General features: G+C 44.9%; 79 protein-coding genes and 1 tRNA gene (2 of these 80 running past the window's edge). 46 read left to right on the top strand and 34 right to left on the bottom strand.

Translation table 11 applies throughout. The features are described 5' to 3' along the window. Positions 1 to 56: the 3' portion of a DoxX family membrane protein gene (locus ABEB05_RS13055; RefSeq protein ID WP_265790800.1), read on the top strand. It extends 322 nt beyond the left edge of the window; 56 of the gene's 378 nt are visible here — the last part of the coding sequence; the start codon falls outside the window, past its left edge; the stop codon is at positions 54 to 56. An 88-nt stretch (positions 57 to 144) separates the two neighbouring features. Here the strand turns inward: ABEB05_RS13055 and ABEB05_RS13050 are convergent, their stop codons facing one another. The 6 genes from ABEB05_RS13050 to ABEB05_RS13025 form a co-directional block, all read right to left on the bottom strand. Continuing rightward, complete coding sequence (locus ABEB05_RS13050; RefSeq protein ID WP_265790798.1) at positions 145 to 1539, bottom strand: alkaline phosphatase PhoX; 1395 nt, start codon at positions 1537 to 1539, stop codon at positions 145 to 147. Between the two features lie 129 nt (positions 1540 to 1668). Beyond that, positions 1669 to 4785, bottom strand: a complete 3117-nt coding sequence (locus tag ABEB05_RS13045; RefSeq protein WP_265790796.1) for an efflux RND transporter permease subunit — start codon at positions 4783 to 4785, stop codon at positions 1669 to 1671. 31 nt (positions 4786 to 4816) lie between these two features. Then, a complete protein-coding gene (locus tag ABEB05_RS13040; RefSeq protein WP_265790794.1) occupies positions 4817 to 6118 on the bottom strand; it encodes an efflux RND transporter periplasmic adaptor subunit in 1302 nt (433 codons plus the stop codon). A gap of 275 nt (positions 6119 to 6393) precedes the next feature. Next, positions 6394 to 7401 (bottom strand): Gfo/Idh/MocA family protein, encoded by a 1008-nt coding sequence (locus ABEB05_RS13035; RefSeq protein ID WP_265790792.1) that lies wholly within the window; start codon positions 7399 to 7401, stop codon positions 6394 to 6396. A 47-nt stretch (positions 7402 to 7448) separates the two neighbouring features. Continuing rightward, positions 7449 to 8279, bottom strand: coding sequence for a slipin family protein (locus ABEB05_RS13030; RefSeq protein ID WP_265790790.1), 831 nt, complete (start codon positions 8277 to 8279; stop codon positions 7449 to 7451). Between the two features lie 28 nt (positions 8280 to 8307). Further along, a complete protein-coding gene (locus ABEB05_RS13025) occupies positions 8308 to 9612 on the bottom strand; it encodes an NfeD family protein (protein ID WP_265790788.1) in 1305 nt (434 codons plus the stop codon). A 210-nt stretch (positions 9613 to 9822) separates the two neighbouring features. On the opposite strand from ABEB05_RS13025, the gene ABEB05_RS13020 reads away from it, so the two are divergent. Then, positions 9823 to 10428, top strand: coding sequence for a TetR/AcrR family transcriptional regulator (locus tag ABEB05_RS13020; protein WP_265790786.1), 606 nt, complete (start codon positions 9823 to 9825; stop codon positions 10426 to 10428). A gap of 3 nt (positions 10429 to 10431) precedes the next feature. On the opposite strand, the gene ABEB05_RS13015 is transcribed toward ABEB05_RS13020, so the two are convergent. Then, a complete protein-coding gene (locus ABEB05_RS13015) occupies positions 10432 to 11877 on the bottom strand; it encodes a pyridoxal phosphate-dependent decarboxylase family protein (RefSeq protein WP_265790784.1) in 1446 nt (481 codons plus the stop codon). Positions 11878 to 12109: 232 nt separating this feature from the next. On the opposite strand from ABEB05_RS13015, the gene htpX reads away from it, so the two are divergent. After that, on the top strand, positions 12110 to 12976 hold the full coding sequence (gene htpX, locus ABEB05_RS13010) for a zinc metalloprotease HtpX (RefSeq protein WP_265790782.1): 867 nt from the start codon (positions 12110 to 12112) through the stop codon (positions 12974 to 12976). A gap of 42 nt (positions 12977 to 13018) precedes the next feature. Here the strand turns inward: htpX and ABEB05_RS13005 are convergent, their stop codons facing one another. Beyond that, positions 13019 to 13231, bottom strand: coding sequence for a hypothetical protein (locus ABEB05_RS13005; protein ID WP_265790780.1), 213 nt, complete (start codon positions 13229 to 13231; stop codon positions 13019 to 13021). 167 nt (positions 13232 to 13398) lie between these two features. Further along, positions 13399 to 14325: a collagen-like domain-containing protein gene (locus ABEB05_RS13000; RefSeq protein WP_265790778.1), complete on the bottom strand. Its 927-nt coding sequence runs from the start codon at positions 14323 to 14325 to the stop codon at positions 13399 to 13401. Positions 14326 to 14704: 379 nt separating this feature from the next. Between ABEB05_RS13000 and ABEB05_RS12995 the strand changes: the two genes are divergently transcribed. The 5 genes from ABEB05_RS12995 to ABEB05_RS12975 all read left to right on the top strand — a co-directional run bounded on the left by ABEB05_RS12995 (position 14705) and on the right by ABEB05_RS12975 (position 19816). Continuing rightward, positions 14705 to 15190, top strand: coding sequence for a gluconokinase (locus tag ABEB05_RS12995; RefSeq protein WP_265790776.1), 486 nt, complete (start codon positions 14705 to 14707; stop codon positions 15188 to 15190). A 118-nt stretch (positions 15191 to 15308) separates the two neighbouring features. Next, positions 15309 to 16745 carry a decarboxylating NADP(+)-dependent phosphogluconate dehydrogenase gene (gene gnd / locus ABEB05_RS12990; protein WP_265790774.1) on the top strand — a complete coding sequence of 479 codons (1437 nt, stop codon included), beginning with the start codon at positions 15309 to 15311 and terminating at the stop codon, positions 16743 to 16745. Between the two features lie 460 nt (positions 16746 to 17205). Beyond that, positions 17206 to 17985, top strand: coding sequence for a hypothetical protein (locus ABEB05_RS12985; RefSeq protein WP_265790772.1), 780 nt, complete (start codon positions 17206 to 17208; stop codon positions 17983 to 17985). Between the two features lie 170 nt (positions 17986 to 18155). Continuing rightward, a complete protein-coding gene (locus ABEB05_RS12980) occupies positions 18156 to 18929 on the top strand; it encodes an SDR family NAD(P)-dependent oxidoreductase (RefSeq protein ID WP_265790770.1) in 774 nt (257 codons plus the stop codon). 2 nt (positions 18930 to 18931) lie between these two features. Next, on the top strand, positions 18932 to 19816 hold the full coding sequence (locus tag ABEB05_RS12975) for an SMP-30/gluconolactonase/LRE family protein (protein ID WP_345694292.1): 885 nt from the start codon (positions 18932 to 18934) through the stop codon (positions 19814 to 19816). Positions 19817 to 19923: 107 nt separating this feature from the next. On the opposite strand, the gene ABEB05_RS12970 is transcribed toward ABEB05_RS12975, so the two are convergent. The 3 genes from ABEB05_RS12970 to ABEB05_RS12960 form a co-directional block, all read right to left on the bottom strand. Next, positions 19924 to 22368: a TonB-dependent receptor gene (locus ABEB05_RS12970; RefSeq protein WP_265790767.1), complete on the bottom strand. Its 2445-nt coding sequence runs from the start codon at positions 22366 to 22368 to the stop codon at positions 19924 to 19926. 166 nt (positions 22369 to 22534) lie between these two features. Then, entirely contained in the window at positions 22535 to 23797 is a 1263-nt protein-coding gene (gene porY / locus ABEB05_RS12965) for a sensor histidine kinase (RefSeq protein WP_265790765.1), read from the bottom strand. After that, a complete protein-coding gene (locus tag ABEB05_RS12960; RefSeq protein ID WP_265790763.1) occupies positions 23794 to 24480 on the bottom strand; it encodes a response regulator transcription factor in 687 nt (228 codons plus the stop codon). Before ABEB05_RS12960 ends, porY begins: the two co-directional genes overlap by 4 nt. 242 nt (positions 24481 to 24722) lie before the next feature. Between ABEB05_RS12960 and ABEB05_RS12955 the strand changes: the two genes are divergently transcribed. Then, positions 24723 to 26726, top strand: a complete 2004-nt coding sequence (locus ABEB05_RS12955; RefSeq protein ID WP_265790761.1) for a monovalent cation:proton antiporter family protein — start codon at positions 24723 to 24725, stop codon at positions 26724 to 26726. A gap of 115 nt (positions 26727 to 26841) precedes the next feature. On the opposite strand, the gene ABEB05_RS12950 is transcribed toward ABEB05_RS12955, so the two are convergent. The 3 genes from ABEB05_RS12950 to ABEB05_RS12940 all read right to left on the bottom strand — a co-directional run bounded on the left by ABEB05_RS12950 (position 26842) and on the right by ABEB05_RS12940 (position 28545). Beyond that, a complete protein-coding gene (locus tag ABEB05_RS12950; protein ID WP_265790759.1) occupies positions 26842 to 27633 on the bottom strand; it encodes an ABC transporter permease in 792 nt (263 codons plus the stop codon). Next, positions 27633 to 28259, bottom strand: coding sequence for an ABC transporter ATP-binding protein (locus tag ABEB05_RS12945; protein WP_265790757.1), 627 nt, complete (start codon positions 28257 to 28259; stop codon positions 27633 to 27635). Before ABEB05_RS12945 ends, ABEB05_RS12950 begins: the two co-directional genes overlap by 1 nt. Before the next feature lie 127 nt (positions 28260 to 28386). Then, complete coding sequence (locus ABEB05_RS12940) at positions 28387 to 28545, bottom strand: hypothetical protein (protein WP_345694296.1); 159 nt, start codon at positions 28543 to 28545, stop codon at positions 28387 to 28389. 620 nt (positions 28546 to 29165) lie between these two features. Here ABEB05_RS12940 and ABEB05_RS12935 point away from each other — a divergent pair. Further along, on the top strand, positions 29166 to 31226 hold the full coding sequence (locus ABEB05_RS12935) for a S9 family peptidase (RefSeq protein ID WP_265790753.1): 2061 nt from the start codon (positions 29166 to 29168) through the stop codon (positions 31224 to 31226). An 81-nt stretch (positions 31227 to 31307) separates the two neighbouring features. Further along, positions 31308 to 31859: an RNA 2'-phosphotransferase gene (locus ABEB05_RS12930; protein WP_265790751.1), complete on the top strand. Its 552-nt coding sequence runs from the start codon at positions 31308 to 31310 to the stop codon at positions 31857 to 31859. Between the two features lie 185 nt (positions 31860 to 32044). On the opposite strand, the gene ABEB05_RS12925 is transcribed toward ABEB05_RS12930, so the two are convergent. Continuing rightward, the gene (locus ABEB05_RS12925; protein WP_265790749.1) at positions 32045 to 32452 is read right to left on the bottom strand and encodes an Hsp20/alpha crystallin family protein; all 408 of its coding nucleotides are present in this window, start codon (positions 32450 to 32452) and stop codon (positions 32045 to 32047) included. A gap of 343 nt (positions 32453 to 32795) precedes the next feature. Between ABEB05_RS12925 and ABEB05_RS12920 the strand changes: the two genes are divergently transcribed. Both ABEB05_RS12920 and ABEB05_RS12915 read left to right on the top strand, forming a co-directional pair. Beyond that, positions 32796 to 33806 (top strand): Vgb family protein, encoded by a 1011-nt coding sequence (locus ABEB05_RS12920; RefSeq protein WP_265790746.1) that lies wholly within the window; start codon positions 32796 to 32798, stop codon positions 33804 to 33806. A gap of 75 nt (positions 33807 to 33881) precedes the next feature. After that, positions 33882 to 34472, top strand: a complete 591-nt coding sequence (locus ABEB05_RS12915; RefSeq protein WP_265790744.1) for a choice-of-anchor V domain-containing protein — start codon at positions 33882 to 33884, stop codon at positions 34470 to 34472. Between the two features lie 50 nt (positions 34473 to 34522). On the opposite strand, the gene ABEB05_RS12910 is transcribed toward ABEB05_RS12915, so the two are convergent. Further along, positions 34523 to 35716, bottom strand: a complete 1194-nt coding sequence (locus ABEB05_RS12910) for a DUF3095 domain-containing protein (RefSeq protein ID WP_265790743.1) — start codon at positions 35714 to 35716, stop codon at positions 34523 to 34525. Between the two features lie 146 nt (positions 35717 to 35862). On the opposite strand from ABEB05_RS12910, the gene ABEB05_RS12905 reads away from it, so the two are divergent. After that, entirely contained in the window at positions 35863 to 36279 is a 417-nt protein-coding gene (locus ABEB05_RS12905) for a DoxX family protein (RefSeq protein WP_265790741.1), read from the top strand. Between the two features lie 67 nt (positions 36280 to 36346). Here the strand turns inward: ABEB05_RS12905 and ABEB05_RS12900 are convergent, their stop codons facing one another. The 4 genes from ABEB05_RS12900 to ABEB05_RS12885 all read right to left on the bottom strand — a co-directional run bounded on the left by ABEB05_RS12900 (position 36347) and on the right by ABEB05_RS12885 (position 43850). Then, entirely contained in the window at positions 36347 to 37135 is a 789-nt protein-coding gene (locus tag ABEB05_RS12900) for a hypothetical protein (RefSeq protein WP_265790739.1), read from the bottom strand. Positions 37136 to 37291: 156 nt separating this feature from the next. Continuing rightward, positions 37292 to 39238 (bottom strand): heavy metal translocating P-type ATPase, encoded by a 1947-nt coding sequence (locus ABEB05_RS12895; protein WP_265790736.1) that lies wholly within the window; start codon positions 39236 to 39238, stop codon positions 37292 to 37294. An 89-nt stretch (positions 39239 to 39327) separates the two neighbouring features. Beyond that, positions 39328 to 39897, bottom strand: coding sequence for a helix-turn-helix domain-containing protein (locus ABEB05_RS12890; RefSeq protein ID WP_265790734.1), 570 nt, complete (start codon positions 39895 to 39897; stop codon positions 39328 to 39330). A gap of 83 nt (positions 39898 to 39980) precedes the next feature. Beyond that, on the bottom strand, positions 39981 to 43850 hold the full coding sequence (locus ABEB05_RS12885) for a PAS domain S-box protein (protein WP_265790732.1): 3870 nt from the start codon (positions 43848 to 43850) through the stop codon (positions 39981 to 39983). 509 nt (positions 43851 to 44359) lie between these two features. On the opposite strand from ABEB05_RS12885, the gene ABEB05_RS12880 reads away from it, so the two are divergent. Together ABEB05_RS12880 and ABEB05_RS12875 are read left to right on the top strand one after the other, a co-directional pair. Beyond that, positions 44360 to 45304: a hypothetical protein gene (locus tag ABEB05_RS12880; protein WP_345694291.1), complete on the top strand. Its 945-nt coding sequence runs from the start codon at positions 44360 to 44362 to the stop codon at positions 45302 to 45304. Between the two features lie 306 nt (positions 45305 to 45610). Beyond that, a complete protein-coding gene (locus tag ABEB05_RS12875) occupies positions 45611 to 46933 on the top strand; it encodes a Gfo/Idh/MocA family oxidoreductase (protein ID WP_265790728.1) in 1323 nt (440 codons plus the stop codon). Positions 46934 to 47010: 77 nt separating this feature from the next. On the opposite strand, the gene ABEB05_RS12870 is transcribed toward ABEB05_RS12875, so the two are convergent. Continuing rightward, a complete protein-coding gene (locus ABEB05_RS12870) occupies positions 47011 to 48042 on the bottom strand; it encodes a sodium:calcium antiporter (protein WP_265790726.1) in 1032 nt (343 codons plus the stop codon). A gap of 442 nt (positions 48043 to 48484) precedes the next feature. Here ABEB05_RS12870 and ABEB05_RS12865 point away from each other — a divergent pair, with 442 nt between their 5' ends. The 7 genes from ABEB05_RS12865 to ABEB05_RS12835 all read left to right on the top strand — a co-directional run bounded on the left by ABEB05_RS12865 (position 48485) and on the right by ABEB05_RS12835 (position 59876). Then, a complete protein-coding gene (locus ABEB05_RS12865) occupies positions 48485 to 50875 on the top strand; it encodes a choice-of-anchor B family protein (protein WP_265790724.1) in 2391 nt (796 codons plus the stop codon). Between the two features lie 72 nt (positions 50876 to 50947). Beyond that, on the top strand, positions 50948 to 52072 hold the full coding sequence (locus ABEB05_RS12860; protein WP_265790722.1) for a YncE family protein: 1125 nt from the start codon (positions 50948 to 50950) through the stop codon (positions 52070 to 52072). 60 nt (positions 52073 to 52132) lie between these two features. Further along, on the top strand, positions 52133 to 53947 hold the full coding sequence (locus ABEB05_RS12855; protein WP_265790720.1) for an FG-GAP repeat domain-containing protein: 1815 nt from the start codon (positions 52133 to 52135) through the stop codon (positions 53945 to 53947). Positions 53948 to 54117: 170 nt separating this feature from the next. Then, positions 54118 to 55068, top strand: coding sequence for an NADP-dependent oxidoreductase (locus ABEB05_RS12850; RefSeq protein WP_265790718.1), 951 nt, complete (start codon positions 54118 to 54120; stop codon positions 55066 to 55068). A gap of 365 nt (positions 55069 to 55433) precedes the next feature. Then, entirely contained in the window at positions 55434 to 55715 is a 282-nt protein-coding gene (locus ABEB05_RS12845; RefSeq protein ID WP_265790716.1) for a GNAT family N-acetyltransferase, read from the top strand. A gap of 332 nt (positions 55716 to 56047) precedes the next feature. Beyond that, positions 56048 to 59419 (top strand): glycosyl hydrolase 115 family protein, encoded by a 3372-nt coding sequence (locus tag ABEB05_RS12840; RefSeq protein WP_265790714.1) that lies wholly within the window; start codon positions 56048 to 56050, stop codon positions 59417 to 59419. 76 nt (positions 59420 to 59495) lie between these two features. Further along, the gene (locus ABEB05_RS12835; protein ID WP_265790713.1) at positions 59496 to 59876 is read left to right on the top strand and encodes a hypothetical protein; all 381 of its coding nucleotides are present in this window, start codon (positions 59496 to 59498) and stop codon (positions 59874 to 59876) included. A gap of 861 nt (positions 59877 to 60737) precedes the next feature. On the opposite strand, the gene ABEB05_RS12830 is transcribed toward ABEB05_RS12835, so the two are convergent. Further along, positions 60738 to 61442 (bottom strand): DNA-binding domain-containing protein, encoded by a 705-nt coding sequence (locus ABEB05_RS12830; protein ID WP_265790712.1) that lies wholly within the window; start codon positions 61440 to 61442, stop codon positions 60738 to 60740. Between the two features lie 460 nt (positions 61443 to 61902). Between ABEB05_RS12830 and ABEB05_RS12825 the strand changes: the two genes are divergently transcribed. Then, positions 61903 to 64182: an alpha/beta hydrolase gene (locus ABEB05_RS12825; protein WP_265790711.1), complete on the top strand. Its 2280-nt coding sequence runs from the start codon at positions 61903 to 61905 to the stop codon at positions 64180 to 64182. Positions 64183 to 64321: 139 nt separating this feature from the next. Further along, complete coding sequence (locus ABEB05_RS12820) at positions 64322 to 65695, top strand: Nramp family divalent metal transporter (RefSeq protein ID WP_265790710.1); 1374 nt, start codon at positions 64322 to 64324, stop codon at positions 65693 to 65695. Between the two features lie 109 nt (positions 65696 to 65804). On the opposite strand, the gene ABEB05_RS12815 is transcribed toward ABEB05_RS12820, so the two are convergent. The 5 genes from ABEB05_RS12815 to ABEB05_RS12795 form a co-directional block, all read right to left on the bottom strand. Next, positions 65805 to 68450: a TonB-dependent receptor gene (locus ABEB05_RS12815; RefSeq protein WP_265790709.1), complete on the bottom strand. Its 2646-nt coding sequence runs from the start codon at positions 68448 to 68450 to the stop codon at positions 65805 to 65807. A gap of 9 nt (positions 68451 to 68459) precedes the next feature. Continuing rightward, positions 68460 to 69425, bottom strand: a complete 966-nt coding sequence (locus tag ABEB05_RS12810; RefSeq protein ID WP_265790707.1) for a FecR family protein — start codon at positions 69423 to 69425, stop codon at positions 68460 to 68462. A gap of 13 nt (positions 69426 to 69438) precedes the next feature. Then, a complete protein-coding gene (locus tag ABEB05_RS12805) occupies positions 69439 to 70911 on the bottom strand; it encodes a DUF5666 domain-containing protein (protein WP_265790705.1) in 1473 nt (490 codons plus the stop codon). Between the two features lie 101 nt (positions 70912 to 71012). Beyond that, complete coding sequence (locus tag ABEB05_RS12800) at positions 71013 to 71603, bottom strand: RNA polymerase sigma factor (protein ID WP_265790703.1); 591 nt, start codon at positions 71601 to 71603, stop codon at positions 71013 to 71015. A 171-nt stretch (positions 71604 to 71774) separates the two neighbouring features. Then, positions 71775 to 72554: a hypothetical protein gene (locus ABEB05_RS12795; protein ID WP_265790701.1), complete on the bottom strand. Its 780-nt coding sequence runs from the start codon at positions 72552 to 72554 to the stop codon at positions 71775 to 71777. Between the two features lie 338 nt (positions 72555 to 72892). Between ABEB05_RS12795 and ABEB05_RS12790 the strand changes: the two genes are divergently transcribed. The 6 genes from ABEB05_RS12790 (at position 72893) to ABEB05_RS12765 (ending at position 82297) form a co-directional block, all read left to right on the top strand. Then, entirely contained in the window at positions 72893 to 73333 is a 441-nt protein-coding gene (locus tag ABEB05_RS12790; protein ID WP_265790699.1) for a hypothetical protein, read from the top strand. A 62-nt stretch (positions 73334 to 73395) separates the two neighbouring features. Then, positions 73396 to 74634 carry a TolC family protein gene (locus tag ABEB05_RS12785; RefSeq protein WP_265790697.1) on the top strand — a complete coding sequence of 413 codons (1239 nt, stop codon included), beginning with the start codon at positions 73396 to 73398 and terminating at the stop codon, positions 74632 to 74634. Positions 74635 to 74638: 4 nt separating this feature from the next. After that, positions 74639 to 74935 (top strand): hypothetical protein, encoded by a 297-nt coding sequence (locus ABEB05_RS12780; RefSeq protein ID WP_265790695.1) that lies wholly within the window; start codon positions 74639 to 74641, stop codon positions 74933 to 74935. Between the two features lie 44 nt (positions 74936 to 74979). Then, positions 74980 to 76635: an efflux RND transporter periplasmic adaptor subunit gene (locus tag ABEB05_RS12775; RefSeq protein ID WP_265790693.1), complete on the top strand. Its 1656-nt coding sequence runs from the start codon at positions 74980 to 74982 to the stop codon at positions 76633 to 76635. A 38-nt stretch (positions 76636 to 76673) separates the two neighbouring features. Then, positions 76674 to 79754: an efflux RND transporter permease subunit gene (locus ABEB05_RS12770; RefSeq protein ID WP_265790692.1), complete on the top strand. Its 3081-nt coding sequence runs from the start codon at positions 76674 to 76676 to the stop codon at positions 79752 to 79754. Positions 79755 to 80119: 365 nt separating this feature from the next. Beyond that, positions 80120 to 82297, top strand: a complete 2178-nt coding sequence (locus tag ABEB05_RS12765; RefSeq protein ID WP_265790690.1) for a PAS domain-containing sensor histidine kinase — start codon at positions 80120 to 80122, stop codon at positions 82295 to 82297. 404 nt (positions 82298 to 82701) lie between these two features. Here ABEB05_RS12765 and ABEB05_RS12760 read toward each other — a convergent pair whose 3' ends face one another. Next, positions 82702 to 83349: a LexA family protein gene (locus tag ABEB05_RS12760; RefSeq protein WP_265790688.1), complete on the bottom strand. Its 648-nt coding sequence runs from the start codon at positions 83347 to 83349 to the stop codon at positions 82702 to 82704. A gap of 304 nt (positions 83350 to 83653) precedes the next feature. On the opposite strand from ABEB05_RS12760, the gene ABEB05_RS12755 reads away from it, so the two are divergent. Both ABEB05_RS12755 and ABEB05_RS12750 read left to right on the top strand, forming a co-directional pair. After that, positions 83654 to 86566, top strand: coding sequence for a PEP/pyruvate-binding domain-containing protein (locus tag ABEB05_RS12755; RefSeq protein ID WP_265790685.1), 2913 nt, complete (start codon positions 83654 to 83656; stop codon positions 86564 to 86566). 45 nt (positions 86567 to 86611) lie between these two features. Continuing rightward, positions 86612 to 87826, top strand: coding sequence for a serine hydrolase (locus ABEB05_RS12750; RefSeq protein ID WP_265790684.1), 1215 nt, complete (start codon positions 86612 to 86614; stop codon positions 87824 to 87826). Positions 87827 to 87933: 107 nt separating this feature from the next. Here ABEB05_RS12750 and ABEB05_RS12745 read toward each other — a convergent pair whose 3' ends face one another. From ABEB05_RS12745 to ABEB05_RS12735, 3 genes are all read right to left on the bottom strand, one after another. Next, positions 87934 to 90738 carry an Npt1/Npt2 family nucleotide transporter gene (locus ABEB05_RS12745; RefSeq protein ID WP_265790683.1) on the bottom strand — a complete coding sequence of 935 codons (2805 nt, stop codon included), beginning with the start codon at positions 90736 to 90738 and terminating at the stop codon, positions 87934 to 87936. 66 nt (positions 90739 to 90804) lie between these two features. Next, a complete protein-coding gene (locus ABEB05_RS12740) occupies positions 90805 to 91767 on the bottom strand; it encodes a serine hydrolase (protein ID WP_265790682.1) in 963 nt (320 codons plus the stop codon). A gap of 434 nt (positions 91768 to 92201) precedes the next feature. Then, positions 92202 to 92275 (bottom strand) — tRNA-Arg (locus ABEB05_RS12735). 250 nt (positions 92276 to 92525) lie between these two features. Between ABEB05_RS12735 and ABEB05_RS12730 the strand changes: the two genes are divergently transcribed. From ABEB05_RS12730 to ABEB05_RS12720, 3 genes are all read left to right on the top strand, one after another. Further along, on the top strand, positions 92526 to 93671 hold the full coding sequence (locus tag ABEB05_RS12730) for a PQQ-dependent sugar dehydrogenase (protein WP_265790681.1): 1146 nt from the start codon (positions 92526 to 92528) through the stop codon (positions 93669 to 93671). 261 nt (positions 93672 to 93932) lie between these two features. Next, positions 93933 to 96047, top strand: a complete 2115-nt coding sequence (locus ABEB05_RS12725) for an outer membrane protein assembly factor BamB family protein (protein WP_265790680.1) — start codon at positions 93933 to 93935, stop codon at positions 96045 to 96047. Positions 96048 to 96149: 102 nt separating this feature from the next. Then, positions 96150 to 96992 carry a dienelactone hydrolase family protein gene (locus tag ABEB05_RS12720; protein WP_265790677.1) on the top strand — a complete coding sequence of 281 codons (843 nt, stop codon included), beginning with the start codon at positions 96150 to 96152 and terminating at the stop codon, positions 96990 to 96992. 75 nt (positions 96993 to 97067) lie between these two features. Here the strand turns inward: ABEB05_RS12720 and ABEB05_RS12715 are convergent, their stop codons facing one another. Then, positions 97068 to 98090 carry a hypothetical protein gene (locus ABEB05_RS12715; RefSeq protein WP_265790676.1) on the bottom strand — a complete coding sequence of 341 codons (1023 nt, stop codon included), beginning with the start codon at positions 98088 to 98090 and terminating at the stop codon, positions 97068 to 97070. 285 nt (positions 98091 to 98375) lie between these two features. Then, entirely contained in the window at positions 98376 to 98987 is a 612-nt protein-coding gene (locus tag ABEB05_RS12710) for a nitroreductase family protein (protein ID WP_265790674.1), read from the bottom strand. Between the two features lie 168 nt (positions 98988 to 99155). Between ABEB05_RS12710 and ABEB05_RS12705 the strand changes: the two genes are divergently transcribed. From ABEB05_RS12705 to ABEB05_RS12660, 10 genes are all read left to right on the top strand, one after another. Then, complete coding sequence (locus tag ABEB05_RS12705; RefSeq protein WP_265790672.1) at positions 99156 to 99827, top strand: FAD-binding oxidoreductase; 672 nt, start codon at positions 99156 to 99158, stop codon at positions 99825 to 99827. 227 nt (positions 99828 to 100054) lie between these two features. After that, complete coding sequence (locus ABEB05_RS12700) at positions 100055 to 100852, top strand: class I SAM-dependent methyltransferase (protein ID WP_265790670.1); 798 nt, start codon at positions 100055 to 100057, stop codon at positions 100850 to 100852. Between the two features lie 262 nt (positions 100853 to 101114). Next, a complete protein-coding gene (locus ABEB05_RS12695; RefSeq protein WP_265790668.1) occupies positions 101115 to 102173 on the top strand; it encodes a Gfo/Idh/MocA family protein in 1059 nt (352 codons plus the stop codon). A gap of 92 nt (positions 102174 to 102265) precedes the next feature. Then, on the top strand, positions 102266 to 103690 hold the full coding sequence (locus ABEB05_RS12690) for a Gfo/Idh/MocA family oxidoreductase (protein ID WP_265790666.1): 1425 nt from the start codon (positions 102266 to 102268) through the stop codon (positions 103688 to 103690). Between the two features lie 302 nt (positions 103691 to 103992). Next, a complete protein-coding gene (locus ABEB05_RS12685; protein ID WP_265790664.1) occupies positions 103993 to 104982 on the top strand; it encodes a LacI family DNA-binding transcriptional regulator in 990 nt (329 codons plus the stop codon). Between the two features lie 74 nt (positions 104983 to 105056). After that, on the top strand, positions 105057 to 108764 hold the full coding sequence (locus tag ABEB05_RS12680) for a CRTAC1 family protein (protein WP_265790662.1): 3708 nt from the start codon (positions 105057 to 105059) through the stop codon (positions 108762 to 108764). A 256-nt stretch (positions 108765 to 109020) separates the two neighbouring features. Beyond that, the gene (locus tag ABEB05_RS12675) at positions 109021 to 112014 is read left to right on the top strand and encodes a SusC/RagA family TonB-linked outer membrane protein (RefSeq protein ID WP_265790660.1); all 2994 of its coding nucleotides are present in this window, start codon (positions 109021 to 109023) and stop codon (positions 112012 to 112014) included. 17 nt (positions 112015 to 112031) lie between these two features. After that, entirely contained in the window at positions 112032 to 113714 is a 1683-nt protein-coding gene (locus ABEB05_RS12670; protein ID WP_265790658.1) for a RagB/SusD family nutrient uptake outer membrane protein, read from the top strand. Positions 113715 to 114092: 378 nt separating this feature from the next. Then, a complete protein-coding gene (locus ABEB05_RS12665) occupies positions 114093 to 114563 on the top strand; it encodes a cupin domain-containing protein (protein ID WP_265790656.1) in 471 nt (156 codons plus the stop codon). 31 nt (positions 114564 to 114594) lie between these two features. Next, a protein-coding gene (locus tag ABEB05_RS12660) for a Gfo/Idh/MocA family protein (protein ID WP_265790654.1) crosses the window boundary here: on the top strand, positions 114595 to 115343 show its 5' portion. 412 nt of this gene lie beyond the right edge of the window; 749 of the gene's 1161 nt are visible here — the first part of the coding sequence; its start codon is at positions 114595 to 114597; its stop codon lies off the right edge, out of view.

The raw sequence follows: 115343 nt of genomic DNA, 5'->3' as shown, positions 1-115343 counted from the left end.
CTTGGATTCTTGCCGGACAGTTTGAAGATGAGACAAGCCTGGAGCCCGAAGTCTGAACACTTGAGTGAAATTTAGCAGAATAATTATATAGGACCTGTTATTTAATATATACTGACAGGTCCTATTTTATTTTTGCTACCTATCCTATCCCCTTGATTTCTCCCAAGGACCATTGATAGCCAGTGTTATGCCGGAATGCTGGATGTTCATAAAAAGGGTTGAACCATCGGGTGAAAATACAGCTCCAGCCAATTCAGAATTAGATTTTGCATTTCGACCAAGCTTATAGACTTTTCCCTCAGGAGTTATGCCATTTAGATCCTGTTTTTCGTCGGTATCTTCACAGACTATTAAGTCACCCCAGGGAGCAACCGTAAGGTTATCAGCATTTTCTATGATGGTGCTGTCCAGTGATTCTACAAATAGTTCAAGGGTACCGGGATTGTTTTCTTCACCAGAGGTGGCTTCATCCGTACTGGGCGTGTATTTCCATATTTGACCCAATTCTTCAGGTCCGCCATTTGTACAGGCAAAATAGATTGCATCATTTCCATACCACATGCCTTCTCCCCGGGCAAAACGAGCCGCACCATCATTAAATCCACGGTAGCGGAGATCATCGTTCGGACTGTCAACATCTTTTACATCAATCCATTCTGTCTGTAAATTTTCTCCTACTTCTATTGTTTGGGACTCCCAGTTACGGGTATCTAAACTTGGACGTTCTTTGACAGCGAGAGCCTGTAGTTTACCTCCATCCAGTAATTTAGCCGGCGTATTGGGAATAAACCGATACAGTAAGCCTTCAGAATCGTCCTCGGTGAGATAGATTACATCGCTGTTGGGATCAACTGCTACGGCTTCGTGGTTAAAACGTCCCATATCTTTTATAGGAATGGGACGGGCGCGACCGATTTCTGCGGAGGCCGGTACTTCAAATACATATCCGTGTCGTTTGGCATAAACATCATCGGGCTCGGTCACAATTTCTTCGCAGGTTAGCCAGCTGTTCCAGGGCGTCGGTCCCCCGGCGCAATTACGTAACGTTCCTGCTATGCTCAGAAATTCACGAACAATCTGTTGATTTTCGGTATCGTAGACGATAGTCGTCGTCCCTCCTTGTCCGGGATTGTTATCCTGACCGAGGTCGTAGAATTCATCGGGACCTAGCTTGTCCGTTAAGGCAAAGTCTTCTCCAAAGGCACTTTCGGCGCCTCCTTTAGCAGGATTAACTTCATGGTTGCGGATCAAAATGGTGAGTCCATCCGGCCCCGGAAAGGTAGCCATGCCATCAGGGCGATGAGGTACAAACAAGCCGTCATCCATCTGATCCCCGAATTTAGAGATTATTTTGTAGTTAAATCCTTCTGGAAGATCAAAGAGTCCATTGGGATCGGATTGCAGGGGTCCAAAAGGATCCGTTATCAGATTTTTGCTCATTCGGTCCGAGGGAGTACAGCCGCTGATAATTTGCAGCCCGGAAAACCCTAATGTAAGCGCTCCGGCCTGTTTTAAAAAATGTTTGCGGGAAATAGACATAGCCAAGTTAATCCTAAATTTTTATAAGAACGTACGTAACAAAAGGTTTCGCAACCTTTTAACATATCAAAGTCTTTTAGGATAACAACTTTAAGGAGAAAATCCAGTTATGAGAATATTAATTTATAATTAAGCCTTTGCGGGACTCACACTTTCGTTAGTGAACGGGATCCAGTTTTTACTGCGGACGCGGGCAAGGAATTGTTCGGCAGAGACATATACAACCGGGATGAATACCAGTGTAATCAGGGTTGAGGCTGTAAGCCCGCCAATAACTACACGTGCCAGGGATGCCTGTATTTCGGCTCCCGCTCCTACTCCAAATGATAACGGTAATAATCCTAAGACAGTGGTAAGTGTAGTCATTAGTATAGGACGCAGGCGGAGCTTTCCAGAATAGATAACAGCTTCCCGGACGTTCATGCCGTGCTCTCTTCGCATCAGGTTGATATAGTCTACCAGTACAATCGCATTATTTACTACAATACCTATGAGCATCACGATCCCCATCATGCTCTGCATATTGATAGTTGTGCCCGTAATCAGAAGCGTTGGAACAACCCCAATAACGGCAAGCGGTACTGAAAACATAACAACCAGCGGATCAAAGAAACGCTCAAACTGGGCTGCCATAACCATATAGATAAGTATCAGTGCCATAATTATGGAAAGTTGAAAATCAGCAGCTGCTTTCTGCTGCTCTTCATATTCACCACTGTATACTATAGAAAAACCATCGGGCAGCGGTACATCGGAGAGTTTAGCCTGAATCTTTTCGACTGCTTCCCCCAAGGCAACTCCGCTTTCCAAATTTGCCGAGATATACGACACGCGCTGACTGTTTATACGGTTGATATCCGTAGGTCCCCGGCCCTTCTTTTGTGAGACAACAGCCGATATAGGTAATACCTCTCCGTTCGCTGCCCGGATGGAAATGTTATCAAGATCAGTCGTGCTTAGACGGTCATCAGGCTGGAGCCGGACATTTATCGGAAACTCATCTCCTCCTACACGGTACGTTCCGGCCCTGCTGCCGCCTATATTTGTTTGGATGACCCGGGCTACTTCACTTACAGTGAGGCCAAGATCTGCTATTTTTTCCCGGTCAAAGGTCATGTTTTCTTCAGGCCGACCCTCTCTGCGGTCAACCCGAACACCCGAAACTTCTGGGATTTCTTCCATACGCAGTTTAATTTCCTGGGAGATTTTCTGGGCCTGATCCAAGTTATAACCCCTGAGCTGTACTTCCACGGCTTCTCCTCCCCCGGATCCAAACAGCCGACGCAAAATCCATAGCCCCGATTGAGCACTTACGCGAATATCTCCACCCGGAATTGTGCCGGCTACTTTTTCGCGAAGCTGATCTGCAATTTTCGAAGTGCTTTGTGACCGTTCAGAAGCATTAACCATGGAAATTTCAACTTCAGCACGACCGTCACGAACGTCCGTGGTAAGATGGTCGACATCGTCCATGGGTAGGTTTGCGCGTACTACTTTTTCAAGTTCCTGAAGGTATTCGTTTTGAACCGCAATATTAGTGCCCTCTGCCATCATAAAGTCTACATCTATTTCATCAGCATCCGATTGCGGGGCCAGTTCAACGGGAATGATAGGAATGAGTAAAAAGGATCCGATAACCAATACCCCGGTGATGCCAAATACCCATCCTTTCCTCCCCAGTGTATAGCTAATAAAATCGGTATAATTATTTTCCAGCTTCTGGAAGTAACGCTGGAACCAGTTTTTCTTTTGCGCTTTTTCTGACTTTTCCGGCTGTACCGTAAGAAATTTACTGCAGAGCATGGGAACCAGCGTTAACGCAACAAAGAGGGAGCAAACCAAGGCAAAGACCACAACAAGAGCAAGTTGCTGGAAGATCGTACCGGAAATCGTTTGCATAAATACGACTGGCAGAAAGATAACAGAAGTGGTGATAGTAGAAGCGATAATAGCCCCACCTACTTCCCGGGTTCCGACCAAGGCACTGGCCTTTAGGTCTTTTCCACGTTCCTCCCTGAGACGTATTATATTTTCGAGGACCACAATGGCGTTATCCACAATAAGCCCAACTCCTAAAGCGAGTCCCCCGAAACTCATTTGGTTTAAGGTTAGCCCGTTAAAGTACAGCAAGGCAAAAGTGGCAATAATAGATATGGGTATTGCTATTGCAATAATGAAAGTAGAAGATCCATTCCTGAGAAAGAGATATAATACAAATATAGCAAGTAAAGCTCCCCAAACGGCTGAGTTTTGAACATTATCAATGGAACTTTGGATAAATTCACTCTGGTCGGTGGTGACAAAGAGCTCCATGTCATCACGTTGCTCGTTAACCCGCTCAATTTCATTGCGAATATTTTCTGCTACTGCAACGGTATTAGCCCCGGTTTGTTTTCGAATCCCAAAGCGAACCATTGGTTTTCCGTCAATAGTTACCAGGCGATTGAGGTCTTCATACCCCCATTTTACTTCGGCCACATCTTTCACTCTAATTGGTTTGCCTTCAACCGTAGTGATAATGGTATTCGAAATTTGATCGAGTGATTCATATTCGCCTAATGTACGGACATAGAGTTGCTGAATACCTGAATTAACGTTGCCACCGGGCAAGTTAACATTCTCGCTGGCAATAGCTTGTTGTACCTGGGCTGATGAAAGTCCACTGGCAATTAACCGATCCCGCTTGAGCTCTATGTGAACTTCTCTGTAGACTCCGCCCCATATATCAATAGAGCCAACCCCCGGGATCTGTTCAAACTGTTTGGTAACCTCGCGTTCCAGCAGCTGGGTCAGTTCCTGCAGGTTTTTGTCAGAATTAGCTCCTACAATGACTACCGGGAAGTTATTCGGATCAAACTTCCATATACGCGGAGCTTGTGCCTCGGGTGGGAGTTCATCCCGGATCCGGTCCAGGGCGGCACGTATATCATTGGCAGCGACGTCAATATCTGTACCTTGTGTAAACTCTAAAGTCACGCGGCTTTGTCCTTCAGAAGAGCTTGATCTAACGCGCTCAACACCAGGCACTCCAGCAATGGTATTTTCAATCCGCTGGGTTATAATTTTTTCTATTTCTTCCGGCCCTACATTCGGGTATTCCGTTGCTACGGTTAGCTGTGGATATTCTACAGGGGGGAGAAGATCAATAGGCAGATATCGAAATGACATAACACCCAGCACGATGATGATGAGAAACAACATCGTTGTGGCGATCGGACGATTGACAGCAGTTTCGGTAATTTTCATAGTAGTTCAGTTTGTAATAAGCTCTTTTTAATTATTCATTAGCTGTCTGGATGCTATCCAGTACACGCTGTAGCAGGTCTTGTCTTTGCATCCCCTGCATGGCCAGAATGCGTTCCCAAGAACTGGTTCGAACGCGAGCCTGGTTTCGTCCTTCCGATAGCAAATCCTGACCAACAATTACGACCCAGTCGCCGGGTTCAACGCCATCCACTGCTACCTCCATGCGACCTTCAGCGATAACGTCTACTTCCCTGAATTGTACTTCTGTGGCTTCCGTAAGAGGAGGAGGATTATCAGCGTTTACTTGCTCAGCCGGCTGGATTTCGCTTCCAAGAGAAGTTGCTACATATACTCCGGCATTGCCCGTATTCGGATCGGAATAGAGGCCGCTGGTAGGAATTAATGTGGCTTGCTGACTTTCTCCATATAGGATATCAACTGGGACAAACATACCCGGACGTAGAATGTTATTTTCATTCTCTACATCAATTTCGCCCTCCGTGCTTCGGGTAACATTATTTAGAAAAGGAGAAATACGAGAAAGTCCAGCTTCGATAACTTGATCGCCTACATGGATATTAGCGGTTTGTCCAACAGATATGTCGTTGAGCATATTGTCGGTTAGTACTACCTCAACTCGGAGATTGTCTAAGTCTCCAATCGTAAACAATTGTGTATTGGAGCCAACCTGCATCCCCATTTCTGCATTGCGTTGACCCACAGTTCCGGTAATGGGGGCTCTCACAACAGTCTGTGACAGCATTTCCTGACGTTCTTCCAAAGTAGACTGCGCCTGTTCAACCTGGGCTTCTGCAAGTTCTACATCTGCTTCTGCGGATTCCATCTGAGCCTCCATGCGTTCCATTTCGAGATCACTGGAGAGTTCCTTTTCACTAAGCTGCCGCGTTCTACGGTATTCAGATTCAAGCTCGCGGTATTGGGCTTGGGCCTGCTTTAATTGGGCTTGGTTAATCTTAAGGTTGGCCCGGGCCTGCTCTACTTGTTCCTGGTACTGTTTATCCTCAAGCGATACAAGAGGATCACCCTTTTGTACGTTATCACCCGTACGGACGTGGACCTGTGTAATACGCCCGGAAATTTCCGGATACAAAACGACTTGGTTGTCCGCTACAACGGTTCCGCTTAATCGTTCTGAAAGGGGAAGGGACCCATACCGCGCCTTTACCGCTTCAACAGCAGGGGTTACAGAGGCTGTTTCACCTGCATCTCCTCCTGAACTTTCTGTATTTTCTCCCGAGCAGCCTGTAACAAGTAGAGTAACCGCGAATAGAATTGTGATTGGTTTAAAAAAATTGATCAAAAGCTTTTTCATTTTGCAAGTGTAGAATTAATGATTGCTCAACTGCATATAGTATTAGAAAATAGAAACCTTAGGAGAAAACGTTCGTTTATAGTTGTAATAAGTTGTTAGCAGATATGATATGTGATAATCCTGAAGGAATCTTGAAGGGGATAGGTTATCCACTGTTAGAGCGAGGACAGATTTAACGAATAGTAAATAAACTAATCAATTAGTTAACTATAGAATATCCTAATTAACGATAAAAAGATGTTTTTGTTCTCTATATCAGGTTGCTTACTTAGTGCTTAAAGATTAGTCATGGTAATTTTTGCATTACTTATGCTGCTCTCGATAATGGCATCGATAACTTGCATGTTTTTCAAAGCATCCTCGAAAGGAGTTGGAACGGGACGGTCCTCAATAATGGCTTGTGAGAATCGTTCTCCCTGAGCGGTAAACTGATTACAGGGAGCGATTTCTGTAGTATGATCTTTGCCTTCGATCTGTATATGAATATAGGTCGGTTCATCAGTGGGGGCATTAAAAGGCATGGAGAGCTCAATCATTCCCTTGCTCCCAAATATTTTTACTTTTTGATGAGGAGCCAGCTGGGTACCGCTTGTAAACGTGGCAGAACCGCTGGGGAAGTTCAGTATTCCCGACGACAGCCGATCTATATTGAGGTTTGGATCTTCTTCCAGACTCCCTATGACCGACTTGGGTTCTTCATCAAATAAAAACCGGGGAACGGAAATACAGTAACAACCAATATCCATCAGACTTCCACCTCCAATATCGGATATATTGCGAATATTTTCAGGATCAACATTGTAATAGGAAAAGAAGGATTGTACGGTTTGCAGTTTGCCAATAGCCTCCTTTTGTATCAGCTCCTTAACTTTGATCCACCGGGGATGATGCCGGTACATAAAGGCTTCCATTATTTTTAGTTCTTGATGCCTCTCGGCTTCGGCCAGGAGCGTTTCCGCTTCTTTATAGGACAGCCCTATGGGTTTTTCGCAAAGCACATGCTTACCCGCCCGTAAGGCTTTTATGGACCAAGGAACGTGCAGGTGATTAGGGAGCGGATTATAAACAGCATCAATGTCAGGGAGATCCAGCAATTCTTCGTACGATCCCACAGCTTGTCCGATTCCCAATTTATCGGCTGCTTCTTTTGCCCGTTTGACGCTTCGAGATGAAATAGCCACAATTTCACAGTTATCGGCCTGCTGCATAGCGGGAATAACTTTTTCAACTCCAATTTTAGCGGTGCTTAAAATCCCCCAGCGAATATTCCGTTCTTTTCCCATAAGTTTATATTTATATCAGATAAAGTAGAGTTAAACTACTTTAGTTATTAAGATTCATTGTCAGAGCTGTCTCCATCATTTCCGTCGACTTCCGGAGGCAGCTGTACGCCAGACATATTTTTAAAGACTTCGAGCATCTCCATAGGCAGCGGGATAAATGCGAAGGTTGCATTCTCTTCACTGATATCGGTCATTGTTTGCAGGAAACGGAGTTGCAGGGCCATCGGAGCTTCTTTCATCATAGTAGCAGCTTCAACGAGACGCTCAGCGGCCTGGAACTCACCTTCGGCGTTAATCACTTTCGCTCTACGTTCGCGCTCGGTTTCAGCCTGTCGGGCCATCGCACGTTTCATATTTTCAGGTAAGACTACATCGCGGACTTCTACCGAGACCACCTTGATACCCCAGGGATCTGTCTGACGGTCAATAATTTCTTGAATATTTTTATTGACCTTTTCACGTTCCGCCAGCAATTCATCCAGTTCAACCTGTCCCACTATACTACGCAGGGTAGTTTGAGCGAGCATCGACGTTGCGTGAATGTATTGTTCTACCTGTATAACGGCATCCTCGGCATCAATAACACGAAAGAACGTAATTGCATCTACGTGTACCGTAACATTATCTTTGGTGATAACTTCCTGCCGGTCCACATTAATGGTAAGAACCCTAAGATCCACTCGTTCTATCTTATCGATAAAGGGAATAAGGACAATAAGTCCCGGTCCTTTTGTGCCCTGGTATTTACCCAACCGAAAAACAACGGCCCGTTCATATTCCCTCAAAATTTTGAACATCTGAGGCAGAAGAATAGCTGCCAGAACAGCGATGGTGATAATCCATGTAAGAGAATTGATAAATTGATCTCCATTTTCCATGATAGTATGTAAACTTTATTGGTGTTGATTATGTGCTGCGCTTTACCTTGGCCGTAAGGCCTTCAATCTCAACGATTTCGCAAACTTCTCCTTCCTTAATTTCTTCATCGCTTACTGCATTCCAGTATTCCCCGTTAACAAAAATTCGTCCTTTTCCATCCTTAATAGATTCGATGATCTCCCCCTTACGCCCAACCATTGACTCTTTTCCGGTGACGTTATTGGAAAACTGTATGCGGATTCCCTCGGTGACAATCCAGACAAAAAACAGGGTTGTTAATACGGTGGCCGGGACGAGCCATGCCCAGGAAAGTTCCATCGATTGAGGCAAATCCTGGAATAGCATGAGCGCCCCAAGAAAAAATGCAACTGCCCCACCCCCAATGAGAATACCAAAGGCCGGAGTAAACGCTTCGGCAACAAAAAGAACAATCGCTAAACCAATGAGTGCAAACCCTGCGATATTAATCGGCATGGAAGCCGAGGCATAAAGTACCAGTATCAGTGCGATAACGCCTGCCACGCCCGGGACGATGGCACCGGGATTCGTAACCTCTCCAATGATACCGTAAATGGCAATCATAGTGAGAATGAGCATCACTTCAGGACGCATAATGAAGCTCAGGAGATTTTCGGCTAAATTAGTAGGAATTTCTTCAATGGTAGCGTTTCGGGTTTGTAGAGTATCCCCATTCACAACTCGTCCATCAATCTGTTTGAGCAGCTCATCCCGATCATTGGAGATAAAATCAATAACATTGAGTTTGAGGGCTTCCTCAGCGGTAATGGATTCGCCGTCACGTACAGCGGACTTTGCCCACTCGGCGTTCCGGTCACGCCGGTTTGCCACACTTTCAATAAAGCTTTCTGAATAGTTAAATATTTTCTTCTGCATTACCGAATCTTGCTGTCCACCTCCCATCTGTACAGGAGATGCCGCCCCAATGGTCGTAGCTGGGGCCATGGCAGCGATATGGGCAGCCATGGTAATGAATGTACCGGCACTGGCCGCTCGCCCGCCTTCAGGCGCTACATAGACAATAATTGGAAGATTATCGGAGTCCAGAAATACCTGAACAATATTCTTGGTTGATTCCAGCAATCCGCCGGGCGTATCCAACTGAATAATAAGCGCTTCGGCCTGCTGTTCCCGGGCTTTTGCAATAGCACGGTTTATATAGTTCGTAGTGGTCGGAGAGATAGAACCATCCACAGCAATCATCATGATGGTAGGCGCGGAAGTTGCTTCATTGTTAACGGCAGGGGTATCCTGCTGGCCACTGGCAATAGTGGTTATAGAAAAAAGGAGTGTTATGATCAGCGTTTGTTTCATACTATTAATAAGATATCAAAAAGGACTTCGGAAGCAATAGCGGTGCAGGAATAATCTTAATTCAATAGTAATTAAGCAACTTGCCGCATTTCTTTGAATGCTTTCAATAATTAGTACAGTCAATATTAATTAATCAATTAGTTTTGTTTAGTTCTCTTGTATAATCTATATTAACTGGAGCTGATTATTATTAACTAACTAATTAATATTATGCCGGAAAGCAAGTCGGGAAGCCGATCAGAGATTATTAACGCTGCTAGGACAGAATTTTTAGCCCGGGGATACGAGGGGGCCCGCATGAAAAATATTTCCGATCATATAGGAGTATCTCAGGCAATGATTCACTATTATTTTAATACCAAGAAAGAGCTGTTTGAACATGTATACGCTCAGTCTGTAGTTACCGTGTTTGATGGTTTATCAGAAAAGCTGGAAGAAGATATCCCTATTTTTAAAAAAATTGAGCAATTTATCGATTTTTGCCTGCAAAGGGCCGATGACCATTCCGAGGCTTTGGGGTTCATTATTACAGAAAGCCGACGTAACCCGGATTGGCTCATTCCACTTTTTAAAGAGCAAGTTTCCCTGGACAGTGATGTACTGAAAAGTCAAATTGAGGAAGCAGCCTCAGACTATTTGATTACTTCAGTAGAGCCGGAACAGCTGCTTCTTAATATTTTTTCGCTGTGTTATTATCCAACACTCGCGTTCCCTGTACATAATGCGATGTTACCCAATAAGCCTGGTCTAGTCCGAAGTGCTACAGATCGGAAAGGAATTGTTTTAGATACTGTTTTAAACTGGCTGACGTCTTAAAAACTAGTGCTCAGAGGCAATTTCAGTAATGCCTTCGCGAATGACGGAAAGAATCAGGTCAATTTCCTCGAGATGAGTGCGAAAATGGAGCACGGCTAGTCGCAGGTATACCTTCCCGTTGATGTGGGTAGACGATAAAAAGACACGACCGTCGCGGTGGATATAATCCACCAAGTCTTTGTTAAACTCATTGGCAGCGCCGGAGTCGGGAATGTATCGGAAGAATAGTATGGAAAGTTCTGGTTCCGGTCCTACCTCGATACCCTCTATTTTCTGTATTTCCTGGTAGAAGTAACGGGTAAGCAATAGCTTCTCGTCCAGCGCAGCCCGAAAAGGAGCTATACCCAGTAGTTGAAGCGGAAGCCACATGCGCAAGCCGCGAAAATGTTTGGAAAGCTCCGGAGACAGGTCGGCCGGCGACCACTCTTCGGTCGCTTTCAGGGTATCCTGCATGTAGTTTGCCATCATATGCTGGGATTTGAAAAGCTTCTTCCCGTCTTTAACGAGTACAGCCCCTGTTCCATAGGGTAAAAAGAGTCCTTTATGAGGATCAATTGTTACCGAATCGGATTGTTCAATCCCCTTCATTACTTTTGTTCCATGTTCAGTAAGTAGAAAAAATCCGCCGTAGGCAGCGTCTACATGGAACCAGAGATTATGGTTTTGGGCGATACCCGCAATCTCATCCATCGGGTCGACGGCTCCCAGGTCGGTGGTACCCGCTGATGCAAATATCATCAGTGGAATGAGTCCATCTTTTTTATCATTTGCGATCTGTCGGGATAGTGCTTGCGGTTTCATTCGAAATCGGTCATCCATCTCAACTTTTCGTATTTTAGCTTCCCTGAGACCTGCAAATTTTATAGCCTTGATTACGCAGTGATGAACCTGGTGGGTAGTATAAATCACTGCTCTTTCAAAATCTTTCGCTTGAATACCGGAATCATCCCGGGCGGCAACCATTCCAATAAGATTAGCGATGGATCCTCCGGAAGTCAGGTTTCCGGCCGCTGTATCAGGATAGCCAACGAGGTCGCACATCCAGCGGATGCATTTATTTTCTATCTGTACAGCTCCGGGGGATGAGAAAAAGACGCCGGCATATCTGTTGGTAATGGCTGCCAGGAAGTCGGCAATAGCAGAGGGGTATATTCCGCCCCCAGGAATATACCCGCCATGTTTACCCGAAGCAGGATTTAGCCCTTTACTGTCAACTTCTGAATTGAGTACGTTCAGCAGTTTTTTAAAGGATTTTCCTCCCTCCTCAAAAGAAAGTTTGTGCAGCTTGCTTTCAGTACTATTGAAGCTCTCAAAGGCGGGTTTCTCGGATATCTCACTTATAAATTCTTCTCCATATCTGCCGGCTTTTTCCAACATTGTAGATCGCTGCCGGTCAGAAATTTCCAGTCGCCGGGACTGTTTTTCGAGTTCTCTAATGCGTTTCTCCATAGAAACTATAACAGTTTGCTGAATAGAAAATAAATGGATATGAATATACGACTCCCGAAAACAGACGCAAAATTATAATTATTGGTTCTAGAAATAATTGGTCGGAAATAAGAACTAAAAAGAATTGATTTTACGTTATAAATACGGTTGTGATAGCATATTTATATCGGAAAGAGAAACATCAGGTTCTCTCATACGTATAATAGCTATAAAAATAGAAAAGGAAGAAGTTATGAATAGAAACGGATTACGCACGGTATTTTTAATGACCCTTGCCGCAGTTTTGTTTATGCTGGTGGGCCAGGTTTTAGGTGGTTCAACAGGACTTATAATAGCCTTTGTTTTTGCGATGGGAATGAACTTCTTTAGCTATTGGAAGTCCGATAAAATGGTGTTGCGCATGTACGATGCACAGCCGGTAGACCAGCAATCGCATCCGGAGTTGTACGGGATGGTTGAGGAATTAACCCGGCGGGCGGAAATACCAATGCCAAAGCTATATATTATTCCCCAGCAGCAGCCCAATGCTTTTGCAACGGGACGCAATCCTGAAAATGCGGCAGTGGCCTTCACCGAAGGTATCCTGCAAGCTCTGGATAAGGATGAGCTTCGTGGTGTTACGGCTCATGAGTTAGCGCATATCAAAAATCGGGATATTCTTACTCAAACGATTGTGACAACGGTAGTTAGTGCTCTGAGTATGCTGGCGCAATTTGCCTATTTTATTCCGATGGGAGGTAATGACCGCGGGGCAAATCCATTGGTAGCGCTTATTGTACTTATTACCGCTCCCATTGCGGCTATGATGTTACAGTCCGCTATCAGCAGGACACGGGAATACGAGGCTGATCGCGAAGGAGCAGAAATATCCGGCGCGCCCCACCATCTAGCTTCTGCACTGCAGCGTATTCAAAAAGCGGCTGAGGAAGTCCCCATGAGGGTTTCGGAATCGGCTATGCGCTCAACTTCTCATATGTTTCCTGTAAATCCCTTTAATGGCGGACGTTTTATGAGTCTGTTTTCTACCCATCCGGATACGGAAGACCGGGTTAAGCGTTTAATGCATATGGAGAAAACCGGGCAGTATCTTTTTGATTAAAGATGGAGTGCTAAAGAAGAGAATCAAACTTTTGAACATTGCTTACTCCTCTTCGTTATTATATTGCTCCTCAAAAGCATTCCTGATGCGTTGGTTCATGTGGCGTTTGTAGTTTTTATACTCGTATTTGCGTACAGTAAATTGCGAATGGTATTTACTATCGTTGCAATCAACCTTAAGCTTGTTAGGATGCTCAGCTTCGGTAATCGTAACTTCGATGGGGCCTAATTTGTAAGAATCAACCACAGAACTCATAGCAGGTACTTTATTAAGTTTACGAAAAGATAAGATAAAGTAACTTCTTTTTGAATTTATATTGTCACCAGATTTGGTTTGTATATATAACATTCCAAATAAAAAAGCCCTGCCGAAATTGACAGGGCTCGTATATTGTATATAACCAAGTAAGTTAGGGATGGATTTTAATCTCGAATGCCGAAGCGTTTTTTAACTTCTGCATATGACATCTTTTTAATCTGATCCTTAGATATCTTGCTTTTTGCCGCTACCCCGCCGGGGATAAGGACATAGCGATATTCCAAAGAACTGGCAAAACCGACACTAGCGCTGTTATCGTGTGTGAAGCGAGTAATAAATAGCCTGTTCAGTCGTGGAAGGAAATCCATAGTATTTGTAGCTCCTCCTGCATAACCAGTGTAGGGAAGAGGGTATATGTCGCTGGAATATTCCATGTAGACATTAACCACGCCTTGATCTATGATTTCCTGGGAGATCTGTGGAGCATCAATATGGCCCACTTGCATGTCACTTCCGTCGATAGTGGTATCTCGAACGGCAGAATCCAAGGTAGTCCAAGAAGAATAGATAACATTAGCGGTACCTTTCAGGTTTATTGGCGTTCCCCAACCACTATTGGTTTTGGGTCCGTAGAAGTCGAAGTTGCTTTTATCTAAGTAGTAATCCCCTACAATACCCAGTGAAGCATCGGGGGAGCTAGTTCCAGAATGTATTTGGCTGCCGTCTTCGCCGTCAGCACCATCTTGTCCGTCAACACCGTCTTGCCCCTGCAGGCTGATAGGGGTACCCCATCCATCATCGTTTTTTGGACCATATAGCTCCCCAGTATCCTGGTTCAGGTAGTAATCGCCATTTACTCCGGTATCTGCTGAGGGTGCACCGGACCCGGCATGGATTACGCTACCATCTTCACCAGCGGGTCCTACCGGTCCCTCAGGACCAATAGGTCCCTGTGGACCTTGTGCTCCATCTGGTCCCTGCGGACCTTCACAGCCAGCCATAGTTCCCAAAACTAATGCCAGTGGCAATGCAACTAACAACAGTTTCTTTAAGATATTCTGTCTTCGTTCTCTCTTAGTAGTTGTATTCATAATAAGGTGTACGTTCTTTTTAATTACATTGTGAAATTCGAAGGAGAGTATTTGACTCTCTTCATTAGTATGGTATACGTGGTATGAAACAAAATGAGCTCAAAATATTCGGATATTTCCTTAAGTTTATGGCATCCCTGCAAATTATACCCGTAATATTATACAGGTAGTATTTTAATTTTGATCTAAAGGATGGTAGCCCGAAAAATTGACGTTTTAACCCTCGATGGTATCATATATTATATGTTGAGCCCAATTGGTTTCGGAGCATGGTAAATCTATTTGGCTCCCTTATCAACATTAGATAACCAACTTATTTGTGATAAAAAATTAGAAATATTTAAATAATGAGCATTAACTTGCGAGCAGAATATTAACTATGATTTATATACTTATGGGCGTCTCCGGTGCTGGTAAAACGTTAATTGGTAACAAATTATCGAAAAGCTTGGATATTCCCTTTTACGATGGCGATGACTTTCATCCCCCGGCTAATGTCCAAAAAATGAAGTCGGGAGAACCATTAAATGACGACGATCGGCGTCCTTGGCTGGAATCGCTGGCCAATAATATGATTAAATGGGAGCAGAACGGAGGAGCAATCCTGGCCTGCTCAGCCTTGAAAAAATCGTACCGGAAGATACTTAGCTCTAAAACTGATACCCAATTTATTTACTTGAAAGGATCTCCTTCCCTCATTGCAGATCGATTGGCGGAACGGAGTGGACATTATATGCCACCGGAATTGTTGCAGTCTCAGTTTGATGCGCTAGAGGAACCGAATGAGGCTCTTACCGTTTCTGTTGAGCCATCTCCAGAAGAAATTGTTTTAACCATTATGGAAAGACTTGAAGAAAAAAAATAACTAATGTTTTCTATTGCGATTATTGACTTTGTAAATATTTCCGGTATCGTAATATTTAGCTTGTTATAATTTATAGGGACAGTGATAAGGATTAATACTTTTGAATAGCAACAGATCAATGAAGAAATCGGATATTGGTATTTATGGGCTTGGTGTTATGGGGCAAAATCTGGCCCTCAATTTTAATGATAATGAATTTAGGGTATCTGCGTTTAATCGTAAACTGCCCGGTGAAGATAACTTGGTTAAAGAGTTTATGAATGGCCCCGCTTCCAAAACAGCCATTCAGGGATTTGAGGAAGTTGAGGACTTTGTTCAATCTATAAAGCCACCCCGAAAAATACTGATAATGGTAAAAGCTGGTGCCCCGGTGGATTCCGTTATTGATCAGCTCAGACCTCTCTTGGATGAAGGGGATATTCTTATTGACGGAGGGAACAGCCACCATGCTGATACGAACCGACGGTCAGATATGCTGGAGAATCAGAATATTTATTATGTGGGGACAGGCGTTTCTGGCGGGGAAGAAGGGGCACGAAATGGACCTTCTTTAATGCCCGGGGGGAGTGAAAAGGCATGGCCAGAAATCAAGCCCTTATTTGAATCCATTGCGGCTACCTCTCCGGATGGTGATGCCTGCTGCTCGTGGATGGGGTCGGCGGGTGCAGGGCATTTTGTAAAGATGGTTCATAACGGTATTGAATACGCCATTATGCAGATGATTGCCGAATGTTATGAGATTATGCGCCTCGGAATGCAGATGGATAATGCTGATATCGCCCAAACGTTTAGCTCATGGAATAGTGATCTGTTAAGCAGCTATCTACTCGAAATAACAGCTGATATTTTCAGGGTGAAAGATCCGGAAGATGATCGAACCTATATCATTGATCATATTCTTGATAAGGCGGGTCAAAAAGGAACGGGTCGATGGACTGCGCTTACGGCCCTGGAATTGGGAGTACCGTTGCCGATGATTACAGAAGCCGTCTTTGCACGGACAATGTCCAGTTTTAAAGATCTGCGGATTAAGGCTTCGGAGGAATTTGAGGTCAATACGATTCCTTTACTTAAAAAAGAATCATTAGATCAGCTTCGCGAAGCGTTGCTTGGTGGACAGCTAATTGCTTTTTCGGAAGGTTTTTGGCTGTTAAGAGCAGCTAAACAGGAATACGGATGGGAAATTCCGTTTGCCGAAGTTGCCGATACCTGGAGTGGCGGATGTATTATCCGGTCTGCGTTGTTAAAACCCATTGCAGCCTCTTTTCGGGAAAAGCCGGAGTTGCAACATTTGTTGCTGGCTCCTCTCTTAAAAGAGATGACCAATTCTGTTCATGAAAATTGGCGTCTAATAGCGGCACACGCTGTTGAATCCGGATTGGCGGTACCGGTAACTGCTGCAGCACTAGCACATTTTGATAGCTTGCGGTCAGAACGCCTGCCGGCAAATTTGATTCAGGCTCAGCGTGATTATTTTGGGGCCCATCAGTATGAACGAACAGACCAGCCCCGTGGAAAGTTTTTCCATACGAAATGGAAGGAACGATTGCAGTAGCGGTGTTCTTGTAAACGTTCGAAATTTTTTGAGGGATGACAATACGGTAGCAGTATAGCTTCCTATATTATCATCCAATGGATCGAAAACTGATAAGAGATATCAAAACCATATTTAGGACAACGCAAAAAAGGAGTTGTTATCGTACTACATTTGAGAGGAAGTTGGTGCGGTATATCCAAAAACACGCACTGGAAGATTCTGTTCACTGGGAAAAGTTACGCTATGAACTTCACCACATCTATCGCGTTTGCCGGGATAAGGAAAAATCTTTGAAAATTTATTTGTCAGCAGTTTGTAAACTTACCGATGTTGCTTTGAAGGAAAAGCACAAACAGGTAGAGTTGGATCGGGAATCTGTAAAATCAAATAAGGCAATAAGATTGAGATTCTCCGTATTCTTTCTACTTTAAGGCAGCAACATTGAGTTTAGCACTAATAGGTACAATTGTCTAAGCGTATGTTTGATAACAAGGAACCATTAAAATGCGATCCTCCTGGCACCTTTCGCGAAGTCATTGCTCATCCAGGCAGACATGATCGTGCGATAGAGAAGGCAGTGATTATGGAGCATCGCTTCGCCTTCTTTTTTTGGATGAAATGGAAGCGAGAACTGGAAAAAAGAAACTGGCTTGAGCAACCGGCCCCGACATTAGTTACTATTGACTGGCACCGCGATTTAGCCCCGCCACCGGATGATCAGAAAAAAAGATTAATGAAGTTGAAGGATGCTAATCTCTCGGATATCTCTAACTATGTCTGGGCACAGTTTGAGCAGACAAACGACGGACATATTCTCTGCGCTGCCTGGCTTAACCTTATTGGAGATATCATTCTGCTCAAAAATTCTGCCGGGGAAATGCAGGAGTCGTTTTCCGATGCCGGGGGAAATAATCATACCATCTTTGAATTCAGAGAGTACAATCGGTTTGAAGATTTTGTATGCAGTCGCAATGACCAGAATATATTTCTGGATATAGATCTGGATTATTTTATCCACGGCAAAGGAAATGTGTTTTATCCGGGAACGTTTGAGCCTTATTCCGAAGAAGAAATTAAATCCGTTGTGGATTATGGTCACCCGGTATTTAAACATATACTTCCCAATATTGATGGTCTGACCCTTGCCCAGGAACCTTCCTATTGTGGGGGAATAGTAAATTCCTGTTACATCATGAAGATTGTAAATGAGCAATTGTTTGATGAGCAAAACGATTGGAAGCATCTTAAAGAAAAATAAGATACCGGTTGAAATGTTTGATCTGCATATATGGCCATTTGTTTAAGGTTGTAGGGGTATTTATAATTACTTTTCTATGAGCAACAGGCTTGCAGGAAGGAAATAGCTATAAGAATAGGCTAAGATCATGTACAAAAGTAGTTTAATTTTAAAACTGATAAATAGAAGGGATGTCTTTTGAAGATAAAACCATTATTGTAACCGGAGGTGCCAAGGGCATCGGTGCCGGATGTGCTGAAGTATTCCACCGTGAACACGGGAACGTGGTTGTTTTGGATGTAGATGAGTCGGCTGGAGAAACATTTTGCGAATTGCTTGGAGACCGGGCACAATTTATAAAGTGTGACGTTTCGCGGGAAGCCGAGGTTGAAGAGGCTATAGAACAAGCGGTCGCTGCATTTGGGGGTGTGGATGTACTGGTCAATAACGCAGGCATTCTTCAATATTCTAAGGTAACGGATACTTTGGAAGAAGACTGGGATCGTATATTAGATATCAATCTCAAAGGGGCATTCTTATGCGCGAAACATGCAATTCCCCATATGATAGAAGCAGGTGCAGGGATTGTGATTAATATGTCCAGCGTACAGGCATTTGTAACCCAGCAGAATGTAGCGCCCTACGTGACCTCGAAATCGGCGTTAATAGGATTAACCCGCAGCATTGCCGTTGATTATGCTCCTGAGATTCGCAGCGTGGCCATTTGTCCGGGGGGCGTAGACACCCCATTGAACCGGGCGGCTTTCCAGCAGTCAGCTGACCCCGACCGGGTACGCCAGGAAACAATTGATTTGCATCTCGTGGAGCGGATGGCACAGCCGGATGATATTGGAGAACTTGTGGCATTTATTGCCAGTGAGAAGGGCTCTTTTATTAATGGCCAGCCTATCCGTATTGACGGAGGAATGGGCATTAAAATTGGAGGAAGTAAAAAGAGTGAGTAATAATGATATCTGTAATGAAGGCCACGGTTGATTTTGCGTATGGGGCTACTCTTGGTGAAGGACCTGTTTGGGATGAACAGGAGTCCAGGTTGTACTGGGTTGATATTTTATCCGGAAAACTGTTCCGGTACGATCCGTATAACAAGAATAACGAAATATTTGATATCGGTGAGCATCTGGGCTGTGTGGCCCTTCGGGAAGAGGGCGGATTGGTAATGGCCCGGCAATCTGGGTTTGCTTTTTTTGATCCTGAGCAACGAAAGGTTACTAGTATTACGGAATCCAAATTTCAATCACCCGATAGTCGCTTTAATGATGGAAAGTGTGACCCTTCCGGTCGGTTTTGGGCGGGGACCCTGTCCTATGATCTCGAAGAAGGAGCGGGCAGCCTGTACTGTTTGGACCAGAATTTGGATACTGAGGTAAAACTTCGTGAGCTGACGATACCCAACGGTATGGCCTGGAACCGAAAGGGAGATAAATTCTTGTTTATTGATACACCTACCCGAAAATTGCAGGCATTTGATTATGATGACAAGTCAGGGGAGATTACAAATCCGCTGGTCGTTAAAAAATTTGATGAGGAAGAGGGCTTCCCGGATGGAATGACCATTGACCGGGAGGGCGCCCTGTGGGTGGCCTTGTATAATGGCGGGAAAGTGGTCAGGATCGATCCCGGCAGTGGTGAAACACTTTTTGAGGTTCATCTGCCGGTACCTCAGGTAACCTCCTGTACTTTCGGAGGGGCGGACTTTAATGAGCTTTATATAACTACGGGACGGGAATATATGTCTGCAGACGACATAGACCAATGGCCGCTCTCCGGTTCGCTCTTTAAAGTGGAATTGCCGTTCAAAGGGAGGACGTCTACCCGGTTTGCTGGATGAGAATTATAATTGGGATAACGAGGTCCCAATCCTAAATAGGACAGGCAGCTTGTGTAAGCTGCCTGTCAGAGAAAAAGATTAATGATGGCTGGATTTTACATGTCTATTTAGTCGCGACCACCTGGTCCACCGGGCCCACCGCCTCCACCTCTGCGACTTTCTGTATTTCCAAAGAAATACTGGAAGTTAAGTGAGAAGGTACGAGTAGACCAGCTGAATTCGCGCTGAGAATAGAAGTCGGTATTGGGATTTCCGTCCGTAGTTACCGTATTATTAAAGTTCTGGGCATTAAAGACATCTCTTACATTGAAGGTGATTTTTGCTTTTTCTTCAAGTATATCATAGGAAATACCGCTATCCATCATGGTCATACCATTGCGAGTTCCCTGTGGCGTGTTGCTTGGACCTCGATATCGCATAGAAGCCTGATAATTTAAGCCGTCTACAATTTCCCACCGGAGACGCATGCGAGCCTGAAAATTTCCCGATTCGCTGCTTAATATTATTTCTTCAGCGGTGCCCTCACGATAGCTTCCATTTGTATTTGATTGGAAAAGATTGGCATTTCCAGTTAAGGTCAATCGATCTGCAATTTCTTGGTCTGCTGAAAACTCAACGCCCCACGCTTCTTCATTGGCAAAGTTAATTGGGAACCGGAATTGTACCCCATCTCTTTGCTCCGTTATATCTTCAATCACGTCCGTGCGATATCGATAATAAAAGCTAGTAAGAAGTGAGCCACTTTCCCAGTAATGCAGGTATCCAGCTTCATATGAATTACTGTATTCTGGAGTAAGGCTCGGATTCCCGGTAAACTGGCTGCGGTTATCATCGAAATCTATACCCGGAAGTAAGGAGCGGGACCACGGCCGTTGCAATCTGCGACTATAGCTCAATTGTACCGATTGCTGATCATTAAATGAATAGTTTAAGAAGGCACTAGGGAACAGCCCAATATAATTTTGGTTATTTACATCACCGGTTTCTTTAATTTCGGTTCGGATATTTGTGTTTTCAGCGCGCAAGCCAACCTGTCCGGAAAAGTCCCCAAATTCTCCGCCCAGAATGAGAAAGGCCGCATTTACATTTTCGCGATAGAGGAAGTTTTGAGTATAAGCTGGTTCTGTTTCCCAAGTACCATCAACAAGAGTTTCGGCATTATAACCGGTATCCATCCATTCAGTATCGCTGCGAAGACCGGCTTCCAGTTTTCCCTCTTCCCCCAGGGGACGTTCATACTCGGCATTAAACCGGAAATCCATTTCCTCTTCTGTGTCTTTACTTCGTTGTTCGAGAAGGTCACCTGAGCCTTCTTGTGTGATTTCTTCAATATTCGTTTGAGCGTTTTCACGGCTAATGTCAAAGCTGGCATCAGCTACTAACTTATGGTCATCATTGCCATCAATTTCGTTTTCATAATCGAGATTAAAATCAAAATTACTTTCATTTGCTTCTTCCTCCGTGTCTCGATTAATACGTCCAAGTACATTACCGTCGCGTGCACCTTGGGAATATTCTAAATCGGTATAAAAGATATCTTCATTATTGGTTTCTTCCTCAAGACTAATATAGCTACTGGCGGTTAAAATCTCATTATCGGAGAGGTAAAAGTCCGCCCCAAAGCGAAAGTCACCATCAATTTCTGATTCGCTGGCATCCGTTCGTTCACGATACATATAAGTAGTGTCCGGACCTGAGAATCGTTGAAAAGAGTTTCCGGACTCCGGTTCAGATCGGTAATCTCCACCAATATCAGCAAACCAATTAACATTAGGAGTACGGTAATTTAAATTTATTGAACCCTCATATTCTTCTGGATACCCGGTGCCTACGTTGGCACTACCATTAAGTCCGAGTTCTCGATTATCTGTAAGAATAATATTGATAATACCTCCGGAACCTTCCGCGGCATATTTTGAAGAAGGATTCGTGATAATTTCAACACTTTTAATCATTGTGGCGGGAATGCTTCGCAGGGCATCCACGTTGCCACTACCAACCATACTAGAGGGCTTGCCATTGATAAGTATTCGTACAGACTCATTTCCCCGAAGACTTATATTTCCTTCTATATCAGTAGCGATAGAGGGTACATTGTCAAGCACATTTACAGCTGAACCGCCCAGACTGGTAATATCACGTCCGACATTAAAAACGCGGCGATCAAAACTCATTTCCATCTGGGAGCTTTCGCCACGCACTACAACCTCATCCATTTTCTGGGAAGTGGACGTTAGAGTTACGCTTCCTATATCTTCCGTTTCCCCGGCGTTTATTTCTACCCTTTGGGTGTGTGGAGATAGGGACAAAAAAGTAATTTTTAATATGTAGGTACCCGGATCTACATCTACACTAAATGCACCTGTAGAATCTGTGGGAGTTCCCGTTACCACATTGGTTTCGGTAGAATCATAAACCGATACAGAAGCGGAAGGCACAGGATCTTCCTGTTGGTCATAAACTTCTCCGGTAATAATGCCTTCATCGGATTGTCCGATGGCAAGAGAGGTTATCAAGAATGTGAAAACAAATAATGATATTAACTTCTTCATCTTTAATATTTAATAAATAGTTTGGGATTACTTTGTTGCTTTGCACTTAACTTAAGGGACCATCTTATGCAAAGGTTGTATTAAAGCTGAAGGAAATTTGAAGAAGAGATAAATGATGCTTTTTCTAACAAGAATTTACATCCGTCATAGGGTCTTTTTACAGCTCTTAAAATTCAATGGTAATGGTATGCCATTTATCTTTATAATCATAAGAGATAGAATAGTCATTTTGCTCAGCAATCTGCTTTATAATAGCTAAGCCCAGTCCAATAGATTCATTACTGTGATCGGCTTTTTTGAAACGTTCGAATAGTATATGCGGATCATCATCAAGGGGACGACCGGTATTAGAAATTCTTAGAAAGTCTTCCGTAAGCTCAATCTTGATTCGACCATCTTCTATATTATGTTTTATTGCGTTTTGGAAGAGATTGGTCCATAAAATATCAGCTAACACCGAATGGATTTGCAGAGTAACTTCTTCCTTAAGATCGGCCTCAACTTCTAATCCATTGAGTTTTATAAACTCTTCAAAAGCCTGGGTGCTATCTTGGATGAGTTTTGTAAAATTAACCTCATCTTTTTGTGTGAACTCATGATTTTCAATTTTTGTAAGTAACGCCAGTGATTCACTGAGGCGGGAAAGCTTTTTAATAGAGCGGTGACTCGCTTCCACATACTGATATTGCTCAGGACTAAGATCGGTTTCAGTGAGGAGTTCTAACTTTCCTTTAACAATAGATAAAGGTGTTTGAAGCTCATGAGAAGCGTTTTCAGCAAATTCTTTGAGGTTTTTATAGTCAGCAACGGCTTTGCGGGTCATCTCTTCTACAAAATGGTTGAGGTCATCAAACTCCGTTACATTTGTTTCCTGGGCAGTAATGGGTTCCTTATCCTGCAGATTAAACGACTTAATTTGATCAAGCGTATTTCGGAAAGGTTTGAACAGCCGGTTGGATACAATAAATCCAACACCAATAGCACCAATAACCTGCATGCCTAAAATCCAGAGCAAAATCTGGACAACCGCTTCCGTGATGTCATCGGATTCTACAAGGGCCCCATGGGTAGAAATATAATAGGTAGTATCATCCACTGTGCGGTAAGCCGTCATTTTAAGATTCGGTTCCATTTGTTGGAGCCGCTCATGCCACACCATCGTATCTTTTACAATAATATCAGGTTCTCGTTGAACAGATAAGGGCCTAATTTCAAGATTACGGTCTCCGGAATGGTTTACTTTTTTAGAATTAAAGTCCTTCCCCCTCTCCAAAAGATAGGTTACCCGGTCAATGTGGTCCAGAAAACGCCATTTGAGTTCATTGTTCAGTTCACCTTTAATGATGAAATACGAGAGATATCCCCCTATACCTAAAACAATGACCGTCACAAAGAGATAGATCAGTATAAATTTCGTGATCAGCTTCATGCGTGATTATTTACCTTAAATTTGTACCCTATGCCATAAACACTCTTTATATAATTATTGGCCCCGGCCTCTTCCAGCTTTTTGCGCAGGTTTTTAATGTGCTGATAGACAAAATCGAGGTTTGTAAGATGATCAACATAATCGCCCCAAAGATGTTCGGCAATGGTTTGTTTTGACAATACGTGATTTTTATTGGAGGCGAAATAGAGCATCAGATCATATTCCTTGGGTGTAAGATCCACGGGCGTACCGTCCACCGTTACCTCCATGGTATCGGTATTGATAGATATTTCATTAACATTAAGGATTTCTTGTCCGCCCCGTTGATTCCTGCGGTTTACTGCTTTAATACGTGCATGTAGTTCCGGGAGCTGAAAGGGCTTGGTTATGTAGTCATCGGCTCCAAGCTCCAAACCTTCTATTTTATCATCAAGGGCATTTTTAGCTGATATAATAATGGTACCCGTTTTAGGATTGACCGATTTTAGTTCCCTCAAAACTTGTAGACCCGAACCGCCGGGAATCATTATGTCGATCAGCACGACATCGTAAGTGTATGACATGACCTTATCGAACGCTTCACTGTAATCACGGGCAGCCTCACAGATATAGCCTTCCCGTTTCAAGTAAGTACGAATGTTTTCCAGTAAATCCTCGTTGTCTTCAATGATCAAAAGTTTCATAATACATAACATAAGGGATAATTTTGAAGAAAAACTGAAGTCTGGGCAATTATATAACAAGGAGAGAAATTAGGGCTTTGAATTGTATTCCTTATCTTTTTCCTTTTCCGTTTTCTCAGACAAAGTTTTGATCATTCTAATTAGTTATAGATGGATGATTTTAGTCTTAAAGTGGCACTATAAACTTGTATTTTATTTCTTAACCTCCAGTGTGAACGTTTCCTAAAAGTGCAAAATAATTGATGGTATTAGCAGTAACGCTCCCTTTTTTGACGGAATTAGTTGCCCTTTTTACGGTCAGTGTTTTTATAGCCTACCTTTGCTATCGATTTAAGATTGTCCCTATTGTAGGTTTTTTGATTGCCGGCGTTGTTATTGGTCCCAATGCATTGGGATTAGTACAAGATCAGGAACTGGTAGATATGCTGGCAGAAATCGGAATCATATTGCTGCTATTTACTATTGGTATTGAATTCAGCCTGGAGAAATTATCGCGTATCAAAAAAGCGATTTTTCTGGGAGGCGGTCTGCAGGTTACCATTACCGTTGTACTGGTCACCTTTATTTTGTCTTTTTGGGGGATCGGCTGGAATGCCGCTATTTATACGGGATGTCTCGTAGCCCTGAGCAGTACAGCCATAATTTTGGGGTTGTTGAGCGATGAAGATAAAACCGATACCCCTTCGGGACAGCTTTCATTGGCCGTATTGATATTCCAGGATCTAATTATAATCCTCATGGTTATGTTTGTACCCATCCTGGCCGGGGAATCGCAATCATTTACTGAAATTGGATGGGTGCTCCTCAAGGCTGGTATTCTCATTACCTTAGTATTGGTGTTGGCCCAGCGTATAGTTCCATGGATCCTGGAGCGCGTTGCCAAAACCCGAAGGCAAGAACTTTTCTTATTAAGCGTGGTTGCTATCTGTTTTGGCACGGCAGCCCTCACGAATATGGTAGGCGTAAGCTTGGCTCTGGGAGCCTTTTTAGCGGGACTGGTAGTGAGTGAAAGTCAATTTAGCGAACAGGCTATTAGTGAAATTTTGCCTCTCCGGACGATCTTTAATGCGGTCTTCTTTGTCTCGGTGGGTATGCTTCTGGATCTCACTTATGTGGTCGAAAACCCTTTACAGATTCTCGGTATTGCAGTAGCCGTGGTTCTCCTGAAGTTTGTTATTTCCACCGTCAGCTTAATGACGTTAAAATATCCCATTCGCATTATAGCTGCTTCGGGATTTACATTAGCTCAAATTGGAGAATTTTCATTTGTACTTGAACGGGCGGGGCGCGCTGCAGGGATATCTCCCGCGGGACTCGGAGAGCCGGGGACCCAAACGTTTATTGCGGTGGCGGTACTCCTGATGATCAGCACCCCGTTTATGATTCATCAGAGTACCGGAGTAGGAAAGTTTCTGGCGAAAACACCCCTTCGCCATTTAGGAAGTGCAAACAAAAAAAATACGGATGAAAGCCAAAAAACGGCACTTGAAGATCACGTCATTATTATTGGATATGGTCCGGCCGGCCGACATTTGGTGCAGGTTATGCGCGATACGGGCATTCCGTTTGTGGTCATTGAAATGAATCCCGACTCGGTAGAAGAAATGCATAAAAAGGATATACCGGCCATTTTCGGAGATGCTAGCCGGCGCCATATTTTGGAGCTAGCTTCTGTCAAAAAAGCCAAACTCTGCGTAATAGCAACTAATGATCCCGACTCGAGTCCCCGCATAGTACAGCAGGCACGGCTTTTGAATCCAATTCTTCAAATTGTGGTTCGTACCCGTTACCTGACAGAGATTGAACGTTTTGAAGAACTCGGTGCCGATATTGTCGTACCCGAAGAGATGGAAACAACCGTTCGTCTTTTTTCTCACGTTCTGGGGGCCTATATGATTCCACAGCAGGAAATTCAGGAACACGTGAAGGAATTGCGCGCCCACGACTACGGTATTGTTCGAGGCAGCATTCAGGAAGCTCATTTAATGGTTCTTCAGGGATTGGACGAGGAAGGGCTGCATACACGTGCTGTGGCCGTTCGGAAAGGCTCGAAAGCCGCCCATAAAACATTGGAAGAACTCGAGCTCCGCAATAAGCATCAGCTTACCGTATTGGCTATTAAACGAGGAGATCAAACTATTGGTAATCCATCCGGAGATTTTAAGCTACAGCCCGATGACCGCTTGGTAATGGTTGGAAATGCTGATCAATTTGTTAACTGTGCTGACATATTTCGAGCTTCGTAAATACCCATTGCTTTATTTGCTTTCTGTGTGATGGAGTAGGATGAAAAATTGAGCTTATGTTTATACAAGGAGCATTTTAGCAGTTAACTAACCAATTAGTTTTATGCTTTCAGGGCTATTTCTTGAGGATGGATTCGTCAAGCATATCGGTATCCTCAAATACAAAGAAATTTGTAAGACGAATACTCAGAAATACCGATAAGATGGTTCCTGAGAAGATCGCTACCATAATCATAATTTGATATTTAATAGCGATCAGTGGAGAGCTACCACTCAGAATTTGACCGGTCATCATTCCCGGAAGAGAAACAAGACCAATTGTTGCCATTGAAGCCAATGTAGGATTTGCAGATTTTTTAAGAGCTTCGCTGATAAATGATTCCAGTGCTTCGGTACGACTGGCCCCGCAAGCAAGATAAAATTGGTAGCGCTCCTTGTGGTTGCTAAGACTGTAGTAAAAGGCGTTAATACCAATGACGTTGCTGCGAAGACAGTTGCCTAAAACCATACCTGTAATAGGAATGGCATACTGTGCTGCCAAGAATTTTGGAAGCTGAATAACGGCCTCTAAAAAGAAGAGGTCGATCACAATAATTCCCAAAAAGGTGGCTGCAAAAATGGGGATCAGTAGCGACATTTTTCGTTTTAGCCCGCTCCGATCGATAGTTGCAAAATCTGCGACAATAACCATAATCATAATCCAAGCGGCATTAATCCAGGGATTGTCATACTCAAAAAGATATTCCAGATAATATCCCACAAATAGTAGCTGCAATACCATTCGGAGGGAAGCAGTAAGCAATTTTTTATTAAGTCCGGTACGGTATTTCCAGAGAATCCAAGCCGGCAGCAATAAGATGACAAAGGCAATTGCAAGTTGGGTCCAGGAGAGATCTATGATATCCATTAGTTCAGAGGTAGAGGTATAACGTTATCGGCGCGTTCAATCCAGAAAGGATCATGGGAAGTAGAAATAATCGTTTTATTTGTATGTTCAAGCAATAGATCGAAAACATGTTGTTTTGAGACGTTATCGAGGGCTGAAGTGGGTTCATCCAGCAAAAGAATCGGTTTGTTAAGCAGGTGGCAGACCGCAAGTCCAACTCGCTGGCGCTGACCAGTGGATAAGTCTCTAAACATTTTTGTTATGGTACCTGTTTGAAGCCCAAGTTTTGATAAAACTGATTGACTGGTCTGTAGATCGGGACGCTGCATATTATTAGTGGAAAACCGAAAGGGATAATTTATAACCTCTTTAACCGTTCCGTCACCCAGATCTAAATCCTGGGGAAGCCAGGCGGTATCCTGCCGTATTTCATGTGCTGTCTTGCCGTTGTTGTACTTGATTGCGCCATCTGTGAGTTTCAGAAATCCCAGTAAGAGCTTTAGCAAAGTGCTTTTGCCTGATCCGGATTCACCTCTAAGCACTGTATGTTTGTTTTTTGGGATATCAAAGCTGAACTCATTAAGCACGGTCTCATCTCCGAACCGAATAGTCAGATCCGTACAGGATAAAAGGAATTTATCATTCATGCCTGTTATCTTTTTGATTCTGAATTTTTCAATCTATCGACCATCGTCCACTTCCTTCAATCTTCAAAAAGGTACTTCCCAGAAACATGGTAAAGTCGGTACGCATGTTGTGAAACATTGACCAAAATCAATAAGAGTTAAGTTGGTGAAGCGCAAAACGTCCAAAACCTTCTCCGAAAGCGATCGGTATTTTAGTGATGATAATGGCTACAAGCATAATAATAGAAATCGTGAAAGCACCCAATCGAGTTGCAATGCCCAAAAGAATGAGTAATTCGGCAAACACTTCAAATCCTCCGACAAACGGCCAAGAATTCCGGTGCAGGGAATCCTCATACACTCACAAACGTCCGTAACCTCTGGCAACGGGATAGAGATACTTCTGTGTCCCCTCTGTTAAGAATACCATGCCGACTATTATTCTAATAAAATCGTTTATTGAACCATCAGTACGAAGTAATTTTAAGAACACAGAGTTCATACTCATTCAAAATGAACACATTAGTATGGCCGATATTTCTTCTTAATTGTTAGAGCTATATTCTTCTTTCTCTGTTTCGATAGTAACGGATTTATAGGGTATTGTCCACTTCAAAAAGATTAACATTCAAAATGTCGATAAACATTTGCGCCGTCGATATTGAGAATTTAATTAAATAGTTAGGTATGGCAGAAATAATAAAATTAAGGTTTAAATGCTAATTCAGTACTTTTATAAACAAACTAACTGATTAGTTAAATATTAATTTCATTAGAGTCATCAATACTGGGAATTGTATCATCTTAAATTAAATACTTGTTTAATCTTTTAATTGGAAGGGTATAGAAAAATGTAAGGAATGGTAGTAATTAGTGTAAAAGGTATAAAAATGGTAATTTTAGTTGGTAAATAAATACGGATCAAGAATGACTATTAATAAAAATATTAGCCATATGACGTCTTATCGATTACAGTGGGTATCCCTTATTCTGATTGCACTGCTAATGCCAATTATGGTTGTTGGCCAGGAGCAATCAGAAGGATTAACGCCAGAAGAGCTTACAAAAATTGAGCAGGTTGGAGAGGTTGAGCTTTCTGACTCGGGAGAGCTGGTCGCTTATACACTAAGTAAACAGGCTGATCCCTATGAAAAGAACAAGCCTGCGCAGAATCATCTCTATGTACGGGACTTATCCTCTGAAGAATCTCTGCCCTACGTTACTACAATGAGCGTGAGTGAAATTGCTTTCCGACCGAATGAAGAAAGTATTACTTTCTTAGGAAAACGTTCGGGTGATGAACGGAATGGAATTTTTGAAATATCAATTTCCGGAGGGGAAGCACAGAAAATATTTTCATTTAAACAGGATATAGCCTCTTATTCATGGGGACCGGATGGGAATCATTTAGCCTTTATGGCACCGGATACAGCTAAAGAGCCGGAATCTGACTTGCCCTACCAACCGGAAATATATGAAGAAAATCTTACGCAGCGGCGTGGATTTGTTACCAATATAGCTAAAGAAGGCCACCAACCACATCAGCTCCAGGTTAATGGTTCTGTTTATCAAATGCATTGGAGTCCCAATGGAAAAAGGCTGGCCATTGCAGTTGCTCCAACTCCATTGGTGGATGATTATTATATGAGTCAGCAGGTAAAGATTGTGAATCTTCGTGGCAGCGAAGTATATACAGAGGTAGACCACGAAGGAAAGTTGGGAGATATCGCATGGAGTCCGGATGGCAGCCGATTGGCAATGATTGCCGGAGCCGATATTCACGATCCCATTGACGGACGTCTGTTTGTGGTTTCAGCAGAAGATGGATCTGTTACACAGCTTCAGCCACAACTTGAACAAAAATTTGAACAGTTTGAATGGATTGATAATAATACGATTCAATATCTAACAAGCGAAGGGGTGTGGTCGAACTATGGAAGTATCAATGTGGATGGTACTGGTATGGAAACCATCGTTGATGTGGAAGAGCCTAATATTACTTCTTTTGACCGTGCAGAAGATGGAACGGTGGTATTCTCGGCAAGCTCTTCCAAGCATCCACGCGAATTGTTTAGCCTTAAGTCTGGCGAAACACAGCGCTTAACCAATAGTAATCCTTGGTTAGATGAAGTTGCACTTGGACAGCAAAAGGTAGTGAAATGGACTGCGAATGATGGGACAGAACTGCAGGGAGTGCTCGTATATCCACTTAATTATGAAAAGGGAACGAAATATCCGATGATTACAACGGTACATGGAGGTCCCGAAGCCCATTATGATCATGGCTGGGTAACCAGCTATTCAGACCCGGGTCAGGTAGCAGCAGCGCAGGGATATTTTGTATTTTATCCTAATTACAGAGGAAGTACCGGACGCGGTGAAGATTTTGCCAAAAGCAGCCAGGGCGATCTGGCCGGTGCTGAGTTCGATGATATTGTAGCGGGTGTAGATGAATTGGTTAGTGTTGGACTAGTGGATGAGACGAAAATAGGAGTCACCGGAGGATCATACGGTGGCTATGCTACCGGCTGGATGTCCACTCGTTATACCGACAAGTTTGCCGCGGGCGTAATGTTTGTGGGTATCAGTAATAACATATCCAAATGGGGTACGAGTGATATCCCGGAAGAATTATATTTGGTTCATGCACGTGAACGTATTTGGAATGACTATCAGGACTTTTTGGAGCGGAGCCCGATATACTATACGGGACAGGCGGACACCCCTTTACTCATTATGCATGGAAAGAACGATACAAGGGTAAGCCCAAGTCAGTCGTACGAAATGTATCGACATATAAAAACCCGTACTAATACGCCGGTCCGATTAGTATTGTATCCCGGCGAGGGACATGGAAATGTGAATGCAACAGCCCGCTATGATTACAATCTTCGTATGATGCGTTGGTTTAATACCTATCTGAAAGGCGAGGGCGAAGAAAAACCTGATGATCAATTACAACTTCAGGATACCATAACCAATAACTGAATAAATTCTAAAGCCTTTTTCGTCGGGTGAAGATCGATTCTCCCAACAGATTTTATAATTGTTCAAAAGTACCTTTTTAACTTGGAAACGAATCTTAAAAGCACCAGCAAGTTTTTGAGTTATGTACTCCGCCATCATCCCGAAGAAATTGGGTTGACAGTAAATGAAAACGGATGGGCCTCAGTTGATGAATTGCTGGACAAAGCTCGGAAGTATGGCAAGAACATTGACCGAAAGCTGCTGGAAAAGCTGATTGAAGAGGGAGGAGGCAAGAAGCGCTTTACTTTTAGTGAAGATCAGCAGTATGTACGGGCAACATATGGGCATTCAATTAAGGTAGACTTGCAACTTAATCCCAAAACGCCCCCTAAAGTATTGTATCACGGAACGGCTGAAAAGAATCTGTCTTCTATAATAGAAAAAGGCCTTAACGCCCAATCCCGAAATTTTGTTCATCTGTCGGTTATTGAATACGATGCACACGAAGTCGGATCACGCCATGGCTCTGTGGCTATTTTGGCTGTGGAATCAGGCATTATGCACCGTGATGGGTATGTCTTTTATCAATCTGAAAGTGAGCCTGGTATCTGGCTTACTAAAGAAGTGCCGCCAAAGTTTTTGAATAAGCTTTAATAAGAGCCGTGCTTTTTGCTTAAGATCCAATAAGTTTGCTTATGTCTGGGTGGATTAAGGTAAAAAGTTCTGTAATTATGTTATGTATAACGAAGATAAGTACGAAAGGGATTTTAAATACATGAATAAAATAAATAAAGCCACGGAAATTCCGCGGCTTTATCTTTGAGAGCCGTATGTTTTATTTATGACACTTTAATTTTACGACCAGCTTTTTCTTTCAGCTTAGGCACGGTTACTGTAAGAACCCCATTCTCGTAGGTAGCATTGATATTATCTACATCAATAATATCAGGAAGGGGCAGAGAGCGTTCAAACTTACCAAAGCGACTTTCAACGCGATGATACTTACGCCCACTTTCTTTTTCAAATATACGCTCACCGTTTATGGTAAGTGTATGATTTTCCACACTGAGCTCAATGTCGTCTTTGCTCATGCCCGGTAGGGCCAGAGTCAGCTCGAACTCTTTTTCTGTTTCATAGACATTGAGTTCAGGCACAAACCTGCCCCTACCCATGGAAAAAGCATCTTCCATGAATTCATCGAGTATATCGGAAAATCGATTTTTAGTTGCAGTGTTGGATGAATCCATTACGCTTGGAAATCCATTTTGTCTCATCAGCATAGCTATACCTCCTAAAACTTTTCATTAGCAGTTCATAGTTACTCATGAGTGTGATGAACGTTTATCACATTCAGGTATTGATAGAAGCAAAGGGTATGCCAGACGTATATTTGAAGTTCCTGTTTGAAAAATTGACAAAATAGAGGGTGAGATATCTATATTTTTGGCAAACAGATATGTAAAATCGTCATTTATACGGTTTAGATCTACAAAATTTTGTTGAATGAGTATGTAAAATGTTTTAGGATTGCTTGTTTTTAACCGGTTATCTCGTACATTTAAAATTCAACGGTTAATTAATTCTATCGCTATGACTAAACTTATTTCAACGCTTACAGCTGTTTTGTTTGTTGTTTCGGCTTTTGTGTTTACTGATAAATCCGTGGAATCGAAGGCCGATGTTTCGATTACAGAGTGGGAGGTCCCGTGGGAAGAAAGCCGTCCCCGCGATCCCTATGTAGCTCCCGATGGTGATATCTGGTTTGTAGGTCAGCGCGCCCATTATGTGGCAGAATTTGATCCTGATGCAGAGGAGTTTCAGAAATTTGATCTGGAAGACGGGGCCGGACCCCATACCGTAATTGTTGATGATGAGGGTACTCCCTGGTATGCCGGTAACCGCGCCAATCATATTGGAACGGTCAACCCGGAAACGGGAGAGATCAACAAATATATGATGCCCGATGATAACAGCGCCCGCGATCCTCATACCATGGCATTTAATGCTAATGGCGATATCTGGTTTACCTCCCAGGGAGCTAACTCGGTAGGCAAACTGGATGTGGAAACCGGAGAACCTGAGATTATTGAAGTCCAGACTCAGCGTGCGCGTCCCTATGGAATTATTATGGATAACGATATGCAGCGTCCCTGGATTTGCCTCTTTGGAACCAACAAACTGGCTACAGTAGATCCGGCAACAATGGAGTTGACAGAGATCGAATTGCCTAATGAGGGTGCGCGTCCACGGCGATTAGCCCAGACCTCAGATGGTAATATTTGGTATGGAGATTATAGCCGCGGTTATATAGGACGTTATAACCCGAAAGACGAATCATTTGAAGAGTGGTCGATGCCCTCAGGGGAGCAGTCGCGCCCCTATGCCGTCACGGTTGACAGTGAAGATCGGATATGGCTGGTAGAAACGGGAGTAAGTCCCAATCAATTTGTGGGCTTCGATACCAGTACAGAAGAATTTATAGGTTCCACCCCTATTGAAAGCGGAGGAGGTACCGTACGCCACATGGTATTTCACGAGCCAACCAATGCTATTTGGTTCGGGACAGATACCAACTATTTGGGCCGTGCACAAATACAGTAATTATAGAGAGATAAATTACAGCCTTATAGGTGGCAGGTTTTGCTGCCCACAGTAAGGTGGATTAGATTTTCATTTATGACTCGATTGTTTGTGTTTCCATTGCTAACGCTGTTGATGGGCCTAACTTTATCCGAGGAACCTGTATTTATGGGTTCTCATGGTAATGGCGCAGAGATTCCATATCCAGAGCATTTGACCGGGGCATTTACCGGGGGATTTGGGGAGGAAACATGTCGTAGTTGTCACTTTGATTACGATTTGAATCCTGGCGGTGGCTCATTGGAAATTACCGGAATCCCTGCAAAGATCTCCGGGAAAGAGCGAATACATATTGAGATTACCGTAGAACGGGAAGCATTGGGAGCAGCGGGATTTCAGCTTTCGGCCCGGTATCCGAATGGACAACAAGCGGGGAGTTTTGATATAGCGGGAAAAGACAGAATGATGTATAGCAGGACCGTTCCGGATTCGCTGGAATATGTACAGCATTCTGAGGTGGCTACCGATCCAACTGAAGAGAACTCAGGTAGCTGGACGCTCACTTGGGTAGCGCCGGAATCTGTTTCAGGGCCTGTTTTTTTTAATATTGCAGCAAATGCGGCAAATGGCGATCAATCGGAGTTTGGGGATTTTATATATGCCCAGGAGATCAAAGTTCATCCATAATTATTTTGATTATACTTCGATGAATATATTGCATTAAATGTAGGTCACAGTTAACCTTTCCTTAAAGAACCTAAACGTGTTTTTAGTTCTTTGGAGGCCGCGACATATCCTCCATCACTACCGTCAACAAAATGAATATGATCGCGGTGGTAACGGTTGACCATGCAGGTAACGATAGCTGCATCACTAACATGTATGCCATAAGCAAGATTCGAATCCTTAAACTGTTTTTCCAAAAAGAATTGCATTCTTTCTAGCTGTTTATCCGTTCCGCTGATAACTAACCGAAGCATATCGTCAAATTTTCGATGATCGGTATTGAGTGTAAGATCTTTTTTGTAGAGTGACCAGTCGGTGGCTGAGGTTTTATAGTTGAATTTCATAAGCAGTTTCCCAATCACTATTTGGAGTTCCGCGCGCAGAAGGTAAAAGATGCGCTGAAACCAACTCTTCCCAAAGGTTCGAATTCGGGTTTCTCCCATGAGTTCTGAAACCGACATCGTCATATTCAGGGAGGAAGCAGAGATAGGGTACGTTTGTTCGTCAAAGTCAAAGATGGCACGCATTTTGTGTAAAACCTCATTATAAATCTTTTCAGGATGAGGATGAGACTCATTGGCTTGTATCAAAAGGGTGATAACTTTTTTCTGTTGCGAAGGCTGTACTTTTTGCCAGCGGCATTCCAGGCCGGAAAAATCAATAGAAGAAGCATTCGCCGAGGCTGAAGAAATACTGAAATCATTTTTTGTCGTATCTTTTAAAAGTTGCTCGGCGTATTGGAGTCCCCCGCCGGAAAAAACGGCCTGCACATAGACATTCGATACGCGATAACGAGCCACCCTGATGGTAGATCCATTTTTTTGGATATAAGAAACTGGGATGATAGAAGCCCTTAGATCTAGTCCGTATGCTTCTCGCCCGATTTTCCGACAGGTGGCAAGGACCCTTCGGGCATCGGAAAGCATGTTTGGAGGGAAGCAAAAGGCCGCGCCGTCGCCTCCGAAAATATAGGGAATAGCCGACCGATCAGTGGTATTAAGTATGGCTACAATAGAAGATACTCCCACAATGTTAACTGCTTTGTATCTTCCTTCTTCAATTGCCTGGGTTGAATTTGAAATGTCGGAAATGGCGACATACCAGTCTTTAGGTATTGGATGATGGTTGACAGCATTGGATGCATCAAAGAAAGTTTCGAGGACAGGGAGTGTTTTGTAAAAATCAGTTGTTTGGGAGGGACTCATGGAGTCATGATGATTAGGAAATCCGAAAAAAAGTCTCTTTTTTTAATTTCTTAAAGAAACAGCTTTCGACAATTAGATATAATGTGGAATTATTAGCAGAAAAGTTGTTTTATTATAGTTCACCCTAAAATAAATAGCAATTGATTATGATAAATCGTCTTAAGTCGTCCACGTTGAGCGAATTTGTTGATGCAAAAACTTCAGCAATGATTCTGCGAGTTTTCGTTGCCTTCTTTATGATTTACGGGCACGGTTTTGGAAAAGTAATGAATGTGCTGAGTGGTAATTTCCAATTTTTGGATCCCATTGGCCTGGGGCCTGAAGTTTCCCTTGTGTTAGCAGCTTTTGCCGAAGGGATTTGTGCCTTTTTTGTACTTATTGGCTTTTGGACCCGCCTGTCATCTCTTATCGTGACGATAAATATGGCCGTAGCAGTCTTTTTGGTCCACGTTGCAGGTGGAGACGGTTTCGGAGATATGGAAACCGCTGTTCTTTATCTTGTATTATTCGGGGTAATCTTTCTTTTGGGACCCGGAAAGTTTTCCGTCGATAAAGGGAGTTAAAAAATATTTTTGAGCATTATTAGTGCCCTCAGGAATTTAATCCTGAGGGTTTTTTATTTATTTGTTGCTACTCTGTATGTGCGGCAAGTTTCCAGAGCTCTATTTTAACCAGATCTCTGGTCTCATAAATAGTATTAAAAAGTTCCGGGATATTTGCATTTTCGCCCATAGCCTGGTTAATAATCTCATCTGTAAAGCCATATTCGATGTTACTGAGTTCATCATAGTAATTGCCGGTAGCAAAGTTATAGCCATATTCAACGCCACCGGGGGTGATCAGTGAATAAACTTCCCAGCCCGCCATGATATCCTCATTAATACGTTCGCTGTGTATAGGCTTGGCCACTTCGTCCTCCAGCATTAAGTAGTCTGGATACTTTCCTTGCGATACTTCCATATAATCCATGGTCATATACTTGCTGGGATTATTTTGATTGCGAGAAGAATCTCCTATTGCATCTTCTACCTTCCAGAGCTCTGTTTTCACAATTTTATTAGAAAGCGAAGATATTTGTGCTTCAGGCGGGACATAACGGTTAGCTGATATGTCCGAAAATATATCTTCAAAAGTAGCAAGGTCGGGAGCTGAAGCTATACTCACAAAGTTATAGCCGCTTTTTTCACCCCCGGGATATTCTACGTAATAAAGTCGCCAATCGATGAGGTCACTTTCTGCTATCAACTGCTGATAAGCATTAGTTAAATCATTAACGGCCAGATTCATAAAAGAAGATACCTCGCTTTGACTAACGCTAATATAGTCGATCTTCTTATAGCCATCATTTAAATTTTGTGAGAACAGCGTTCCGGTTAAGGTTAGTGTAAACAGGACGAGAAAAAAGGTTAGCTTCTTCATAAACATCCTCCGGTAAATTTTGTGGAAATGTATTATTAATTAATACATTTTTTTACAAAAAAGCACTTTTAAAATATTATAAGGTCGGAAGATGCGGGTTTATAGATGTAAAGTAGAAAGCCGGGTTATTAAAATGGATATCCCGACATTCTCATCCTAGCAATTCTGGCAGCAGCTAAGTTCTTCACTTTCTTTATTCTGATTGGCAGAAACAGATGTACGATAGGTGATTTTTTCATCCGTAAAATGATGCTGAATACGGATTGCATTGGCAATGGCGATGAGAGCAACGCCTACATCAGCGAATATAGCCTCCCACATGGTAGCCAGACCAAAGAAAGCAAGTGTCATCACAAGGATCTTAATACCTAACGCAAAGCCAATATTTTGCCATATTACCCGGTGCGTAAAATTAGCAATATTAATAGCAGTGGGAATTTTCGAAAGCTGATCTGTTTGAATAACGACATCTGCGGTTTCAATCGTTGCGTCCGATCCCATTCCGCCCATGGCTATTCCTATGTCAGCCAGTGTAATGACCGGTGCATCATTGATGCCATCACCCACATATCCAATGACTTTTTGAGGGTCCAATCGTTGTTCAAGATATCTATATTTATCATCTGGGAGAAGCTCACCGAATGCCTCCTTCAAATTTAACTGATTTGCGATATCATCTACGACAGATTGTTTATCCCCGGAAAGCATTACAAGATTTTCAATTCCAAGCTCGCGAAGTTGATGAACGGCTTCTTGTGTATCCTCTTTTAATTGATCTGCTATTGATATGCTTCCTGCATACTTGCCATCTATGCCGATATGCACAAGACTATATGATTCGTTGAAATGCTGGGAAGACGGGAGCGCAATTCCTTCCTTTTGCATTAATTTTTTGTTTCCCACGGCAAGTCGCTGATTATTAACAAGTCCTGTTATGCCCATTCCCGATACTTCCTGTTGATCGGAAACCTTAGGTAGGGTATTTCCATTGGCCTGTTCTACAATAGCTTTCCCGATGGGATGGGTAGATTGCTGTTCCAGGGCTGCAGCCAGTTGCAATAACCCTTCATTCGATATTCCATTGAAGGAATGTATATCCTGTACTTTAAATTTACCTTCGGTCAGGGTGCCGGTTTTATCAAAAAAGAGGGCATCGAGGTTTCGGAGCCGGTCCATAAAGTCTGATCCTTTAAAGAGAATCCCGTTTCTGGATGCCGCACCGATACCTCCAAAATAACCCAGCGGTATGGAGATAACCAATCCGCAGGGGCAGGAAACCACCAGGAAGATGAGAGCCCGATAGAGCCATTCTTCGAAAATATAGTTTTCCACTATCAGCCAGGGTACAAAAGTCAGCGCGACCGCCAGCCATACTACGGCAGGCGTGTACACTTTAGCAAATCTTGTCATAAAACGCTGAGTCGGAGCCTTGCGTTGCGAGGCTTCCCGGACCATCGTTAGAATTTTGGAAAGCTGGGTATTTTCGTAGGCTTCCGTTACGCGAATACGTACCGGCCGATCCCTGTTAATGGATCCGGCCCATACTTCTTCTCCTTCATGACGACTTATAGGCTTGGATTCGCCTGTCAGCGCAGCCGTATTAAAAGAGGCTTCCCCGGTCAGGAGTTCTCCATCAAGCGGTACCTTTTCGCCGGGTTTAACCCGAATAATTTCTCCAATTTCCACTTCAGAAGGCGAGATTTGTTCGGTGGAACCATCGCGTTCAACGGTAGCAATTTCTGGCTGTTGATCAATTAACGCTTCAACCGACCCTCGGGCACGCTGAACCGCCCCATGCTGGGCATATTCCCCGATCATATAGAATAACATTACAGCCACGCCTTCTGCATATTCACCAATGGCAAAGGCCCCAACAGTTGCAATTCCCATCAGCATAAATTCACTGAATATGGTGCCATTTTGAATAGATTTAAAGGCTTTTATCCAGACGGGTCCCCCAACCGATAAATATGAAAGTCCATATAGTGGAAGATAGAGGTAAGCGCGTCCATCGAAAGAAAAGCCGTATTCAGTGATCAGTGCTCCTGCCAGAAGCACCGCACTGATAACAGCTTCTTTATATTTATTGATAAAGGAAAACATAAGATCAGTTTGTTGAGTGTCTGTACTAAAGATAGGCACAGTTATGACAGCGATCTTATATCATTATGTATATCTTGTGCAGAATTGTGTTACAGCTGATCGATAGGAGTGCGTTTATTTTCCTTGATCTCCTTAAAATGAGAGGGAGCGAGTCCGGTTTCTTTCTTAAATTGGCGTGAAAAGTGCTGCTGACTACTATAATCCAGATTGAAGGCGATCTCACTGAGTGATTGTTCTCCGTAGACAATGAGTTCTTTGGCTCGTTCAATTTTCTGAAGAATATAATAGCGTTCTATAGACTTTCCCTCTACGCTGGAAAATAGTCGGCTCAGCTGTTGGTAATCTTTGTGGATGTGTTGGGAAAGAAACTCAGAAAGATTGCCATCCAGCTGCTGTTCGCCCCGCACCAGCTGGATGATAAGCTGCTTGATCTGTTCTACCGTTTGTCCGGCTTCATCATTGATAAGATCAAAGCCATTATCGCGAACGACGGTAACGAGCTGCTCATATTCCTCAGCGGAAATCGGTTGATCCAGTGTCAGCTCACCGAGTTCAATATGCTGGATATCAAATCCGGCTTCCCGGAGCTTGGTCTCCAACACCTCGGCACAGTGGCTGCACACCATGTTTTTGATATGAAAATGCTGTTGTTGTGCCATAACCATGAAATATAAGCTCTTTTACCGTAAAAACACATTGGTTTCAGCCATTGATATCGTTATTACGAGAGGCAAAGAATTTACTACAGGGTAAATGTATTCATCACATTTTGGGTTCCACCGATTCCTTCAATTTCTGCTTTCTTAAATGTAAGCCGAAAGGCTGTTCCATCCTTTGAGGATTGATAAGTATACTCTCCTTCGAGCTGATCGGAAAGGGTATGGATAAGCTTCATGCCCAGGGAACCGCTATTTTCAGCTAGCGAGTCAAAGTTATCGGGAAGCCCCTTGCCATTATCTTTAATAATCATTTGAACGGTTTTCTCTTTTTCGGAAATAGAAACGCTAACTTCCCCCTTCTGGCCATTATCAAAGGCGTGTTTAAGGATGTTCGTCATCACCTCATTTATAATAAGAGAGCAGGGAATTGCCTGATTAATATTAAGCACCAGGGGCTCTAGGTTGTAATTGATGGTGATATCTGTGTTAGCCTGGAAGGTTTCAATAATACCTGAAACCAGGCTTTTGATATTTTCATCGAGTTTAAGTTCGGAAAAACTTTGAGACTTATATAGCAGCTCATGAATATTAGCCATTGTTTTGATACGCCCTACACTGTCATAGAGCCTTTGCTGGAGGTCTTCACTTTGAGATTCGAATGCCTGCAGCTGCATCATGCTGGAAACTACCGCCAGGTTATTCTTTACGCGGTGATGGATTTCTGCCAGGAGCGTTTCCTTTTCCTTAAGTGACTCCCGGACGGCCTGTTCCCGTTCTATGCGTCCTGTCACATCCTGCATGGCCCCAATGATCCGGGAGGGATTTCCCTCCTCATCCATAACCACGAAAGCACGGTCGTAAATATATTTATAGCTACCGTCAGCGCATTGGAAACGATATTCCATTTGCAGACGCTCAGTATTTCCTGCCAATGCATCATCTATTTGTTTGAATACCTCAGTCCGATCCTCGGGATGGATCTTATCACGCCACCACTCACTCACCTTTTCGACCTCCCGCTTTTCATAACCGAACATGTTATAAATATTGCTATTATATCTGTTGATATCTTTTTTCAGATCCCAATCCCATATGGTGTCACTGGTGGCCTTGGAGACTTTTTCATAGCGGTCCACACTTTCCCGTAACTTCCGCTGGCGCTTAATTTGTTCGGTTACATCTTTTTCGATGGCAATAAATCCTGTACAATTGCCATCATCATCAAAGATGGGATCGATCGTCATATCAAGCCAGTATTTATTTCCATCTTTTGAGTAATTCAGGATGGTTTCCTGTATATGTTTTCTGTTTTTGATAGCCTTACTCAGACGACGAGCTGTTTTAGAATCAGTTTCGGGTCCTTGAAGCAACGAACCCGGATTTTTACCTATAACCTCATTTTTTGTATAACCGGTTAGCTCCTCAAAAGCACTGTTTGTCCAGGTAATACGGTCGTTCGGATCTGTCATGATAATGATGTCCGTTGTTTTGGACGCGACCAGCGAGAGTTCCTCCAGTTTTTCTTCATACTGTTTGCGTTCGGTGATATCCGTAAGCGAACCGACAATAGCGGTAGTTTCCCCATTTTCTACAATAGGAGCTTCATTAACCTGCACCCAAATTCTCTCACCATTTTTCTTTTGAAGCTGCAGCTCAAAAGGAGGCTGGGCCCTGCCTGTATCAATAGCTTTTTGTGTACTTTTAACTCCCTCTTTATTTATCGGATGATCCGTAAGAAAATGGGTCCATCTTTTTTTGGCCTCATCAGGAGAGTACCCGAGAAATTCTTTACTTTGAGGGCTTACGTACGAGAGGACATGGTCTGTATCGTGTTTGTAGAACATGTTTGTACTGTGTTCTACAATTTCTCGCAGGCGCTGTTCGGTTTTGCGCAGTTTTTTTTCTGCTTTTTTTCGTTCGGTAATATCCTGGAGAGACCCGATCATGCGTATAGCTTCTCCCTCCTCATTCCTGATAATAAAGCCGCGTTCGTACACGGTGGCATAGGTTCCGTCCTTCCGGGCAAATCGATATTCGGCCTCCCATTGGGATTGAGCCGGATCGTTTAAATTCTCATTCAAATCTTGCCGTGTTTCATCTAAATCATCCGGATGAACATTTTCAGCCCAGTCATCAATCGTATATCTCCCTTTGTCCTCATCGTAAATAAAAGTGGACTTAAATCCGGGGTCCCAATACAACTCATCAGTGAGAATATCCCAGTCATAGATAGTATCGTCGGTTGCTTTTGTCACATAATGATAACGTTCCAGACTCTCTTGTAGTTTCTGTTTCTGCTGGATTTCTTCACTAATATCAGTGAAGGTAACGACAGCACCCCTGATCTCTCTTTCTTCTATCATAGGGTAGGAAGAATACCGAACATTAAAACAGGAATCATCAGATCTCCAAAAGACTTCATCATCAACCTCACAGCTTTTCTGTTCGTTTTTAGAAATGAAAATGGGACATTCCGATTTGGGATAGGGAGAGCCATCTTCATGCCGGCTGTGGATCAGCTCATGCATGTTTTCTCCCATGCATGCCTGCTGTTCGTAACCGAGCATCTGTGACGCTGCCTTGTTGATAAAAGTGCAGTTGCCTTCAGAATCTATCCCATAAATACCTTCTCCAGCGGATTCGAGGATAAGTTCATTTTTACGGCTAAGCTTACGGAGCGCTTCTTCATTCTTTTTGTGTGTAATAATGATCTCTAAAATGCTCCGGGCTCTTTCAATAAGCTTTTCTTCAAGCTCAGAAGGTTCTTTCGGTTCTTTGTAGTATAAAGCAAAGGTAGCGATTACTTTGTCGGAATTATCCAGTATAGGTTGAGACCAACAAGCCCTCAAACCATCCCGCAATGCTATATGTTTATATTTCTCCCACCGGGGATCCGTTTTAATGTCGGAGGTCGTTACTTTTTCTTTGGTATATGCTGCCGCTCCACACGAACCGGCCTGCGGACCAATAGCCTCTCCGTCAATAGCTTCAATATACCGATCAGGGAGCCGGTCCGATGCCATCCAATGATATACTTTACCCTCCTCTACCTTCAATATGGAGGGAATCATATGGGGATGGAGCTCTTCTATTCCATTGATATAATAGGATAAAATATCTATTAACTCATTGTTGGGCGTAGAATTAAGTGCAAGTACCTCATTTTCAAGTTCTTGTAGCTTGGCCGCATGTTGAATCATGGTAATGTCGGACATGAAGCCCCGGAGGAGCGTAGACTCCCCCTCTTCATCCGTAATTACAGTAACCAGATCCCGTATCCATACCACATCCCCTTCTGCCGTTATCATGCGGTATTCAAACTGGTGATTTTCGCCCTGCTTAGACTTATGATGACAATAATTAACGGCTTGTTCCCGGTCTTCGTGGTGAATATGGTTTTGCCAAAAATTCTCCTCAGAAAGCCATTCAGCGGGTGTATAGCCCAAAATTTCTTCTACCTGTGGACTTATATAGGTAAATTCAAAACTTTCGGCGTCTGCTTCCCATACGATTCCGTCTATCGATTTTACCAGGGTTTTAAAGTGGATGGAGTGAAGTGGCTGCCCATTCTCTTGCTCTGTGAGAGCTTTCCTGATCGCCCGTAATAATTGTTTAGGTCGGCTTTTGATAGCAAAATCTGATGCACCCTGCCGGATTGCTTCGGCCACTTTCTCTTCAGGGGTTCCGTTTGAGATAAAAATAAATGGCAGATCAGGGTGATTTTTTCTTACAAGGGATAACGCTTTTATCGCAGGAAAAGAAGAAAGGTCGTAATTACACAAGATAAGATCCGGTAGATCCTCCTGAAGTGCCTGAATTAATGCAGACTCTTGCTCTAAACATTGAAGTTGAGCATCAATTTCCCATTTACTTAGCTGACTCTCTATCAGTGATCGATCTTTTTGATCATCTTCGGTCAGCAATATTTTATATTTATAGTCTCCTTCATCCATATATAACCATATTCTTAAGTGCGATAGGATAAAACGTGCTAAGGGATAAAAAGTTGAATGGACTTATTTTATTATTTTTCAAGGTATATCAAATTATATATTTGAAGTGGAATATCTGTTCCATTTAAATAAAATCCCTCTTATTTGACTGTAATGTTCAACTTTTTTCTTTCTCTATCAAGGGGGATAAACAGTTAAATATATTTATACAACAGATATGGTAGCATTCGGGTAGTATATCGACAGTAAGTTGTTGTTCGTATAATATTTTACAGATTTTGGAGAAATAAGAGTATCATATTTATATGAACTTGTCCTTATGATTATATAATGCGGTAAGAATGAAAGAACGGACTAAAACTATTTTAAATATTTTTTAAAATATTGCAATTTGGTATATCTGAGTTATGTACGTCAGAATTCTAATCGAAAATGCTGTACATTCGGAGATAGTTAATTAGGTATCACAAAGAGTTGAGGGCATGAAATATATAGTAATAATACTGTTTATGGCACTATTTTTAATATCCGGTATAGAACACGACGCCCAGGCACAGCAAAACAAGGTTCAGATCGTTAATTTAAGCAATGGCGAGGCCGAAGAAAATTTTTACTCCATACGGCGGGTATTTAAAGAGCAGAATCCGGGATATGATATGACGTACTTATCCGGCGTACAACAGGTGGAAGCTCAGGATTATACCCAGGTAGTGTTTGTCCAGGAAATTGAAGGGATAACCAATCAGGATGTGGAAGCACAGGCTACCGTTATTGGGAATTCAGATTCCCAGGAAGAATCTGAAGCCATCGTCGGTGATATCTTTATTCTTAACGGAGGAGAAATGATGCAGTCGGACGTTGAGATGGGATTGCTTGTATTTAAAGTTCCCGAAGAGCCGGGCAGCGATCTTCCCTCCTTCATACGTCCCGATTGGGACCCTAATATAACAGATGTGCCGGGGGGCTGCGCAACGGATATCGATGCCTACAGGCGCATTTTATTAACCTGGCAGAAAGATGTGGGGGAATATATTTATCATGCATTAAATGCGCATAGGGTGAGAATCTACGATTCCTTCAGTCATTATCATCCGAAAGAAGGGGGCTTTGATGAATTTTATCTTGTCCAGATGGTTAAACCCGGAGCTAAAATTATCACGAGTGAAAGGGTTGAAAAGATAACCCGGCCGGGAGAAGTAAAGAAGTCTGAGGTTGATAAGCTGGTCAGGGAGTATGAGCTGGAAGTCGGTGACTTGGTCTATCTGCCACGGGGCGTAATGCATCGAGGACTTGATGGCGTGTTGGCCCAGGTAATTACCGTACCTGGATTTATTCCGGGTAGTGAAATTGGGGTGGACCATCATTTGAGAGCCATTAATGAGCGGCTCAACCTGGAAGGAGAAGAAGCCCTGCCTTATAACGAGGAGCATTCGGATGAAGCAGTGATCAGGTGAGCTGTTTTATATATAAAGCAAAAAAAAGGAGCTATTTTTAATCGACGATCAGCACAGTTATTTCTGAAGGATCGGGGTTACTTACATAGTCAATGAGTTGTTCATCAGGACTAATGAGGATAAAAGTGGGCCCAGGTTACTTTTTTAGAGTCGGAGGATTAATTACTTTGATACATGAATTCTGCGAGTATCATAAATATTTCTCTCAGGATTCCGTAGCTGTGATGGGTACGGAGTGATTATATCGTCTTAAATATCTGTGCCATAAGACTCTCAATAATAATCTAATATAAATGGGGATTTAATATGTCAGATCAAACTACCTCCCGAAGAAACTTCATCAAAACATTAGCAGCCGGTACGGCCGGACTGACACTCGGACTTAGTGCAAGTAGTTATGGAAATATACTGGGTGCCAATGATGGGATTCGGGTGGGAATGATCGGCATAGGTCGACAAGGGCGCGGACTTATGGGGCAAGTGATGAATCAGTCGGATGCTGAAGTGGTAGCCCTGAGTGATGTTTATAAACCCAATCTGGAATACGCTTCCGCAGAAGCATCCAGTGCCGATACTTACACTGATTTTAGAAAAGTACTGGATCGCGATGATATTGATGCGGTTGTTATTGCTACGCCCGATCACTGGCACGCCCTGAATACGATTATGGCCTGCCAGGCTGGAAAAGATGTATACGTGGAAAAACCGCTATCCCGGTATATAGACGAAGGACGTAAAATGGTAGAAGCCGCTCGGAACCATAACCGGGTTGTGCAGACGGGCACCATGCAGCGTTCCGGTAAAGTTTTTCAGGAGGCTGTAGAAATAGTTCAGTCCGGTGATCTCGGACCAATCAGTTTTGTGAGGACTTGGAATTATGGCAACTCCTACCCTGATGGAATTGGAAATCCTGAAAATAGCAATCCACCCGAAGGGCTCGACTGGGATATGTGGCTGGGCCCTGCTCAAGAGCGTCCCTATAATATGAACCGGTTTGGAGTAATATTGAATGAGGAAATGCAGTACCAGCGCTGGGCCAGTTTCCGTTGGTTTTGGGACTATGCAGGAGGAATGATGACGGACTGGGGCGTACATCTGCTTGATATTGTACAGTGGGCGATGGAGGTAGATGCCCCGCAATCAGTATCAGCAGTGGGTGGCAAGTTTCATATCCAGGATGACCGGGAAACACCGGACACCCTTACTGCTACTTATCAGTATCCCGATTTTGTCTGCACATACGAAAACCGGGTCTGTAACAGTAAAACCCTTGATGGCAACGGTTATGGTATCGAATTCCATGGAACGGAAGGAAGCTTATTTGTCGACCGGGGATCGCTGAAGTTAACCCCGGAACCGGGTAGTAAGCTGGAGCCACTGAGCATGCAGGTAGAAGAGAATTCGGTCCATAATCATATCCGCAACTTTCTTGACTGTATAAAATCCAGAAATAAACCTATTGCGGACGTGGAAATTGGTCATCGATCTACGACCACAGCAAATTTGGGGAATATTGCTTACCGGACTAAAGAGCGTATTGAATGGGATAGCGAAACGGAAAAAGTAAAAGGTAGTGAGGCTGCAAACCAATTGGTAAGAGGATCTCACCGAGAGCCGTGGACACTTTAAAATAAAAAGTGCAGTTGTAGCTTCGATATTAACTATGTAGAGCTTAAATCCACCGATTATCAGGCAGTTTTTCTAACTTAGGCCGGTAGAGACGGGATCGAATCAATGACATCAAAATTCTCCAGCCCCATCCACAGCAAAAATAAAAAATAGAGTACGATAAGCGTTATTGACTCTATCCGGCTGAGCACCATGTCAGTGCGCATAAAGCTAAAAAGGAGCAGCGTGCCCAGGGTAAGCGCTCCCATTAGTGGTGCCGCAACCGTAAAATTAATGACCGTAGTCCCGACGATAAGTACGCCCACCGGAATGCAAACCAGCAGGTCAAAAATATTGCTGCCCAGAACATTAGCCAGTGAGGTTACGGCGTCGCCTTTGCGCGCCTTTTGAATGCTCACAAAAGCATCGGGGATGCTGGTGCCTGCAGCTACTACCGAAATTCCCCAGAGAAAAGAAGGCGTTCCCAACAGGTTACCAAACTCGATGGCAGACCTAACCAGCATTTCCACCCCAATCAAAATAACAACCAGGCTTAAGGCAAGCATGCCCCACTGCTTCAGCGGATTAATTGCACTGGCATCAATGTCTGATTCGTAGTCCATCGTATCCTGGTACTGGATAAAGATATAGAAAGCGTATAGAACGATAGGCATAAGGGCCAACAGTCGATCCATTTCGCCCAGAATAACTCCATTTTCGGAAGAAATGGGGTTGAAAATAGCCGCAAAAGCAAAGGTGATAATCAATACCGCCACCGAAATGATATAAAACTGGGCTTCCTTATAGACCAGGTCTCGATTCGATTCCAGTGGATCCTTGGTAACCAAGCCCGCAACGGCCGGAATTATCAGAATATTGAAAATGGCCGACCCAACTATGGCCGCTACTCCCAACTCAAACTCCCCATGGAGGAGGCTGGAGATCACCACGGTGGACAGCTCAGGAAAGCTTGATCCTATCGCTACTACCAGTGCACCTTGTACGATATCCGGCAGCTCATAATAGATGGATAATCCCTCACTAGCATGTTCCAGCCAGTCGCTCCCTTTCCAGAGAATGCCCGTAGCAATCAGGGCTATAAACGTCCAAAAAAGCAGTGAGAGAATCATAGGCGAATCAGGTGGTTTTTGACAAATCGAGTATTAATAAATGAAGATTTTAAATGAGAACAAAGCAGTGTTATCAGGAATAACTTGGTATAGCGACTGCATTCGAAATTTAGGATAAAGTCAAAAAAATAATCCCAAAGATACTTCAGCATGCAGAAAACCGATTTTGATCTCAATCCAATTTAAAATTGCATGTGCAAGCAATATGTGAGCATATGTTTTTATAAATATTCTATTGGTCAATATTAATTGAATAAGCTGATCTGGTTCAGTACTGAATGATTTTATTTAAATATCACACAATATTAGACTCCGTAAATTTGTTAAAATTTATCATAATCAGTCAGAAAACTTATATTGTTTCTGTTTAGCATCTATATTTTATACTATCAGCCATAGTATTTTTGAATAGGAAATAATTCTCCAAAATATTACTCTTCCCATGAAACGTATATCGATACTCTGTTTTCTACTCTTTTTTCCTCTCACTCTTTTCTCTGTACAGGCACAAACAACTCCATCCGGTGAATCTGAAGCGATGATGGGATTCGCCCGTGCGGTGGATGTTGCCGATGGATTGGTATTTATCGGTGAGCCTGCAAATGTACACCAGCCCGGAATAGTGTATGTGTACGACCGTTCCGATACGGGATGGACGGAGCAAGTCCAGCTGACCGCCTCGGATGGGAAGATCGGCGATGGTTTCGGATCGTCATTGGCTGCCAATGGCAACTATGTACTAATAGGCGCGCCAGAACGGGATGACAATCAAGGTGCAGCCTATATCTTTGAGCGGGCCGGTGACGGGTCGTGGACCGAAGCTTCCCGGATTGCCCTGGCTGATTCCATTGCTGAAAGTGGCTTTGGTGAAAGCGTGGGAATACAAGGAGATCTTGCCTTTATCGGTGCACCCGGTGAACAGGATGGCCATGGTGCCGTTTACGTGTATCGACATACGGATGCCGGATCATGGTCTCAACAGGCGCGGATTGCGAACCCGGATACTTCGAATGGCATGAACTTTGGTTCGGCCCTCGCCCTGGATGGTAATCGTTTGCTCGTTGGAGCACCCGAAGATCAGGGAGGAGCAGTTTATGTTTTCCAGGGTAGCAATGACGGAAGCTGGACCCGGGAGGCTACGCTCACAAGTGACGGAGTGGACGAAGATGGAGCCTTTGGCTCATCTATTGGTATGAATGGCGATCAGGTTCTTGTTGGAGCCCCGGATCACGCATCTGCCTCGGGAGCTGTATTTGTTTTCCGGCGCGATGCAGATACTCAAAAGTGGAATGAAAGCGGCCGTCTCGTTGCCTATGACAGTGAGCCGAGATACCAATTTGGTACGTCACTGACGTTTGCCGGGACTGAAGCCTGGATTGGAGCTCCGAATGCCGATGGCAGAAAAGGGGCAATCTACCAGTTTGAGCAGAATCAAACCGGCGATGGATGGGCAGGAGTGCAAAAGCTGAGTGGACCCGATTCCGAGCAAAATGCTCAGTTCGCTGGTACTATTGCCGTGGATGAAAATGTTGCCGTAACCGGACTTATCGGTGCCGACTATGGGGCCGGAACGGCAGCAATCCTGGAGCGCACCGAGGATAGCGGTGCGTGGTCTGTGCAGACCACTGTACTGGGTAAAGGCAGTTCTGTTCTTGAGCCCATCACCGGAAATAAGGTCGAATGCACCGATGGCAATGCAGATCGGTATGGCTGTAATAATGTAGATCTGCTTTCCTTTCTCCCTATTGATGAAATTGGCGGCGACCGCGGTGTTCGGCTCAACGACATGTGGGGATGGACCGATCCCAGGACGGGTAAAGAGTATGCACTCATCGGACGAAATGAAGGCACATCCTTTGTAGATGTCAGTGATCCCAATAATCCTGTTTATGTTGGTACATTACCTATGACAGAGGGGGCACAGGCAAGTGTCTGGCGCGATATTAAAGTCTACGGTAATCATGCCTTTATCGTCGCCGATAATGCCGGTACGCATGGAATGCAGGTAGTCGATCTTACTGACCTCCGTGAATTTGAAGGAACACCAATTACATTAGAGGAGGTAGCACACTATAATGAGATTCACAGCGCCCATAATGTGGTTATCAACAAAGACACCGGTTTTGCCTATGTCGTCGGAAGCAGCGGCGGCGGACAGACGTGCGGGGGCGGCCTGCATATGGTGAATATACAGGATCCTACAAATCCAACTTTCGCCGGCTGCTTCTCCGATCCCTCAACAGGTCGCAGTGGAACCGGTTATACCCATGACGCGCAATGCGTGGTCTATGAAGGACCGGATAAGGAGTACCAGGGACAGGAAATCTGTATTGGCGCCAATGAGACCGCTATCAGCATAGCTGATGTTACGGATAAGGAAAATCCCAAAGCCGTTTCTACGGCTTCCTATCCAGATTATGCATATGTCCACCAAGGCTGGCTCACCGAAGATCACCGGTATTTCTTCCAGAACGATGAGCTTGATGAGCTTACCGGCAATGTGGAGGAAACCCGTACTCTCGTATGGGATGTGACGGACCTTGACGATCCGCAATTCGTACGCGAATTCTATCTCGGCAATCCGTCTTCCGACCATAACCTCTATATCAAAGGCGATACGATGTATCAGTCGAATTATGTGAGCGGGCTGCAGGTGGTCGATATTAGCGATCCGGAAAACCCAGAGAAGATTGGTTATTTTGATACTCATCCGTTTACCGAAGATCAGCCGGGCTTTGCCGGAACATGGAGTAACTACCCGTACTTCGACAGCGGTATTGTAGTTATGACCAGCTCCCGCGAGGGCTTGTTTATCCTGGAAAAGCAGGAATAAGCCAGTAATAACATAAGACCACAATATAACGGCTCATTTGAGGTTGAATCATTCAATGTGTTAGCAACATCAATGAATAAAGATTTTATTATGCAAAGCCTGATGAATGCTTTTTCACGAATAGTATTTGTTACGTTTGCGGTGTTCACGCTGTCTGCCGGGACTATTTCTGCTCAGCATCAGCCGGATAAAAAAAATAGTACCGCTGAAGGCCAGCGTATCTACGTCTGTAATCAAGGGGCAGCAACGCTAACCGTTATTGATGCGGAGACGAATGAAATCGTAGATAATATTGATTTACAGGAACTTGGATTTTCTGAAAATGCCAAGCCGCACCACACAGTAGCCGAACCGGATGGTTCTCACTGGTACGTTACTCTTATTGGAGAAAATCGCGTGCTCAAATTCAACAGGAAGAACGAGCTCGTCGGTCAGGCCGAAATGGAGGTCCCCGGACTTCTGGAGCTGCATCCCACGCGCGATCTGCTGCTGGTCGGGCGGTCAATGAGTGCGGTTAATCCGCCCCAGAGTATCGGGGTTATTAACCGATCAGATATGACGTTGCAAAAAGAAATCGATACCTTTTTCGCTCGTCCCCACGCCATTTCAACCACTCCAGACGGTAAATGGACATTTATCGCAAGCCTGGCAGAAAATCAAATTCTTTCGCTCAATACCGAAACCGAAGAAACAAATCTGACAAGAATTGGTGGTGATACTCATGTCTTTGTTGACTTTGCCATATCGCCCGATGGGAACACTTTGGTCGTTACGGGGCAGGTATCGGGGAAGCTGCTCGTCTTCGATATTAGTGATCCGGCCTCACCAACCGTGACCGATAGTATTGACGTTAATGCCCAGCCCTGGCATCCGATCTTTTCACCGGATGGACGGTTTGTCTATTTCGGAAACAAAGAAGCACATACCGTTACTGTAGTGAATATGCAAAGCCGATCCGTGGATACGGTGATCGAGGGCAAAGGTCTTGCCCAGCCGCATGGCAGCGCCCTTTCCGCAGATGGCAAGTATCTCTATATTTCCAATAATAACCGAAAAGGAACGTACCAGGCGAGCACTACCTCCTCTACCGGAGATCCGCCCGGTACGATCACGGTCATTAATACCGAAACGCGGGAAATTGAGAAGATTATTGAGGTCGATGCCTATCCTTCGGGAATCGGCACGCGGGCCCGGTAAAACCAACAAAAGAAATGATTCACCTGTTGCAGTACTTTTTCAATTTGGATTTTTCTAAAGATGCCTGACCGTCCGCTTAATAACTTGCTCATTATCACTGTAATCCTGTTCACGGCCTGCAGTGGCATGCAATCCACAAGCAGTGAAAATGAATTGGGATCCACTGATTTTGAGCGACAAGTGAATCCCTTCCCGGTACACGATACCACCGGCGCGCAAATTGGTCACCCCTTTCTCGGCGGTTTTAACGCCCCGCGTCCCCAGTTTGTTAATATTGATGGTGACGCCGATCCAGATCTCTTTGTCCAGGAAAATACGGACGAGCTCATGTTTTTTGAACATACGAATACGGACTCCGATTCTCCCCTGGCCTGGCAGACCGATAAGTTTCAGAATCTTGATATTGGCGAGTGGTTCCGCTTTGCCGATCTGGATCAGGATGGCGATCTGGATCTGCTTACCGAGCAGCCATACAGCTATATCCGTTACTATCGCAATGAGGGCTCTGCAGAAAATCCGGATTTTAGCCTGGCGGCTGATACGCTGAAGGATGCGAATGGGAAACCGATCTTTTCCGACCGTCAAAATATCCCAAACGTCACGGATATCGATTGCGACGGGAAGCTCGATCTTTTCATCGGTCGGCTGGACGGCACCCTAATGCGCTACGAATCAACGGGACGCGACAGCCGGGACATTCCGCAATTTGAGCTGGTAAATAAACGCTTTGAGGGTATCGAGATCGTCAAGCAGTTCGGTACCATGCACGGGGCAAACACCATGGCTTTTGTTGATATCGATAAGGATGGCGACCAGGATCTTTTTTGGGGCGATTTTTTCGAGCCCAGCCTCCTGCTTATCGAGAATAAGGGCTCCTGCAGCAATCCCGACCTGCAGGGCGAACCACAGCCATTCCCCCCATCCAATCCCGTTGAATCAAGCGGATACAACGCTCCCACTTTTACAGATTGGGATCAGGACGGTAATATCGATCTTTTTTTGGGCGTTCTCGGTGGTGCCTACAATGCAACCCAGACACTCGCGGATAATTTCTACTTTTACAAGCAGGAGAATAATGGCACCTTTAGCCTGCAGTCGAAACGATTCCTGAATACCATAGATATCGGAAATGAAAGCATACCCGCGGTGGGCGATATTGACGGAGACGGCGACTCTGACCTGCTTTTGGCCAACAAGATCGACCCGGTCGATGACAATACCTCGATTGTATATCAGTTTGAAAACCGCGGGTCAGCGGAAAAGCCGTCTCTCCATAACACAGGAGCGCTGGATCTACCCGATACGTATCACTATGCCCCGTCTCTGGGTGACCTTAACGGCAACGGCCGGGCGGACCTGTTGCTCGGGACATGGAAAGGAAGGGTTGCCTATTACCAAAATACGGCCGACGGATTTGAGCTGGTCAGTAAATCGCTTATAGAGCTGGAACGGGGAAGTAACAGCGCGCCGGCGCTTGCCGATATTGATGATGACGGGGATTTGGATCTCTTTGTCGGTTCATCGGGCGGAGATATCCACATCTATCGGAATGAAGGTACGGGGAATGAGCCGGAATTTGTCCTGGAGAAAGATGCTTTTTCCGATGTTCGGGCCGACTCCCGAAGTACCCCGGAGCTCCACGATATCGACGGGGATGGAGACCTTGATCTTTTTCTCGGCACAAAGACGGAGGGACTGCTCTTCTTCCGCAACACAGGATCTGCAGGTAAGCCAACCTTTGAACAAGAAGCTCTTCCCGTTGCTCTTAATGTACCCTCTCTGGGAACACCCCGCTTCGCCGATTTTGATGGAGACGGTACAGCCGAATTTCTGTCCGGTGGAGAGGGCGGAGGGCTTATCTTTTACAGTCGGTAGAAAGGGATAGATACCATAAGTTGTATTTTATTTCTCATACTTATTTTCCCGGATGCTATCTCTGTTCTTGTCTTGTTTGTCGTCAGTGGGTGCACCTCGAAACGCATCCTGTCTATAAGACGTTCTCTTTTATGAAATCATTTTAAAGTCATTGGAAAAAAATATTATTTATGAGTAAAAAAATGAAGGCATCTTATTTTGATGAGTATGGAGATTTGAACCAGGTAAAAACCGGAATGCTCGAAAAACCCGAACCCGGTGAGGGAGAAGTACTTGTCCGCGTGCAAGCGGCTGGGGTAAATCCCGTGGACGCTGCCGTGGCAAGGGGCATGCTTGATGAGATGATTCCTGCCCAATTCCCGGCTGTTCCGGGTTGGGACGTTGCCGGCGAAGTGAAGGAACGAGGCCATGCAGCCCGCAGATTCGATATAGGAGATGAAGTATACGCCTATGCCCGTCGGCCTACTGTACAGCACGGGACCTTTGCGGAATATGTAGTATTGCCAGAGTGTTACCTTGCCCACCGGCCCCGGGAAATTACGGTGGAAGAAGCCGGTGGAATTCCCCTTGTTGGACTTACGGCATACCAGGCACTTTTCCAGTATGGAGACCTGCAGGAAGATCATACTCTGCTAATACTCGGAGCCTCGGGTGGAGTGGGTACCTTGGCTATTCAGCTGGCTAAATCGGCTGGTGCAACCGTTATTGGCGTAGCCAGCGATGAGAACAAGGACTATATGAAAGATCTCGGAGCGGACCACACCATCGACTATAAGGCCGGAGATGTGGGAGAAGCCGTCAGTTCAATAGTTCCGGAGGGAGTAGACTTTATCTTTCACTGTTCCCGGGGCAACTCGCTGGATCAAAGCATTGATACGCTAAAAAGAGGTGGACAACTTATTTCCATTACAAACAGTCAGCCGGATGTGCCTGATGATATTAGCTTCCAGTATGTGTTTGTTGAGCCGAATGCCAGTCAGTTGAAACATATTCAGGAACTGGCGGATGAGGGTGAAATTACGGTTCCAATTTCCAAAACGTTTGATTTAGATAAAGTGCAGGCTGTGCTTCAGGAGATTGAATCCCTCCATACGCAGGGTAAAACCGTTATTACGCCCTGATCTGTTGGTAAAATACAGGATCAGGATTTGATCGAAAGATGAGTATAGTCATATTGAAGCTATTCTTTCGCAACCCATAACGTTCTCTGCCCGAAGTTATAGGCATCAACCATCTGGTTGATGCCTATGGTTTTCATCACCGATGCGCATTAATTAATAAACCGATAGTCAAAAGCTTGTAGCATCAATCAAAGTCTGTGTACACCGAGTATATGAACTGGAGAAAAAATATTATATTTATACCGATTCCTTCCAGGAGGCTAGCCAGGAAGTAAAAAGGTAAAGGACAGTATAATGTATGGAAAGCAATCACCCGGTACTTCTCAACTTCACTTAATTATTAAACTTTTTGGCAGGTAGACATTATGGATATCCAGCATGAGTACGGTGAAAGCAAAGGAAAGTTTTTTCTGGAAAAAGATGGAAAGGTTAAAGCGGAAATAACCTATTCCAAAATGGGAAATACGGGGATAATTATCGATCATACCGAGGTATCCGATGAGTTAAGAGGAAAGAATGTTGGAAAAAAGCTGGTAAAAACTGCGATAGCCTATGCCCGTAATAATAATTTGAAAGTGATTCCGCTCTGTCCCTATGCGAAATCGGTTATTGAACGGGATCCCTCACTTCAGGATGTGTTGAGGTAATGATTTAAACGATAGTACTACGGGATACCTCATAGCTTCCGTTTTATTGTTGATTTGAGGGATTGTGTATGTTGTTTGATAAACCGCTACTTTAAAACCAAGCAGATCTACCAACCATCAGGCATTTCCCCTTCAGTCTTCTCGTCTACAGTTTGACGCTTCTTCCAATTGAGTCCAGATTGTTTGAGGGTATACTTCGGAGATATGACAGTATATTGTATTATGTAATTTAAAGAATAACTTTTGATCCCTGTATTACATCCGTTGTAACAACCGGTATACTGTAAAATCAATACATAATTTTAGTAGTAGATTCTCTAATGTAATCCTCTATGAATTATAAAATAATTTCACTGGTACTTTTGATGCTGACCGTATTAGGCTGTCAGAACGCCTTTGCCCAATTTACCATTGCAGACCAGGATGGTGCCACCTCCATCGTCTATGATATTGAAAGTTCAGCTTTGGACTCTATTGCAGCACACCTGTTGGCCCGAGATATTGAAGCCGTAACCGGCCAGCGTCCTGGGATTTATACCAGCTTTGAGGATGTACAGGGGAATGTGATTATTCTTGGCGATATCAGCTCCAATCTGATTAGCAGCCATCTCGATACTTCTCGCCTTTCGGGCCAATGGGAAACCTATGGACGAGTATTTAAAGCCGACCCTACAGCTTCCATCAATCAGGCGATGTTCATAGCTGGCAGCGATCCCCGGGGTACTGCCTACGGGGTCTTTGATTTGTCAAAAGAAATAGGCGTTTCGCCCTGGTACTGGTGGGCAGACGTTCCGGTTAAAAAGAATAATTCCCTGACCGTAAGCAACAAAGGCACCTTTTCAACTTCTCCCTCGGTTAAATACCGGGGCATTTTTCTCAATGATGAGGGTTGGGGCCTGGAGCCCTGGGCCTCCAAGACATTTGAGCCCTCCGTCCGTAATATGGGTCCCAAAACCTACGCCAAAATCTTTGAACTGTTGCTGCGCCTGAAAGCCAACATGGTTTGGCCGGCGATGCATCCGAATACCGAACCCTTCTTCCAGGTGCCCGGCAACGCAGAGATTGCTGAGAAATGGGAAATAGTGGTGGGCACTTCCCACGCCGAGCCGATGCTTCGCAACAACGTGGGCGAATGGAATCACGAGGCGATGGGGGATTTCAACTATCAAACCAATGCTTCTTCGGTATACGATTACTGGGAGCAGCGGGTCAAACAGAGCCAGGGGATGGATGCTATCTACACGGTTGGCATGCGCGGTGTTCATGACAGTGGTATGGAAGGTGTAGACTCTATGGATGAGGCAGTCAATGCCCTCGAGCAGGTGATTTCCGATCAGCGGGAACTGCTAAGCAAATATATTAATAAAGATGTGTCCGAAGTCCCCCAGTCGTTTACTCCCTATAAGGAAGTGCTCGATATATACGAGGCCGGGATGGACGTGCCCGAAGATATCACCATCACCTGGCCCGACGACAATCACGGGTATATTCGACGGTTTTCTGACCAGGCTGAGCAGCAACGCCCCGGTGGTGCTGGGGTGTATTACCACTTGTCGTATCTTGGGGCGCCCCATCCCTATATCTGGCTTTCCCCGACCACACCTGCCCTGGTTTGGCGGGAGATGAGGCGCGCCCAACTACAGAACATGAGTGAAATATGGATTGCCAACGTGGGGGACATAAAACGCCGCGAATGGGAGACCGAATTTTTCATGGTTCTGGCCTGGGATATAGACTCCTGGGCGCCGGAGAACATCCAAGACTATTTTTCGACCGTCGCCTCACGCGACATTTCTGAAAAGTATGCGAACCAGATCTCCGAGCTGATGTGGGAATACTACCGGCTTGCTACCGAGCGTAAACCGGAATTTATGGGATTCAATAAATCGCAATGGGCCGGGTGGCCGCCCGTTCAGGATCCTTTCTACAGCCTATGGAATTATAATGATGAGGTCCAGCAGCGAATACAAAGCTACCAGGATTTGCAAACGCGGGCAAAGAAACTTTCGGAAGAGATTCCCGCCGAAGCCGCGGATACTTACTTTGAGCTGGTCTATTATCCCATTGCCGGGGCCACGGCCATGAATGAGAAGTGGCTGTACGGGTATAAAAGCAGGGAATACGCCAAGCAGGGTCGGGCGGTTGCAAATCAGTTGAGCGATTCGGCATTTGCGGCTTTTGAGGAGATCAAACAGCTGACCCGACATTATAACCAAGAGGTGGCTGGCGGTAAATGGGAGCATATGGTTGATTATAGTCCCGGGTATGAAAAAGGATCGTCGGTATTTTTTGAACCGATCACCACCCGCATTGAAACGGAAGACGTTCGGGGTGTAGGCGTGGCTATTGAAGGCCAGCAGGATCCGCTGCAACCGTTAAAAGGTAATCTGCCCGATATCACCACCAGGGAATCAACCATAACAATGAGCGCTATAGAAGCCAATATATCCGGGGAGCTTACGACCGGAAAAGATTCGTCCGGGATGTTTCTGAGGTGGCCGGAAGACGGGACCGGCAGAACTGTATCTGGCCCTGAATACTATGATGTGATTCCCTATGAGGTGAATAATCCCATGAAAGCTGTGTTTGAATTTAATGTTAAGGAGGCTGGTGGTACCCACAGACTCAACTTGTCGGTCGATCACCCTGATGAAGGCAGCGACTCCTGGTGGGTAACCGTCAATGATCATGCACCTATAAAAGTTGAAGGCTCTGTTGGTTGCATCCAACAGTTGGAAGTTGACGATATTGTATTGCAGCCTGGCCGGAACACATTGACAATTCATCCCCATGAAAGTGGAGGAAAGCTGTACGGAGTAGAGTTCGTCCAAGAATCGCGTCAACTGTCGCCCAGTTTCACAGAAGAAAATAGTCTCCCGACATTTAATCGCTATACCCAGCAGCGTCATTTTATCGACATTTTTAGCCGCGGGCAGGAAGCCGAGGAGTGGTCGGCCGAAAGCAGTGCTCCCTGGATTCAGCTGAGTGATGACAAGGGATTACTCAGCGGCGGCTCCGAACGCATCTGGGTAACAGTCAATTATGAGGAAGCGCCAGCTGGACAGGATATTAGTGGCAACATCGACATTACGAGCGGGGAGCAACGCTACCGGGTAGCCATCCCGGTGTTCAACCAAAATCTGCAGGTGCCATCAAACGCCTTCATCGAGGCCAACGGCGTGATTTCCATGCCGGCCAGTCAGTACCATCAAAAAAAGGCGGCGAATACGGCTTCTTGGCGTTCCGTAACCGGATTAGGACGAAGCGGTTCGGCCATGTTGCTGGAGCCGATGAAGGGATGGTACATTGAGGATCTGTCTCAGGTCCGGGAGGTTTCTCCCGTGCTTGAATATGATATGGTGGTTACTGAGGGCGGGCCGGGCAATGTAATCGTCGAAGGGGTACCGGCCTTTCCATTGAAAGAATCCCAACCGATGCGATGTGCGATAAGCATTGGCGACGGAGAGCCACAGTGGATTACCTTTGAGATGGGAAACCCGGGCGGGCAACCATGGATAGATAATGTGCTGGAAAGCCGTATGGTCGGAACGGGGCAACTGGACCTTGAACCCGGTACGTACCGCTTTAAGCTGTGGGGAACAGATCCTTCCGTCAATGTTGATCAAATCATGATTGACTTTGGAGGCCTGGAGCCATCGTATGGGGGACCGCCCTCCACAAAGATAAGTCGTGAGAAAAAGTAATGGACTGACATCATATACTTAGAATTCTCTGTTTTTCGTAAATAATGTTACCTTGTTTTTGTATTTTACCGCCTAAATGAAGAGATATATAAATATCTTCCTTGTATTTCTTGCAGTCGTGTTTTCCTGGCATACGCTGGGCGAAACTGCATTGGCGTACGGCAGTCATGATGTTGCTACAATTGAAGCGACAAAAACCAAGAGTGCTTCATCTACCCATCCTTATGGAAAGGCAAGATCGCTTGTAGCTCATAATAGTGCGGAAGGAGAAGTCTATATATTTAACTCACTTTCCTGCTGTAACACGATTTATAATTCCCAGGAAGACACTTATGAGAATACTGTAGTCGAAGCGTATGTACAGCGACATGCAGCTATCCTTCTGCTAAGAGCTGCTTCTATAGCCATTCATCCAACAATCAGAACCCTTCTTTTTCCCTTTCATTTTTTCTTGTAACCATCTTGCTTAGATATATGCGACTATCACGTCGTAATCCATTCTCTTAAATAACCCCATCCCCACGGGGATGGAATACACCTTAAATAAAATTATTGCAAGATGGATATTAGTTTAACTACTTTAATTATCACTATTGTAGTGTCTCTATTCTTCATTATTCCTATTGTCCTTGATCAATGGAACAAAAAAAAGAAAGATAATAAACAGTAATATCCGGAGCGGTTTTATCTGTTTACGATAGCAAAATAGTTGTTGGCACAATAGCAGGTAAAACCGCTCTATTTTTCACTGGATATGCGGATACCGGCTTTTAATCTTAGTTGGCTTGCTGCAAAGAGGCGCGGTGATTGCTGTATATCCATAAGCCGATGATAATGCTGGTGATCAAGGCTTGACCCAGGAATATCTGCCCCCCGTTACAGCTGTCGATATAGTGCTGATACATGCACATTATGCGATCTTCCCACTCCCGACCCACCTGTTCCGGACCTGAATAGAGATTATCTTATTTGTTAATGGTTGGGATGCTGTTAAATACCGGTTGAGCTATTAAACCCAACCGGTACTATGAAATGTTTCGTCCCCGTACTTCCTTATTGATATAATGGCTTGTTCTGTATTTCTTGCCTACTAAACTTATCCCGTTCCCGGTAGTAGTTGTAATACTGAGTCCCGGTGCCAGTGACGCTGAGCCTCGGTGTCAGTGACACTGACTGGTAATGTTAGCGCCAATGACTCCCAGTATTAGTATCACTAACTCCTGGTGTTAACGACACTGGCACCCAGTGTTAGTGGTACTAAGTCCGGATGACAGGGCCATTATCATGATAAGGTACGGTTCCGACCATCGGGGAGTCGTTACGGTGCTACGGTTACTGGATCGGCAAGGCGGCCTGACCGCAGGGTTGAGGCGCCGTATGGAATACTGCGCACTTCCAGTCGGTATTCCCCTTCGGGCAGATCCGGAAGCATAAAGATAAGTTCTTTCGGCATATTGCGAAGTGGGGACCGCTCCACCCGGTGCTCGCTTTGATCCCCGGTATTGATAAAAAAGATGCCCTGCTTGGGATCTTCGTCGTCATATTTCAGCAGATCCCCTTTGATACGGGCGCCGCCACCGGGGGTAATGATCTCGTTTCGTGTATCTGAGATATTATCAAAAAGGTAGTTGATAGAAGGGGCTGCTTTTACTCTCTGTACCAGGGTGGGACGGATGGAAGCCGGAATGTCTCGAAGGCGTATCCCGGAATTGATATTTAACCGAACACCGTGCTGGTTTGGATCGAACAGCTCATCTTTTCCTTTAAAAACCCCTGTTACACTTGATGACAGGTTAACTAAGGGCGTAATAACCGTATATCCTTCTTTCAGGAATTCTGTGATCCCCCGTGTAATCTCCTCGAACACTGCCATGGCCTCGGCGGTGGTAATGGTGGATCCCTCGCGGGTCATATTTTTAAATACATCCTCAAGCGTATAGCTTTTGCTGTTTCGGCTTACCGCCCGGTAATCATTCGGGTTATCTGTGATATGGGTAGGCACCAGGTGATATTCAAGACTCATAGTTTTATGATTTTATTTAGGGTTGCCGGCAGCAGAAATGGCGGGCTTTTGAGACAGGCAGCCCGGATCCGCGTCGGGTTTTATTTGTTTAGGATAGACGCAACCGAAGCTACGTCCAGGTTCTTGATTTACGTTTTTTTAATAAGGTTTCTCGTAATGATTTATACCCCTGCCCCTACTATACAAGAGTAAAAACAGAGCGATTTGTTACAAAAAAATGTTCCGTCCGGTATATTTCTTCTCAGATATTGGCCCCAAAATAGACGTTAAGATTACTATAAGGCCGATTTTTCTAAATAATTATTTTGTGATTTTTATCGGATATAAAAAAGGACCATGCCCCTGGCGAAAAGAATTTAGGCGGCAAACCACTTAACCAAACTTTATGCATTTTTAATATCTCTTTCGCATATTGGAAAAGAATATTATAAAAGGGATACCCAAATTTTAAAGCAAAAATATGATGCAAATACAATTACCGGCAAAGCCTAGACGCCGACGGCAGCAGATGGGATGGTCAGAACGATATTCCGGAATTCTTAAGCTTCTCTGTTGTTTGTCTCTGGTTTTTTTGTTTACAAGCAATAGTGCCAGGGCACAGGATGATCTGAAAGTCATACAGGGGGAAAGCAGCAATAGCAATTGGATTCACTTCAGCGATGCACACAACGCGCTGTACCATCACCTTGCCGGCCAGGCGTATGATCTGTTGGACAAACGATCTGCCACCATATCCGAGTTAAATACGTTGTCCGATTGGCAGAAAAGACAGGAGGAAGTACGCCAAACGCTCACAAGAATTGTGGGACCCTTTCCTGAGAAAACGCCTTTAAATGCAGAGGTGATGCGGACGATTGAGAAGGATAATTATAAAGTGGAGCATATCATTTATGAGTCACAGCCGGGATTTCATGTCACTTCTTCCCTTTTTATTCCCAGGGATCTGCAGGAGCAAGCCCCGGCCATACTCTACCTGAGCGGACATACCCAGGATGCATACAGAAGCTCCACCTATCAGGATACCATCTTGAATTTAGTGAAGAAAGGGTTTGTGGTATTTGCTATCGATCCGGTCGGACAGGGGGAGCGGGTGGAGTATTACGATCCTGAAAGCGGAAGCTCAATCGTCGGCAGTGCAACAAGAGAGCATTCCTATACCGGGGCACAGGCTTTTATCAATGGCAGCTCCCTGGCGCGATATATGATTTGGGATGGCATCCGGGCAGTGGATTATTTGCATTCCAGGGATGAGGTGGACTCCGATAGGATTGGGATAACCGGCCGCTCAGGCGGGGGAACCCAGGCAGCTTATATAGCGGCTTTTGACCAGCGCATACATGCCGCTGCGCCGGGAGCTTTTATAACGAACTTCAGGCGCCTGCTGCAGTCCATCGGTCCGCAGGATGCCGAGCAAAACTTTTATCATGGCATTGCTGCGGGCATTGACCATGCTGACTTGCTTGAGGTTCGGGCTCCCAAGCCTGCCTTGATGATCAATACCACCGAGGACTTTTTTAGTATTCACGGAGCGAGGGAGACGGCTTCAGAAGTATCGGAAATCTATGAATTATATGATCAGCCAGATCTTTTTACGGCAGTGGAAGATAGCGGAGGACATACATCCACTCCACAAAACCGAAAGGCTATGTATGCTTTTTTTCAGCAACATCTGGATAATCCCGGAAACAACACCGACCAGGAGGTGAATATCCTGAGTGATGAAGAGATTCAGGTAACCCGTACGGGTCAGCTGGCTACAGAATTTGACGGAGAAGGAGAAACCGTCTTTAGTTTAAATCGCAGGGAGGCGAAACAGAACATTGACAAGTTACGCTCGTCCAGAGAAAATCTTGAGGAGCATCTTCCTGAAGTATTGAAATCTGCTAAAGAGCTGTCCGGCTACCAGGAGCCCAAAGAAATTGAGAAACCGGTCTTTACCGGACGCATCCAGCGGGAGGGCTATGCAATTGAGAAGTACTTTGTGAAAGGCGAAGGAGATTATCCGATTCCTTACCTGCTTATGATTCCGGATCGGCCCAATGGCAAGGCGCTGCTATATTTACATCCTGAAGGCAAGTCTGCGGAAGCTGTGGAAGGTGGCGAGATGGGATGGTTTGTCCGGAATGGATACACCGTACTGGCCCCGGATTTAATTGGAACCGGAGAAACGGGTCCCGGCGATTTGGCTAATTATACGACCCAGGTCAAGGACTTTAATTCCACCTCTTTCGATGTATGGACCAATTCCGTACTCATCGGCCGAAGCATTACCGGAATACGGGCGGGAGATGTAGTCCGGCTCACCCGGCTGTTGAAAAGAGAACATAAGTCGGAAGAAATCTATGGACTGGCCCGCCAGGACATGTCGCCGGTTCTGCTGCATGCCGCTGCATTTGAGCCGTCCATCAGCAGAGTAGCCCTGCTGGAACCCTATTCTTCCTATCGATCTCTGATAATGAATCGCTTTTATGATCCCGGTTTACATAAGAGTGCAGTGGCCGGCGCGCTTAAAGCCTATGATTTGACGGATCTTGCCGCTGCACTGGCGCCGGGAAAGCTCCTGATAGCTGGAATGACCAATGGAGCCGGAGAAATGGTCGATATAAATAGTAAAACGGCCGGAAAAGATTTAGAGGTAATAAAGACAGCATATGAAGAGGCAAAGGCCCGCGACCAGCTGACCATAACAACTCAGATGAACAATATAGAGGAACTATTTGAGTATTGGATTGAGAAATAAATTAAAATAACGGCACGACTTGTCTTGTCGGTAAAAAAGCTGCTATGTGTATGGAATTCGAAGTCTGCCTATGTGTAGGCTGTAATTAATCACCCTCAGGTTCCACCCAAAGTGCAACAATAATCCAATTGAATCCTATATGAGTGAGCTAACAAAAGGTCGTCCAAAAGATCCCTATGTGCTGAAAAGGGAGGATATCAAAGAGCCTCCGAAGACTTTATTGGGAACCGTTCGGTACCTGGGGCCAGGGTTTGTACTTTCAGCGGCCATTGTCGGCTCCGGCGAGTTAATTGCAACCACCACACTTGGGGCAAGAGCTGGTTTTGTAACATTCTGGGTGATTATCCTAAGCTGCCTGGTTAAAGTAGCCCTTCAACTGGAGTTTGGGAAGCATGCGATCAGTAACGGCGAGACGATAATGAGCGCCTTTAACAAGCTGCCGGGATGGAAATTCAGAGATATTAACTGGACGATCTGGACATGGCTTTTCATTCAGCTTTTCAAACTGTTACAGGTCGGTGGGATTGTTGGGGGCGTAGCTATCACAATGAATATCTTTTTTCCATCGGTAAATGTCACTCTCTGGACATTTATAACGGCTATTCTGGCTTCGCTGCTTGTTTTCAGGGGCTATTATATTTTTGTAGAGCGTTTTTCTCTTGTGATGATTGCCTTCTTCACAGTTCTCACCTTTTTGTCTGTGTATTTTATGCAATTCACCGAATTTGCCATCTCCTGGACAGATATTCAGTACGGACTTGAGCTTAATCTCCCCACAGCGATGGTGGGGGTAGCCATCGGGGCGTTTGGTCTTACGGGAGTGGGCGGGGATGAAATTATGTACTACCATTACTGGTGTATCGAAAAAGGGTATGCCTCATATACCGGACCCGTAGAAAAAACAGAAGCGTGGACAAATCGTGCAAAAGGATGGATTAAAGTGATGTATTGGGATGCGTTTTTGTCGATGATCGTGTATACACTTGTAACGGCGGCTTTTTATATTTTAGGAGCCTCCGTACTGCATGTACAGGATCGCATTCCCGAAGGATTCCAGATGATCGAAACGCTTTCCGGGATGTACACTGAAACGCTGGGTCCCGGGGCAAGGAATGTCTTTTTGATCTGTGCGATCGTGGTTTTGTTTTCAACACTTTTTACTGCCCTTGCAAGCTGGACGAGAATTTTTTCAGATGCATTCGGAAAACTTGGCTTCCTGGATTTTCACGACATTGAACAGCGGAGAAAAGCAATTGCAATCTTTGCCTGGGTTTTCCCGATGCTTTGGGCCATCATGTTTCTCTTTGTGCAACTTCCTGTGTTGATGGTGATCATCGGCGGATTCTTCACTTCTGTACTCCTTTTAATTGTGATTTTTGCGGCGGTTCATTTCAGATATGTACAGCTCGATGCTCGCCTTAAACCCGGAAGGCTATATGACATTGCCTTTTGGTTGAGCATCATAGCTATTTTATTGGCGGCCGTGTATAGCATAATCCGGTTTTCTTTGTGAAGTAGCGTGCTTCCCAGACGAGGCGACCATCCACAGTGAAACCGCCGGAAAGGATATCAGGGATAGTTGTTTGGGGTTGCAATTGGACGGGGGAGAATCCTGCTACTTTTCAAAAGTCCACGCTGATGTTAAACGAAGGCTGGAAGCCAATGTCATAGACGTCTACGGGAACACTTCGAAACCGGTTTTGTGAGGTGTTCTGGTCGATCACAAATGAAAGTTCGCGGTACCAGGGATTCTGTCTGTCCAGAATGTTAAAAACAGAAAACGACAGGTTTAAATGCCTTTCTCCGAATGAATGAGTGTATTCGGCTGATATATCGGCACGCTGGTAATCGCCGAGGCGCTGATCATTCTGGGGTCCAAAAGTAGCGAGTTTGTTAGGGGTCCCGGTGGCATACATCCACGACAAAAACAGTGAAATATTCCTTGAAGGTTCAAAACTGAGGGTAGCGTTGTACCGGTAGGTACGGTCCCAGTCAGCAAAAAATGGTTCTCCTTCATTAATTTGGGGATTCGATAAGGTCATCTCTGAGATCGTAAACGTTTGGGTAAGCTTGATGAGCCGGTACCGGTTTTGCAGCAGAAACTCAATCCCTTTTCCCGCTCCGTTGTTATTGTTATACCAGGGATTGTCGTTAAAGGTATTGCTGAGTGAAAATGTATTGATTTCGTGAAGGCGAATGTTATCAAACTTTTTGTGATAAGCTTCGGCCCTTACAAAGAAGTGGTCGGATGGGGTGTAATAGATTCCGCCGGAATAATAGTTGACTGAGGTCGGGGGATGATCAGCATCAACCAGGGTCCAAACATCGGATGTTACGGTATTGCTGAGCGAAATTTTGTTGAGGAATTGGTGATTGCGGCTAAATCCACCTGAGACGGAGAGATCAGAATCCGGGAATAGTGTTAGTTTGGTACGGGGCGACCATCGCAAGTACTCCCCGTTCGAATAGTAATGCAACCGCGCACCGCCAAAAATATCCAGCCAGCGTACTCCACTGTAATCCAGCTGGGCATAGGCATCGGCCTGATGCGCTTCCTGGGAGGTAAAATAGCCGGGTCGTTCGAAGGAATCTTCAAAATATTCTCCCATATAGTAGTGGTAGGAGCCTCCGCCGGTTATGAGCCAGGGATCATAGGTAAATTCGAACTGCTGGTCGGCTTTTAATTCATTAAGTACGCTCTGGCTTTCATAGGGAAAAACAAAGGCCTGCAGGGCTCCGCTGCTCTGGTTGAGAGTGATATAGGTAAAATCCTCTTTATTGAAAGATGTCTGATAGATGCTTGCTCCAATCGTAGAGCTTGCGTATACATTTTCGCCCAGCCACTGCTGATACTGAATGCTTCCGGCGCCGTTTTGCCAGTCGTTAGTCGTTGATACGGGCCGGTTTTCGATATCGGTTCCGTCCGAGGATGAAAATGATCGGTACAGGCGGGTTGCTTCCTGGCGAGTGTTGTCTCCCCCGAAATACCCGCTTATGATAAATCGGCTGCCGTCAGTTCCTTCAAAATGAATTTTTCCATGCAGGTCGAAGAACGAGGCATCCGTCTCACCGGCACGGACGAGACTGGATTCAAAATTAACGAGATCATCCCCCAACACTTCTTTGTTTCTGTCTACATTCAGTCCCCATTCGATCAGGTCATCGTTATTGAGCCAGTTTAAGGTATTCATGTAGGAGGTGCGGCCTGATATAAGCCAGCTGCTGTTTCCTTTATTTATGGGCCCTTCAAGCGAAATGCGAGCAGCGGAATTGCTGATACCGGCAGAGCCCGAAAATTCTTTGGTGGAACCTGATTTGGTATACAGGGAAAGCGTACCGCCGGGCGGCGCCTGGAACTGGGCAGGGGCAATATCATAGAAAAAGCTGCTGCGCTGCAGTACATCTGAATTAAAGCTGTCAATTAACCCAAAGAGATGACTTTGATTGTAGATGGTGATATCGTCCACCAATACTTGGAAACCATCGGCCGGACTTCCCCTTACATTGAGTCCGCTACCCAGGGCCGGGGCCAGCGACACCGAAGGCAGCGTTTGTAACGCCCGGAGGGTGTTGCTTTCGCCCATGGGGCTGAATGTACCCATATCGAGAAGGTCTGAAACTTGCCGGTCGATATTACTGTAAACGTTTGTACCGGTAACAATGAGTTCGTTGCCCTCAATACGAGTGGGCTGCAGGCGGCATGTTAACTCATTAATAGCACTGCTTTGCGAAAAATCCAGTGTCAGGGTTTTGGAAGTATATCCAACATACGAGCAGCGGATTTCAAGTGAATCCCTTTCCAAGCTTCGGCTGAATGTAAATGATCCGCTTTCGTTGGCACTTACTCCCCTGGTTATCTGCCCTTCCTGCCAGGTTACGACGCCGAAAGGTAGTCGTTCGCCGGAGGAAGCATTTACTACCTGTCCCTGCACCGATACTTTTTTTGAGGTTATTCCTGCATTTTTCAGCTGGAAAATAATAGCCTGGTTGCGAGTACTGTCGATTTGCAGGTTTAACCGTTGCGGATGCAATAGATCGCGGAATCGGGGGAACAGGTTATCCGAACGGGCCGAAAAGCTCAGATTGATATCCGAAACAAGGGCTTCGCGATAGAGAAATCGGAAATCGGTTTTTTGTTCGATATCCTCAATTATTTGTAATAGCGGGGTATTACTATACTGAAACTGGGCCGATGCTAATTCCGTTAGCCCAAAGAGAATGATGGCAATAATAAGGGCTCTCCTGCTGAAAGTGATTCCTGTTTGCATAGATATTCGCTATTGCGTTTCGAAAGTATAGCTTTGGTCGCCCGTTTGAGTAAAGGTACCGCCTAATACGATTTCCAGATCTTGAAGTGCGGTTTCCAGGTTTTGCAGCGACAGTTGGCCGGTGAGTTTCTTATTACCAGTCTCTTCGGGAATGGTAATCGAAATATTAAACTCTTGTTCCAGTTCACCGATAATAAGATTCGCCGGTCTGTTTTCAAACACCAGCTGCCGGTCAAGCCAATCCAGAAATTCTTCTTTGGAGATCGATTGAAGGGTGGGGACGCTGTTTATATTGGTAACAGAAGCAGACTGCCCGGGTTCCAGCACAATACTGCTGTCCTGTTGGAGGGCCTCTATTTTAACCGCGCCTTCTTGCAGGTATACCTGCGTCTGTCTGCCCCAGGAGCTAACCGTAAAAGATGTGCCCAGCACGCTGACACGCCCGATTTCGGTTTCAACCGAAAAGGTGCGTTCCGCATTCGTGGTTACTTCGAAGAATCCTTCTCCGTCCAGTTTATAGCGTTGGACAGAACGGTCCTGTTTTAGTAAAAAAAGTTGGGAGTGTGGGCGAAGCGTTACTGTACTGCCGTCGCTGAGATTAACCGTTGTAATAGTCGTTTGAGATTCGGCCAGCAGTTCCGGCTGCTGATAGAATTCCAGGTATATAAAGCTGATCAAAGCACCGATCAAGAGTACAGCGGCGGCTGCCCATCGCAGAGTGGCTGTATGGAAGAGTTTGGTAATATTCGATTCGGAAGAGGATTGGGTTGCGGATGCAATGTCATCCCAAACCTGTCTTTTTTCCCCATCATCGATTTCGGCGGATTGTATTTTTTGTTTCCGGTACGAAAGCAGGTTTGTAACCAGTGGATCATCACTGCTGATGCTATCCAGCGAAGTCTCCTTGTTGCGGGCTCTTCCAATGGATTGGGCCAGCTGTAAATCCTTGTCGTTATGTGGAAGCTGATCAGCCATGGTCTAATTGGGATTAATCTTCTTCATCACTATCATTGCTGTCCTCACTGTCGCCACTCTCTTCTCTGTCAAAGTCTACGGATGTCGCTATTAAATCGGCATTGGAGCCCTCCCCGGCCTGTACGGCAGATCCGTCTGCTTCTACGGTATGGCCCTGGTCCAGGGCATCGGCAACCTCCTGGAGGGAGCGGTATTCACTGGAATTCTCAATAACAGTTTGGTCGTTCATTTCAACGATAACCTGATTGCCCAGAGTAAAGGTGCCAGCTTCAATATTAACGGAAGTGATTAGTTCCTCAAAATCAATTTCTTCTTCCCGGTCTTCGTCGTCATCATCATCTGCCTCATAGCCCTCTTCAAATTCAATTTCAGATACATTGAATCGCCCGTTTTGAACCAGCCCTTCGCCTTCGGTCCAAATGAGGGTTCCGTTGTTCAGGGCCTGTTGTACCGATTTCAGATCGGGATACGCATCATTATCAAATTCCGTGTCATTAGTGAGATAAACCGTTCGACCATTTACAAGGGTTACTCCTTTGCCGTCAATGTCCATCGATTGTACTCCACCCTCAAATTCATGCTCCAGGTCCTTGAGGTCTCCGTCATTGGTATTGATCTGAAAAAGGTCTAAAATGTTTTTAAAATGGAGCAGGGCGGTCCCATCTCCGCTGAGTTCGATGGTGCCTCGCATCGTTTTAGAGTCACTTCCTCTTTCGATCTTCATTTCCCAGCTCAGTGTTCCCGTGACGCCTCGCTGGATGTTGATATCTCCGGCAGGCGATTTTTCGATCTCTATATTCAGAAAGTTGATTTCCAGTTCGTAGGAACGTTCCAGTGAACCGTTGCCGGTTTCATCTATAGTAATAGTTCCCTCGCCGTTGTGTACGCCGTCGATGGACAGTGTGGAGGAGCCATCAGAAAGCCCGTCTATCAAGAAGGTATCCGTGCGAACGAAAAAGGATTCTTTTTTTAAGGTTGATATTTCTCCCTCCCGCTTTCCGTTATAGGTTATGGATTCAATACGGTCACTTTCCTGCCTGGGAAACTCAATAAAGCTTCCGCCGTTATCCCGGAAAGTATAGTACAGCGTATCGGTTACTGTTTTTTCAAATAAGCTGCGCTGTACCTCCCGTCGAAAAGAGATGGTATGAGTACCCGTTTCGGAGTCATAGGAATGCTGATAGTTTGTCTCGTTCCCTCTTCCGCTGTGGCCGTTTTGGATAACAGGAGAAGAAGGGGTGCTTTTTGAGGCCGTTTCGGCAAAATCAGTGCTTGAAAAATTAGTCAGTGCATCATTGAGGCTCAAAAGTACGCCGCTGTTATTACTGGATAACGATTCACCCAGAATTTGTCCGGCCGCCTGTAAGTCCTCTTTTGTGATGGTATCACTGTTACTGCCGCTTATACCATCCAGGGTACAGGCAGTGAATGTCAGTATAAGCAGGCTGATCCCAATTTTTGAATTTAATTTTCCGGTCTTGTTCATAATTCTTTAGTTGGTTTACCTATTGCAGGCGGTAAAATCATTGTCCCGCTCTGTTAATGGTACACCTGAGAGGGGGAGGTACCCCCAATAGAAATGTCCATTTATTGAAATTGTTTCAGAGCCTTTCGCATATCTTTGAGTGCCAGTCCCATATGGTTTTCTATGGTCTTTTTCGTTACCTCGAGGGTTTCTGCCGCTTCCCTGTAGGTGAAGTCCTCCATAAAGCAGAGCTGGAAAACGGTTCCCCGTTTTTCAGGCATCTGCTCGATAGCGCGTTCGATGGCCTGTTCGAGATCTTTAGCCCGAGCTGTATCCTCTGGCGTATGGTTCGTTTGTCGATTTGGTACCGATTCATCCGTGTTGAATTTCTTGTGATCCCGGTGATGATTGAGCATGCGGGTGTAGGCAATTTGAAAAATATAGGCCCGAAGTGATTTTTCGGGATTTATCCTGTGGCGGTGTTCCCAGATATAAATAAAAGCTTTTTGGATAAGGTCCTTAGCGGCCTCCCGGCTGGTATTCTTACTGATGAGGAAACGGAGCAGTGAATCGTAATGAGTATCAAAAAAAGTTTCGAAGGCCTTGTGATTACCCGCTTTAATTTTCTGCGCCAGTACCTTACTGTCCATTTCCTCTTCAGAAGAAGTGGCGAGGGCAATGAGTACAAACTGTAGTGCAACGGGATCGACCATCGACAATTTTATATAAATGAAGTTGTGCTTAAATAATAAGTTCTAAATGCCAAAGGTGCTAAACAGTTTCCCAGAGAATATATATTTTCTCACCATAAAAAATGGGCAGCCCGATCATTGGACTGCCCATGGATGGGAAGAGGAGACTGTTTGTATTAGTACAACTAGATGTTAGTCGTCACTGTCATCGTCGTCGTCATTATCATCGTCCTCGTCGCTGTCGTCATCATCATCTTCATCGTCTTCATCTTCTTCATCTTCATCTTCCTCAACCTCAAAGGAGTTTTCGATGTTTTCTTCGATTTTTTCTCTGTTATCGGGATTATTGGGATCCAGATCATTTCCGGAGGAATCCTTGAACCAGGAAGAAGGATCCACATTGATAGCAATGGATGGTGATGTGTTGTTGGATATTTCAAGCGGCGGATTAAATTCCAATTCGAGTTCAAAATCTTCTTTTGAGCGATAGATAAAGTCTTCTCCATTATACACACCTTTGATTACGATGGAATAACCGTCATCGTCATCATCGCCCGAATCGTTATAAAAGTCGGGATCCTGTACATTGGAGTCCTCATCCGGACCTTCCATCTCCATTTCAAACTCGTCGTAGACACCGTCGGGGACCGTAGCAGAGGTGAGCTCAAACTCGCTTCCATCCAGTGGGAGATTTACGATCAGATCATCGACTTCAAAATCCAGGGAGTCCTCATCAAAAGTACTTTCCAATTCCAGCTCCTCAACCAATAATTTGATCTCCGTTAAAGAGTCAATGGCTTGTGTGGAGGGCGTTTGGCTTGTTTTTTGGGAAGTGGCTGATGACTGAACCTTCATTTTTACGGAAACCTTCCGGTCGTTGCTGGAGCCCGGGTCGGAAATATTACAGCCGGTGAAGAGCAATAGCAGTGTTGCTAAAAACGTAAGTCCAAGTGTTTTATCTAAATAATACATAAAAGGGTACCTCTTTTTGGTTGGTGATTAGTGAAAGTTTGGATAGTGATTTATCGTCTGTCACTGTTATTACACACAGCATGCGGGGGTACCCCTAATGATTTTCTGTTAATTCCCACCAAGAAATTTTTTTGTTTGTTTCCATTCACAAAGGATAATAATGGAAATCTCTTGATCTTTTAAAGGATTTGAATATTAAATGCATGGATGGGCGCCAGGATCTTCCAGGAACCTTTACTTAGTTCTCCCTGAACCACCTTTTGGCAAAATAAGCCGGTCAGATATTGGTTAAAATTCCACATTGATATTAATACCCTTTCTGACTATCCTAATGGCAGGTGTTTAAAAGAAAAATACATATCGTCCAATCGATTGGCGCCTCACTGATAGTGGCAGCGTGTTTTTTTTGCGTACTATTCGGGCAGGGAACTCACTTCCATGATTTCGATATTCATATCGGGAATCATTTTGATCTTCATGCCCATGTACACGCCCATGAAAGTCATGAAGATGAACCATTTCAGCAGAATGCTGATCAAGACGATCATAAGCACCAGGTTAGTACTACCTCTGATATCATTGGCACGCTAACGAGCCCTACCCAGGTAAAGCCTGATATAGAAAGTTTTTTCGTGTTTTCACTGGATGCTGTAGTTGGTGCAATACATCATATAGAGCTTGATGATACTCCCACGCTTTTCGACCTGCCGCCACCAAGACCGGTAGCCAGTCAATATCACCTCTCCTCTTTTTCCCTCCGCGGCCCTCCTATGGCCTAATTTTCCCTTATTAAGGGACTTCCATTTCCTAACTGTATCATTCAAATAACAATTCAACCACCATGAACAGGTTAATTCGGTGGATGCTATTGCTGGTTTTATTTCCAGTATTTGTCCATGCCCAATCAACATCCATAACCCTAGAAGAAGCCGTAGAGCTGTTCAAAGAAAATAGCCTGCAGCAAGAGCTGGCTCGCTATGATCAGCTCCGCAAACAAGGGGAAGCCATAGAATATAAGGCATATCCCAATCCTGAAATCAGTATCAACCGGGAGCAACTAAATGCCGGAACGGTCGATTACCATGAAACGACCTATATGGTTTCTCAACCTATTGAGCTATTGGGGCAACCCTTTCTGCGCAGTAAAAGTGCTTCCAAATCCCAAAAGGCAGCCGAACTACAATTTGAATATGACCGGCTTCAGTTGATCCGACAGGTGAAATCCTTGTATGCTGAGTACTGGCAACTTTCAGAAAAGCTGGATGTGTATAATGATGCGCTCCAGGTTATCCAGAAAGCCCGGGAATCTGCCAAGGCCCGCCAAGCCGAGGGCTCATTTTCCGGCCTGCAGGTGCAACGCTTCAACGTGGAACTCAGCCGATACAAAAAACTAAGCGACCAGATTCAGCTGAATCTCAAAGAAACTGGTGACCGGCTGGCCAGCTATTTGTTTTCGGGACAGGAGCTGGATACCGAAATCCAACCTTCAGATAGCCTGACGGTCGAGCCCATCAATGTACAGGAGCAGACGCTGATACAATATGCCCTTGCCAATCGGGCTGATCTGATTGCATTAGAGGAAATAGTTGATGCCTCCGAGCTGCAATACAAGGTTGAAAAACGAAATCGCCTGCCCGACCTGAACCTCAATGTTGGATACAAAGAGCAGTCAGGTGGCGCTGAGGGGTTTGTCATCGGGGGATCCATCAAGCTTCCCATCTTTAACCAGAATCGGGGAAATGTGACGATTACCCGGGCCCAAACCCGTTCGCGGCAAACCGAACTAACCTTAAAGCAGCAGTCGGTCCACAACCAGGTGGAAACGGCCTATCAGCGAGTTGGACTTGTGTTTGAACAGTGGAAGTCAATGCAGCAGGACGGGATAGACGTATCAATGCTGGAAGCAGCCCGCGCAGCCTATCAGCAGGGACGGTATTCCCTGGTTGAGCTGCTTGATGCCACCGAAGCCTACGTTGATGGACAGATCATGATCTATGAAACGATAGCCGAATACAACCAGGCACTTTTTAAACTGGATGTACAATCCGCAGGACGAATTTCTAATTCTCAAAACAACTAATACCATGAAACGCTTACTTCTTATTCTATCAATCGCAGCAGGATTAACGATAACAGGATGCAGTGGCTCGGATGATTCCGGGCACAGCCACGGTGAAGATGGGGATCATACTCATGAAGCCCCTGCTCAACAATCAACCACAGATGACAGTGACGCCGTCCGTATTGGGGGTGACCATTCCGCAGACCATGATTCCACTCATACCCATGATAAAGAAGGCGACCACAGTCATGGAGAAGATGGGGATCATACCCACGAAGAGGATACTCATTCACATGGAGATGAGGAACACAGTCATTAATTCCTACCCATCTAATAAACTTATCACGAACAAATTTTGATGCAATGAAACAACTTATAACGTTAATCATACTTAGTATTGCTCTGGCGATGACGGGGTGCGGAGGTGCCAGTGACGAAGGTCATGTGCATGGTGAAGAAGGAGATCATACTCATGAGCAGCCCGCACAGCAAGCCCAGGGAGATCAGGGCCATTCCCATGATGGAGAATCAGATCACGGTCAAGAGGAAGGAGAACCTCAACTGGAGGGGGCCGGTGTCATTACGCAATGGACAGATAAGACAGAGCTGTTCATGGAATACCCTGAATTAATTGTAGGACAGGAAGCTACCTTCGCCGTTCATCTGACCCGACTGTCGGATTTCAAACCCATTTCTGAATCAGAAGTGAAATTCGTGTTTAGCTCAGAACGAGGCAACGAAGGTTCCCTCACCGAAACAGAAGTCCAAGTTCCCGGTATTTATGGTCCTGATGTGATTTTTGATCGAGCAGGACGGTACGACCTTATGATCATCATTCTGGGAATGGTGAATGATACGCTGCAGGTGAATGGCATTCCGGTCTATAACTCAGCCGGTGACATCCCGCAAACTCATACCGAGGAAGATCCCAACTTGATTACCTTTTTAAAAGAACAGCAATGGGATATCCCTTTTGCTACCCAAGAGGTGCAACAGCGAACGCTTACGCAAACAGTTGACGCTACCGGGGAAATTATGGCGGCCCAAAACAGCCAGGCGGTCGTCTCAGCTCCCTTTTCTGGTATTATCCTGTCCAGCCAAAATGGGAACTTACCGGTGGTAGGTCAGCAGTTGCAAAAAGGAACATCGATGGTGGTACTGAATCCCGCGATTCAGTCAGGAGGCGGCGACAATTACGCCCAGCAGTTTATTAATGCCCAATCGGAGCTGGAACTGGCCGAGGCCAACCTGGAGCGATCCAAGCGGTTGTACACAAAAGAGGCCATCCCGCAGACCGAACTTCAAAAAGCCCGTATTGAGTACCGGCAGGCATTAACGCGCTACCAAACCATCAGCGAAGTGATCCAGATAGATACAACGAATGTTGATAGCTATGGAGAATCACCACAATCATATCGCTTTGAATTGAAAGCTCCGATTACAGGCACCCTCGTTGAGTCGTACGTTACGCCAGGCATGCAGGTCGAGGCCGGACAGCCATTGTACCGCATAGCGGATGCTTCCAAGGTGTGGCTCAAAGCCCATGTTCCCGCTGCCCAGCAAAGTCGTATTGCCAATGCCGGCCAGGCGGCCTTTCGGGTGCAGGGGGATGACCGCTTGTATGAAGTCAGTGAACTGGGAGGTCGATTAATCAGTCGTGCCAACAGTGTTGATCCGCAGAACCGAACGCTTTCCCTGATTTACGAGCTTGATAACACCCAAAACGGGCTTCCCCTGGGCATGTTTTCCACAGTGCATATCAATACCGATACCAAAGAGAATGTCTTGGCGATTCCTCAGTCGGCGTTAATTGAGGAGGAAGGCAACTATAACGTTTATGTACATGTCTCCGGTGAATCCTTTAGAAAGCAGCGAGTTACGACCGGTATTGAGCACCGGGGATGGGTGGAAATAACCTCTGGGCTGGATGGTGGAGAGCATGTGGTGACCGAGAATGCTTACCAGGTGAAGCTGGCTTCACTTTCGTCTGAGGCACCTTCCCACGGGCATACGCACTAAATACGCTCTGAAATTCAAATTCGTTAAATCGTACTGATATGTTAGATGCAATAATTAAAGGATCGCTGAGGCAGCGACTCGTTGTCGTGGTTACCTCCATAGTTTTATTCATCGCCGGAGCGTATGTGGTCGTCAATATGCCCGTGGATGTGTTTCCCGATCTCACGGCTCCGACCGTGACCGTGATGACCGAAGCGCATGGTATGGCCCCGGAGGAAGTGGAGCAGCTGGTCACCCTGCCGATCGAAACGGCTACCAATGGTGCTAGCGGCGTGCGGCGAGTGCGCTCAGCTACGTCAAAGGGCTTTTCCATCGTTTGGGTGGAATTCGAATGGGGTACTGATATATACCAAGCCCGCCAAATCGTCAATGAAAAACTATCACTGGTGAGTAATCGCCTGCCGGAAGAAGTGCCTCCGCCGGTGATGGCCCCCATCACTTCTATTATGGGTGAAATTATGCTGGTGAGTGTAGAAAGCGACCGGCATTCAGAGCTGGAAATTCGAACTGCAGCCGACTGGGAGATCCGGCGACGCCTGCTGGCTATTCCCGGTGTGGCCCAGGTGGTTCCTATTGGCGGGGGGTTAAAACAGTACCAGGTCCGTGTAAATCCCGACAAGCTGAAAGCATATAATGTAACTTTAGACCAAGTGCTAGAGGCCACCGAATCCTCCAATGAGAACTTTTCGGGCGGATATTTCCAGGAATACAGCCAGCAATATACCATTCGTGGTATTGGTCGAGTTCACTCGTTAGAAGATATCAGGCAATCGGTGGTGGCCGAACGCAATAACCAGCCAATAACTATTGGCGATGTAGCTAATGTAGAAATAGCTGCCGCCCAGAAGATAGGTGACGCCTCTGTCAATGGCGATCAGGCCGTGATTATATCCATTAAAAAACAGCCAGATATAAATACCCTGGAGCTAACCGAACGGGTAGATGAAACACTGGCACAGATTGAGCAAAACCTGCCCGAAGGGTTTACGATCAATAGTCATATTTTTCGGCAGGCAGACTTTATCGATCTTGCCATTGAAAACGTAATTGAAGCGCTGCGGGATGGAGCTATATTAGTGGTAATAATTCTGCTTCTTTTCCTGGCCAATATTCGTACGACGATGATTTCCCTCACGGCCATCCCGCTGGCGCTCATTACATCGGTATTTGTTCTTGAATTTTTCGATATCACCATCAACACCATGACCCTAGGGGGAATGGCTATTGCTATCGGGGTGATTGTAGATGATGCAATTATCGATGTGGAGAACGTGTTCAGGCGGCTTCGGGAGAATGCCAAGCTCCCGGAGTCGGAGCAAAAATCAGCTATGCAGGTGGTGTTTGAAGGATCCAAAGAAATTCGGACATCGATTATTAATGCCACGCTGATTATCATGATCGTCTTTATCCCGCTCTTCTTTTTGAGTGGGCTTCAGGGACGCATGCTGAAACCGCTGGGGCTGTCCTATATCGTATCCATCGGGGCTTCCCTGGTTATCGCCATGACGGTAACGCCGGTGCTCTGTTACTATTTGTTGCCAGGCCAAGCGGCAAAAGGCAAGCTGGAAGAAAGCTGGTTCACCAAAAAGCTTAAATCGGGTTACGACCGCGTGTTGGATACAGTACTCCGTTATAAAAAAAGTGTGCTTACCGGCACGCTGGTACTGTTTTTGGGGACAATGATTATGGTACCGTACCTAGGCAGCTCCTTCCTTCCTGAGTTCAACGAGGGGACGCTGGTAATTAGCGCGGTTACCATACCGGGTACCGGGTTGGATGAATCCAATGAAATAGGCCAACGGATAGAGAATATATTGTTAGACCACCCTGCGGTTACCAGTACCGCACGCAGGACAGGTCGCGCCGAAATGTCCGAGCACGCCCAGGGGGTTAACGCCTCAGAGATTAATGTCGATTTGGAGATCCCGGAAGGCACGACCAAGGAGCAGGTCCTTGAAGAACTCCGGTCTGAATTAAACGTAGTCTCTGGAACAAACATCACGATTGGGCAACCGCTTGGCCACCGTATCGACCACATGCTCTCGGGAACGCGTGCCAATATTGCAGTCAAGATCTTTGGCCCGGACTTGTACCGCTTGCGAACCTTAGCTGAGGAAGTTCGTGGTCAGATGGAGGGGATTGAAGGTGTTGTGGACCTCTCGGTTGAACAGCAGCAGAACGTCCCGCAGATCCAGATTCGGCCCGACCGTCGGGCATTGGCACGCTATGGAATGAATATAGGCGACCTGTCGGAAAAGATAGATGTAGCCTTTGCCGGTGAGACAGTCTCACAGATTATCGAAGGGGACCAGTTGTTTGATTTGATGGTCCGTTATGACGAGGAGCATCGCGGCAGCATTAAGGCCGTGCGCAATGCTGAACTGACCCTCGAAGACGGAATAATAGTTCCCCTTTCGGAGCTGGCCAGTATCAAGTCGCGCAGCGGCCCCAATACCATTAGTCGTGAAAACGTGCAGCGTAAGATTGTGGTTTCGGCCAACGTAGCCGGGCGCGATCTGCGCGGTACGGTGAATGCGATCAGTGCCAATGTCTCGGAAAACGTCAACTTTCCACAAGGGTATTTTGTGGAATATGGCGGGCAGTTTGAAAGTCAGGCGGAGGCCACCCGCACTATCTCGTTGCTGAGTATCGTCGCCATCCTGCTCATTTACCTGCTGTTGTACCTGGAGTTCAGCTCTCTGAAAACGGCTCTGCTGGTAATGGTGAACCTACCGTTTGCCCTGATCGGCGGCATTTTTATAGTATGGTTTACCAGCGGCATCGTATCCATTGCGTCCCTGGTTGGATTTATTACGCTGTTCGGTATTGCAACTCGAAACGGGATATTGATCGTTTCACACTACCAGTATCTGCGTTGGGAAAAAGGTAAATCCTTTATGAAGGCAATCCGACAGGGTGCGATGGAACGGCTCAATCCGATCCTGATGACGGCCCTCACTGCAGGCTTGGCTCTCATTCCGCTGGCGCTGGCCGCCGGAGAACCCGGCAATGAAATACAATCGCCCATGGCACAAGTTATTCTGGGCGGTCTGATTAGTTCTACCCTACTTAACATGATTGTGATTCCGGCTTTGCTGGCACAGTTTGAAAGGGGATAATATGAGAGCTCCTAAAAGGGAAATGTATTTGTTGGCCAATTGGAATAACTAAGCCCAAAGTTATTGTATATTAACAACTTATAGTTTGTTTGAGTACATTTTTCACGACAATGGTCATGGAAATCCTCAGTCTTTTGATCCGAGGTTAATCCAAGCCAGTATCTAACATTTTTTATATACCTATAAGTAGTTGCAATACAACTGGTTGGAGGGTGTGGAATGTCTCTAAAGTCATCTCATTGAGTAAATATGTTGACCCTTAGATTGTTAATATAGCAATAGGAAATCCATGACTTGGATTTCTTATCTTTTTAAAGAATATTGACAATCTGGGTAATCGCTACGATTAGGGGCGAGGGCAGTTTATGAATATTAGAAATTTTGATCAGTTTTTCCATGATAGCCCCATCCCGATGTGGGTGTATGACCCGGAGGATTATTCAATACAGGAGGTCAATCAGGCGATGGCTGATACCTATGGGTATTCGCGGGAGGAGATGCTCTCCTTTACTTTATTTGACCTGCGTCCCGAAGACGAAGTGACAAAGTTAAAAGAATACCTCGCGCAAGTAGATAACGAGAGCGTAGGCGATGAAGGCGTCTGGAAGCATCAAAAGAAGGGTGGTGAATTTGTCTATGCTCGGGTGGTTCGGAATCCGGTATCGCTCGATAATAAGGATCGGGACTACCAGCTGGCCATGTATAAAAACCTTACCAGTGAGCTGGAATCCCAGCTAAATAATGAAATGCTCTTCAAGCATAGCCTGGATGGCATCATGCTGACCAATCCCAATGGGGAGATCCTCCAGGCGAATCAGGCGGCCTGTGATATTTTGGGGATGAGCGAGCAGGAAATTACCGAGAGGGGTCGAGGGGGCATTGTTGCCAGGGATGAAAAGTTAGAGAAAGCGTTAGAGCAGCGTACCCAAACGGGAAAATTTGCTGGTGAGCTGAACTTTATCCACAAATCCGGGCGCAAAATACCGGTGGAGATCACCACTTCGGTGTTTCAAAATTATGCTGGCGAGAAACGGACCAGTTTAATTTTCCGGGATATCAGCGACCGAAAAGCGCAGCAACAGGCCCTCCGGGACGAGAAGGAATTTACCGAGGCTGTCCTGAATAGTTTGCCGGGCGTGTTTTACGTCTTGGATCACCAGGGCCGTGTGGTGCGATTTAATGACCATGCCTTGGAAGTATTTGATCTTCCTGCTGACGAAATCATCGGGCGATCAGCCGCTGAGTTTGTGCATGAATCCGACCAGGAAAAAGTACCGGAAGAAATTCGAGGCGTTCTTGAAGAAGGATATCGGGTGTTTGAGCTAACCTTAAAGACAGGAGGCGGAACCACCGCTATCTACCGGTTTAACGCCGAGCGACTGGAGCAAAGTGGTCACACATATATTATTGGCACCGGCTTAGATATCACGAAGAAAAAAGACCTCGAAGAGCAGCTACATTCCTTGTTGCAAGAAGAACAGGTCCAGCGAAAGAAAGCCGAAGCGGATCGGGACAAGCTAAAGGAGATGTTCGAAGAAGCCCCCTCTCCCAAGTGCTTGTTGGAAGGCCCGAAGCTCCGCTATGTGATAGCCAATAAGGCCTACCGCCAGGTGGTGGGACAGGAAGACATCATTGGCAAGCCCGTCATCGATGTCATTCCAGAGGTCAAGGAGCAGGGCTATATAGATCTGTTGGAAAAAGTTTACCAAACCGGGGAGCCCTATTTAGGTTTTGGAGATCCCGTACACATTGACAAAGGAAAAAAGGGAGCTAAACAACAATATATCTTTAATCTTCTATTTGCACCTTTATTTGATGAAGAGGGAGAGGTCTATGGCATCTTTATTGAAGCCATGGATTTTAGCGAACAGATTGCCTACCAGAAGCAGCTAAAAGAATCCCTTACTGAAAAGGAGACACTTCTGGCTGAGATTCACCACCGGGTGAAAAATAACTTAGCCATTGTTACCAGCATGATGCAGCTGCAGGCAATGGAAACGGAGGATACCGACCTGCAGGGAGCACTTCGGTCCGCCCAGCAACGCATTCAAACCATAGCTACCATCCACGAGTTACTGTATAGTTCGGAAAGCCTGTCGCATTTGAACTTTGGAGAAAATGTAAAACAGCTGCTCCATAACCTAGAGGAAATATTTAATACCGGAAAACAGATTACGGTAGATCTGCAAGTAGAGCAAGTGCCAATGAATATTAATCAAGCAATCCCCTGTGCTCTGATGGTAAACGAAGTGGTTACCAACGCCTATAAGCATGCATTTAATCATCAAAAGAAAGGAGAGATTGCCATTCAGCTATATGAAGAGGATAGCAATGTAGTGGTCGAAATTACAGATAATGGTGTGGGATTTCCGGATAATATCATAGAAGAGGGAGCATCAACGATCGGGATGACGCTGATCAATCTATTAAAGCAGCAATTGGAGGGGGAGGTTCACTTTTCGAATGTCAATGGAACACAATTCAAGTTAGAATTTGAAAAAGCTGATGTGAAAGGCAGTGGGAGCATGTTAATAAAGAATTGATTTCGTAGATCCGTCCGGAGAAAATTCTGAGGGAAGATATTGATACAAATTTTGGAGTGTTATTTAACTCTTCGAAGGGGATGAATTATTATCTTAATAAATAAGAGTTAACCCTTCGTAAATAACTACCGGAAACGGGCCACCGACGATATATGCTTGGTTTCCACTGCCGAAATATGTGTCACCATAAATAGCTATCCACTACTTCCGTGAGAATCCGTGATAAGTTTGTTTTGGGAGAACAAGAAAAGGTCAGCCTTGATCGGCTGGCCTTTTCTTTTTGCTTGTTCCCTTTCCAGAGCTTAGAATGGGATAAATAAAATGTTGGTTTATTTTTACATCCGTGGAATGGCAGGTGTTATATGGGCTGGATGATCAGATGGTGATTGAGAAGCCGGGCTACCCTACACTTTGTGGAGTCCCTTATCATTGATATGGCCCACATACTTCCCGATGATATTTACCTCCTCAAACTCTCCCGGTTCAATGGTGATGGGCTCAAAATCTTCATTTGCCGGTTTGAGCCTCATCCCGTTCGGGGTGCTGTAGATGCGTTTCAGGCTGGTTTCTCCGCGATATCGTACGGCCCCGATATCGCCATCGAAGATATCCGTCTGGGCCAGGAGCACAATGTCACCATTATTGATCCCGGCTCCTCGCATGCTTTGCCCGGAAACCACCACCGCCTTCATCTTATCATAGTTGGGAAGGATAGACTTCAGGGTTACCCGGCCCAGATCCTCTTCCACCGCTTCCTGCATCCCGCCGGCGGTAATAAGTCCGACAATGGGTATGCCATACTCCTCGTCTTCCTCATTTTCACTGAGGTTAAACTTCTGTACGGGATGGAAATCATACTCTCCCCAATCCGCCTTAACCAAGTGATTTTTCTTAATCAGCGCCTCATACAGCTGCGTGATACTTCGGGGCGACTTAAACCCGAACTCATCCATGAGGTCCTGATGGGAAGGCCACTGTTCAAACTCTCTGACATACCGCACAAGGAAGTTAAAGAAGTCGTTTTGCTTGTTTGTCAGTTTTGGATATTCCATATATAAATTATAGTCATTTATATATAATTGGCAAAAAATTTTTTATAGCGGTTGATTTACTTTAGTCCTATTAAAGGAGTATTTCTGCCTATATAATACCCTGCCAAGCACCTATCTTTATTTATAAGGAGAGGTCATTACTTCTTTATTAAGAATTGATTATCAATGGTCTTTGAATGATATTGTATAAATCTGCAATTCTTCCGTGTGCATTAATCTAGCGCTTGTCTTGGTTAACACTCAAAAGGCAAAGGACGATAAAGCTTGTTACGTATTTTAAACAATGATAAAAAAGTATCTTTAGATGATGACAATCACGCTAAAAAGAGCATTACTGTTTTTCCTGGTTTTTTTCTTGTCTAGTCAGCTCCATGCTCAAAAAGTTGAGAATGGGTCCATCCAGGAGCGAATTGAAGCCTATAAACAGGATGTGCGAGGTCCCTATAAGGACCTTAGATGGTTTTGCCCGGATGGATCAGTTGTTCCACCGAAAGAGCGGTGCCCCGAGCGGGGCGGTAAGCAGCGTGCCCGGTATAAAGATGAAGTGGTTGCTCTTCAAAAATCAAATCACATTTTTTTAGGACAAATATTAGCGACCACCGACCATCAATCGTTTTGGGATTCCGGTCACAACCATTCCCGGCTCAAGCAATACCAGTTGGAGAAGTATCTGCGCAGTATCGACAACGGATGGATTCTCCGGAAAGCACAGTACTATCGCGGAGCTATACAGGCTGAGGATGAACAGGCATGGGGACGTGAGTTTTTTACATGGTTGCTCTCAGATGACGAAAGGATCCAACAGCATTATTTTCTGATTCGCCAGGCGCTCAAGGACCTCCCGCACAAGGGAGACAGTAACGTAGCACAGCAGATGCGCAGTCAGTCGCAGGTTATTTCCGACCAGTATCCAGCGTTCATGGATTTGCGTGTAAAAATTCACGGGCAGCCAGAGTCGTCAGATATCCAGGATGTAATTTCTTTTAAACAAAAACACGCGGACAAACTGTCTGCAAAGCTCAAAGCACAATTTGATGAATTGATCTCTACGATGCGGGAATTTTTCCAGCCGGTGGATGTCAACCTGCTGCGGAAAGAAGTGGCTTTGCTGTCTCCCTCGCAGTTAAAAGCTTCACTGTCATCACAGATCGATAAGCTTGAACAACTTACGAGTCCAAGACCGAGAATTACTACAGCGTCCTCAATGGCGTTTGAAATTCGGGAGGGACTACTTGAAGAAAAAAAAGTAAGTGCCCGTATTGCCCTGCTTGATCTTTCAAACAAACTGGAGGAACTAGTCTATAAAGAAGCCACCAGCTGGCAGCCCAAAAATTTGGAAAACTTGCTACACAAAACGTACTATCTGGGCCGGACGGCGGCCGCTGCCGGGTACATAGAGCTGTGGGAATGGCGGCAGGTCTCGGATCATGTAGCACCGCCGGCAGCCGAGACTATTACCGTGAATAACCTGAGTAACTACCTGCAGACGTTAAGAAGTCAGGTGGAATGGGGTACGGGAACTGTAAAGGCTACCTATAATGAAGTTGTTTCACTGTTCAGCGGCTTTGAGCCACTGGCAACCGGCTTTATTGATGACCGTATCCGTTCGTCCGTACTGCTGCCGCTTGGAGAGAGCGTGGGCCGGCTCGGAGATTTTATCGCCCAGCAAACCGGGCTGAACAACAGCATGATGGGTATAGCCAACCAAGGACATATACGGGGGCTTAATCCCGGTTTCGCATTTGGAGAACTAGTAGTGGTTGAGGGGAATCCGGATGATTTAGAAGTTGCCCCAGACAAAATCTATCTGTTTGAACGGCCTCCAGCGGATATGAAGCCTGTTGCAGGGATCGCCACGGTCTCTGAGGGCAACCTTGTTTCTCATGTTCAGCTGCTGGCCCGCAACCTGGGCATCCCCAATGCGGTGATCTCCAACACAAACCTGGAGGAACTTAAATCACATGCCGGGAAGATGGTGTTCTATGCGGTTTCCAACCGGGGCACAGTAGTAATGAAACCAGCAGAAAAAATGACGGAAGAAGAACGGGCGCTGTTTACTATAACAGCCAGAAACGAAGAGCGCATCCGGGTGCCAATTGACAGTATTCGGCTCGACCAGACCTCTATCTTGAATCTGCGCGATATTAATGCAAGAGATTCCGGCAAACTATCGGGACCCAAGGCGGCTAACCTCGGTCAATTGAAACAGATGTTCCCTGACAAGGTGGTGGAAGGCCTCGTTGTTCCATTCGGGATATTCCGCCAACATTTGGAGCAAGAGATGCCTGGTCGAAATGTTAGTTACTGGCAATTCCTTAATAATACATATGCCACAGCTGAGCAGATGCGTAGCCGGGGAGAACCGGCGCCAGAGATAGAAAAATACCAATTGAATCAGCTTGAAGTGCTGCGGGAGGCTATCAAAAAGATAGAGCTACTGCCGCACTTTCGGAAAGAGCTGGAGGAGAAATTCCAGTCAATCCTGGGGCAACCGATGGGAGAGCTGCCCGTTTTCATCCGGAGTGATACCAACATGGAAGACCTGAAAGAATTTACTGGAGCAGGACTCAATCTTACCGTATTCAATGCCGTGGACAAGCAAAAAATTATCCAGGGGATTAAGGATGTATGGGCCTCTCCATACACGGAACGAAGTTACAAATGGAGGCAACAGTACCTGCTCAACCCGGAAAATGTGTATCCCTCCCTGCTCATCATACCCAGCGTGGATGTAGATTATTCAGGTGTTCTGATCACGAAGGGCATCGGGACCGGAAATAATGATGAGATCACCCTGGCTTTCAGTCGGGGTGCAGGAGGCGCTGTTGACGGGCAGGTTGCCGAGTCTTACCTGCTTAAGTCATCCGGAGAGGCTGTGCTGTTGTCACCTGCGCGGGAGCCGTATTACAACCGGTTACCGTTGACCGGAGGCACGGCCCGGCAGGCGGCTACCTTTGAACAGCCCATATTGAACGAGCAGAATATCCGGGATATCCGGGCCTTTTCGGACTCGATCAAGAAGATTATGCCTAATACACCGGGTATTGAATCGGAAGGGCCCTATGACGTGGAGCTCGGCTTTAAGGATAACAAGCTATGGCTGTTCCAGATCCGCCCCTTTGTAGAGAACAAACGAGCACAGGGCTCCGCCTACCTGGAATCGATCACACCCGACATCCCCGGGAACAAACAAATAAAACTTTCCACATCCTTATAAAAGATGACGAAACAGATAAAATTCTACCTTGCCTTTATTTTTTGTTTGGCATTCATAATTGGAGCCGCTACGTATCCTATTGATGGATATGAGAAGACGGGCATCGAACGACTACTCTATCTGGAGCGTATTATGAGTGGCGAGATTAAGGGTGAGCTGCCTCCGCCCGGTGCCCGGAAATCGATTGCTGATATCAAACTAAAGCTCAACGGATCTCGCGGCGACAGCCTGCAAGAAATTCTATCTCCTGATCCTGAGCTGCAAAAAGAAGTTGATGCCATTTTCTCCACGCTTGATCCCAGTTATTCCGTCGGGATACTTGATATTACTGAAGGTCGACCCATCCGGTATGCCCAGCGCAAGCAAAACGTGGGATATCAACCTGGAAGTGTGGGTAAGTTGGCTGTCCTTGCAGGCCTCTTCAGCGAGCTGGAGCGGCTGTATCCCGATTCTTTTACAAAACGACAGGAGCTGCTGAGGGAACGTGAGGTGTATGGCGGACGATGGGTGATTCCCAACCAACATAATGTGCCGATCTATAATCCGGAAACGGGCCACTACGAACGGAGATATGTCAGGCAGGATGACCGATTCTCGCTGTACGAATGGACCGACCACATGATCTCGGTCAGCAGCAATGCCGCCGCCAGTGTTATGTGGAGAGAATGCATACTGATGCGGGCGTTCGGAGAAGAATATCCTAGTCTAAGGGAGGAGGAAGCGGAAGAATATTTCAAGACGACCCCGAAAAAAGAACTTGCTCAGATCGCTGTTTCCATCGTCAATGATCCGCTGAGAACAATTGGGATTACAACAAATGAATGGCGGTTGGGCCGGTTTTTTACCCGTGAGGCAGCGAATATTGTGCCTCCGAGTGGTGGAAGTACCGGCACTACACTGGGCATGATGAAGTTCTTGGTTTCTATGGAGAAAGGTGAAATTGTCGATCCAAAATCCAGCCTTGAGATGAAAAGGATCCTGTACCAAACAGATCGGCGAATCCGGTATGCGGCTTCCCCGGCGCTGACGAACGCCGCCGTCTATTTTAAGTCAGGAAGCTTGTATAAATGCCAGCAGGAAGAAGGTTTTAAGTGCGGAAAATATATGGGTAACGTCTATAATTACATGAATTCGGTAGCCATTGTAGAGCATCCGGATGGCCGGACCTATCTGGCTGTGTTGATGTCAAATGTGCTGAGACAGAATTCAAGTTCAGATCACTACACACTTGCAACCAGGATTGACAGGCTTATTAAGTAGTACCTGTTGGTACCTTCCGCGTCCGGTGTAATCTAGTTGTCTACAAGAACTGAGTGTCGGAGAGGTTCCTGTTATATAGCTAAGCATTTGGTAAAGATCCTATTGTTCTACCTTTCAAGTATTTTGCTGAGTGCCTTATTCGCAATCTGGCGTACTTGGGTATTGTTGTTTTTTGAATAGGATTTTACAATAGTGAGATACTTTTTATCCTCCAGCTCGGATATCAATTTTAGTACCGCTAGCTTTATTTGGAGATCTCCTTCCTCCAGCAGCATCTCGAAGCACTCTTTTTCACTGGGAATTTTAAGTCTGTGCGAGCGCAATACCTCTTCGGAAACCGAATCCAGCACGGTCATTTCAACTACGGGAATCAATACACGTTTCAGGTCGGGTTCCAGCAGGTTATCCAAAAACTCGATGGCGTTGTTCTGCTGCTCGGGTTTGTTGCTGCGGACGCCATTGTAAATCAGGTTAACCTCCTCAGCGGGATACTTCAACTCCAGAAGCCCGAAAATTAATTCCAGATCCATATCCAGCCTTTTTTCCAGCAGATCGATCAGCTCTCGCCGTGCTCTTTTCTGCCCATCCTCTTGTTCTGGTAATCCTTCTTTCTGGCTTCTACGGTAGTTAACGATAATCTGGGCATACATAGCTGAGAGCGTTTCTAGGTAGAGCTTCCCTTGCTGCAGAAGGTGGCGAGCAATTTCCTTGCTGTTGAAAACGAGTTCGGGATGTGAGGTTTTCATATTGTTCAGTGCACGAACTGATTTCACACGCAGCTTCTGGTCTTGGTCATCAAGGAGATCGAAAAGGGCCACTACTGCCTGCTGGGAATCAAACTTTTCGATTACAGAGGGCAGATTCCGCAGCGCTCTGATTGGGTAGGCCCGGTTTTTAATTGCAGAGATAAAAGGGTCTATAGCCGGCGTGTTATAGTTGATGAGTGCTTTTCGGGCGGTATCGAGATACTTTTTATCTGCCAGGAATGAGATCAGGGGATCGATAAAATCGGGATTGAGTGTTCTACCGGCGCTCAGGATTGCTTTCCGCTTTACCTCTGGGTCCTCATGTGCCAACATTGTTTCTATGTATGAATAATAATCCGAGATGCCCGCATTACTAACGATATCCAGCAGTCGAAGTTTGGCTCCCTTTGAAAGGGATGCATCTGAATCTGACGAAAGCTCCAATGCACCCAGTCGCTCGTCAATCCGTTGCTCCAGCTTGTAGATGTTTTTCAATGTTGGATTATTTCGGGTTTCAAGCGCCAGGCTTGCCAGTGCGGCATCCGATATTTCAAGATTATTGTGATCCAAATAGCGGTCCAGTATAACTATAGTTTCTTCCGATGAATATTCAAAAAGGTACTCAAAAGCGGCCATTTTGACTTCATACGAAGGGTCGTATATCAGAGGTCTGATCTTTTCGACCATGTGCTGGCTTCCCAAAAAGTAAAGCGTTCTTATTGCCTCTGCCCGCACTTGTGGAGAATCATGCTCCAAGAGTGGATAAATATGGTCCGCGAGGGAATCACTTTGTATATTCTGAACTTTGCTCAGGATATACAAAATTTGTTTTTCTGAGCCGGCCTTCAGCACGTCTTCAATACCCTGTAAAATAGAATCGGGATCTGTTATTTGGGATATATCTTGCTCATTAGATACATTTTGTACCTGTAATTTGAACGATCTCAAATATTCAATTCTGACTTTGTAAGCCAGATAGATCCACACTCCGATCAGCAGTATAATGCTCAGGCTAATTACCCACGAATAGAAGTCGATAGCATTTACGATAAATATTAAGAGCACCCCTGCCACCCCGGTTGCCGTGCTGTCTATTACGACGTCAATAAATGTTTTGGTCTTATTCTTGATGTCCTGGGGAATAGGAAGAGCTAGCAGTTCTGTGGCAGATTTATTAATCGATTGTTTGAGGCTGCCGTCGGCCGTTTTTAACAGTACAGCTGCCCATAGTTCAGGAAAGATGAGGAGTGTTGTTGCTCCGAGCAAAATTCCGAGTGGCAGGAACAGCAGGGAGATACCTATCCCGAGCGTACCAACCACCCTCGCAGTAAAGAAAAGCTGGACAAAAAGTGATAGTAAATTCAGATTGGAAAACCAGAATCCCAAGAATGCCGCCAGCTCGTCGGGATCGGTGATGGCCCGGTGTGCCATGTCGTTGAATTGAAAATCAACCAGCTTTGCTACAATTACGCTAATACCGATAATACATGCCAGATAAGTCAGGTGCCGAGAGTTTATAATGGTTCTGATAGGATGCTCCCCGATGCCCTGGAATCGTTTTTTGCGTCGGTACAGTGATAAGTGACTGACATTCTCGGTCCAGATAGTCCGGCTAACCGGAATACAGATCAACAGCAGTGAGGCACCTAAAAAAAGCACATTTTCGCTGCCGATTACCGGGGCCAGCACCGAAGTTAGGTATCCCCCGAAAATTCCACCTGCAATGGCACCGGAGCCGATAAAACCAAACAATCTTTTGGCTTCCCGTACATTATAGACAAGATTGGCAAGCACCCAGAATTGTGAACCGGCCAGTACCGCAAAAATGGCTGTCCAAACGTAAAACAGGTACAGAATCAAACCGTCGGGAACATTCAACTGAAGGAGAATTACAAAACTCACCAGAGCGACAAAGGAGATAACAAGCGTTCCCTCAATAATTTTATTGAGGGACAACCGGTCCAGTAGTCGCGCATAAAGGGTTGAAATCAGAAGGGCTGCAACAGCCACCAAGATAAACGCTTCCGGCAACCGCTCTGCCCCAAATTTTGAAAGAAACAGTGCATTAACAGCTGGCTTGACAATCAGCAGAGTGGAAATTAACAGGAAGATATTAAGCTGCATGAGAAAGGCCGTCCGGTACTCTCCCTCACGGATATCAAACAAATTCCGAAGCAGTTTTTTGATCAACGTTGTCTCCAATCAATTTTTGAAGTAGTAGGCGAGGATAATCTAATTATTCCGTGATTTTATATAATCATTTAGCACCCCTTCCACGGGTTCAACTAGCTGGCGAATGATCTTTTCACCGTTTGGGTCATCAACTATGGCTACCAGGATATAGCGCCGGGACGGTCCCCACACTAAAATAGAATCGGAGTGGTAAGTCCGCCAGCTCCCCGATTTGCGGAAGAGCCGCGCTTTGGGGGCTTTTTTTTCTAGTATATTTACAAATTTATGATGCAACGCAGGATTATCCATAATCTCGAGCATCTGCCGTGAGCGCTCTGGGTTGACCAGACGACCGGTTGCCATCAGGTAATAGAAACGGCTGACTTGGGAAGCGGTGGCAGCGTGGCTCAGCCCCTTGATTGGTTCTGGGTACCGCTGGCCAGCACTGGCGTAGCGCTTGCCCACCCACAGGCCTCCTCCGAAATCTTCATCGTAAAACTCGTATTGTGGATCGGTCATCACGGATTCTATCTTTTTAAAGCTCAGTCGGTCGATCATCCGGGTCGATGCCAGGTTATCTGATTTGCTGATCATGGCATTCAAATCTGCATATATCTCGTCGGTTTCCTCCATTTCCCCTTTTTCAAAGGCATCCATAGTAGCCAGCAGAATGGAAATTTTGGGAAGACTAGCGGCATACATCATGTGGTTGCCGTTAATGCGGGCAAATTTAATGTTGTACACATCCTGCAGATCAACTAAGCCGATAGCCATCTTTTTCTGGCTGACAAGCCGTTTCCATTTTTTATTGGCAGTAATCGTTTTTTGGAGTTGGCTCTCAAGTTTGGAATTGACCAGATTCCGCAACGGCTTTATGGAGCTGTCAGGCAGTACAACGGGCAGATCATTCTTATTCTGAAAAGAGCTAAATCCATTACTTTGCTGTGCTTGCTGGCCACATGCAGCCCATCCCCAAACCAGCAATGGGAGAATCAGAATTACAACCAATTTTGCTTGTTTCATTATTTTCGATGATTGTGAACTGAATTTTAAACAGATAATAGTGGTAATGCACCTCTAAGGGAGTAGTTCATTTGCTGTCCTATAATCTATCAGCATTTAGGAGATAAAAAAAGAGTGAAAACGTCCCAATGAAATATTTAATTTATTTGGCCTGATTGATAGATCGATATAATAAAATTAACTGTGTGAACACATTTAAGCAGCAGTTAATTGAATTCATACATTAGGGCAGCATTATGCATTATTTATCACCAAAAAATCTGGCTAAACTCAAGTCCGCCATAAAGGCCAGCTTTGTCCGACTCTTTGGTAAAATCTGCGTGAAATAATCTAAACAGTCATTAATGTAGTAGTATTTATATCACCAGCTCAATTCTATTCAAAATAGAAAGGAAATAAAATATAATATGTCCGGCGAAAATGACGGATAGATGTACGCCCGGAAGGATTCGAACCCTCAGCCTTCTGATCCGAAGTCAGACGCTCTATCCAGTTGAGCTACGGGCGCAAGAAACAGTTGTATGAGACAGGCGTTTTTTAATATCTGGGTGGAAGCCAGATCTTGGAAATACCCACCTGCCATTTCAAAGCGCTTAATATACAAAGTCTGTTAGACGAATAACAGCAGAATATTCGACAAAAGAGAATCAAAGTGTAAAAAAGCGTTCAAAAATTGGTATCCCTACAAAAAAAAGTGCATTATATCGGCTCAATCAAAAACTTTAAATTTAAATGGTCATTTGTAAGGAATAATAACTATGGATAAATCATTAGCAATATACTTTTTACTCGTGCTGTTTGTGGGATGCAGCAACGGTTCAGAGATGAATGAAAATACGGAGGCTGAAGAGCCTGTCAGCCCAGAATATACCACAGAAACGGTGATCAGCGGCGACGATATTCCGCTTCCCTGGGGCATGGCCTGGCTGCCCGATGGAGATATGCTGGTAACTAATCGGGATGGCGAGTTGTACCTGGTTAGTGATGGTCAGCGCTCCGAGCCTCTCGACGGCGTGCCGGAAGTGTGGGCGAACAGTCAGGGTGGTTTGCTGGATATCGAACTGCATCCGAATTATGAGGAAACCGGTTGGGTTTATATTACCTATTCCAGCGTGGAAGGCGAAGGTGAGGGCGCTAATACCGCATTGATGCGTGCCCAACTAAATGACGACCGTACCGGATTGGTCGAAAACGAGGTGTTGTATAAAGCCGTGCCCAATACCGACCGGGGACAGCATTTCGGAAGCCGTATTAAATTTGATGATGAAGGGTACCTTTACTTTAGTATCGGGGACCGAGGCAACCGCGATGAAAATCCGCAGGATATTACGCGGGACGGCGGAAAAATCTATCGCCTGAATGATGACGGCTCTATTCCGGAAGGTAATCCGTTTGTAGGCGAGGAAAATGCCAAGGAAGGAATTTATTCGTATGGGCATCGAAATCCGCAGGGTATGGATTTTAATTCCGAAACGGGACAAATATGGGTTCACGAGCACGGTCCGCGCGGCGGCGACGAAGTGAATATCATTGAGCCGGGTAACAACTATGGATGGCCGGAGATCAGCTTTGGCATCAACTACGACGGTACTTCTTTTACTGAAGATACCGCCAAAGCCGGAATGGAACAGCCCGAATGGTATTGGGATCCTTCCATTGCGCCTTCGGGCATGGCTTTTGTTACCAGCGACGTATATCCCAACTGGCAGGGCGATCTGTTGGTGGGTTCGCTGAAGTTCAACTACCTGGTATGGTGCAAAATTAACGATGGCAGCATAATAGAAGAGGAGATCATCTTTGAGGATATTGGCCGCGTTCGGGATGTAGAGCAGGCGCCTGACGGTCATATTTATGTTGCAACGGAAGGAAAGGGCATCCAGCGTATTGTACGCGAAGAGGAATAGCCGCTGGAACTAATTCTTATTTTTAAAGAGCGGGCATGGAGCTGGTGGTCAAACACTAATTTCCGTGCCCGCTTTTTTATTGCTGATAGTTTCTGAATGGATATGTATGTTATTGCTGATGGGAGTGGCAAATAATCGGTTTATTTGTTTAACCTTAGGGATATAAGTTAAAGTATGGGACAAGGAAAATGGGGTAGTTTTAAAACAACGAACATCATTTGTTTGGGATTATTGATCTTCTGCTTGAGTTGTTCGTCGGAAATGGATAGAACATATCAGAGCTGGGAGGTTCGCGGCGGGGATGCCGCTTCCATTCGCTATTCGTCACTCGATCAGGTCGATACCACTAATGTGGATCAGCTTCAACAAATCTGGAGCTACTCAACTGAGGATGCCGATACGGCTAAAAATTCCCAAATCCAGGCGAACGCCATTGTCATTGATCAAACGCTCTATGCCACTTCTCCAGGCTTGAAAGTTTTTGCCCTGGATGCTGCAACGGGAGAGGAGCAGTGGGTCTTCAATCCTTTCCCTGATTCAACGGATATTGTCCACTGGCTCAATGTAAACCGGGGCGTGACCTATTGGGAGGATGGGGAAGATCAGCGAATTTTATTTACAGCCGGACCCGAACTTTATGCGCTTGATGCTAAAACTGGGACCCTGGTAGAAAGTTTTGGAGATAAGGGGAAGGCAAGCTTAAAACAGGGATTGGGTGAGCGGGCTGAGGATCTTTCCGTTACGGCGACCTCCCCCGGCGTAATTTTTGAGGATCTGATTATCATCGGCTCCAGGGTCTCGGAAGGCGACAATGCAGCCCCGGGTGGTATCCGTGCTTTTAATGTGCGCACAGGGGAGCTGGCCTGGACTTTTCATACGATTCCCCGGCCCGGTGAATTCGGATATGAAAGCTGGGACGATCCCGATGCCTGGAAGCGGATTGGTGGAGCCAACAGCTGGGCCGGCATGTCGGTGGATAACGAGCGCGGAATAGTGTATATCCCGACGGGATCGGCCTCCCCCGATTTTTACGGTGGTGATCGAAAAGGAAAGAATTTATTTGCTAATACCCTTTTAGCGCTGGATGCGGCCACGGGTGATCGAGTCTGGCATTATCAGACTATTCATCACGATTTGTGGGATCGCGATCTGCCCTCGCCGCCGGCCCTGGTAACGGTTACGCACGAGGGAGAGGAGATCGATGCGGTGGCGCAGACGACCAAAAGCGGGTTTCTCTTTTTGTTTGATCGTGAGACCGGAGAACCCTTATTCCCAGTTGAAGAAGTTGAGGTACCAACCAACAGTAACCTGGATGGAGAAGAGGTATGGCCAACGCAACCCATGCCGACAAAGCCGGAACCGTTTGTCCGGCAGCACATGGACACTACGGATATCAACCCATATGTATCGCAGGAGGTGCAGGCCGAGCTTAAAAAGCAGCTCCTAAGCCTGAATAGCGATCACATGTTTGCGCCTCCCTCCTTGCGGGGAACCCTGATGTTCCCGGGCTTTGACGGCGGGGCCGAGTGGGGCGGCAGCGCTTTTGATCCGGAAACGGGCGTTTTATACGTTAATAGCAACGAGGTGCCCTGGATTATGACGATGGTCCCGACAGATCAGTATGGGGATACTACCTCCTATTCCGGGCAAAAATCGTCCTTTTTAGCCGGCGAAAAGGCCTATATGACGAATTGTATGTCATGCCACGGTCCGGACAGAGAGGGCGGCGGGAATAATCCATCGCTGGTTGATGTTGAAGAGCGGTATAGTCCCGAGGAACTTTTTGATTTGATTGAAAGCGGACGACGGATGATGCCCGGGTTTGCCCATCTTTCCGAGTCAAAAAAGAAAGCTATTATTAATTTTATTATTGGGGATGAGTTTTACCAGGTGGAGGAAGTCTCGGATAAAGAAGAGGTTACGGATGAGGAAAATTCGTCTCCTTATGTGATGGCTGGCTATAAGAAATTCCGGAGGCCCGAAGGCTATCCGGCCAACAGTCCGCCGTGGGGAACGCTCAATGCCATTAATCTGAATACCGGGGAACATGAATGGGGTATTCCACTGGGAGAATATCCCGACCTGCGTGAAAGAGGGATTGCTCCGACGGGGACTGAAAACTACGGGGGACCGGTGGTTACGGCCGGCGGACTTGTTTTTATTGCGGCTACCCTGGATGAAAAGATACGTGCCTTTGATAAACAAACCGGTGAACTGCTGTGGGAGCACGACCTCCCGGCAGCGGGTTTTGCAACGCCCAGCGTGTATGAGATTGACGGGAAACAGTACCTGGTGATTGCCTGTGGTGGCGGTAAGCTGGGAGCGACTTCGGGAGATGAATATGTGGCTTTTGTACTTCCCGATTCAATGCTTTAAAAAAATATAACAGATGCTAAACGGATTTCTCAGCATTTCGGTTATGTAAGTCTGTGCATCACATCATATTAGAAATAATAAAATAAATAAGAGGGATAAAAAATGGATAAAGTAATAAAGACTGGATGGATTTTTGTTCTGGGACTATTTATAGCGGCCTGCAGCGGAGAAAAAGAGGATTTCTTAGACCGGATGTCAATGGAGCATGAAGGCGATCGTCCGGTTGAGAATGCCTCATCGGATTTAGCCCAGTCGGGTGAAGTATCCGGAGAAGAAGTGAACTATGCTACGGTTAACGGTACTGAGATCACCGGTTACCTGGCAAAGGCCGACAATGCGGATGAAAATACGCCCGGTATCATTGTTATTCACGAATGGTGGGGACTCAATGATAATATTCGCAATATGACAGATAAACTGGCGGGAGAAGGATACACCGTTCTGGCAGTGGATCTTTATAAAGGCAAGGTAGCGGAATCCCCCGACAGCGCCGGGAGCTATGCGGGTTCGGTGAATGATGAGGAAGCAATTGATAACTTGACCCAGGCCTACAATTATTTAACGAAAGAGCAAAATGCCGGCAATATTGGAGTTATTGGTTGGTGCTTTGGAGGGGCATGGTCGCTGCAAACGGCACTGGCCCATCCCGATAAAATTGATGCAACCGTTATCTATTACGGGCGTCTGGTGACCGATACCGAGCAGCTTGCCGAGCTTCAGATGCCGGTTCTTGGAATATTTGGCGCCGAAGATCAGGGAATTCCTCCCAAAGAAGTAAAAGCCTTTGAATCAGCATTAAATGAAGTAGATGTGTCCAATTCTATCCATATTTATGATGGAGCGGGGCATGCATTTGCGAATCCTTCGGGAACACGGTACCAGGAAGAGGCTGCTAAGGATGCCTGGCAAAAAACAGTATCGTTCTTTGAGGAAAATTTGAAGTAAGCCTGTAAAAATAAAAAAGCCCGGATCAATTTAGCCGGGCTTTTTCTTTTCTCTTATCGATTGAAAGTTGTTGCATCAGGACGAATCTGAATCTTCCGTTTCCTGTTTGTCTAAATCTTTGACTTCATCCACTTCTTTGAGCTTTAGGTAATCTAAAAGGTCGTCCTGCATTTTATCCATAATACGTTCCGGATGAGTGATTTTGGTGTAGAAAATAGTGAAGTAAATCACTTTAACACCGGTTACGGTCCGTTCGATGGCGCTGCTAATTATCTTCCCAATCCACAAACCGATAATAACGGGTACCCAGCTGAACTGCAGGGTGGTAAACCAGTATTCGGTAGGTGTCTCGGACCCTTGAATCTCGGTGGAGGGGAGATATCCTGACAGCCAAATACCGAGCCCAATGGAAATAATAGCCAGTCCAATGTAGATGGGTACTACAATCTGCCGGGTTACACTGCCGAGGAAGTCAATGCCAAACACGCCCACCAGCGATTCGGGTACCTGGCTTTTAAGTTTTTTCATTTTCTTGACAGCCGGCTTGATATCCAGTCGGTCAACGGCCACAGAGGGCAATAGGTAATGATTAACTAAATCCCAGACTTCACCAATGCCGGCAATAAAAAACCGGATGAGCATCATCAGGAAGCCCCCACCCGTAAATTTTGCTTTGTTGATAAAAGACATGCCGATATCCAGCCAGGCAATTTTTCGTGTTTGGGATTGTACGGGTTTGCAGGCTGTTACCGCCGATTTGTAGGATGGATCGTTGCCTATAATCGTTTCATAAACGATATGACTCATCCGCATCTCCTGCTTGTTATAGTAGAAGTATTTGTAGATGAAAAGAATGATAGCAAGAAAAAGTCCCCATCCTTCTAATGGAAGATCATACCACCAGCCCAGCCAGGCATAAAAAAGTCCGCTGACCATGACCAGGTTATAAATCAGCATCCGTATCCACGGTTTGATGATATCTTCATCTTCCCCGATGATGGTGAAGGTGTGTTTAACGAGATGACCTACTGATTTCAGTCGGTCCGGAAAGGATAAATTATCCAGTGATTGTTCTGCCTTTTTAAAATCAAAGCCCATAGTCTATTGATGTAATTAGGTTAAATAAGTAAATAGCCAGGTATTTCGGATGCCTGTGAAAGGGTAGGTCTATCAATAAAAACGTAAATTGTTTTGTACCCCTTTTTATACTGTGATCATAATCCCAACACCTTATAGCTATCTATATATACGTAAAGCTGGAGACAATGGGCTCAAAAAGATGGGGGGAAGAGGACCTAATCATTTATTGGAAGACTAGATAGGGGAAAGTAAAAGGCGCCAGCCAGAGTTAAGCTATTAACACAATAGCTGGCACCCTCCGTGTTACTCTTCTGGCCATTCTCCGTCAAAAAGAATGTCATCGAGTTCTTTGCGGCTGCGGGAATTCATTTCCTGCTCCGCTAATTTGTCGGGCAGTGACTGTGGATTTCCTCTGTAGCCGATGGCAAACATGGTGAAGGGTTCAAATTTATCAGAGATTTCATACAGTTCGCGGGCTTTATCGGGTAATATGCCTGCCATCTGATGTACAAACAGATCATGGCGGGTTGCTTCAAATGTTAAATGGGCAATCGCCTGACCCAAGTCGTGACTGGCATGTTTATTGGTGCGTCCATTTCGATCAAAGCTTTTTTTCGCAATTCCCAGTGCTAAAACCGGCGCGCCTGTTGCCCAGTTTCGGTTGAAATCATTCGCTACTTTTGAGAGCTTTTTGAACGCCTCTTCATCTTCTTTTTGTGCTACGATAAATCGCCAGGGCTGTTCATTGTAAGAGGAAGGAGCCCAGCGTGCTGCTTCAAAAAGTTGATTAATCAATTCGGTATCAACAGTTTCATTCGAAAAAGAACGGGGACTCCACCTGTTTTTTAATAATGTGTGTATGGGATAATCAGTGGCTGCTTTTTTAGCTGTTATTTCAGCTTCAATAGTACTCATATAAGAGAAAATAGATTTTTCTGTTCCAAATTAGTTTAATATTGAACTAAATAACGTTACGGGTAGAGCTTTCATTCCATTTATATTAGAGTTTTATTGATATTTGAATGAAGCGAAGCAGAAATGCATTCCATATAACGAACATCCGGAAATCATTAAGTAATAATTATGAGTTACAACGTAACAATTCGAGATATTCAGCAGGTCACTCACGATGTCAAACGGTTTAAGGTCGATAAGCCCGAGGGGTTTGAGTTTATCCCGGGACAGGCTACGGAAGTAGCCATTGATAAACCCGACTGGAGAGAGGAAAAGCGCCCTTTTACCTTTACGAGCCTGAACGGTGAACCTGATTTAGAATTCGTAATAAAAATTTATGACGATCATAATGGGGTAACGCATAAACTGGATAGCCTTAATGTAGGAGATCAACTGATTATTGATGATCCATGGGGAACCATTCAATATAAGGGACCCGGTATCTTTTTGGCCGGCGGTGCGGGCGTCACTCCCTTTATTGCGATCCTGCGCCGATTGGCCCGTGAGGAAAAAATTGAGGGGAATCAGCTTATTTTCTCCAACAAAACAGAGAAAGATATCATCCTCAAAGATGAATTTGAGGCGATGCTGGGCGATGATTTTATCAATGTGATTACCGATGAGCCAACCGATGAACATATCTATCTGGATGGATTTATTGACAAATCCTTTTTGGAAGAGCAGATCGACGATTTTGACCAACCGTTCTATGTATGCGGTCCCATGCCTTTTAATGAGGCAATGATAGAATATCTGAAAGAGCTAGGTGCTGAACCCGATGCATTGGTCTTTGAGGAGTAAGTGAATTAATTAATTTGACGTAGGTAAGCCATAACTTGGGAATCTTTGATAATACCTACGGTAAATAAATAGTTTATTAAATAGGATACTAGATTTATAATACACGTCTAAGATGAATGGTAACTATAAAGTTATCCGTAGTTAGAATAGATTGGGGAGGAACTATACCTAATATATATTATATATGGTGTTTTAGTTCACAACCTTAACACGGGATTATTATAAATATGAGCGATCTGAAACTAAGCGGGGTATCAGAAACACTGCTTATCCCACTAATGGGACGAGCTTTGGAATCAAAGAAGACTGATGGGATTCTAAAGGATAAGAAATCGGTGGAAGTTTTTGAATCACTGGATTATGATTTTAAAAAATTTCTCGATCCCGATTCGAAGCGGAGTATGCTGCGTACCACTATTCGTACCACTATCATAGACCGGCTGGTGGAAAATATCCTAAAAGAAAATCCTTCTATTACAGTCGTCGAGTTGGGGGGTGGACTCAATTCAAGATTCGAACGACTGGATAATGGCAGAGTTCGGTGGTATGACTTGGATGTTCCCGAAGTGTATGAGGTGTGGAAGCAATTTTTTGTGGAAACGGACAGGCGTACCTTCCTCCCCTTTTCCGCCTTTGATGAGCAGTGGATCACAAAAGTTAAGCAGGAAAGTAAAGGTCCTTGGTTATTTATTTCCGAGGCATCTGTTATCTACTTCCCCGAAAAAGAGGTACAACAACTGTTTCAATCGCTGTGCGAGCATTTTTCCGGAAGTTATTATCTGTTCGACAGTGCTGAGCCTGCTTTTTTGGAAGGACTGGAAAAGGATAATGATGCGCTAAAATACTGTGATGCCAAAATAAAATGGTCAATTGAAGATATTCATGAATTAGAAAAAAGGTTTCCGACAATTGATGTGCTTAAAATAATAGATCTGGAGAGTGCTGATCATGAGTATCGATCGCTTTACCCCGCCGATTTCCATAAAACAGTCGATGGCTATCAACTCAATTTGATAAGCTTATAGCCCTAAATTATTTGTAATCAGTCTAAATTTTTTCGCAAAATAATTGAATGAATGGTATGATCTATGATTTGCTTATGGGAAGTATAATAAAAATTGTCTTTTCGTTTTTTTTATTATATATATAAGTAACCGGTTAAATTGGCTTTATAGGTCTATATCCATGACTTTCTTTAAATAGGGATAGAGATTTCTTTTTGGAAAGAAGTGCAATAATTTTTAGACATAATTTAATATCAGATTAGATTTTTAGATACGTAGTTGAATGGCGAAACCGAAAAAAGAATTTAATATCGGACTTGTTGGCTGTGGAACTATTGCCGACACTCATGCTGAAGCGATAGCAGAGACAGAATACGGGCGACTTATATCGGCCTTCAGTAGAACTGAATCAAATCTGGCTACTTTTTGCAATAAATTTGAGGTTAAGGGTTACAGTGATTACCAGAAATTTCTTGCCGACGGTGATCTTGATGTAGTAGTTGTCTGTACGCCCAGCGGCACCCACTTAGATTACGGTGAAAAAGCTGCAGAGGCGGGAAAGCATTTAATTATTGAGAAACCAATAGAGGTTTCTCTGGATCGCGCCCGCCGGTTGGTTGACCGCTGTCAAAAGAACGAGGTGAAGCTGGCGGTTATATATCAAAACCGGTTTATCGAAGATGTCAAAAAGCTGAAAAGTATTATTGATGAAGGGGCGTTGGGAAAGATAGTCATGGTAGACGCCTCTGTAAAATGGTTCCGGGATCAGGAGTATTATGACAGTGCCGGGTGGCGAGGTACACTTTCGCTGGACGGGGGTGGCGCGGTAATTAATCAGGCCATCCATACTGTGGACTTATTGTTGTGGCTTTGTGGAGAGGTAGAATCGCTGCAGGCCTACAAAGATACATTGACGCATAAAAGAATAGAAGGCGAAGATAATGCCGTTGCGTCCCTGCGATTTAAAAATGGGGCCATCGGGGTTTTCAAGGCGTCTACGTCTATTGTTCCCCCTCAAAATCGAGCTATTGAAATTCATGCAGAAAACGGGACGGCTCACCTTGATGGAGATCGGTTAAAGCTCAGGGGAACGGATCTTAATGATGAGGAGGAGACAAAAACTGAAGAAAGTTCCGGGGCCGGTGCTTCGAGCCCCATGGCAGGGATGTCCAATAATAATCATAAGAAACAATACGACCAGATATTACCGGCATTTTTGAATGATGATAAGCCTGTTGTATCGGGAGAAGATAGTTTGAAGTCACTGGCCTTTGTAGAAGGACTCTATCTTTCTGCAGACGAAAAAAGGGCCGTATATCCTGATACGCTGCTGGCTGGGTAAAAGGTCCCTCAGAGGATAACCTTAAATCGGGCGGGACAGTAATAAGGGATTTAAAAACGATAGTTAACTTAAAATAAGATAAGGGTAGCATTATGGCATCAAATAATATAACACGAAAAGATTTCTTAAAAAGTGCAACAGGGGCAATGGCGGGAGGCATGTTTGCTAGGCCCATGGGCGCTTTTGCGGATAAGTTTGCTTCAGCTGAAAAGAGGAAAATTGCCTTGGTTGGAACCGGCATCCGGGGAATTACCTTCTGGGGCAGAACAGTACGAGAACAATATGGGGATATTGCTGAATTTGTTGGGCTATGTGATATAAATCCCGGCCGACTGGAGTACGGAAAGGAATTCATCGGGGCTGATTGTCCCACATTTACTGATTTTGATGAGATGATGGATACCACAGAACCTGAAATGCTCATTGTTACTACAGTGGATGCTACCCATCACCAGTTTATTATTAAGGGATTGGAGCGGGGCATTGATGTGTTAACCGAAAAGCCCATGACTACAGATGAGAATAAGTGTCAGGCAATTTTGGATGCAGAGGCAAAGTCGGATGGAGAACTCATTGTAGGATTTAACTACCGCTATAGTCCACACCATACGAAATTGAAAGAGATGTTAGTGAACCGGAGAGTTGGGAAAATTACTTCGGTTGACTTTGATTGGTATCTGAACGTATATCACGGTGCCTCCTATTTCCGACGCTGGCACGGCATTGAAGCCAGCAGTGGAACCCTGTTGGTTCACAAGGCTACGCACCATTTTGACCTTTTGAACTGGTGGCTGGATTCCGATCCGGTGGAAGTCTATGCTGAAGGCTCCTTAGAGCATTACGGAAGCAATCATCCGTTTCGGGGCAATAAATGCCGTACCTGTCCCCATAAGGATAAGTGTGATTTCTACTGGGATATAACGAATAATGATACGTATATGGATCTCTATGTAGCCAATGAAGAACATGATGGCTATATCCGGGATAACTGCCTATGGAGACATGAAATCGATATTTATGATAAGATGTCGCTGCAAATAAAATATGCCAATGATGTGCAGGTAAATTACTCCCTCACTACTTATTCGCCCTACGAAGGAATGAAAATCGGTTTCAATGGTTTTGACGGACGTATTGATGCCTGGCATGGAATTCCATGGAGAGAAGAGGAAAAGGCAAATCAGGCTGAGTTGCATCAGCAGGAAATGTCCCAGGAAGAGCGGGAGGAAGCCATCGACTACGAAGAAATTATGGTCATGGATAACTTTAGCAGTCAGCACGAACAAATTAAGGTACGCCAGGAAAGCGGCGGCCATGGAGGTGGAGACAGGCGTCTGCAGGATCAAATCTTTCGGAATCCTGATATGGAGGATCCTCTTGAGCATTCTGCCGGAAAAAGAGACGGTGCCATGTCCATACTGGTAGGTATTGCGGCACGTAATAGTATTGAATCGGGTAAGCCAGTGCGCATTGAGGATTTAACCTCTATCACTCCTCATCCAACTCGAGGAAGCTAACAGATAATGAGTCTCCTTCCTGTTGCTTATTGGGGAAGGCTAGTATGATGGTTGAACCTGATCTTTTGGAGGAATTATATGTCCGGGTTTTCGCCGCGTAGGTGTAACAATAATTCCTAACTAAAGACAGGAAGGAGATATATTATATATTAATTAATAGGATAGAGAGTGGGAAGAAGTATATAAAAAATTAATTTTCAGTCAGTATAAGGATATTATATTTTTTAATTATGACTTTAGGGTATATGTCATATTTGGAGTTTTGCAGTTCTAAATATAAATACTAATGCAAAAAAGGATTGATGAAAAATGTACGATTGGAGGATATTGCTAAAAAACTTGATTTAACGAAAGTTAGTGTGTCCAAGGCTCTCAGGGACCATTCGGATATATCAGAGGAGACGAAGAAAAAAGTTAAGAAAATGGCGCAAAAGATGGGGTATCGACCCAATCTTGTAGCCCGTTCTCTGACATCCAAAAAAACTCAGATTATTGGAGTTATCGTCCCTAAAATTGCTCACTCCTTCTTTTCCTCAGTCATTGATGGCATATATCAAGCTGCTCTTGAAAGTGATTATGAAGTTATTCTTGGGGTATCACTGGAAGATGACAAGCTGGAAAAAAAGCATGTCGAATCAATGCTCAATATGAGAGTGGAGGGGCTATTGATATCCATTTCTGAGAAAACAAAAGAGGCCGAATACTTTGAGCGAGTTAAAGACATGAATGCGCAATTAGTATTTTTTGACCGGGGCTTTTCTGATGCTAACTATACCTATTTGAGGGTGGATGATAAGAAACAAGCTAAAAAAGGGGTTCAGTATCTCATAGATCGGAACTATATGAATATTGCCCATCTGTCTGGATATTTAAGCGTGGAAATCGGAAGAGACCGGAATCTTGGTTACCGGGAAGCTTTAACTGAAGCAGGCATAGATATAGATGAAAATGCAGTTGTAGAAACAGGGTTCAGTGAAGAAGATGGTTACAGGGGATTTGGGAAATTAATGGAAGGATACGGAAAGCCGGAAGCTGTTTTTTGTGCAACCTATCCTGTGGGATTGGGTGCACTGAAATATATGAAAGAACATGATATTGATCCAGGTGAGATCACTATTCTTTCCTTTGGAAGCAGTGAATTTAATCAATACCTCTCACACCCATTTATATGTATCGACCAGCCTACTTTTGATTTAGGGTATCGAGCTTTCAAGCGATTGGTGATGGAGATTGAATCCGATGGCAAGGCTAAACCCGAACTTATTTCAATGCAGACCGATATAATTAAGTAATCTATTTCCTATTGTGGATTAAGGCTTTTAATAAATAATTTATCATATATACTCTTGTTTTTTGGAAAAAAGGCATGGCTTCTTATAAGAAGGGTTTTCTTGTTTTTGTTTTATCAATATTGACGGCTTGTAACACTGCACCGGAACTAGAATGGCATCAGGAGAGTGAATATCACTGGGCACAAATTCCCTCCGGCTCAGCGGATGAATATGGCTTTGAACTGCAATCTCCCTCGGACACCGGTATTGAGTTTGGAAATCATATCACAGAAGAGGAATTAAGTGAAAACCGTCATTACTTGCTTGGTTCCGGGGTTGCCGCCGGGGATATAGACGGGGATGGCTTGGTGGATTTATATTTTGCCGGACTCAAAAACTCTAACAAATTGTATAAGAATTTAGGGGGAATGGAGTTCAGGGATATTACGGATGAAGCCGGCGTAGCCCACGAGGATCACCACTCAACCGGGGTTGCCTTCGCGGATATAAATGGTAATGGGCATTTAGATCTCCTGGTTACCTCTATAGGTAAAAATAATGCTCTATATCTTAATGATGGGAGCGGAAATTTTAAGCTGCATGATGAGAGTGGTCTGGGAGCAGGAGAAGGCAGTACGACCATGGCTTTGGCAGATATTAACGGGGATCAGTATTTGGATCTTTATGTGGCCAAGTACAAGGAGAAAACCGTTAAGGATATGTATTCCACCGAAGAGCTTGCAATGAATAATGTTCTTAACGAACCCTATAACAGGCAAAACCAAACGGGTCCGTTTTCACTGACTTCCCCTTTTGATGAACACTACGATATTTTTATGACAGACGATAATCGTCTTGGGGGCTTAGCGGAAACCGGTGAAGAAGATGAGTTATATATTAATCAGCAGGGTTCATTTAAAAAGATCTCTAATCCGGAAGAGATGTTTCTTGACGAGGATGGAGATTCCTCAGGCTTAGCAAGGGATTGGGGATTGACGGCTAAATTCCAGGATCTGAATGGCGATGGGCTGCCTGATTTATATGTATGTAATGATTTCTTTACCAAAGATAAAATATGGATAAATCAGGGTGAGGGAACATTCAAACAAATAGATCAGTGGGCGATTAGAAATATTAGCTTTGCATGTATGGGAGTAGATTTTTCGGATGTCAACAGGGATGGTGAAACAGATATCTTTACCGCAGAGATGCTAAGTCCTGAACATAGCGAAAGGCTTCGACAAGTAGGTTCCGATGATCCGAATCCCGAGCAATACAGAAACGTTGAAGCCCGCCCGACAAATAATAGGAACTCATTATTCCTGAAAAGAGAGGATCTTACCTATGCTGAAATTGCATATTTGAGTGGCGTAGAAGGCAGCGGCTGGTCATGGGATGCAACGTTTATGGATATCGATTTGGATGGCTATGAGGACCTTATTGTAAATAATGGGTACCTGTATCATATTTTGGATATAGATGCGCAGCTAAATATGGTGCGCAAGGGAAAAAACATGGATGAGCACTTTACTGAATTTATGAGAGGTGCTCCATCTCTGAAGTTGCGTAATCAGATATTTATGAATAACAGAGACCTGACATTTCGGGAAAGGGGAACTGACCTGGGAATTGAAGGGAAGGATATTTCCCACGGAATGGCTGTAGCAGACTTAAATAATGACGGCACGCTGGACCTGGCTATTAACCGGATGAATGAAGAAGCGGCCATTTATAAAAATATTGGCCGCGCTCCCCGTATCGGAGTCAGGCTTATTGGAGAGTCACCGAATACGCAGGCAATTGGGGCAAAAATTAAGCTAATCGGAGCTGAGGTAGAACAAAAAAAGGAGCTGGCTTCCGGGGGGAGCTATCTTTCGGGTTCTGATCCCATGGTGATATTTGCAGCGGATGGCCAAAACGAAAATCACCAGCTGGTGATTACCTGGCCGGACGGGACAGAAAGCCGTCTGGATAGTATCCCCGCAAATCGCATCTACGAAGTATATGAAGCAGAGGTCCGGAAAGAGAAAAAGAAAATAAAGGATACGGAAGAAATTAATGACCCGATTTTTGAAGATGTGTCTGCCCGGATTAATCACAGTCACCATGAAAACAATTTTAATGATTTCGATTTTCAATCCCTCTTGCCCCTGCGCCTCAGTCAGTTAGGGCCGGGCATTTCATGGATTGACATCGATCAGGACGGAGATGATGATTTATTGATTGGTTCGGGTAAAGGAGGAGCAATCGGAGTGTTTGAAAATTTGGGAGATGGTGAGTTTCGTGAAATCACCCTGCCTCTTTTAAGCCAGGCTGCGCCGGGAGACCAAGCTACAATTCTGGGTTGGGAGGAAGGTCAGGGCACGAATATTCTTGTTGGAAATGTAAATTATGAGCAGGGAAATGCCCAGGCACCATCTGCTTACCAATACCAGGTTAATGATCTTAATAATGTTCATTTGGATTCTATTCCGGCTAACATGTCTGCCACTGGACCTATGGCCGCAGCCGATTATGACGCTGATGGAGATATAGATCTTTTTGTGGGAGGACGGTTTATTCCCGGACATTATCCAAAAAATGCTACTTCGCGATTGTTGCTCAATGAAAGAGGTTCATTTAGTATTGACCGAACCAATTCGGCTAAGTTGCAGGAAATAGGAATGGTAATAGGAGCAGTATTTACCGATTATGACCGGGATGGCGATCCGGATCTGGTTTTAAGCCGGGCTTGGGATTCAATACTGGTATTGGAGAATGAAGGTGGAAATTTCAAGGACGTGACGGCAAGTGTTGGGCTTGCCGATCTGAAGGGCTGGTGGAATGGAATTGCAAGTGGTGACTTTAACAATGACGGCCGGCCGGATCTTGTTGTTACGAACCGTGGATTAAACAGTCCATATAAACTCACCTATGATAACCCTATACGAATGTACTACGACTACCTTAACCGTGATCCCTGGGTTGAGATTATTGAAGCTTATTCAAATGCTGATGAAGAGTATGTGCCGCGGAGACAACTATTTCATTTTGGATCGATCCCTGATATAGCCAATCAAATAAACAGTCATGAGCAGTTCGCAAACAGTACGCTGCGTGATCTGTTTAGGGGGAAATATGATCGCATGCCATATAAAGAGATTAATACGCTGGAACATATGGTATTTTTAAATACAGGCGATGGATTTGAAGGACGTAAGCTACCCATAGAATCACAATTTAGTATATCTTTTCATGCCGGGGTTGCAGATATGGATAATGACGGAAATGAAGATCTGTTTTTAAGTCAAAATTTATTTGGGGTCCCTCGTCAGTCTCCCCGTCAGGATGCAGGCCGGGGGGTATGGCTCAAAGGAGATGGAAATGGAGGCTTTTCGGCGGTATCCGGTAGCAAATCGGGCATTAAGATTTATGGCGAGCAGCGGGGGGCGGCATTCAGTGACTTCAATAAAGATGGGAAAGTAGATCTGGCTGTATCGCAAAATGGTTATGATACAAAGCTTTATGAGAATAAAACGGAGAGCCGAGGCTACCGGATCACACTAGTGGGGCCGTCCCGGAATAGAAATGCGATCGGGTCAGGCATTCAATTGATCTATAAAGATAAGAATTCTAAGGGACCATTAAGAGAGGTACAGGCCGGTGTCGGATACTGGTCGCAAAATAGCTTCACCCAAATTATTGGTGCTGATAATGAAGCAAAGGTAGAAAAAATAAGAGTGATATGGTTTGACGGTAAAACCGAAGAGTTAGAGGTAGTTGAGGGGCAAAAAGATTATATATTACCTTATGAAGAAAAATGATTTGAAAGTTTTTGAAAGATTATTGAAATAAAATACCAATACTTTCGATGTTTGTTTGTATTTGTTTGGGATTTTTTTTAATTAACCGGTGAAGTAATAGGGGATAATCTAACTTAATCAAAAAATAATGCTAATTATTCAAAAATCATCTGCCCTATAGAAACTGAGTAACCGTTTTTTTAAAAGTATATTACTTAACCGGTTACATGATTCTGTGGTTTTAATTTTGATTTTTGAGAAAAGGGATTGTGATACTATGAGAAAAATAAGACAGACTTTTTTGGCACTCTTAATTGGTATAATTGGGAGTGTGTTCTGCGCACCATCAGTGTTTGCGCAACAAATTAGCGGAATCGTTACAGATGCTATAACCGATAATCCGATACCGGGTGCAAACATATACATTCCGGAATTGGAAACGGGATCTGCAACGGGCGCCGATGGGAGTTATAACATTACGCTTGATGAGGCGGGTACCTATACTCTGGTAGCTACTTATGTAGGCTATGAACGGTTTGAAACAACACTACAGGTAGACGAAGGTGAGTCCGTTGAGTTCAATATAGAACTCAACCAAAGTCAAATAATTGGAGAAGATGTCGTCGTTGTTGGTTACGGTACCCAGGAGCGGGAAGATGTAACCGGTTCTGTATCCTCAGTTACGGCAGAAGAGATGAATGAAGTTGCGATCACATCCATTGATCAGGGACTACAGGGACGAACGGCCGGTGTGACGGTTAGCCAAAGTGGAACGAAGCCTGGCTCAGGTGCCAGTGTTCGTATTCGTGGAAATCGATCTATTAATGCAGGCAATGATCCGCTTTATGTGATAGATGGAGTACCAATATCAGGTGGACTTCGAGATATAAATCCGTCAACTATACAGTCGATTGAGGTATTAAAGGATGCCTCCGCTACGGCAATTTATGGTGCCCGTGGCTCTAATGGTGTGATTATTGTAACTACCAGCCGGGGTTACGATGGTGATTTATCCGTCAGTTATAACGGATCTGTCGGTTTTTCTAAGGCTTTATCGAAGATAGACCGAATGAACGGAGAAGAGTATGCGGAACTTAACCGGGAAGCACATCGTGCTGCCGGTCAGTATGAAGATGATTCCCAATTCCTCGAACCCGGTGAGCTTGAAAAACTAAATAATGGAGAATGGGTAGATTACCAGGAAATGATTCTTCAAACGGGCGTAAGGCATAACCATAACCTGGGAATATCAGGAGGAAATGAGAATACGAGATTTCATGTCTCCTTTGGTGGTCTGCAGGAACAGGGTATTCTGGCTCCCGAAGATTTTAGTCGCTACAATATTCAGATTAATCTGGATATGGATGTGACGGATAAGCTTACCATTGGGACGACTACATTGGGTAGTTATAGTATTAGGAATGGCGGCGATCGCAATTTTTATAGCGAAGCCGTTAATAATAGTCCCCTTGGATCACCCTATGACGAAGAAGGGAATTTAGTGTTTCAGCCGATCAACGATGGTCAGCGCTCAAACCCACTGATTGAAGTTCTTCCCGAAACCTATATAGATGAAGAAAAAAGACAACGGCTTCTGAGTAATGTTTATGCCGAGTATGATCTGCTCGATAATCTGAGCTTTCGTATGAACTTTGCTCCGGATATTCGATATGAGCGGAACAGCGATTTTCAGGCTTCTCGGTCACGGGCACAGTTTTTAGGTCCTGCTGCCGGTCAAAAGGCTGAAGATTTTATTTTCGAATATACCTGGGAAAATATTGTCGAGTATGAGCAGACATTTGCGGAGAAGCATTCCCTGGGTTTAACAGGTCTGTTCAGTGTTCAGGAGCGGCAGACGGAAGTATCCAGTATGTCGGTCAGGGGTATCCCTATTGAGACTATGAAGCATCATAATTTTGGGGCAGCCCAGGACATTTTGGGTTCAGACACCGGCTTTGAAAAATGGAGTTTGGTTTCCAGTATGCTTCGAGCCAACTATAACTACGATGACCGCTATTTGTTAACGGTAACCGGACGTGTGGATGGGTCCTCACGTTTTGGAGCCAATAATAAATATGGCGTTTTCCCTTCAGCGGCTTTTTCCTGGAATATTGCCAACGAAGACTTCTTTAACAGCGACGGTTTGTTTAGTGATCTAAGATTACGCGTTAGCTGGGGTAAAACCGGACAGACGGGGATTGACCCTTACCAGACGCTGGCACTTCTGGATCGAACAGCCTACAATTATGGAAGTGATTTAGCTTATGGGTATCAACCCTCTCAGATTTCCAATAAAGATCTGAAATGGGAAACCACTGCAACCACGAATATCGGATTAGAATTTGGTATTCTTGATTCACGTGTTACTGGTAGCGTTGATGTTTATCAGCAAAATACCAGTGATCTCTTATTGCAGCGGCAGTTGCCTCTTACCAGTGGTTATGGAAGTATCCTGGAGAACATAGGTTCTACCCGTAACACGGGTATCGAGGTATCGCTTTCTACAGTAAACGTTGAAGCGGGAGGAAATGATGGTTTCCAATGGACGACTGATCTGAATTTCGCTTCCAATAAGGAGGAAATAGTAGAACTCTATGGGGAGGGCGAAGATGATGTCGGTAACGAATGGTTTATAGGCGAACCCATTAACGTATTTTATGACTACGAGCAGCGTGGAGTCTGGCAATCGGATGAGGCAGATCTGGCCGCAGAATACAATCAGATTCCGGGAGAAATTCGTCCCTATGATTTAAATGGTGACGGACAGATAAATGCCGCAGACCGGACTATCATTGGCCAGCAGATGCCAAAGCTTAGCGGCGGTATGACCAATCGTGTCAGTTATAAGGGAGTGGATTTATCCATCTTTTTATACGCAGTCTTTGGAAGAACTATTGACAGCGGAATCCATGATACGGCCTTGGTCGGTAGGTATAACGAGCATGATGTTAACTACTGGACACCTAGTAATCCTGCAAACAGACATCCAAGGCCTACAATAAACAGAGAGTATCCTATTTATAATGATTCTCGGCTTTATTTTGACGGGAGCTTTATAAAGGTACGTAATATTCAGTTGGGATATACTCTTCCTGTTGAAGCGGTTCAAAATGTGTTGGGAGCCCAGTCACTTCGCATCTATGCAAGTGCAGATCAGCCGTTTATCTTTTCATCCTATGTGCAAGACCATGGTGGAATTGATCCGGAAAATCCCGGAACAGGGACGCCGGCACGTTGGCAAATGAATTTTGGAATCAATTTAACATTTTAAAATAACCGGATAATATTATGTTTAAGTATCTTAAAATAATTGCATTAGTGTTGGTGGCTGGGATGTTTGCCTCATGCTCTGATTTATTGGAGGAGGAGGTCTATACCCAGGTAAGTGATAGCCGTTATAATACACCTGACGGTTTTGAGGAGGCTGTTAATGCAGCTTATTATCCTCTGCGAAGTTTTTATGGTACGGAGCAGGGACTAACAGCTACAGTCTTTGGAACTGATACGTACCGTGAGGGCGCTGATGGCGATTTTAAATATATGAACCGTTACAGCAATGAGTTCGATTCCTTCGATTACATTAGCGAGTGGATATGGCAAAATATGTATCAGGGAATCAATATTACCAATACGGTAGTTCAGCGGGCTGAGGGTGGTGTAGATGGTGTTAGCCAGGAGATAACGACACGAAGAGCAGCTGAAGCGCGGTTCCTGCGTGGCCACTATTACTTCATCCTGGTCCAGTTGTTTGGTCCTGTCCATCTCACTACTGAGGAAACCGAAGGAGTAGAACTGGAGGCTTCCAGGGCACCGATTGATCAGGTGTATAATCAGATTATTTCGGACTTGGAATTCGCTATTGCCAACCTTCCGGTAGAAGCAGGACAGTATGGGCGGGCAACCAAACCTGCCTCTGAGCATCTGCTGGCCCGAGTATATCTAACCCGTGCGACTACGGATGCGGCCGGATCTGATGATTACCAACAGGCTGCTAATTTGGCCGAAACGGTTATCGATGACTACAATTTTGAACTGCTGGAGGATTTTGGTGACGTCCATGCCGTTGGGAATGAGCGTAATGCCGAAGTGATCTGGGCAGTGCAGTTTTCTGAGAATACGCTGGCTAACGTATCCGCAGATGGCAAGAATGGGAATTCCTCTCATCTCTATTTTAATTTCCCCTATGATCAGGAGCCTGGCTTATTCCGGACGGTTGAGTTTGGAAGGCCTTTCCGTCGTTTCCGTCCCACCCAGTTTACTACCCAGGAGATGTATGATTTAGAGGACCGGGATGTAGATTCACGGTACAAAAAAACCTTTAAGGATGCATTCCGGGTTATCGATCCCGGCACTTATGAGATAGATGGTGTCGAAACAACGCTGGCGGAAGGTGATACGGCTATCTGGTTCCCAGGCTATAATATGCCTATAGAAGAACAGCAGGAGTATAATATGCAGGTAATTACTCCTGAGGAGTATAACTCTATCAACTTTCCTCCTCTTTGGAAGCATATGGATCCCAATCGGGCTGGGGTAAATGTAACTGCTGGTTCACGTGACTGGCTTGCATTCCGCCTTGCAGAAACGCATTTGATTGCTGCTGAGGCCTATTATTATATGGATGGTGCGGCTTCGATTGATGCTATAAGTCATCTTAATGCAGTCAGGGAGCGTGCAGCATGGCCTGGCGAAGAAGCAACGGTTGTCTCAAGAACACCTCAGGCTCTTGCGGAAGATGGCATAGATTTTATTCTGGATGAGCGTGGTCGGGAATTGCTTGGTGAGGGTTTCCGCTGGTTCGATCTGAAACGGACCGGGAAGCTGGTCGAAAGAACTACAGCACATAATCCCGATGCGGTTCCTCCTTTAGGAAATCTGCAGGAATTCCATAGGCTCAGACCGATTCCACAGGCACAGATTGATCGCACTGAAGGCGGTGAAAGTGCCTTCCCGCAGAATCCGGGCTATTAACGGAAAATTGAGTTGAAGTAAATCAGGTTTTCAAAATTGCCGGTAAGGATTTTTCTTGCCGGCAATTTTTAATAAAAGCGAGTATATATTTGTTTTTATATCAGGGCATTTTACGGGATATAAAACTCACCGTCTTTATATGCAATGCAGCTTGCGGGTCAGCGATCGTATTTCAAATCTATTACTTTGCTAAACTGAATGTTTATAAACTCTTATAATCATTCATATTCAGTTGGAGTATGCTGATGAAAATTATTATCTAATGAATTCATGCTATTTGAAGACAGCTTTAAATAAATTGCTTATTTAGAATTTGTTTTTATGTTAAAAGCGATTGAGAAATAGATATTCAAATTATTTAAACAATAGAATAAAGGAATGATTATATCTGATTTAAAAGAGACCGATGGACGTAGATTTCCTGCCCAGCGTCTTACAAAAAATATTGCAGGGGGAAGTGCTCTCATTCAACCGGAGAACTTTTCACTTGGATTAGTAGTGCTTGATCCTAAAGGTGGACAGGTCCCATGGCACAATCATCCTCAAGAAGAAATATATCATATCCTGGAAGGGACCGGTGAAATGTGTGTCGATGATGAGCGACAAAAAATTTATGGTGGACAGACGGTTTACATTCCATCCGGAAAGTTTCATCAATTGACGAACGTGGGAGAAGAACCCCTTAAAATGATCTATTGCTACGGTCCTGCCGGCGATGTAGACCACTGGCGACAGGAACTGGACGGAACGCTACCTAAAGAAGGAGAAGATGTTCCTCCCCTGCCCGAAGGAGCCTGGCCGCAATGTACGAAATCGGCAGCTGGTAATGGTGATAATGAATCTGAATAAAATTATATAAAAGCGTAAAAGTATTGATAAGATGAGTGACGAATTAACAAAGCATACGGTCGGTATTATAATGAATGGCGTGACGGGCCGTATGGGTACAAATCAGCATTTGTTGCGCTCCATTATGCCGATCATTCGGCAAGGAGGTGTTAAAATAAGTGAAGATGAAGTAATCATTCCTGACCCGGTACTGGTTGGCCGTAACCCGGTAAAGCTGCAAAACCTACAGGATCAAACCGGTATTGAAAAATGGACTACTGACCTGGATTCCGTATTGGAGGATGATGACTATCAAATCTATTTTGATGCCCAGCGTACGGATTTACGATTCGACAGTGTAAAAAAAGCGGTGGCTGCAGGCAAGCATATTTATTGTGAGAAGCCCACGGCGGTTTCCACCGAAGAAGCTGTAAAACTATATCATATAGCTGAGGATGGGGGTGTTAAACACGGGGTGGTTCAGGATAAGCTCTGGCTGCCGGGACTGGCTAAATTACAGCAGCTGAAAGAACAGGATTTTTTTGGTAAAATTCTTTCGGTAAAGGCCGACTTTGGGTACTGGGTTTTTGAAGGAGATACCATTCCCGCTCAACGTCCTTCCTGGAACTATCGCAAAGAAGATGGCGGGGGAATTATCCTAGATATGTTTTGCCACTGGCGATACGTACTCGATAATATTTTCGGGGAGGTTAAAAGAGTATCTTGTCTGGGCGCAACGCATCTGGATGAGCGGTACGATGAAGATGGAAAGCCTTATGAGGCTACGGCCGATGATGCGGC

This window comes from Fodinibius salicampi, from assembly GCF_039545095.1.
GTDB lineage: Bacteria > Bacteroidota > Rhodothermia > Balneolales > Balneolaceae > Fodinibius > Fodinibius salicampi.
This window is presented reverse-complemented; position numbering and strand designations above follow the sequence as displayed.

Bases quoted from the DNA above. Each gene is read 5' to 3' on its own strand.
- ABEB05_RS12760 (WP_265790688.1), bottom strand. From the start codon at position 83,349: ATGGAATATCCAAAACTGACAAACAAGCAAAACGACTTCTTTAACTTC.
- ABEB05_RS12775 (WP_265790693.1), top strand. From the start codon at position 74,980: ATGAAACAACTTATAACGTTAATCATACTTAGTATTGCTCTGGCGATG.
- ABEB05_RS13000 (WP_265790778.1), bottom strand. From the start codon at position 14,325: ATGAATACAACTACTAAGAGAGAACGAAGACAGAATATCTTAAAGAAA.
- ABEB05_RS12905 (WP_265790741.1), top strand. From the start codon at position 35,863: ATGATAAATCGTCTTAAGTCGTCCACGTTGAGCGAATTTGTTGATGCA.
- ABEB05_RS13015 (WP_265790784.1), bottom strand. From the start codon at position 11,877: ATGGAGAAACGCATTAGAGAACTCGAAAAACAGTCCCGGCGACTGGAA.
- ABEB05_RS12820 (WP_265790710.1), top strand. From the start codon at position 64,322: ATGAGTGAGCTAACAAAAGGTCGTCCAAAAGATCCCTATGTGCTGAAA.
- ABEB05_RS13035 (WP_265790792.1), bottom strand. From the start codon at position 7,401: ATGGGAAAAGAACGGAATATTCGCTGGGGGATTTTAAGCACCGCTAAA.
- ABEB05_RS12885 (WP_265790732.1), bottom strand. From the start codon at position 43,850: ATGGATGAAGGAGACTATAAATATAAAATATTGCTGACCGAAGATGAT.
- ABEB05_RS13030 (WP_265790790.1), bottom strand. From the start codon at position 8,279: ATGGAAAATGGAGATCAATTTATCAATTCTCTTACATGGATTATCACC.
- ABEB05_RS12840 (WP_265790714.1), top strand. From the start codon at position 56,048: ATGAATTATAAAATAATTTCACTGGTACTTTTGATGCTGACCGTATTA.
- ABEB05_RS12725 (WP_265790680.1), top strand. From the start codon at position 93,933: ATGGATAGAACATATCAGAGCTGGGAGGTTCGCGGCGGGGATGCCGCT.
- ABEB05_RS12705 (WP_265790672.1), top strand. From the start codon at position 99,156: ATGAGTTACAACGTAACAATTCGAGATATTCAGCAGGTCACTCACGAT.
- ABEB05_RS12755 (WP_265790685.1), top strand. From the start codon at position 83,654: ATGATGACAATCACGCTAAAAAGAGCATTACTGTTTTTCCTGGTTTTT.
- ABEB05_RS12915 (WP_265790744.1), top strand. From the start codon at position 33,882: ATGACTCGATTGTTTGTGTTTCCATTGCTAACGCTGTTGATGGGCCTA.
- ABEB05_RS12895 (WP_265790736.1), bottom strand. From the start codon at position 39,238: ATGTTTTCCTTTATCAATAAATATAAAGAAGCTGTTATCAGTGCGGTG.
- ABEB05_RS12770 (WP_265790692.1), top strand. From the start codon at position 76,674: ATGTTAGATGCAATAATTAAAGGATCGCTGAGGCAGCGACTCGTTGTC.
- ABEB05_RS13045 (WP_265790796.1), bottom strand. From the start codon at position 4,785: ATGAAAATTACCGAAACTGCTGTCAATCGTCCGATCGCCACAACGATG.
- ABEB05_RS12910 (WP_265790743.1), bottom strand. From the start codon at position 35,716: ATGAGTCCCTCCCAAACAACTGATTTTTACAAAACACTCCCTGTCCTC.
- ABEB05_RS12975 (WP_345694292.1), top strand. From the start codon at position 18,932: ATGATATCTGTAATGAAGGCCACGGTTGATTTTGCGTATGGGGCTACT.
- ABEB05_RS12685 (WP_265790664.1), top strand. From the start codon at position 103,993: ATGAAAAATGTACGATTGGAGGATATTGCTAAAAAACTTGATTTAACG.
- ABEB05_RS12695 (WP_265790668.1), top strand. From the start codon at position 101,115: ATGGCGAAACCGAAAAAAGAATTTAATATCGGACTTGTTGGCTGTGGA.
- ABEB05_RS13050 (WP_265790798.1), bottom strand. From the start codon at position 1,539: ATGTCTATTTCCCGCAAACATTTTTTAAAACAGGCCGGAGCGCTTACA.
- ABEB05_RS12715 (WP_265790676.1), bottom strand. From the start codon at position 98,090: ATGGGCTTTGATTTTAAAAAGGCAGAACAATCACTGGATAATTTATCC.
- porY (WP_265790765.1), bottom strand. From the start codon at position 23,797: ATGAAGCTGATCACGAAATTTATACTGATCTATCTCTTTGTGACGGTC.
- ABEB05_RS12690 (WP_265790666.1), top strand. From the start codon at position 102,266: ATGGCATCAAATAATATAACACGAAAAGATTTCTTAAAAAGTGCAACA.
- gnd (WP_265790774.1), top strand. From the start codon at position 15,309: ATGAAGAAATCGGATATTGGTATTTATGGGCTTGGTGTTATGGGGCAA.
- ABEB05_RS12945 (WP_265790757.1), bottom strand. From the start codon at position 28,259: ATGAATGATAAATTCCTTTTATCCTGTACGGATCTGACTATTCGGTTC.
- ABEB05_RS12710 (WP_265790674.1), bottom strand. From the start codon at position 98,987: ATGAGTACTATTGAAGCTGAAATAACAGCTAAAAAAGCAGCCACTGAT.
- ABEB05_RS12815 (WP_265790709.1), bottom strand. From the start codon at position 68,450: ATGCAAACAGGAATCACTTTCAGCAGGAGAGCCCTTATTATTGCCATC.
- ABEB05_RS12830 (WP_265790712.1), bottom strand. From the start codon at position 61,442: ATGAGTCTTGAATATCACCTGGTGCCTACCCATATCACAGATAACCCG.
- ABEB05_RS12950 (WP_265790759.1), bottom strand. From the start codon at position 27,633: ATGGATATCATAGATCTCTCCTGGACCCAACTTGCAATTGCCTTTGTC.
- ABEB05_RS12860 (WP_265790722.1), top strand. From the start codon at position 50,948: ATGAATAAAGATTTTATTATGCAAAGCCTGATGAATGCTTTTTCACGA.
- ABEB05_RS12675 (WP_265790660.1), top strand. From the start codon at position 109,021: ATGAGAAAAATAAGACAGACTTTTTTGGCACTCTTAATTGGTATAATT.
- ABEB05_RS12720 (WP_265790677.1), top strand. From the start codon at position 96,150: ATGGATAAAGTAATAAAGACTGGATGGATTTTTGTTCTGGGACTATTT.
- ABEB05_RS12880 (WP_345694291.1), top strand. From the start codon at position 44,360: ATGGCACTATTTTTAATATCCGGTATAGAACACGACGCCCAGGCACAG.
- ABEB05_RS12850 (WP_265790718.1), top strand. From the start codon at position 54,118: ATGAGTAAAAAAATGAAGGCATCTTATTTTGATGAGTATGGAGATTTG.
- ABEB05_RS12730 (WP_265790681.1), top strand. From the start codon at position 92,526: ATGGATAAATCATTAGCAATATACTTTTTACTCGTGCTGTTTGTGGGA.
- ABEB05_RS12835 (WP_265790713.1), top strand. From the start codon at position 59,496: ATGAAGAGATATATAAATATCTTCCTTGTATTTCTTGCAGTCGTGTTT.
- ABEB05_RS12665 (WP_265790656.1), top strand. From the start codon at position 114,093: ATGATTATATCTGATTTAAAAGAGACCGATGGACGTAGATTTCCTGCC.
- ABEB05_RS12900 (WP_265790739.1), bottom strand. From the start codon at position 37,135: ATGAAGAAGCTAACCTTTTTTCTCGTCCTGTTTACACTAACCTTAACC.
- ABEB05_RS12765 (WP_265790690.1), top strand. From the start codon at position 80,120: ATGAATATTAGAAATTTTGATCAGTTTTTCCATGATAGCCCCATCCCG.
- ABEB05_RS13025 (WP_265790788.1), bottom strand. From the start codon at position 9,612: ATGAAACAAACGCTGATCATAACACTCCTTTTTTCTATAACCACTATT.
- ABEB05_RS12960 (WP_265790763.1), bottom strand. From the start codon at position 24,480: ATGAAACTTTTGATCATTGAAGACAACGAGGATTTACTGGAAAACATT.
- ABEB05_RS12925 (WP_265790749.1), bottom strand. From the start codon at position 32,452: ATGGATTCATCCAACACTGCAACTAAAAATCGATTTTCCGATATACTC.
- ABEB05_RS12890 (WP_265790734.1), bottom strand. From the start codon at position 39,897: ATGGCACAACAACAGCATTTTCATATCAAAAACATGGTGTGCAGCCAC.
- ABEB05_RS12810 (WP_265790707.1), bottom strand. From the start codon at position 69,425: ATGGCTGATCAGCTTCCACATAACGACAAGGATTTACAGCTGGCCCAA.
- ABEB05_RS12985 (WP_265790772.1), top strand. From the start codon at position 17,206: ATGTTTGATAACAAGGAACCATTAAAATGCGATCCTCCTGGCACCTTT.
- ABEB05_RS12970 (WP_265790767.1), bottom strand. From the start codon at position 22,368: ATGAAGAAGTTAATATCATTATTTGTTTTCACATTCTTGATAACCTCT.
- ABEB05_RS12800 (WP_265790703.1), bottom strand. From the start codon at position 71,603: ATGGTCGATCCCGTTGCACTACAGTTTGTACTCATTGCCCTCGCCACT.
- ABEB05_RS13040 (WP_265790794.1), bottom strand. From the start codon at position 6,118: ATGAAAAAGCTTTTGATCAATTTTTTTAAACCAATCACAATTCTATTC.
- ABEB05_RS12865 (WP_265790724.1), top strand. From the start codon at position 48,485: ATGAAACGTATATCGATACTCTGTTTTCTACTCTTTTTTCCTCTCACT.
- ABEB05_RS12700 (WP_265790670.1), top strand. From the start codon at position 100,055: ATGAGCGATCTGAAACTAAGCGGGGTATCAGAAACACTGCTTATCCCA.
- ABEB05_RS12785 (WP_265790697.1), top strand. From the start codon at position 73,396: ATGAACAGGTTAATTCGGTGGATGCTATTGCTGGTTTTATTTCCAGTA.
- ABEB05_RS12995 (WP_265790776.1), top strand. From the start codon at position 14,705: ATGATTTATATACTTATGGGCGTCTCCGGTGCTGGTAAAACGTTAATT.
- ABEB05_RS12845 (WP_265790716.1), top strand. From the start codon at position 55,434: ATGGATATCCAGCATGAGTACGGTGAAAGCAAAGGAAAGTTTTTTCTG.
- ABEB05_RS12795 (WP_265790701.1), bottom strand. From the start codon at position 72,554: ATGTATTATTTAGATAAAACACTTGGACTTACGTTTTTAGCAACACTG.
- ABEB05_RS12805 (WP_265790705.1), bottom strand. From the start codon at position 70,911: ATGAACAAGACCGGAAAATTAAATTCAAAAATTGGGATCAGCCTGCTT.
- ABEB05_RS12670 (WP_265790658.1), top strand. From the start codon at position 112,032: ATGTTTAAGTATCTTAAAATAATTGCATTAGTGTTGGTGGCTGGGATG.
- ABEB05_RS12875 (WP_265790728.1), top strand. From the start codon at position 45,611: ATGTCAGATCAAACTACCTCCCGAAGAAACTTCATCAAAACATTAGCA.
- ABEB05_RS12870 (WP_265790726.1), bottom strand. From the start codon at position 48,042: ATGATTCTCTCACTGCTTTTTTGGACGTTTATAGCCCTGATTGCTACG.
- ABEB05_RS12955 (WP_265790761.1), top strand. From the start codon at position 24,723: ATGGTATTAGCAGTAACGCTCCCTTTTTTGACGGAATTAGTTGCCCTT.
- ABEB05_RS13020 (WP_265790786.1), top strand. From the start codon at position 9,823: ATGCCGGAAAGCAAGTCGGGAAGCCGATCAGAGATTATTAACGCTGCT.
- ABEB05_RS12855 (WP_265790720.1), top strand. From the start codon at position 52,133: ATGCCTGACCGTCCGCTTAATAACTTGCTCATTATCACTGTAATCCTG.
- ABEB05_RS12780 (WP_265790695.1), top strand. From the start codon at position 74,639: ATGAAACGCTTACTTCTTATTCTATCAATCGCAGCAGGATTAACGATA.
- ABEB05_RS12680 (WP_265790662.1), top strand. From the start codon at position 105,057: ATGGCTTCTTATAAGAAGGGTTTTCTTGTTTTTGTTTTATCAATATTG.
- ABEB05_RS13005 (WP_265790780.1), bottom strand. From the start codon at position 13,231: ATGAGTTCTGTGGTTGATTCTTACAAATTAGGCCCCATCGAAGTTACG.
- ABEB05_RS12920 (WP_265790746.1), top strand. From the start codon at position 32,796: ATGACTAAACTTATTTCAACGCTTACAGCTGTTTTGTTTGTTGTTTCG.
- ABEB05_RS12935 (WP_265790753.1), top strand. From the start codon at position 29,166: ATGACTATTAATAAAAATATTAGCCATATGACGTCTTATCGATTACAG.
- htpX (WP_265790782.1), top strand. From the start codon at position 12,110: ATGAATAGAAACGGATTACGCACGGTATTTTTAATGACCCTTGCCGCA.
- ABEB05_RS12825 (WP_265790711.1), top strand. From the start codon at position 61,903: ATGATGCAAATACAATTACCGGCAAAGCCTAGACGCCGACGGCAGCAG.
- ABEB05_RS12980 (WP_265790770.1), top strand. From the start codon at position 18,156: ATGTCTTTTGAAGATAAAACCATTATTGTAACCGGAGGTGCCAAGGGC.
- ABEB05_RS12740 (WP_265790682.1), bottom strand. From the start codon at position 91,767: ATGAAACAAGCAAAATTGGTTGTAATTCTGATTCTCCCATTGCTGGTT.